The organism is Aeromicrobium sp. CFBP 8757, assembly GCF_014841755.1.
Classification (GTDB): Bacteria; Actinomycetota; Actinomycetes; order Propionibacteriales; family Nocardioidaceae; genus Aeromicrobium.
This window is the reverse complement of the sequence record NZ_JACYUM010000007.1, coordinates 1-89,478: the sequence shown is the minus strand read 5'-3', so window position 1 is coordinate 89,478 and position 89,478 is coordinate 1. Positions and strand designations below refer to the sequence as shown.

At 71.7% G+C, this 89,478-nt stretch carries 89 protein-coding genes; 40 read left to right on the top strand and 49 right to left on the bottom strand.

The annotated features are described in order from the left end of the window. Nucleotides 1-51: 51 nt before the first annotated feature. Nucleotides 52-1,194, bottom strand: coding sequence for an alpha/beta hydrolase (locus tag IFT73_RS16640; RefSeq protein ID WP_192168573.1), 1,143 nt, complete (start codon nt 1,192-1,194; stop codon nt 52-54). Nucleotides 1,195-1,254: 60 nt separating this feature from the next. After that, nucleotides 1,255-1,908: an SIMPL domain-containing protein gene (locus tag IFT73_RS16635; protein WP_192168572.1), complete on the bottom strand. Its 654-nt coding sequence runs from the start codon at nt 1,906-1,908 to the stop codon at nt 1,255-1,257. Nucleotides 1,909-2,026: 118 nt separating this feature from the next. On the opposite strand from IFT73_RS16635, the gene IFT73_RS16630 reads away from it, so the two are divergent. The 4 genes from IFT73_RS16630 to IFT73_RS16615 all read left to right on the top strand — a co-directional run bounded on the left by IFT73_RS16630 (nt 2,027) and on the right by IFT73_RS16615 (nt 6,555). Then, on the top strand, nt 2,027-2,527 hold the full coding sequence (locus tag IFT73_RS16630) for a PaaI family thioesterase (protein WP_192168571.1): 501 nt from the start codon (nt 2,027-2,029) through the stop codon (nt 2,525-2,527). Nucleotides 2,528-2,577: 50 nt separating this feature from the next. Continuing rightward, complete coding sequence (locus IFT73_RS16625; RefSeq protein ID WP_056603846.1) at nt 2,578-3,897, top strand: ATP-dependent 6-phosphofructokinase; 1,320 nt, start codon at nt 2,578-2,580, stop codon at nt 3,895-3,897. A gap of 259 nt (nt 3,898-4,156) precedes the next feature. Then, on the top strand, nt 4,157-5,446 hold the full coding sequence (locus tag IFT73_RS16620) for a bifunctional o-acetylhomoserine/o-acetylserine sulfhydrylase (protein WP_192168570.1): 1,290 nt from the start codon (nt 4,157-4,159) through the stop codon (nt 5,444-5,446). A gap of 59 nt (nt 5,447-5,505) precedes the next feature. Beyond that, entirely contained in the window at nt 5,506-6,555 is a 1,050-nt protein-coding gene (locus IFT73_RS16615) for a homoserine O-acetyltransferase (protein ID WP_371811315.1), read from the top strand. A gap of 91 nt (nt 6,556-6,646) precedes the next feature. On the opposite strand, the gene IFT73_RS16610 is transcribed toward IFT73_RS16615, so the two are convergent. From IFT73_RS16610 to IFT73_RS16585, 6 genes are all read right to left on the bottom strand, one after another. After that, a complete protein-coding gene (locus IFT73_RS16610; RefSeq protein WP_192168569.1) occupies nt 6,647-7,255 on the bottom strand; it encodes a proline-rich domain-containing protein in 609 nt (202 codons plus the stop codon). Nucleotides 7,256-7,316: 61 nt separating this feature from the next. After that, complete coding sequence (locus IFT73_RS16605) at nt 7,317-8,075, bottom strand: SDR family oxidoreductase (protein WP_056603855.1); 759 nt, start codon at nt 8,073-8,075, stop codon at nt 7,317-7,319. Between the two features lie 4 nt (nt 8,076-8,079). After that, complete coding sequence (locus tag IFT73_RS16600) at nt 8,080-8,880, bottom strand: SDR family NAD(P)-dependent oxidoreductase (protein WP_192168568.1); 801 nt, start codon at nt 8,878-8,880, stop codon at nt 8,080-8,082. Nucleotides 8,881-8,933: 53 nt separating this feature from the next. Continuing rightward, nucleotides 8,934-9,575, bottom strand: a complete 642-nt coding sequence (locus IFT73_RS16595) for a histidine phosphatase family protein (RefSeq protein ID WP_192168567.1) — start codon at nt 9,573-9,575, stop codon at nt 8,934-8,936. A gap of 102 nt (nt 9,576-9,677) precedes the next feature. Beyond that, nucleotides 9,678-10,343: a fasciclin domain-containing protein gene (locus tag IFT73_RS16590; protein ID WP_056603863.1), complete on the bottom strand. Its 666-nt coding sequence runs from the start codon at nt 10,341-10,343 to the stop codon at nt 9,678-9,680. Nucleotides 10,344-10,395: 52 nt separating this feature from the next. Further along, the gene (locus IFT73_RS16585; RefSeq protein ID WP_192168566.1) at nt 10,396-11,961 is read right to left on the bottom strand and encodes a molybdopterin-dependent oxidoreductase; all 1,566 of its coding nucleotides are present in this window, start codon (nt 11,959-11,961) and stop codon (nt 10,396-10,398) included. A gap of 102 nt (nt 11,962-12,063) precedes the next feature. Between IFT73_RS16585 and IFT73_RS16580 the strand changes: the two genes are divergently transcribed. Then, on the top strand, nt 12,064-13,482 hold the full coding sequence (locus IFT73_RS16580) for a hypothetical protein (protein ID WP_192168565.1): 1,419 nt from the start codon (nt 12,064-12,066) through the stop codon (nt 13,480-13,482). 15 nt (nt 13,483-13,497) lie between these two features. Here the strand turns inward: IFT73_RS16580 and IFT73_RS16575 are convergent, their stop codons facing one another. Both IFT73_RS16575 and IFT73_RS16570 read right to left on the bottom strand, forming a co-directional pair. Beyond that, nucleotides 13,498-14,190 (bottom strand): nitroreductase, encoded by a 693-nt coding sequence (locus IFT73_RS16575; protein WP_192168564.1) that lies wholly within the window; start codon nt 14,188-14,190, stop codon nt 13,498-13,500. 8 nt (nt 14,191-14,198) lie between these two features. After that, nucleotides 14,199-14,954, bottom strand: coding sequence for an enoyl-CoA hydratase (locus IFT73_RS16570; RefSeq protein WP_192168563.1), 756 nt, complete (start codon nt 14,952-14,954; stop codon nt 14,199-14,201). Nucleotides 14,955-15,011: 57 nt separating this feature from the next. On the opposite strand from IFT73_RS16570, the gene IFT73_RS16565 reads away from it, so the two are divergent. From IFT73_RS16565 to IFT73_RS16555, 3 genes are all read left to right on the top strand, one after another. Beyond that, nucleotides 15,012-15,866 (top strand): NAD(P)-dependent oxidoreductase, encoded by an 855-nt coding sequence (locus IFT73_RS16565; protein WP_192168562.1) that lies wholly within the window; start codon nt 15,012-15,014, stop codon nt 15,864-15,866. After that, nucleotides 15,863-16,339, top strand: coding sequence for a VOC family protein (locus IFT73_RS16560; RefSeq protein WP_192168561.1), 477 nt, complete (start codon nt 15,863-15,865; stop codon nt 16,337-16,339). Before IFT73_RS16565 ends, IFT73_RS16560 begins: the two co-directional genes overlap by 4 nt. 155 nt (nt 16,340-16,494) lie before the next feature. Further along, nucleotides 16,495-16,815 carry a hypothetical protein gene (locus tag IFT73_RS16555; protein WP_056603884.1) on the top strand — a complete coding sequence of 107 codons (321 nt, stop codon included), beginning with the start codon at nt 16,495-16,497 and terminating at the stop codon, nt 16,813-16,815. Between the two features lie 16 nt (nt 16,816-16,831). On the opposite strand, the gene IFT73_RS16550 is transcribed toward IFT73_RS16555, so the two are convergent. Together IFT73_RS16550 and IFT73_RS16545 are read right to left on the bottom strand one after the other, a co-directional pair. After that, nucleotides 16,832-17,260 (bottom strand): OsmC family protein, encoded by a 429-nt coding sequence (locus IFT73_RS16550; RefSeq protein WP_192168560.1) that lies wholly within the window; start codon nt 17,258-17,260, stop codon nt 16,832-16,834. Then, on the bottom strand, nt 17,260-17,559 hold the full coding sequence (locus IFT73_RS16545; protein WP_192168559.1) for a DUF2470 domain-containing protein: 300 nt from the start codon (nt 17,557-17,559) through the stop codon (nt 17,260-17,262). The genes IFT73_RS16550 and IFT73_RS16545 overlap by 1 nt, the downstream gene beginning before the upstream one ends. Before the next feature lie 133 nt (nt 17,560-17,692). On the opposite strand from IFT73_RS16545, the gene IFT73_RS18690 reads away from it, so the two are divergent. The 4 genes from IFT73_RS18690 (at nt 17,693) to IFT73_RS16530 (ending at nt 22,771) form a co-directional block, all read left to right on the top strand. Then, nucleotides 17,693-18,817, top strand: coding sequence for a Fic family protein (locus IFT73_RS18690; RefSeq protein WP_197984334.1), 1,125 nt, complete (start codon nt 17,693-17,695; stop codon nt 18,815-18,817). Between the two features lie 62 nt (nt 18,818-18,879). Further along, on the top strand, nt 18,880-20,361 hold the full coding sequence (locus IFT73_RS16540; RefSeq protein ID WP_197984333.1) for an SDR family oxidoreductase: 1,482 nt from the start codon (nt 18,880-18,882) through the stop codon (nt 20,359-20,361). 5 nt (nt 20,362-20,366) lie between these two features. Further along, a complete protein-coding gene (locus IFT73_RS16535; protein ID WP_371811314.1) occupies nt 20,367-21,191 on the top strand; it encodes a DUF1206 domain-containing protein in 825 nt (274 codons plus the stop codon). Between the two features lie 74 nt (nt 21,192-21,265). Then, nucleotides 21,266-22,771 carry an amino acid permease gene (locus IFT73_RS16530; protein WP_192168557.1) on the top strand — a complete coding sequence of 502 codons (1,506 nt, stop codon included), beginning with the start codon at nt 21,266-21,268 and terminating at the stop codon, nt 22,769-22,771. Here IFT73_RS16530 and IFT73_RS16525 read toward each other — a convergent pair. Then, nucleotides 22,749-23,366 carry a TetR/AcrR family transcriptional regulator gene (locus IFT73_RS16525; protein ID WP_192168556.1) on the bottom strand — a complete coding sequence of 206 codons (618 nt, stop codon included), beginning with the start codon at nt 23,364-23,366 and terminating at the stop codon, nt 22,749-22,751. The genes IFT73_RS16530 and IFT73_RS16525 overlap by 23 nt on opposite strands. 44 nt (nt 23,367-23,410) lie before the next feature. On the opposite strand from IFT73_RS16525, the gene IFT73_RS16520 reads away from it, so the two are divergent. From IFT73_RS16520 to IFT73_RS16510, 3 genes are read left to right on the top strand one after another with little or no spacing between them, the layout of a single operon-like run. Next, on the top strand, nt 23,411-24,733 hold the full coding sequence (locus tag IFT73_RS16520) for a cytochrome P450 (RefSeq protein WP_371811313.1): 1,323 nt from the start codon (nt 23,411-23,413) through the stop codon (nt 24,731-24,733). Between the two features lie 25 nt (nt 24,734-24,758). Next, nucleotides 24,759-25,580: an SDR family oxidoreductase gene (locus tag IFT73_RS16515; protein WP_192168555.1), complete on the top strand. Its 822-nt coding sequence runs from the start codon at nt 24,759-24,761 to the stop codon at nt 25,578-25,580. Between the two features lie 36 nt (nt 25,581-25,616). After that, complete coding sequence (locus IFT73_RS16510; protein WP_192168554.1) at nt 25,617-28,514, top strand: aminotransferase; 2,898 nt, start codon at nt 25,617-25,619, stop codon at nt 28,512-28,514. A 7-nt stretch (nt 28,515-28,521) separates the two neighbouring features. Here IFT73_RS16510 and IFT73_RS16505 read toward each other — a convergent pair whose 3' ends face one another. The 9 genes from IFT73_RS16505 to IFT73_RS16465 form a co-directional block, all read right to left on the bottom strand. Beyond that, nucleotides 28,522-29,394, bottom strand: coding sequence for an aldose 1-epimerase family protein (locus IFT73_RS16505; protein WP_192168553.1), 873 nt, complete (start codon nt 29,392-29,394; stop codon nt 28,522-28,524). 2 nt (nt 29,395-29,396) lie between these two features. Beyond that, the gene (locus tag IFT73_RS16500) at nt 29,397-30,017 is read right to left on the bottom strand and encodes an LON peptidase substrate-binding domain-containing protein (protein ID WP_197984332.1); all 621 of its coding nucleotides are present in this window, start codon (nt 30,015-30,017) and stop codon (nt 29,397-29,399) included. Nucleotides 30,018-30,066: 49 nt separating this feature from the next. After that, on the bottom strand, nt 30,067-30,888 hold the full coding sequence (locus IFT73_RS16495; RefSeq protein WP_192168552.1) for an ABC transporter ATP-binding protein: 822 nt from the start codon (nt 30,886-30,888) through the stop codon (nt 30,067-30,069). Continuing rightward, nucleotides 30,885-31,928 (bottom strand): iron chelate uptake ABC transporter family permease subunit, encoded by a 1,044-nt coding sequence (locus IFT73_RS16490; protein WP_192168551.1) that lies wholly within the window; start codon nt 31,926-31,928, stop codon nt 30,885-30,887. Before IFT73_RS16490 ends, IFT73_RS16495 begins: the two co-directional genes overlap by 4 nt. Then, entirely contained in the window at nt 31,928-32,980 is a 1,053-nt protein-coding gene (locus IFT73_RS16485) for an iron ABC transporter permease (protein WP_192168550.1), read from the bottom strand. The genes IFT73_RS16490 and IFT73_RS16485 overlap by 1 nt, the downstream gene beginning before the upstream one ends. Before the next feature lie 67 nt (nt 32,981-33,047). Further along, nucleotides 33,048-33,584 carry a VanZ family protein gene (locus tag IFT73_RS16480; RefSeq protein ID WP_197984331.1) on the bottom strand — a complete coding sequence of 179 codons (537 nt, stop codon included), beginning with the start codon at nt 33,582-33,584 and terminating at the stop codon, nt 33,048-33,050. A gap of 115 nt (nt 33,585-33,699) precedes the next feature. After that, entirely contained in the window at nt 33,700-35,886 is a 2,187-nt protein-coding gene (locus tag IFT73_RS16475) for a 3-hydroxyacyl-CoA dehydrogenase NAD-binding domain-containing protein (protein ID WP_192168549.1), read from the bottom strand. A 45-nt stretch (nt 35,887-35,931) separates the two neighbouring features. Then, a complete protein-coding gene (locus tag IFT73_RS16470) occupies nt 35,932-37,149 on the bottom strand; it encodes an acetyl-CoA C-acetyltransferase (protein ID WP_056603933.1) in 1,218 nt (405 codons plus the stop codon). 124 nt (nt 37,150-37,273) lie between these two features. Continuing rightward, nucleotides 37,274-39,262 (bottom strand): collagen binding domain-containing protein, encoded by a 1,989-nt coding sequence (locus IFT73_RS16465; protein WP_192168548.1) that lies wholly within the window; start codon nt 39,260-39,262, stop codon nt 37,274-37,276. 81 nt (nt 39,263-39,343) lie between these two features. Here IFT73_RS16465 and IFT73_RS16460 point away from each other — a divergent pair, with 81 nt between their 5' ends. Further along, nucleotides 39,344-40,060 (top strand): MerR family transcriptional regulator, encoded by a 717-nt coding sequence (locus IFT73_RS16460; protein WP_056603939.1) that lies wholly within the window; start codon nt 39,344-39,346, stop codon nt 40,058-40,060. A gap of 18 nt (nt 40,061-40,078) precedes the next feature. On the opposite strand, the gene IFT73_RS16455 is transcribed toward IFT73_RS16460, so the two are convergent. Together IFT73_RS16455 and IFT73_RS16450 are read right to left on the bottom strand one after the other, a co-directional pair. Then, a complete protein-coding gene (locus IFT73_RS16455; protein ID WP_056603945.1) occupies nt 40,079-41,221 on the bottom strand; it encodes an acyl-CoA dehydrogenase family protein in 1,143 nt (380 codons plus the stop codon). Beyond that, a complete protein-coding gene (locus IFT73_RS16450) occupies nt 41,218-42,417 on the bottom strand; it encodes a CoA transferase (RefSeq protein WP_192168547.1) in 1,200 nt (399 codons plus the stop codon). The genes IFT73_RS16455 and IFT73_RS16450 overlap by 4 nt, the downstream gene beginning before the upstream one ends. Before the next feature lie 100 nt (nt 42,418-42,517). Here IFT73_RS16450 and IFT73_RS19120 point away from each other — a divergent pair, with 100 nt between their 5' ends. Both IFT73_RS19120 and IFT73_RS16440 read left to right on the top strand, forming a co-directional pair. Continuing rightward, nucleotides 42,518-43,366, top strand: a complete 849-nt coding sequence (locus tag IFT73_RS19120; protein ID WP_244633542.1) for an alpha/beta fold hydrolase — start codon at nt 42,518-42,520, stop codon at nt 43,364-43,366. Then, nucleotides 43,342-44,421, top strand: coding sequence for an FAD-dependent oxidoreductase (locus IFT73_RS16440; protein ID WP_192168546.1), 1,080 nt, complete (start codon nt 43,342-43,344; stop codon nt 44,419-44,421). The genes IFT73_RS19120 and IFT73_RS16440 overlap by 25 nt, the downstream gene beginning before the upstream one ends. Here IFT73_RS16440 and IFT73_RS16435 read toward each other — a convergent pair. Genes IFT73_RS16435 through IFT73_RS16410 form a run of 6 tightly spaced genes read right to left on the bottom strand, consistent with a single transcriptional unit; the run spans nt 44,369 to nt 49,256 of the window. Further along, complete coding sequence (locus IFT73_RS16435) at nt 44,369-44,662, bottom strand: YciI family protein (RefSeq protein WP_192168545.1); 294 nt, start codon at nt 44,660-44,662, stop codon at nt 44,369-44,371. The two genes, IFT73_RS16440 and IFT73_RS16435, sit on opposite strands and share 53 nt — an antisense overlap. A 12-nt stretch (nt 44,663-44,674) precedes the next feature. Beyond that, nucleotides 44,675-45,712, bottom strand: coding sequence for an alpha-hydroxy acid oxidase (locus tag IFT73_RS16430; protein ID WP_192168544.1), 1,038 nt, complete (start codon nt 45,710-45,712; stop codon nt 44,675-44,677). Further along, nucleotides 45,709-46,455, bottom strand: coding sequence for an amino acid ABC transporter ATP-binding protein (locus IFT73_RS16425; RefSeq protein ID WP_192168543.1), 747 nt, complete (start codon nt 46,453-46,455; stop codon nt 45,709-45,711). Before IFT73_RS16425 ends, IFT73_RS16430 begins: the two co-directional genes overlap by 4 nt. Further along, nucleotides 46,455-47,306 (bottom strand): ABC transporter permease subunit, encoded by an 852-nt coding sequence (locus IFT73_RS16420; protein WP_192168542.1) that lies wholly within the window; start codon nt 47,304-47,306, stop codon nt 46,455-46,457. Before IFT73_RS16420 ends, IFT73_RS16425 begins: the two co-directional genes overlap by 1 nt. Beyond that, complete coding sequence (locus IFT73_RS16415; RefSeq protein WP_192168541.1) at nt 47,303-48,196, bottom strand: ABC transporter substrate-binding protein; 894 nt, start codon at nt 48,194-48,196, stop codon at nt 47,303-47,305. Before IFT73_RS16415 ends, IFT73_RS16420 begins: the two co-directional genes overlap by 4 nt. 55 nt (nt 48,197-48,251) lie before the next feature. Further along, nucleotides 48,252-49,256 carry an adenylate/guanylate cyclase domain-containing protein gene (locus IFT73_RS16410; protein WP_056603967.1) on the bottom strand — a complete coding sequence of 335 codons (1,005 nt, stop codon included), beginning with the start codon at nt 49,254-49,256 and terminating at the stop codon, nt 48,252-48,254. An 80-nt stretch (nt 49,257-49,336) separates the two neighbouring features. On the opposite strand from IFT73_RS16410, the gene IFT73_RS16405 reads away from it, so the two are divergent. Next, the gene (locus IFT73_RS16405; RefSeq protein WP_192168540.1) at nt 49,337-49,879 is read left to right on the top strand and encodes a PadR family transcriptional regulator; all 543 of its coding nucleotides are present in this window, start codon (nt 49,337-49,339) and stop codon (nt 49,877-49,879) included. Here the strand turns inward: IFT73_RS16405 and IFT73_RS16400 are convergent. Beyond that, entirely contained in the window at nt 49,852-50,094 is a 243-nt protein-coding gene (locus IFT73_RS16400; RefSeq protein ID WP_056603973.1) for an SCO4848 family membrane protein, read from the bottom strand. The genes IFT73_RS16405 and IFT73_RS16400 overlap by 28 nt on opposite strands. A gap of 26 nt (nt 50,095-50,120) precedes the next feature. Here IFT73_RS16400 and IFT73_RS16395 point away from each other — a divergent pair, with 26 nt between their 5' ends. Genes IFT73_RS16395 through IFT73_RS16375 form a run of 6 tightly spaced genes read left to right on the top strand, consistent with a single transcriptional unit; the run spans nt 50,121 to nt 55,197 of the window. Beyond that, complete coding sequence (locus IFT73_RS16395; protein ID WP_192168539.1) at nt 50,121-52,139, top strand: NADPH-dependent 2,4-dienoyl-CoA reductase; 2,019 nt, start codon at nt 50,121-50,123, stop codon at nt 52,137-52,139. 49 nt (nt 52,140-52,188) lie between these two features. Further along, a complete protein-coding gene (locus IFT73_RS16390) occupies nt 52,189-52,536 on the top strand; it encodes a hypothetical protein (RefSeq protein WP_192168538.1) in 348 nt (115 codons plus the stop codon). A 25-nt stretch (nt 52,537-52,561) separates the two neighbouring features. Further along, nucleotides 52,562-53,086, top strand: a complete 525-nt coding sequence (locus IFT73_RS16385; RefSeq protein WP_192168537.1) for a DUF1697 domain-containing protein — start codon at nt 52,562-52,564, stop codon at nt 53,084-53,086. A gap of 4 nt (nt 53,087-53,090) precedes the next feature. Further along, on the top strand, nt 53,091-53,663 hold the full coding sequence (locus IFT73_RS19115) for a hypothetical protein (RefSeq protein ID WP_244633541.1): 573 nt from the start codon (nt 53,091-53,093) through the stop codon (nt 53,661-53,663). Nucleotides 53,664-53,665: 2 nt separating this feature from the next. Continuing rightward, nucleotides 53,666-54,457, top strand: a complete 792-nt coding sequence (locus IFT73_RS16380) for an NAD-dependent protein deacetylase (RefSeq protein WP_371811312.1) — start codon at nt 53,666-53,668, stop codon at nt 54,455-54,457. Nucleotides 54,458-54,489: 32 nt separating this feature from the next. Next, nucleotides 54,490-55,197: a DUF4389 domain-containing protein gene (locus tag IFT73_RS16375; protein WP_192168535.1), complete on the top strand. Its 708-nt coding sequence runs from the start codon at nt 54,490-54,492 to the stop codon at nt 55,195-55,197. 25 nt (nt 55,198-55,222) lie between these two features. On the opposite strand, the gene serA is transcribed toward IFT73_RS16375, so the two are convergent. Both serA and IFT73_RS16365 read right to left on the bottom strand, forming a co-directional pair. After that, the gene (gene serA / locus IFT73_RS16370) at nt 55,223-56,482 is read right to left on the bottom strand and encodes a phosphoglycerate dehydrogenase (RefSeq protein WP_244633540.1); all 1,260 of its coding nucleotides are present in this window, start codon (nt 56,480-56,482) and stop codon (nt 55,223-55,225) included. 148 nt (nt 56,483-56,630) lie between these two features. Next, complete coding sequence (locus IFT73_RS16365) at nt 56,631-57,056, bottom strand: PaaI family thioesterase (RefSeq protein ID WP_192168533.1); 426 nt, start codon at nt 57,054-57,056, stop codon at nt 56,631-56,633. Nucleotides 57,057-57,126: 70 nt separating this feature from the next. Here IFT73_RS16365 and IFT73_RS16360 point away from each other — a divergent pair, with 70 nt between their 5' ends. From IFT73_RS16360 to IFT73_RS16330, 7 genes are read left to right on the top strand one after another with little or no spacing between them, the layout of a single operon-like run. Beyond that, nucleotides 57,127-57,660 (top strand): DUF305 domain-containing protein, encoded by a 534-nt coding sequence (locus IFT73_RS16360; protein ID WP_197984330.1) that lies wholly within the window; start codon nt 57,127-57,129, stop codon nt 57,658-57,660. After that, nucleotides 57,657-57,971 carry a metal-sensitive transcriptional regulator gene (locus tag IFT73_RS16355; RefSeq protein WP_197984329.1) on the top strand — a complete coding sequence of 105 codons (315 nt, stop codon included), beginning with the start codon at nt 57,657-57,659 and terminating at the stop codon, nt 57,969-57,971. The genes IFT73_RS16360 and IFT73_RS16355 overlap by 4 nt, the downstream gene beginning before the upstream one ends. Nucleotides 57,972-57,994: 23 nt before the next feature. Continuing rightward, the gene (locus tag IFT73_RS16350; protein ID WP_192168531.1) at nt 57,995-58,207 is read left to right on the top strand and encodes a heavy-metal-associated domain-containing protein; all 213 of its coding nucleotides are present in this window, start codon (nt 57,995-57,997) and stop codon (nt 58,205-58,207) included. Further along, on the top strand, nt 58,204-60,375 hold the full coding sequence (locus tag IFT73_RS16345) for a cation-translocating P-type ATPase (RefSeq protein ID WP_192168530.1): 2,172 nt from the start codon (nt 58,204-58,206) through the stop codon (nt 60,373-60,375). Before IFT73_RS16350 ends, IFT73_RS16345 begins: the two co-directional genes overlap by 4 nt. Before the next feature lie 50 nt (nt 60,376-60,425). Beyond that, nucleotides 60,426-61,265 (top strand): SDR family oxidoreductase, encoded by an 840-nt coding sequence (locus IFT73_RS16340; protein WP_192168529.1) that lies wholly within the window; start codon nt 60,426-60,428, stop codon nt 61,263-61,265. A gap of 55 nt (nt 61,266-61,320) precedes the next feature. Then, nucleotides 61,321-61,635, top strand: a complete 315-nt coding sequence (locus IFT73_RS16335; RefSeq protein WP_192168528.1) for a YbaY family lipoprotein — start codon at nt 61,321-61,323, stop codon at nt 61,633-61,635. A 4-nt stretch (nt 61,636-61,639) separates the two neighbouring features. Next, nucleotides 61,640-63,640, top strand: coding sequence for an ABC transporter ATP-binding protein (locus tag IFT73_RS16330; RefSeq protein ID WP_371811311.1), 2,001 nt, complete (start codon nt 61,640-61,642; stop codon nt 63,638-63,640). Nucleotides 63,641-63,643: 3 nt separating this feature from the next. Here IFT73_RS16330 and IFT73_RS16325 read toward each other — a convergent pair whose 3' ends face one another. Then, the gene (locus IFT73_RS16325; protein ID WP_192168527.1) at nt 63,644-64,327 is read right to left on the bottom strand and encodes a hypothetical protein; all 684 of its coding nucleotides are present in this window, start codon (nt 64,325-64,327) and stop codon (nt 63,644-63,646) included. A gap of 142 nt (nt 64,328-64,469) precedes the next feature. Here IFT73_RS16325 and IFT73_RS16320 point away from each other — a divergent pair, with 142 nt between their 5' ends. After that, nucleotides 64,470-64,928: a DUF3592 domain-containing protein gene (locus tag IFT73_RS16320; RefSeq protein ID WP_192168526.1), complete on the top strand. Its 459-nt coding sequence runs from the start codon at nt 64,470-64,472 to the stop codon at nt 64,926-64,928. Here the strand turns inward: IFT73_RS16320 and IFT73_RS16315 are convergent. Next, on the bottom strand, nt 64,918-65,799 hold the full coding sequence (locus IFT73_RS16315; RefSeq protein ID WP_192168525.1) for an ABC transporter substrate-binding protein: 882 nt from the start codon (nt 65,797-65,799) through the stop codon (nt 64,918-64,920). The genes IFT73_RS16320 and IFT73_RS16315 overlap by 11 nt on opposite strands. Continuing rightward, complete coding sequence (locus IFT73_RS16310; RefSeq protein ID WP_192168524.1) at nt 65,796-66,464, bottom strand: VTT domain-containing protein; 669 nt, start codon at nt 66,462-66,464, stop codon at nt 65,796-65,798. Before IFT73_RS16310 ends, IFT73_RS16315 begins: the two co-directional genes overlap by 4 nt. On the opposite strand from IFT73_RS16310, the gene IFT73_RS16305 reads away from it, so the two are divergent. Then, nucleotides 66,463-67,962 carry a hypothetical protein gene (locus tag IFT73_RS16305; RefSeq protein WP_192168523.1) on the top strand — a complete coding sequence of 500 codons (1,500 nt, stop codon included), beginning with the start codon at nt 66,463-66,465 and terminating at the stop codon, nt 67,960-67,962. The genes IFT73_RS16310 and IFT73_RS16305 overlap by 2 nt on opposite strands. Nucleotides 67,963-67,974: 12 nt before the next feature. Here the strand turns inward: IFT73_RS16305 and dnaB are convergent, their stop codons facing one another. Further along, entirely contained in the window at nt 67,975-69,387 is a 1,413-nt protein-coding gene (dnaB, locus tag IFT73_RS16300; protein ID WP_056604032.1) for a replicative DNA helicase, read from the bottom strand. 372 nt (nt 69,388-69,759) lie between these two features. Here dnaB and IFT73_RS16295 point away from each other — a divergent pair, with 372 nt between their 5' ends. Together IFT73_RS16295 and IFT73_RS16290 are read left to right on the top strand one after the other, a co-directional pair. Next, nucleotides 69,760-71,082, top strand: coding sequence for an MATE family efflux transporter (locus IFT73_RS16295; protein WP_371811310.1), 1,323 nt, complete (start codon nt 69,760-69,762; stop codon nt 71,080-71,082). A 4-nt stretch (nt 71,083-71,086) separates the two neighbouring features. Further along, a complete protein-coding gene (locus IFT73_RS16290) occupies nt 71,087-71,803 on the top strand; it encodes a dienelactone hydrolase family protein (protein ID WP_192168521.1) in 717 nt (238 codons plus the stop codon). On the opposite strand, the gene IFT73_RS16285 is transcribed toward IFT73_RS16290, so the two are convergent. From IFT73_RS16285 to IFT73_RS16260, 6 genes are all read right to left on the bottom strand, one after another. Further along, a complete protein-coding gene (locus IFT73_RS16285; RefSeq protein ID WP_192168520.1) occupies nt 71,769-73,481 on the bottom strand; it encodes an ABC transporter family substrate-binding protein in 1,713 nt (570 codons plus the stop codon). The genes IFT73_RS16290 and IFT73_RS16285 overlap by 35 nt on opposite strands. A gap of 70 nt (nt 73,482-73,551) precedes the next feature. Beyond that, the gene (rplI, locus tag IFT73_RS16280) at nt 73,552-73,998 is read right to left on the bottom strand and encodes a 50S ribosomal protein L9 (RefSeq protein ID WP_056604042.1); all 447 of its coding nucleotides are present in this window, start codon (nt 73,996-73,998) and stop codon (nt 73,552-73,554) included. An 11-nt stretch (nt 73,999-74,009) separates the two neighbouring features. Then, nucleotides 74,010-74,246 carry a 30S ribosomal protein S18 gene (gene rpsR, locus IFT73_RS16275; protein ID WP_056604045.1) on the bottom strand — a complete coding sequence of 79 codons (237 nt, stop codon included), beginning with the start codon at nt 74,244-74,246 and terminating at the stop codon, nt 74,010-74,012. 33 nt (nt 74,247-74,279) lie between these two features. Then, nucleotides 74,280-74,846, bottom strand: a complete 567-nt coding sequence (locus tag IFT73_RS16270) for a single-stranded DNA-binding protein (RefSeq protein ID WP_056604048.1) — start codon at nt 74,844-74,846, stop codon at nt 74,280-74,282. Nucleotides 74,847-74,948: 102 nt separating this feature from the next. Further along, nucleotides 74,949-75,239: a 30S ribosomal protein S6 gene (rpsF, locus tag IFT73_RS16265; protein ID WP_056609800.1), complete on the bottom strand. Its 291-nt coding sequence runs from the start codon at nt 75,237-75,239 to the stop codon at nt 74,949-74,951. A 227-nt stretch (nt 75,240-75,466) separates the two neighbouring features. Further along, nucleotides 75,467-76,441: a hypothetical protein gene (locus IFT73_RS16260; protein ID WP_192168519.1), complete on the bottom strand. Its 975-nt coding sequence runs from the start codon at nt 76,439-76,441 to the stop codon at nt 75,467-75,469. Nucleotides 76,442-76,650: 209 nt separating this feature from the next. On the opposite strand from IFT73_RS16260, the gene IFT73_RS16255 reads away from it, so the two are divergent. Further along, entirely contained in the window at nt 76,651-77,223 is a 573-nt protein-coding gene (locus tag IFT73_RS16255; RefSeq protein WP_197984328.1) for a molybdenum cofactor biosysynthesis protein, read from the top strand. Nucleotides 77,224-77,226: 3 nt separating this feature from the next. On the opposite strand, the gene hrpB is transcribed toward IFT73_RS16255, so the two are convergent. The 6 genes from hrpB to IFT73_RS16225 are packed head-to-tail and all read right to left on the bottom strand — an operon-like array spanning nt 77,227 to nt 84,821. Then, nucleotides 77,227-79,665: an ATP-dependent helicase HrpB gene (gene hrpB, locus IFT73_RS16250; RefSeq protein ID WP_371811309.1), complete on the bottom strand. Its 2,439-nt coding sequence runs from the start codon at nt 79,663-79,665 to the stop codon at nt 77,227-77,229. 50 nt (nt 79,666-79,715) lie between these two features. Continuing rightward, a complete protein-coding gene (gene mgrA, locus IFT73_RS16245) occupies nt 79,716-80,786 on the bottom strand; it encodes an L-glyceraldehyde 3-phosphate reductase (protein ID WP_056604055.1) in 1,071 nt (356 codons plus the stop codon). Between the two features lie 25 nt (nt 80,787-80,811). Then, nucleotides 80,812-81,435 carry a hypothetical protein gene (locus tag IFT73_RS16240; RefSeq protein ID WP_056604058.1) on the bottom strand — a complete coding sequence of 208 codons (624 nt, stop codon included), beginning with the start codon at nt 81,433-81,435 and terminating at the stop codon, nt 80,812-80,814. A 10-nt stretch (nt 81,436-81,445) separates the two neighbouring features. Then, nucleotides 81,446-82,288, bottom strand: a complete 843-nt coding sequence (locus tag IFT73_RS16235; protein WP_056604061.1) for a transglutaminase family protein — start codon at nt 82,286-82,288, stop codon at nt 81,446-81,448. Beyond that, nucleotides 82,285-83,211 (bottom strand): alpha-E domain-containing protein, encoded by a 927-nt coding sequence (locus IFT73_RS16230; protein ID WP_056604064.1) that lies wholly within the window; start codon nt 83,209-83,211, stop codon nt 82,285-82,287. The genes IFT73_RS16235 and IFT73_RS16230 overlap by 4 nt, the downstream gene beginning before the upstream one ends. After that, nucleotides 83,205-84,821, bottom strand: coding sequence for a circularly permuted type 2 ATP-grasp protein (locus IFT73_RS16225; RefSeq protein ID WP_235501738.1), 1,617 nt, complete (start codon nt 84,819-84,821; stop codon nt 83,205-83,207). The genes IFT73_RS16230 and IFT73_RS16225 overlap by 7 nt, the downstream gene beginning before the upstream one ends. A gap of 107 nt (nt 84,822-84,928) precedes the next feature. Here IFT73_RS16225 and IFT73_RS16220 point away from each other — a divergent pair, with 107 nt between their 5' ends. The 3 genes from IFT73_RS16220 to IFT73_RS16210 all read left to right on the top strand — a co-directional run bounded on the left by IFT73_RS16220 (nt 84,929) and on the right by IFT73_RS16210 (nt 89,406). Beyond that, nucleotides 84,929-85,366 (top strand): HNH endonuclease, encoded by a 438-nt coding sequence (locus IFT73_RS16220; RefSeq protein ID WP_056604067.1) that lies wholly within the window; start codon nt 84,929-84,931, stop codon nt 85,364-85,366. Between the two features lie 70 nt (nt 85,367-85,436). Next, nucleotides 85,437-88,952, top strand: a complete 3,516-nt coding sequence (locus IFT73_RS16215; protein WP_192168518.1) for a lamin tail domain-containing protein — start codon at nt 85,437-85,439, stop codon at nt 88,950-88,952. Between the two features lie 31 nt (nt 88,953-88,983). Next, complete coding sequence (locus IFT73_RS16210) at nt 88,984-89,406, top strand: GNAT family N-acetyltransferase (protein WP_192168517.1); 423 nt, start codon at nt 88,984-88,986, stop codon at nt 89,404-89,406. Nucleotides 89,407-89,478: the final 72 nt, after the last annotated feature.

Sequence of the window (89,478 nt, the reverse complement as noted above, 5' to 3'; positions counted from 1 at the left end):
CGGGGAGGGACCGCTCGACGCGGTCCCTCCCCGGCGTCGTCGCGTCGCGGGTCAGGCGGCCGAGTCGGGGACCATGCCCGCGATCTGCTCGGTGTGCGCCTCGGGGTCGACCGATGCGGGACGGTCGAGCTCGCCGACCGCCCGCCGGGCGAAGTCGGCCGCCAGCTGCAGCGCCATCTCGCTCTCGGGCAGGACGTCGGCCAGCACGGGGAACGCGTGCACCTGCTTGCGCCACAGGTGGGTCTCGACCTCGACTCCCCGCTGCGACAGCAGCAGCGCCATCGCCTCGACCTCGGGTCGCAGCATCTCGTCCTCGACCGCCACGAAGAACGTCGGCGACGAGATGTAGGCGCTGGCGTGCAGCGGCGAGGCGTACCCCTCGATCGAGGAGCCCTCGGGCAGCCACCGCTCACGGATCTTGGCGAGCCGTTTGACCGGCAGGTACGCGTCACGCGCCGGCGCGACCCGCACGACCTCCTTGTCCTCGCGATCGGGGTCGACGCTCAGCAGCGGCGAGAACCCCAGCAGGGCGGCGGGTGCCTGCAGGCGACGTCGGGTCGCGAGCTCGGCGATCTTCATCGTCAGGTACCCACCGGCCGAGTCGCCCGCGACGACGACCTTGTCGGGGCGCGACGTCTCGTCGAGCAGGGCCTCGTACGCCGTGATCGCGTCGTGCACCGAGTCGGCGATCGACCCCTCGGGCAGCTGGACGTAGTCGACCGACACCACCGTCGCACCGGTCTTGAGCGCGAGCCGCTCGCAGATGCGGCGGTGGGTCTCGATGCCGCACGAGAAGAAGCCCCCGCCGTGCAGGTACAGGATCGTCATGTCGCTCTCGGGGCCGAAGCGGTGCGTCATCGTCTCGACGCGGACGCCGCCCAGCTCGTGCTGGACGGGCTCGATGTAGCGCGAGCGCGGGCCCCGGGACGAGAAGGCGTCGAGCGCCCTGATCGCCGCGAGCGAGCGGTCGTTGATCGGCGTGTACTGCAGGAGCGGCTTGAAGACGATGCGCATCGTGCGCTGCAGCACCCGCGCGCGCAGGCTGAACGACTCGTGCACGATCGCCTCGTCGTACACGACCCGCATGGGGCCGCGGCCGCTGCGGACCGGCCGGTCGCGCTGCGGACGCGGACGTCGACGGGGCACCAGGCCCAGGAGCCGGGCCGCACGGTCACGGACGGGAGACCACCACATGCCTGCCAGCATACCCGCAGTATGTGAAGGCGCAGGGGCCGAAACCCCTGCGCGGCCGGGCTAGTCGGCCCGGAAGCGCGCGTCGACCTCGACCCGGACGACGATCTCGGCCGGCGTCAGGTCGAGCTCGGGGCCGTGGCCGTCGGACCGCGCGAACGCCGTCGCCATCGGCGCCGCCGGCGCCTCGCCGGGGCCCGTCAGCATGCCGGGGTCGGCGAGCTGGACCGCCACGACCTTGCCGCGGCGCACCGCGGTGGCGTACGCCTGGGCCTTGACCACGGCGTCGTCGACCGCCGCCTTGCGCACCTCGGCCTCGACGACCCGGCGGCTCTTGGCGCTGACGTCCCACACGACGCCGCCGACCTCGACGCCGTCGACGCTCGACCAGTGGTCGAGGAAGCTGCTGAGCCGCTCGAAGTCGGTGAACTCGGCCCGCACCTGCACCCTGGCCACGTGCACCGCGGGCCCACGCCGCCCGTCGCCGTCCCACGGCCGGTGGCTGAACACGCGCACCTGGTCGCTCGACCACGTCTCGACGGCCCGCAGGTCGGCGAGATCCTTCAGCTGGCCCGTCAGCGGGTCCTGGATCGCGAGGGCGTCGGCGAACGCCCGCGCCTTGTCGGACCCCTCGATCGCGGCGGCCAACGAGACGGTGGCCCGTTCGGCGGGGTGGTGCTGCTCCGCGGAGCCGCGGACGGTGATGTCGAGCGTCATGGCGCCATCTTGCCCCATGCCGGGTGCCGACACTGCCCGGATCGGGGCGCTGCGGTCCCCCGCTAGGCTCGCGGCACGCGATCACCTGGCGACACGACGGCGACGACGAAGAGGCACGATGACCGAGCAGACGCAGAAGTCGAAGACCATCACGTGGGTCGACCCGCTCCCCCAGGCCGCGCTGGCGCGGACGATGTCCGGGCTGGACTACCTGCAGGCCATCATCGACGGCGACGTGCCGGGCGCCCCGATCGCGAGCCACATCAACATGGAGTTCGTCAGCGTCGAGGTCGGCACCGCCGTCATGGCCGCGACCCCGGACGAGTCGCACTACAACCCCATCGGGTCGGTGCACGGCGGCTTCTTCGCGACCCTGCTCGACTCGGTCTGCGGGTGCGCGGTGCAGACGACGCTGCCGGCCGGCACGGCGTACACGTCGCTCGACCTCACGGTCAGCTTCCTGCGCGGCATCACGGTCGACACCGGGCGCGTCGTCGCGACCGGCCGCGTGACCAAGCCCGGGTCGAAGGCAGCCTTCGTCGAGGCGGACATCAAGGACGCCACCGGCCGCCTGCTGGCCACCGCGACGTCGACGTGCCTGGTCTTCCCGGTCGGCTGAGCCTGCCGGAAGGCCAGAACGTGAGGTTCTCCTCGGAGTAGGATCGCCTCGTGGTCACTCTCGCCGATCTCCAGGTCCGCTCGCTCGGTCCGTGCACCGTCAGCAGCCCGCTCGCGATGTACGTCAACGAGCGCGAGACCAACGAATACTACGTCGGCGAGACCGACCGCGTCCTGTACGACGACACGATCGAGCTGATCACGGCCCGCGGCCTGCCGCTCGAGGAGCTGCCGACGTTCGAGGCCGGCGGACCCCGTCGCTCGATCTTCTTCGACCCCGCCACGACCAAGGTCGGGGTCGTGACGTGCGGCGGGCTGTGCCCCGGGCTCAACGACGTCATCCGGGCGATCGTCCTCGAGCTGCACACCCACTACGGGGTGCACGACGTCGTGGGCTTCCAGCACGGCTACGCCGGCATCGTCGAGGCCAACGGGCACGCGGTCGTCCAGCTCACACCCGAGTACGTCGCCCGCATCAACGAGCGGGGCGGGACGATCCTCGGCTCGTCGCGCGGCGCCCAGGACCCCACCGCGATCGTCGACCGGCTCGTCGAGCTCGACATCGACATCCTCCTGGTCATCGGCGGCGACGGCTCGATGCGCGGGGCCCACAACATCGGGCGCGAGATCGAGGCACGCGGACTGTCGATCGGCATCGTCGGCGTGCCCAAGACGATCGACAACGACATCCCGCACATCGGCCAGAGCTTCGGCTTCTCGACGGCGTTCTCGAAGGCCGCGGAGTCGATCAAGGCGGCGCGCGTCGAGGTCGAGGCGGCCGTCGGCGGCGTCGGCATCGTCAAGGTCATGGGTCGCCACGCCGGCTTCATCGCCTGCTACGCCGCGCTGGCCAACCACGACGCCGACTTCGTGCTGATCCCCGAGGTCGAGTTCTCGCTCGACGGCGAGAACGGCCTGCTGCCGCTGCTGGCCCGCCGCGTCGCCGAGCGCGGCAGCGCCGTCATCGTCCTCGCCGAGGGTGCCGGCCAGGAGCTGATCCCCGCCGACGACCGCACCGACGCGAGCGGCAACGCCGTCCTCGGCGACATCGCGGGCTTCCTGCGCGAGCAGATCGGCAAGGACTTCGCGAACCGCTCGCAGCCGCTGACGATGCGCTACTTCAACCCCGGCTACGCGATCCGCTCGGTGCCGGCCGACGCGTCCGACTCGGTCTACTGCGCACGTCTGGCGCAGATCGCGGTGCACGCCGCGATGTCGGGACGCACCGACATGGTCGTCGGGCGACGCCGTCACCGCTTCGTCAACGTGCCGATCCCGTTCGTCACGGCCGGTTCGCACAGCGTCTCGCCCGACGGCGACCTGTGGCTCTCGGTGCTCGAGTCGACCGCCCAGCCCTTCAGCATGCGCTGAAGCCGAGCGAGCTCTGCGAGCGAGCGCCGAGGCGCGCCAGCGCAGCGTGAGCGGTGCGCGGCGAAGCCGCCCTGCTGCGAGGCGTGGCGGGTGATCGAGCTCGGGTGGGTCGCCCCGGCCCCTTCGCTCCGCTCACGGTCGGCCGCGAGCGGCCTCCCCAGGGGCCGATGGATCCGTGCCACATCGTGAGACGCCCTTGTCATCCAGCGAGACGGTGGCACTGTCGGAGGTACAGACCTTCGACTCCCCGGGAGACACCATGAGCGACACCTGGTCATTCGAGACCAAGCAGATCCACGCCGGACAGGTTCCCGACCCGGCCACCGGAGCCCGCGCCCTGCCGATCTACCAGACGACGTCGTTCCAGTTCCGCGACACCGACCACGCGGCCGCGCTGTTCAGCCTCGCCGAGCCGGGCAACATCTACACCCGCATCATCAACCCGACGCAGAGCGTCGTCGAGGAGCGCCTCGCCGCGCTCGAGGGCGGCGTGGGCGCCCTGCTGTTCGCCTCCGGCCAGGCGGCCACGACCGGCGCGCTGACCAACGTCGCCGAGGCCGGCGACCACATCGTCGCGTCGGCCAGCCTGTACGGCGGCACCGACAGCCTGCTGCGCCACTCGTTCCCGAAGCTCGGCATCACCGTCACGTTCGTCGAGGACAACAACAACCCCGAGGCGTGGCGAGCGGCCGTCCAGGACAACACCAAGGTGTTCTTCGGCGAGACGATCGGCAACCCCAAGGGCGACATCCTCGACCTCGAGGCCATCTCGGCGGTCGCCAAGGAGGTCAGCGTGCCGTTCATCGTCGACAACACCATCGCGACGCCCTACCTGCTCAACCCGTTGCGGCACGGCGTCGACACCGTCGTCCACTCCGCCACGAAGTACATCGGCGGGCACGGCACCGCGATCGCCGGCGTCGTGATCGACGGCGGCACGTTCGACTACGGCGCCCACGGCGACAAGTACCCCGGCTTCACCGAGCCCGATCCGAGCTACCACGGCCTCAAGTACGCCGAGGCGCTCGGACCGGCCGCCTACATCTCGAAGCTGCGCGTGCAGGTGCTGCGCAACACGGGTGCCGCGATCGCCCCGTTCAACGCCTTCCTGCTGGCCCAGGGCCTCGAGACCCTGAGCCTGCGCATCGAGCGCCACATCGAGAACACCCGCGCGGTCGCCGAGTGGCTCGAGGCCCGCGAGGACGTCTCGAGGGTCACGTGGGCGAGCCTGCCGAGCAGCCCCTACAAGCAGCTGGCCGACACGTACGTGCCCAAGGGCGCGGGCGCGGTGCTGACGTTCGAGCTGCCGGGCGGCCTCGAGGCCGGCAAGGCGTTCATCGACTCGCTCGAGCTGTTCAGCCACGTCGCCAACATCGGCGACGTGCGCAGCCTCGCGATCCACCCCGCCAGCACGACCCACTCCCAGGGATCGCCCGAGGAGCACGCCGCGACCGGTGTGACCCCCGGTCTGGTGCGTCTCGCGATCGGCCTGGAGGGGATCGACGACATCCTGGCCGACCTCGAGGCCGGATTCCGCGCCGCGAAGTGAGCCTGGCCCCCGGCATCGATCCCTCTCTCGTCACGGGCGCGTGGCGGGAGGGGGATCCCGTGGGTGGACGGACGTTCACCGATCTCGGCGACCTGACCCTCGACTCGGGTCGCGTCCTCCCGGACGTCCGGCTCGCGCACGAGACGTGGGGGACGTTCGACGGCGGCAACGCCGTGCTGGTGCTGCACGCCCTGACGGGTGACAGCCACGTCGTCGGCGACGCCGGCCCCGGACACCCCACACCGGGGTGGTGGGGGACGCTGGTCGGCCCGGGCCGTCCGATCGACACCGACCGCCTCTTCGTCGTCGCGGCCAACATCCTGGGCGGCTGCCAGGGATCGACCGGACCGGCCTCCCTCGACCCGGACGGCATGCCGTGGGGCGGCTCGTTCCCGTCCCTGACGGTGCGCGACCAGGTGCGGGCCGAGGTCGCGCTCGCCGACCGCCTCGGCATCGACCGGTGGCACAGCGTGATCGGCGGATCGGCCGGCGGCATGCGGGCGCTGGAGTGGGCCGTCGAGCACCCGGCGCGCGTCGAGCGGCTGTTCCTGCTGGCGACGTCGGCGGCGGCCTCGGCCGAGCAGATCGCCCTGTCGCGCACGCAGGTCGCGGCGATCGAGAACGATCCCGCCTGGTTCGACGGCGACTACTACGACGGCCCCGTCGGACCCCTGGCGGGCCTCGACCTGGCGCGACGCATCGCGCACATCGCCTATCGCAGCGAGGCCGAGCTGGAGGAGCGCTTCGGCCGCGAGGTCGAGCACGACGGGACGTGGTCGGTCGACTCGTACCTGCAGCACCACGGCGCCAAGCTGGTCGGACGCTTCGACGCCAACTCGTACGTCGTGCTGACCTCGGCGATGGACACCCACGACATCGGTCGCGACCGCGGAGGCGTCGAGGCCGCGCTCTCGCGGGTCACGGCCCGCACCGTGGTGGCCGGCATCGACTCCGACCGGCTCTACCCGCTGCACCAGCAGCAGCTGCTGGCCGATCTGATCCCCGGTGCCCACGGGCTCGACGTCGTGACGTCCGCGCACGGCCACGACGGGTTCCTGGTCGAGTTCGACCAGGTCGGCGAGCTCGCCCGCACCCTCCTCGCCCGCTGACGAGGGGGTTGCCGCCCCACGACGAGAGGGTTGCCGCCCCCGTGTGGGGCGACAACCCTCTCCTGGAGGGGCGACAGCCCCCTCGCGAGCGTCAGTAGAGCTGGCGCGAGGCCGCGGTGGCGTCGTAGAAGGCGGACGACTCCTTCTTCCACAGCAGCACCAGGATGACGACCGCCAGCACCGAGCTGACGACCGACAGGATCACCGAGATCGTCTCGGCGTTGCTGCCCGCGATCGTGAACAGCAGACCCACGATGTTCAGGACGCCGAGGATCGTCGCGACGACGCGCGCCCAGCTGCGTCCCTGCCCGTTCTTCCAGGCCATCCAGACCCACAGCAGGGCGCCGATCAGGCCGAACACCACCGCGATCGTGATCGTGACGGCGTAGGCCGCGTCGATCGTCGACTGGCTGACGTCGACGTCGTTCTTCATCAGCTCGGTGCGGATGTCGTCCTTGAGGCTGCCGATCGTCGCGAAGCTGTAGACCAGCGAGATGACGCTGAGCGCGGCGCCCACCAGCATCAGCTTGACCGCGAGCGCGATCGACGACGGCTGGGTCGGGGCGGCCGGACGCTGCGGCGGCTGGCCGCCGGGCCCGGTCGGGTACGAGCCGTACGGGGCGGCGGGCTGCTGGGGCCCCGGGTAGGCCGGCTGACCGGCGCCGAACGGCTCGTTGGGATCGGACGGTGTGCTGGTCATGGGGTCCCCCTGGATTCGACGACGTACCTGATGTCGCCACGACCCTATCGAAGACGGACCGTCACACCATCCGGCGGACGACGCCGAGCGGCGCGTACTTCATGACCTGCCCGAGCGGCGCCCACGGCCACGACGGGACGGCGGCGTCGACGACCTCGGCCTCGATCTTGGCCACGAGCGCCCGGCACCCGGTCTCGGTGTCGACCATCATCCGGGTCTCCTGCGTCACGCCCTCGTTCATCTCCGACGCGATGTAGCCCGGGAACAGCGTCGTGACCTTGATGTCGAGGCCCTTGCGGCCGATCAGGTCGGACCGGATGCCCTCGGCGATCATCGCGAGGCCGGCCTTCGTCGCGGCGTACGTCGTCATCGACGAGGGCATGCCGCGCATCGCCGACATCGAGGAGATGACGACGAGGTGACCGGCCTTGCGCTCGTAGAAGTGCTCCATCGCGGCCTCGCACTGGGCGAGCGCCGCGACGAAGTTGGTCTCGGCGGTCTGCCGGTTGGCCTCGAACCTGCCCGTGCCGATGCGTCCGCCCTTGCCGAGCCCGGCGTTGACGATGACGCGGTCGAGCCCGCCGAGGTCGGTGATCGCCTGCTTGAACACCGCGAAGACCTGGTCGTGGTCGGTGACGTCGAGCGCGTGGACGACGACCTCGATGCCGGGGTGGGCCGCGAGCAGCTCGTCGCGCAGCGCCTCGAGGCGATCGACGCGACGGGCCGTCAGGGCGAGGTGGTGGCCCTTGGCGGCCAGGATGCGGGCCATGCCGGCACCCAGCCCCGAGCTGGCACCGGTGATGAGGACGTTGGTGCGCACGGGATCAGTCCTTCTTCGCCATCTGGAACGAGGCCTTGCGCATCATGCGGTCGTACACCGGTCGGGCGAACCGCTTGGCGGCGTAGGCGATCCTGCCGTCGCGGTCGGTCAGGATGATGTGCCGGCCCTTCTCGACGCCCTTGACGACCTCGGCCGCGATGTCGTCGGCCGTGACCTTCGACCGGTCGATGAGCTTGGCGGCCGACTTCTGCGCCGACTCGTCCTTGCCGCGCATCGACTCGGTGAGGTTGGTCTTGAAGAACGTCGGGCACACCACCGAGACCTTGACGCCGTACGGCGCGAGCTCGTGCAGCAGCGTCTCGCTGAGCGCGACGACCGCGGCCTTGACGGCGTTGTACTCGCTCATCCGCGGCGGGTGCACCAGGCCCGCGGCCGACGCGGTGTTGACGATGTGCCCGCTGCCCTGCGCCTTCATGATCGGCGCGAAGGCGCGGCAGCCGCGGGCCACGCCGAGCAGGTTGATGTCGACGATCCACTGCCACTGGTCCATCTCGGTCAGCTCGATGCGACCGCCGGCCGCGACGCCGGCGTTGTTGAACAGCAGGTCGAGGCCGTCCCACTCCTCGACGACCCAGTCGCGCGCCGCGGCCCAGTCGACGTCCTGCGTGACGTCGAGGTGCCGGTACGTGACGCCCACCAGCCCGTCGAGCGCGGCGGGCTGCTCGGCGTGGACGTCGGTCGCCAGCACGCGGCACCCGCGTTCGACCATCTGGCGCACCAGCGCCAGGCCCAGGCCGGAGGCGGCACCGGTGATCAGGACGCGGGAGCTCGCGGGAATCGTCATGGTTCGGATACTACCGGTATCCCGGCAGTGTCCCGGTGGCCGTGGCCGCGTGACTAGCGGAACGTGACCATGTCGCGGGGCAGGTGGCCCGTCTCGTTGAACGCGAGGAGCCGGGCTCCGGAGGCGCCGACGATGACGGTCGTGACGCTGGCGTTCACGATGACGTCGTTGACGCGCTGGAACAGCGAGTCGTCCCCGGACAGCAGGTGCGACGCCACGAGCGCGATGGGGCCGCCGGACGTGAACACCGCGACCTGCCGGCCCGAGGTCGCCTGCGCGACGACGTCGTCGAACGAGGCCATCACCCGTGACCGGAACGTCTCGTACGGCTCGCCCGGGCCGGGCTCGCCGGCCATCCACCCGGTGAGCGCGATGTTGAGGGTGCGCTGGAAGGCCTTGGTGTCGGAGCCCATCGCCGAGGAGTCCTGCGCCTTCGCCAGCGCCAGGTGGTCGTACTCGTCCCACCCGGGGTCGACGTCGTAGCCGTCGCCCTCACCGCTCGCGTCGATCGCCGCGATCGCGGTCTGCGCGTGCCGCTTCATGCCGCCCGCGACAGCCGACGTCGGGGCCCAGCCGGACGCCTCCCACGAGACCCCCAGCGAGGACGACTGCTCGTACCCGAGCTCGGAGAGCTGGTCGTAGTCGGCCGCGCCGAACGACGCCTGCCCGTGGCGGATCAGGTGGATGGAGCCCATGGCGCGACCCTACCCGCGCAGACCGCGAGGCCGGCACCTGGTGAAGTCAGTGCCGGCCTCGCGGGTCGTGCGGTGCTGCGGTCGTGCGGTGCTACGTGGCGATCAGGCCGCCGGCGGCATCAGGACCGTGTCGATCAGGTAGACCGTGGCGTTGGCGGTCTGGACGCCACCGCAGATCACGGCGGCCTGGTCGCCGACCTTGATGTCGTCGCCCGAACCGGTGATGGTCAGGTCGGCGCCGTTGACGGTCTTGAACGTTCCGTCGATGTCCGCGGGCGCGATGCGCTCGGGGATCACGTGGTACGTCAGGATGCTCGACAGCGTCGTGCCGCCGGCCTCCTTGGCGAGGGTGTCGATCGTGTCGGCCGGGATCTTGGCGAACGCGTCGTCGACGGGCGCGAAGACCGTGAACTCGCCACCGTTGAGGGTGTCGACCAGGTCGACGTCGGGGTTGACCTGTCCGCTGACGGCCTTGACGAGCGTCGTGAGCAGCGGGTTGTTGCTGGCGGCGGTGGCCACCGGGTCCTGGGCCATGCCGCTGACCGAGCCGGCGCCGTCCGGGACGGCCTTCGCGTAGTCGGCGCAGCCGGGTCCGACGAGGTCGGCCGCCGGGTCGGCGTCCGAGGAGTCGGCGGAGGGCGCAGCCGAGGTGGCCTCGTCCGACGGAGCGGCGGCGTCGCCCTCCGAGTCGCTCGATCCGCACGCCGCGGTGAACAGGGCGAGCGAGGCAACGGCCGCGACGGCGAAGCTCTTGGTGTGGGTACGCATGTCGTGTCTCCTTGTGGTTGGGTTGTCGTGCTCTCGTGCGAGTCGTGCTGTGTTACTCGACGCGGAACTGGACGCTCTGCCAGCCGGTCGTACCGTTCGGGCGAATCGGGGCCCGCTCGGAAGTCTGTGTCTCGCCGTCCTTGTTGGTGGCGCGCACCTGGACGGAGTGGATGCCGGTCGTGGCGTCGTCCCACTGGTAGGACCACTGGCGCCACGTCTCGACGTTGTCCTCGTCGGCGAGCTCGGCCTCGACCCAGTCACCCTTGTCGATGCTGAGCTCGACCTTCTCGATGCCGACGGTCTGCGCCCACGCCACGCCGCCCATGCGGACCGCGTTCTGCGGGAAGGCCTGGAACGACTTCGGGACGTCGATGCGCGACGAGAACTTGATGGGTGCCAGCGCGGTGTAGTCGCGCGTCGTCCAGTAGCCCTTGAAGTCGGAGAACCGGGTGACCTCGATCTCGGTCAGCCACTTGGTGGCCGACACGAAGCCGTACAGGCCGGGCACCACGAGACGGGCCGGGAAGCCGTGCGCCAGCGGGAGGGGCTGGCCGTTCATGCCGATCGCGACCATCGAGTTGCGGTCGTCGGTCACGGCCTCGATCGGGGTGCCGGCCGTCCAGCGGTCGGCACTCGTCGACTTGATCGCGTCGGCGCCGTCCTGCACGCCGGCCATCTCGAGGAGCGTCGCGGTGCGGACACCGAGCCACAGCGCGTTGCCGACGTAGGGCCCACCGACCTCGTTCGAGACGCACGTCAGGGTGACGCGGTGCTCCTCGAGCTCCATGTCCATCAGGTCGCGGAACGAGAGGTTCAGCTCCTTGTCGACCATGCCGTGGATGCGCAGGCTCCAGCCCTCGGCCGGCACGTCGGGGATGCTGAGCGCGGTGTCGACGCGGTAGAAGTCGCGGTTCGGGGTGACGTAGGGGCTGACGCCCTCGACGTCGACCTGGGCCCCGGCGGGGACGGCCGGAGCAGGCTTGGCGGCCCGGGGCAGTCGGATGCCGGCGCGGGACGCGGCGGCAGCGGCGTCGCCGAAGATCTGGCCGACGGCTCCACCGATCACGACCAGGGCGGTCACGCCCAGGGACGCCTTGAGGAATCCGCGGCGCCCCAGGCCCAGCGGGTGCGCCGCAGCGGCCTTCTCGCGACCGCGGAGGTTGGCGAGCAGCACCAGCAGCGCGCTGAGGGACACGAGCAGCGTGACGACCGAGGGCACCAGCGTCAGCACCCGGCTGGCGGTCGTCGTGCGGTCGATCGCGGCGGCGGCGATGGCGAGGGCACCGAGCAGCGTCACGGCGCCGATCGCGATGCGCGGCCGGCGACGACCGATGATGCCGGCGACGATCGCGAACAGGGCCAGCGTCGCGACGACCCCGCCGATCAGGACGGCCTTGTCGTTCGACCCGAACTGCCGGATCGCGAAGTCCTTGAGGAACGGCGGCGCGTAGTCGACCGCCCGGTTGCCGACCGACTCGATCGGTGAGGGCACGCCCTGCAGGAGGGCGGCGACCCCGGTGCCCACGGCGACGCCCGACGCGGCGGCGAGGAAGCCGGCGATGGCTCCCGCCCACCAGGGCGCCGCAGCGGCTGCGCGAGTGTCTGTCGTCGTGGTCACACCTACGGTTCGGCGCACCGTGGGAGGTGGATTGGTGCGTCGGGGAATAAATTTCGAAGAACTTGATGAACGGCACGAACCGCCGCCTTCTACGCTGGTCCGATGAGTGCACTTGAGGGAGTCACCTTTCCGTCCGACAGCTCGACGTCCGCCGCCCGCACCGTCATGGCCGACGCGCTGCGCAAGGCCGATCCCGTGGGTGCCCGGGCCATCGAGAACGAGACGAACTGGCGGCGCAACTACCTGGCGCACTTCCGCCGGTCGGTCGAGGCCGGCGTCGGTGAGGCGGCCGCGGCGCACAGCATCGCGGCCGAGGGCCTGCGCAGCGCCCACGACCTGATGCGCTTCGACGACCTGCCCCTCGACGAGGCCGTCCGCGGCAGCGCGCTCAAGCAGGCCTTCCACACCCGGACGGTCGAGGGCACCGCCGAGGCCGAGACCGAGCTGACGATCCCCTACCGCGGCGAGCGGCTCGGCGGGGCCGCCCTGGTCGGGCAGCTCGAGACGTGGGTAGCCGCCGGCGTCATCACCCGCTCGGCGGCCGATGCCGTCCGCACCGTGCAGGACAACCCGCAGTGGCTGCGGCTCGAGGGCGACACCGTCGTCGTGCTGGGCGCCGGCGCCGAGATGGGGCCCCTGCGCGCCCTCCTGCGCTGGGGTGCGCAGGTCGTGGCGCTCGACCTGCCGCGCGCCGACGTCCAGGAGCGCCTGCGCGCCCTGGCGACCGAGTCGGCCGGCCGCACGCTGGTGCCGGCCCGCATCCTGACCAACGGCGACGACACCGGCGCCGACCTGCTGACCGAGCTGCCCGGCATCGCGCACTGGCTCGGCGGCCTCGACGGACGGCTGGTGGTCGGCAACTACTGCTACGCCGACGGAGCGACCCACGTCCGGCTCTCGATGGCGGCCGACGCGCTGGTCGAGCACCTGGTCGACGAGCGCGACGACACGGCGCTGGCGTTCCTCGCGACGCCCACCGACACGTTCGCCGTCCCGGCCGAGGAGGTGCGGTTCTCCAACGAGCTGTACTCGTCGCGATCGCGGCTCGTGCGCACCCCGCTGCGACTGGCCAGCGGCGGACGCCTGCTGCAGCGCCACTACCCGCCGGGAGCCGACCCCGGCATCTGCGACGCGCTCGTGCCGCAGCAGGGGCCCAACTACGCCCTGGCCAAGCGGATCCAGCGCTGGCGCGCCACCACGTCACGCGCCGCCGGGACCACGGTGTCGCTCAACGTCGCCCCCGCCACCCGCACGCGGTCGGTCGTCAAGAACAAGGCGCTCGCCGCCGCCTACGCCGGCTCGCACCGGTTCGGGGTCGAGATCTTCGACCCGGCCACCAGCAACACCCTGATGGCAGCGCTGCTGGTCCACGACCTGCGGGCAGGGGCCGCAGCCCAGGCCGAGCCGTGGCAGGACGAGGCCGTCAACGCGGCCCACGGAGGTCTGTGGACCGCGGCGTACGACCCCCGCAGCGCGCTGGGGCTCGCCGCCGTCCTCGGCATCGGCGCCCTGCGCGGCTGAGCACCGGACGGCCGGTCAGTCGACGAAGGTGACCGCCTGGTCGATCGGGGCGCGCGTCGACGTGAACCGGGCCGTGGGGTGGTCGGGATCGGGACGGCCGAACGAGATCCCGCACACGACCCGGCGGTCGTCGGGCAGGTCGAGGAACGCGCGGACGGCCGGCGTCACCTGGGCGATCGCGGCCTGGGCGCAGGTGCCGATGCCGAGCGCCTGGGCCGCGAGCATGAACGAGTCGACGTACAGACCGCAGTCGATCGCACCGTAGACCCCGAGATCGGCGTCGGTCGTGATGATCGCGACGTGCGGGGCGCCGAAGAACTCGAAGTTGCGCAGCATCTGGGCCGCCGACCCGTCGCGGTCGCCCTTCTGCACGCCGACCGCCTCGTACAGCTGCCAGCCGACCTCCTTGCGACGGTCGCGGTAGACGCCGGTGTAGGCCTCGGGGAACGGGAAGTCGGACGGCGCGGGCTGGCCGAACGTCGCGATGACGTTCTCGACGGCCGCCTTCGACAGCGCGTCCTTCGCCTCGCCCGAGACGACGTGCACGTTCCACGGCTGGGTGTTGCACCACGACGCGGTGTGCTGGGCCGCGGCGAGCAGCTGCTCGATCGTCTCGCGCGGCACCTCGTCGGGCAGGTACCCGCGGCAGCTGCGGCGGCCGGTGAGCAGACGGGTCAGCGTCTCGAAGTCGTCGGTGGGCTGGTCCATGGTGCGTCTCACCGTCCTTCGAAGACGGGCGGGCGCTTCTGCAGGAAGGCGGTCGTGCCCTCGGCGAAGTCGGCGGTGTCGAACAGCCGCACCTGCAGGTCGCGCTCGCGGTCGAGGGCGTCGTCGAGGTGCGGCAGCGTCGCCGCGGCGATCGCCTGCTTCGTCGAGCGGTACGCGACGCCGGCGCCGTGGGCGAGCCGGCCGACGAGGCGGTCGACCTCGGCGGCGAAGTCGTCATCGGGCGCGGCACGGTGCACCAGCCCCGCGGCCGCGGCCTCGGTGGCCGGCAGCCGCTCGCCGAGCAGGGCCATCGCCGAGGCCCGCGCCCGGCCGATCGACGCCGCCACGACGGCGGTCGCGCCGCCGTCCGGCATGAGGCCGATGCTCGTGAACGGGAGCAGGAAGTAGGCCGACTCCTTCGCGATCGTGAGGTCGGCTGCCAGCGCGACCGAGCAGCCGAAGCCGGCCGCCGGACCGTTGACCGCCGCGACGACGGGCACGGGGCTCGCGACGATCGCCCGGATCAGGCGGTTGGCGCGGTCCATCGGCTCGGTGCCGCTGATGGGTCCGTCGAGGCGTGCGCCGGTCGAGAAGCCCCGGCCCGCCCCTGTGAAGACGATGACACGGGTGCCGTCCGGGGCCTGCTCGACGGCGTCGGACGCGATGTCGAGCATGACGCCCGTCAACCCGTTGAGTCGGTCGGGATCGTTCCACGTGATCGTGCGGACGCCGTCGGCGTCGGCGACCAGCACTGCGTCATCCATGACGACAGGCTAGGCGACCCCTGGCCATCGTGACAGCAGTGGTGGCAAGATCACGGCATGTCACTCGCGGGAAAGACGATCATCATGTCCGGCGGCAGCCGCGGTATCGGCGAGGCGATCGCGGTGCGCGCCGCCCGCGACGGCGCGAACGTCGCCCTGCTGGCCAAGACGACCGAGCCCCACCCGGCCCTGCCGGGCACGATCCACACCGCCGCCGCGGCGATCGAGGAGGTCGGCGGGCACGCCCTGCCCCTCGTCGGCGACATCCGCGACGACGCCTTCGTGCTCGACGCCGTGGCGCGGACGGCCGAGGCGTTCGGCGGCATCGACGTCGTCGTCAACAACGCCTCGGCGATCGACCTGTCGAGCACCCGCGACGTCACGATGAAGAAGTACGACCTGATGAACGACATCAACTCGCGCGGGTCGTTCCTGCTCGCGAAGTCGTGCATCGACCACCTCGAGCGGTCCGACAACCCCCACGTCCTGACGCTGTCGCCGCCCATCACGCTCGACCCCAAGTGGTTCAGGACCGCGACGGCCTACACGATCGCCAAGTTCGGCATGAGCCTCGTGACGCTGGGCCTGAGCGAGGAGCTGCGCGAGCTCGGCATCGCCGCCAACTCCCTGTGGCCCCGCACCGCGATCGACACCGCGGCCGTCCGCAACGTCGTCGGTCCGGGGCTCGGCAACCACTCGCGCACGCCGGCGATCATGGCCGACGCGGCGTACGAGATCGTCACGCGTCCGAGCCGCGAGTGCACCGGCAACTTCTTCATCGACGACGACGTGCTCGAGGAGGCCGGCGTCACCGACTTCTCGATCTACCTGAACGGCGGCGAGGAGTCCGATCTCGCGCTCGACTTCTGGGTCGAGCCCAAGGGCCCGCACGATCCGAGCCTGTCGCTGTGAGCTCCTCCCGCGTCACCGTCACGCCGTTCCTCTGGTTCGACGCGAACGCCGAGGAGGCGATCGAGCGGTACCTGTCGGTGTTCGACGACGCCGAGCTGCTGAGCGAGCAGCGGCACCCCGACGGATCGCTGTTCATCGGCGAGATCAGCGTGCAGGGCCAGCGCCTGACGCTCATGAACGGCGGGCCGCACGTGTCGCTGACCGACGCCTTCTCGCTGGCGGTCGGCGTCGAGACGCAGCAGGAGGTCGACACGATCTCCGACGGGCTGATCGCCGGTGGCGGCCGACAGGGCCGGTGCGGGTGGCTCGTCGACGCCTTCGGGCTGAGCTGGCAGGTCGTGCCGGCGGCGCTGCACCGCCTGCTCGGCGATCCCGACCGCGAGGCCGCCGGACGCGCCCAGGCCGCCATGATGACGATGGACCGGCTCAGCATCCGCGACCTCGAGGACGCCTTCGCGGCCCGGACGAACTAGTCCCTTCGAGTCAATTTCGAGTGTCGGACGCCGAATTCCCCCACGTGACCCGATCGCCTCGTACCGTCGGAGGAAGAGGGGAAGGTCTCGACGGCAATGAGCATGGCAGCAGTGGGCACGACGGCAGCGGACACGACGGCGACGGGCGCGGTCCGATGAGCGTCTACCTGTTCGACATGGAGGGCGACCCCGTGGCCTTCCGCCGCAGCTGGTCCGACCCGCACGTCTTCGACCTGCGCGGTCGCCGCATCGGGTGCCTGCCGTGGGACGACAACGAGGTCGTCGACCTCGACGGACGCTACCTCGGCACGGTCGTCGACGACCGCCTCGTGCGTCGCAACGACTCGTGCCAGCGCCCGTGCGCGGAGCTGCCCGCCGACCCGGGCACCGTCGAGCCGACGGGACGCCCGCTGGCGCCGCACTACTTCCCGAACCGCTTCGCGTACGAGGACATCCCGCTCCAGCACCTCGCGTAGCGGCGGCCCGACCGGTCTAGACGTCGCGGATCTCGACGTCCGCCTCGGCCCCGATCGCCAGCGTCCGCGCAACGGTGCACAGCCGCTCCTCGGCCTTGGCGATCGCATCGGGCAGCAGCGCGCGCGCCCGGTCGCCGTCCTCGCCCTCGGGGAAGGCCACGTCGAACCGCATCAGCAGGTCGACCAGGTGGTTGCCGAGCTCGTCGCGGATCTTGTCGGCGCGGGTGTGCACGTCGAACGTCACGGGCTCGGCCCGTCGCGCCACGAGCGGGTCGACCGTCAGCGCGGTGCAGCCGGCCAGCGCGACCAGCAGCAGCTCGACGGGGGTGAAGTCGTCGCTGGAGCCGTCGCCGATCTGCAGCGTCGTGCCGCGGACGTTGGTCGCGGTGTAGCGCGACGGGCCCGTGCGCGTCAGCTCGACGCTGCGCTCGGTCTCGCCCGACATCAGTGCGCCTCGCGGGCCGGCAGGCCCAGCCGCTCGGCCGCCGCGTCGTGCAGGGCGACGACCGCGCGGCGGACGTCGGCGCGCTCGACGACCGGTCCGGGCCACGGGACGGCCTGCCCGCGGGTCTCACCGTCCACGACGACGTCCCAGGTGCCGCCCTCGGTGTCGAGGTCGGTCATCGTCGCGGCGGTGGCCGCCGGATCGACGAAGGCGCGCGCGATCGTGAGGTTGTCGTCGGTGTGGTCGTCGTTCATGTGGTGCAGGATCGCCGCGACCACGTCAGGCGGGAAGCTCGTCATGGCTCGACGGTATCGCCCGGCCCCCGGGCACCGCGTCTCCGCCGATATGGCAAGAGGTTTGACACCCCGTCATAACGTGTAAGAATTCTTGAGTTTTCTTTACATGTCAGCACCTACGTGTCACATTCCTTGCATGCGTCCTTGGCGACCCGACGAGCCCTACAACGACCTTCCCGAACCACCCGACACCACTCAGCTCGAGACCCGCGCGGTACTGAAAGCCACCGTCCTTGCCAACACGGCGCTGGGTCAGCTCGATCAGGCGGCCCGTTCCATCCCCAACCCGTCCGTCCTGATCAACACGATCCCCATCCTCGAGGCGCAGGCAAGCTCTGAGATCGAGAACGTCGTGACCACGACCGACGCGCTCTTCCGACACCTCGACAACGACGAGGCCTCGGACGACCCAGCAACACGAGAGACACTGCGATACAGGACAGCACTCAGAACTGGCTTCGCTGCGACGATCGAACGAGGACTGACCGCCAACACGGCTTCTGCCGTGTGCGCGACCATCAAGGGACGCACCATGGACATCCGGGCCGTCCCAGGCACCAGGATCGCGAACCCGTCCACGGGCCACATCACCTACAGCCCGCCCGAGGGGCGAACAGTCATCGCGGACAAGCTCTCGGCGTGGGAGAGATTCGTCCATGCCGACGACGACATGGATCCCATCGTCAAGATGGCCGTCGCGCACTACCAGTTCGAGGCGATTCACCCTTTCGCCGACGGCAACGGCCGCACTGGACGCATCCTGAACATTCTTCTCCTGGTCGAGGCGGGCCTGCTCCATCAACCGCTGCTGTACCTCTCGCGCTACATCATCGAGACGAAGAACGACTACTACCGGCTGCTTCACGAGGTCACCGAGCACGGAGCTTGGGAGCAGTGGATCCTCTACATGCTCGACGGTGTCCGACAGACGTCCATCTCGACGGTCAACAAGATCGCCGCCATCAGAGCTCTCCAGACGGACGTGGCGCATCGTGCGCGCTCGGCTTTCAAAGGTGGGTCGGATGCTGAGCTGCTCTCCGTACTGTTCGAGCAGCCCTGCTGCAGGATCGGCCTGGTGATGGAGCGATGTGGCGTCTCCCGGCCCACCGCAACCTCGTGGCTCTCGTCATTGGCGGCCGCCGACATCGTGACGGACATCAAGGTCGGTCGCGACCGACTCTTCGTCAATCGCGAGTTCGTCGACCTGCTGACCCGCCACGAATCCGTCCGACGAATCACCGCACAGCCCTCTCTTTTCTGAAGCTCTTCTCCCTCGGCGGGGAAGAAGGTGCGCCGACCGGTCGACCCCAGGACACTGGGGACATGTCGTCCCCCCGCAGTCTCGTCACTGGTGCCACCGGATACGTGGGCGGACGCCTCGTGCCCCAGCTGCTCGAAGCCGGCCACACGGTGCGCGTCATGGTGCGCGACGAGCGCAAGGCCCGCGCCCACGCGTGGTCGCACGACGTCGAGGTCGCGGTCGGCGACGGCACGAGCGACAGCGACGTGCGCGACGCCATGAAGGACGTCGACGTCCTGTACTACCTGCTGCACTCGATCGGCACGGGCGACGACTTCGGCAGGACCGAGCACGACATGGCCGAGCGCTTCGCCACCGCCGCCAGGGAGGCCGGCGTCAGCCGCATCGTCTACCTCGGCGGCATGATCCCCGAGGGCGAGGAGCTGTCGGAGCACCTCAGCTCGCGCGGCGAGGTCGGTGACGTCCTGCTCGCCTCGGGCGTGCCGACGACGGTGCTGCAGGCCGGTGTCGTGATCGGCTCGGGTTCCGCCTCGTTCGAGATGCTGCGCTACCTCACCGAGCGGCTCCCCGTCATGGTCACGCCCAAGTGGGTCAACACCCGCATCCAGCCGATCGCGATCCGCGACGTGCTGCGCTACCTCGTCGGCTCGGCCGACATGCCCTCGGACGTCAACCGGCGCTTCGACATCGGCGGTCCCGAGGTGCTGACGTACCTCGACCTGATGCAGCGCTTCGCCCAGATCTCGGGCCTTCCCAAGCGACGCGTCCTGAAGGTGCCGGTGCTGTCACCGGGTCTGTCGAGCCACTGGGTCGGCATCATCACCCCGGTTCCCGCGAGCCTCGCCCGCCCCCTGGTCGAGTCGCTGCGCAACACCGTCGTGGCCGGCGACACCGACATCAAGCAGCACGTCCCCGATCCGTCCGAGGGGCTGATCGACTTCGACCGCTCGGTCGAGCTCGCGCTGACCAAGATCCAGAGCCTCGACGTGCCGACCAGCTGGTCGTCCGCCGCGACGGCGGGGGCACCCGCCGAGGGCCTGCCGACCGATCCCGACTGGGCCGGCGGCTCGCTGTACCAGGACGAGCGCACCCGCGAGGTCGACGCGAGCCCCGAGAACCTGTGGACCGTGATCGAGGGCATCGGCGGCCGCAACGGCTGGTACTCGTGGTCGCTGGCCTGGTGGGTGCGGGGCGTGCTCGACCGGATCGTCGGCGGTCCGGGTCTGCGCCGCGGCCGCCGCAACCCCCGCGACCTCGTCGTGGGCGACGTCGTCGACTTCTGGCGCGTCGAGGAGACCGACGACGCGACGTTCCTGCGCCTGCGGGCCGAGATGCGCCTGCCCGGACTGGCCTGGCTCGAGATGCAGGTCGGGTCGACCGAGGGCGGGACGACGACGTTCCACCACCGGGCGCTCTTCGCGCCGAAGGGACTCCTCGGCCAGCTGTACTGGTGGTCGATCTACCCGTTCCACGGCATCGTCTTCGGCGGCATGCAGCGCAACATCGCCCGCGCCGCCGAGGCCCTCGAAGCACGGGAGGACTGACCACCGTGGTCGGCACGAGTCCCCAGCAGGCGCGCCACAGCGACCTGCTCAAGCACGGCGCCCGGGTCGGGCTCGCGGCGTACGGCGTCGTCCACCTGATCGTGGCGTGGATCGCGCTGCAGGTCGCCTGGTCGGGCGGGGGCGGGGGCGGGGGCGACGCGAGCAGCGGCGGCGCCCTGCGGACACTCGCCCACCAGCCCTTCGGCCGCACGATGCTGTGGACGACGGTGGTCGGCCTGGTCGCGCTGATGCTGTGGCAGCTCGGCACCGCGATCTGGGGCTACGCGACCGAGGACGGCGCCAAGCGCGTGCGCAAGCGCCTGGGCGCCGCGGGCCGCGTCGTCGTGTACGGGGCCCTCGCGGTGTCGGCCGCGAGGATCGCGGGCGGATCGGGCGGAGGATCGGGCGGCGACTCCCAGGAGGAGGGCCTGACGGCCGACCTGCTCGGCGCCCCCGCGGGCCGGACGCTCGTGGCGGCGATCGGCATCGCCGTGATCGCCCTCGGCGTGCGACAGGTGCACCGGGGTGTCACCGACTCGTTCACGCACGACCTGGAGGGCCCCGCGACCAGCGGCGACTCGGGCTCGGCCGTCATCGTGCTGGGCCGCGTCGGCTACGTCGCGAAGGGCGTCGCGGTCGGCGTCGTCGGCATCCTGTTCGGCTGGGCCGCGCTGGCGTACGACCCCGAGAAGGCCGGCGGACTCGACGACGCGCTCAAGACCGTCCGCGACCAGCCGTTCGGGCCGTACCTGCTCAGCGCCGTCGCGCTGGGCCTCGCGGCCTTCGGGCTGTTCTGCTTCGCCTGGGCCCGGTACCCCCGCACGCGGTGAGCCGCCGTCGACACGCGGCGCCGGCGAGGGCCTGAGCGCTTGCGCCCGACCGCCGATCGCCACAGGATGTCCGGATGGATCTCTTCCGCATCAAGTCCGTCGAACGCTCCATCGCGGAGACCGACGAGCCCGAGACCCGGCTCAAGAAGGAGCTCTCGGCCTGGGACCTGACGGTGTTCGGCGTCGGCGTCATGGTCGGCACCGGCATCTTCGTGCTCACGGGAGAGCAGGCGTACAGCAACGCCGGGCCGGCGATCGTGATCTCGTTCGTCATAGCCGGCATCGTGTGCGGGCTCGCCGCCCTCTGCTACGCCGAGTTCGCATCGACCGTCCCCGTCGCGGGCAGCGCCTACACGTTCTCGTACGCGACGCTCGGCGAGCTGATCGCCTGGATCATCGGCTGGGACCTCGTCCTCGAGCTGGCCCTCGGAGCGGCCGTCGTGGCCCGCGGGTGGTCGGCCTACCTGCAGTCGCTGTTCGACCTGCCGACGTGGCTGGCCGGTGACGAGGCGATCCCCGACTTCGGCGCGATCGCGATCGTCCTGGCGCTGACGGCCCTCGGCGTCTTCGGCACCAAGCTGTCGGGACGGTTCACGAGCGTCCTGGTCATCGTGAAGGTCGCCGTCGTGACGTTCGTGATCGTGGCGGGCCTGTTCTTTATCAAGGCGTCCAACTACACGCCGTTCGTCCCCGACTCCCAGCCCAGCGAGGGCGGGTCAGGACTCGACTCGACGCTGCTGCAGTCGATCTTCGGCGTCGACCCGACGGTCTTCGGCGTCTACGGCATCATCGCGGCCGCCTCGGTCGTGTTCTTCGCGTTCATCGGCTTCGACATCGTCGCGACGTCGGCCGAGGAGACCAAGAACCCGCAGCGCGACATGCCGCGCGGCATCCTCGGCTCGCTGGCGATCGTCACAGTCCTCTACGCCGCGGTCTCGTTCGTCGTCACGGGCATGCTCAAGTACAGCGACGAGCGCATGAACACCGCCGCGCCGCTCGCCGAGGCGTTCAAGGCCAACGACCTCGACTGGGCCAGCAAGATCATCTCGGTCGGCGCCGTCGCGGGCCTGACGACCGTCGTGCTCGTGCTGATGCTGGGCCAGTCGCGCGTGCTGTTCGCGATGTCGCGCGACGGGCTGCTGCCGGTCGGCCTGGCCAAGGTGCACCCGCGCTTCGGCACGCCGTACCGCATCACGATCATCACGGGCCTGTTCGTCGCCGTGCTGGCCGGCTTCGTGCCGCTCTCGGAGCTGTCGAAGCTCGTCAGCATCGGCACGCTGTTCGCCTTCGTCGTGGTCTCGGCCGGCGTCATCATCCTGCGTCGTACCCGCGCCGACCTCGACCGTCCGTTCCGCGTGCCGGGCGTCCCGCTGATCCCGATCCTGTCGATCGCGGCGTGCCTGTGGCTGATGGTCAACCTGTCGGTCGAGACGTGGGTGCGCTTCCTGATCTGGCTCGCGATCGGCTTCGCGGTGTACTTCGTCTACGGCTACCGCTCGTCACGCCTCGGCCGCGGCCTGCGCCAGGCCGAGGTCGACGCCGACGCCGACGCCGACGTCAACGATGGGCAGTCGACGTGAAGTGATGCGTCGCGGCGTCGACGATCTGGCCGGGGCTCGCCGCGAGCGTCCCCTCGATCCACGCGGTCACGAGCTCGGCCACGCCACCGATGAACATCGTCGCCGCGAGGTGCCCCTCGACCTCGCTCCAGGCCTCCGGGCCGTAGAGGTCGCGGGCCTCGTGCGCCGCCAGCTCGGCGAACTGGCGCAGCAGGCGGGCGCGGTGCGGCCGCAGCGCGTCGATCGACAGCGACTCGACGATCGCGACGCGCCCCCTGCGGGGGTCGTCGGTCAGGATCTGCACGAACGCTCCGATGCCCGCACGCACGCGCTGCTCGGGGGTGCCCTCCGCGGCCTCGAGCGCCGCGACCGACCGCTCCGCGATCTGCGCCGCGATGTCGTCCATGACGGCGGCGAGGGCGTCGTCGAGCCCCGTGAAGCTCTCGTAGAAGTACCGCTCGGTGAGCCCCGCCTCGGCGCAGACGCGGGTCATCGTGACCTTCGGCCCGCCGTCGCGCCCCCACACCTCGAGCGTCGCCTCGACGAGCCTGGCCCTGCGGTCGGCGGCCCGCTGCTCGGCCGACATGCCGCGATACGTCCCTGCCTTGACTGCCATGCCTCGATATTGACAGAGCGTCCTGTCTGAATCAAGATGCACGTGTGACCCAGACCACGACAGCACCTCCCCGACGTCGCGGGATCCCCTACGTCGGCCGCACGCTCGACTACGTCCGAGACCCGCTCGCGATGATGCGCACGCAGTACGACGGCTGGGGCCCGGTCTCCGACATCGACTTCATCGGCAAGCGCTGGACGGTCCTGCTGGGGCCCGACGCGTGCGAGGCCGCGCTGCGCAACGCCGACAAGGCCTTCGCCAGCGGCGACGGCTGGGGCTACCTCGTCGGCCCGTTCTTCGACCGCGGGCTGATGCTGCTCGACTTCGACGAGCACCACCGCCACCGGCGCATCATGCAGTCGGCCTTCACACGCGACCGGCTCGAGGGGTACACGGCCGCCCTGCAGCCCGCCGTCGCGGCGGGACTGGCGCGCTGGCAGCCGGGCCCGCACGTCCGCGCCTATCCCGCGCTGAAGGAGCTGACGCTCGACCTCGCCGCCGAGGTCTTCATGGGCGGGGCCGATCTCGCGACGCCCGACGAGCTCGACCGCGTCAACCGGGCCTTCATCGACTGCGTGCAGTCGGCGACGGCGCTGGTCCGCGCCAACGTGCCGGGCACGCGGTGGGGCCGCGCCCTGCGGAGCCGCCGGCTGCTCGAGGAGTTCTTCGGGCGCCACCTCGCCGCCAAGCGGGCCACGCCCGGCGACGACCTGTTCTCGGTGCTGTGCCACCTCGAGACCGACGAGGGCGAGCGCTTCAGCGACGAGGACGTCGTCAACCACATGATCTTCCTGCTGATGGCCGCGCACGACACCTCGACCATCACGGTCTCGACCGTCATGCAGCAGCTCGGCCAGCACCCCGAGTGGCAGCGCCGGTGCCGCGACGAGGCGCTCGCGCTGCCCGAGCACCCGACGATGGCCGAGCTCGACGGGCTCGTCGCGATCGACCTCGTGATGAAGGAGAGCCTCCGGCTCGTGCCGCCCGTGCCGGTGCTCGCCCGCAGGACCGTCAAGGAGACCGAGGTCATGGGGCACCGCATCCCGGCGGGCCGGCTCGTCGCCGTCATGGTGCACCTGTCGCACCACATGCCCGAGCTGTGGACCGATCCCGAGCGGTTCGATCCCGAGCGGTTCGCCGACGACCGTCGTGACGACAAGGTGCACCGCTACGCCTGGGAACCGTTCGGCGGCGGCGTGCACAAGTGCCTCGGCATGTTCTTCGCGGGCGCCGAGGTCAAGACGATCCTCGTGCACCTGCTGCGCCAGTTCGAGTGGAGCGTCGACCCGGGCTACCGGGCCCCCATGAGCTACGCCTCGCTGCCGTTCCCCAAGGACGGCCAGCCCGTCCACCTCACCCGTCGCTGAACCCGCCCACCCCTCTGGAGGACCCATGTCCCGCACGCTCAGCAACCAGGTCGTCGTCATCACCGGAGCCGGTCGAGGCATCGGCCTCGCGACCGCCCGCAGGTTCGCCGCCCAGGGAGCCGTCGTCGTGATCGGCGACCTCGACGACGACGTCGCCGCCAAGGCGGCGCTGCAGGTCGGCGGACGGTGCGTCGCCCACGTCGTCGACGTCGCCGACCGCGCGTCGTACGCCCAGTTCGTGGAGCGCGCCCGCGAGCAGGGTCCGATCGACGTGCTCGTCAACAACGCCGGCATCATGCCGCTCTCGCCCCTCGTCGACGAGACCGACGCCGCGACGGACCGCATCATCGACGTCAACCTGCGCGCCGTCATCACCGGCACGAAGCTGGTGGCGCCCGACATGACCGAGCGCGGCAGCGGCCACATCATCAACGTCGCCTCGGCGGTCGGACGCATCGCGGTCGCGAACGGCGCGACCTACAGCGCCAGCAAGTACGCCGTCATGGGCTTCTCCGAGGCGATGCAGTCCGAGCTCGCGCCCTTCGGGGTCAACGTCTCGTGCATCCTGCCGACGGTGGTCGACACCGAGCTGGCCGCCGGCGTCTCGGCCGCCAAGGGCATGCGGGCCGTCCGCCCCGACGAGGTCGCGGCCGCGATCGTCAAGGTCGCGCGGGCGCCCCGCTTCGAGACGTGGGTGCCGGCGTGGAGCAAGGGGCTGTTCTACTCGATGAACGTCCTGCCCCGCCGGGTGCGCAACGGCGCCGGCCACGCGATCGGTGCCGACGAGGCGCTGCGGGCCGTCGACGTCGAGGCCAGGGCCGAGTACGAGCGTCGCGCCTCGTCGTGACCCGGTGCGCACCGCGCCAGCCCTACGATCAGGTGCATGGAGCCCTCCAGCACCGGCCTGCCCCGGCCCGCCGTCACGATCGACCACGTCGTCGCGTGGGCGCACGAGCACTTCGGCGTCGAGGGCCGCGGGGTCGAGCTCGGCAGCCAGCAGGACCGCAACGTCCTGCTCACGGGCGACGACGGCTCGCAGCACCTCGCGAAGGTCAGCAACCCGGTCTTCGCGCGGGCCGAGATCGAGGCGCAGAACCTGGTGATGCGGCAGCTGTCGGCGCGCGGTCACGCGACCCCGCGACCGGTGCCCTCGCTCGACGGTGACGAGATCGTCACGGTCGACGTCGACGGGGTGCCCCACGCGCTGCGGCTGCTGACCTTCGTCCCCGGTTCGCCCCTGTCGTCCACCGGGGCCCCGTGGCCGGCGACGCTGGCGCAGATCGGCCGACTGGCCGGACAGGTCACGACCGCCCTGGCCGACGTCGTCCACCCCGGCCTCGAGCGCGACCTGCAGTGGGACCTGCGGCAGGGCGAGTCCGTCGTGGCGGACCGGCTGGCCCTCGTCGACGACCCCGGGCGTCGTGCCCTGGTCGAGGAGGCGGTCGCCCGCGGGCGCACCCGACTCGACCCGGTGCGCGACGAGCTCCCGACCCAGCCGGTCCACGGCGACCTCACGACCGACAACCTCGTCGGCGGGCGCGACGCGGTCGGCGCCCTGCAGGTCACGGGCATCATCGACTTCGGCGACGCGATGACGAGCTGGCGGGTCGCCGAGCTGGCCGTCGCCTGCAGCGCCGTGTTCCGTGACGAGCCCGGCCAGCCCCTGGCCGTCCTGCCGCTGGTCGAGGCGTTCGACGCCGAGGTGCACCTGACCGACGCCGAGCTCACGGCCCTGTGGCCGCTGGTCGTGCTGCGCGGTGCGACGCTCGTCGTCAGCGGTGCCGAGCAGCTGGCCGTCGACCCCGACAACGCCTATGCGGCCGCGGCACTCGACGACGAGTGGGCGATGTTCGAGGTGCCCGCGGCCCAGGACCCCGAGGTCATGACGGCGGCCATCCGCCTCGCGCTGGGACGCCCCGTCACCGCGCCTCCCGTCCCGTCCCTCGTCGCACCCCTGGTGCCGTCGTTCACGCGGCGCCCGCCCGTCGTCGTGCGGCTGGGGCACGACAGCGACGTGCTGTGGGACGGCTCCTGGCTCGAGGACCGCGGGTCCGTCGAGCAGCGGGCGCTGGATGACGCCGCGAGCGACGGCGCCGCGGTCACGGCCTTCGCCGAGGGACGTCTGACGCGTGCGCCGGCGCTCAGCCGCGACCAGCCGGCCACCGTCGCCCTCGGGGTCGACCTGCGCACCGCATCGGCCGTGACCCTGGCCGCGCCGTTCGCCGGCACCGTCATTCGTCGCGACGGCGCCGTCGTCCTCACGGGCCGCGACCACGCCGTCGTCCTGCGCGCACCGCAGGCCGACGTCCCCGACGGTGCGACCGTGAGCGCCGGCGACGCCCTGGCGACCACCGACCGCGCGACGGTCTGGCTCACGGTGGCCGACGCCGTCGGCGACCGGCTCCCCCCGCGGTTCGTCCGCCCCGCGGAGCTGGCGGCCTGGCGCACGCGCGTGCTCGACCCGGCCCCCCTGCTCGGCACCCCGCCGCTGCCGGACGGTGGGCCGGACGACCTGCTCGCCCGGCGCACCGGCGCGTACGCGCCGCTCCAGAGCCACTACTACGCGGCTCCGCCGCAGATCGAGCGCGGCTGGCGCGAGCACCTCATCGACACGACGGGGCGCCACCGTCTCGACATGGTCAACAACGTGACGATCCTCGGGCACGGCCACCCCGAGGTCGCGGCCGCCGCCGCCGACCAGTGGCGGCGCCTCAACACGAACTCGCGCTTCCACTACGCCGCCGTCGCCGAGCTGAGCGAGCGGCTGCTCGCGACGGTGCCGGACGACCTCGACACGGTGCTGCTCGTCAACAGCGGCTCCGAGGCCGTCGACCTGGCGCTGCGCCTGACCGCGGCGTTCACCGGGCGCGACGACGTCCTGTGCGTCACCGAGTCGTACCACGGGTGGACCGTCGCCTCGGACGCCGTGTCGACCTCGACGTCCGACAACCCGCGGGCCGACGAGACCCGCCCCGCCCACGTGCACGCCGTCGAGCTGCCCAACGCGTACCGCGGCACCCACCGCGGCGCCGGGGCGGGCGAGGCCTACGCCCGCGACGCGGTGGGCGAGATCGAGCGCCTGGCCGCCGCCGGCACCCCCGTCGGCACGTGGATCGCCGAGCCTCGCAACGGCAACGCGGGCGCGATCGGCCTGGCGCCGGGCTACCTGCCGCGGGTCTACGACGCGATCCGTGCCGGGGGCGGCGTGTGCGTCTCCGACGAGGTGCAGGTCGGCTACGGGCGGCAGGGCGACTGGTTCTGGGGCTACGAGGAGCACGGGGTCGTGCCCGACGTGATCACGATGGCCAAGGCCATGGGCAACGGGCACCCGCTCGGAGCGGTCGTCACCCGCGCCGAGATCGCCCGGGCACTGGCCGACCAGGGGACCTTCTTCTCGTCCGCCGGTGGGAGCACCCTCAGCAGCCGGATCGGCGGGGTGGTGCTCGGGATCCTCGAGCGCGACGGGTTGCAGGAGCAGGCCCGCGCCGTCGGCGCCCACCTGCGGGCCGGGCTCGAGAGGCTGGCCGAGCGGCACGACCTCATCGGCGCCGTCCACGGCCGCGGCCTCTACCTGGGCGTCGAGCTCGTGCGCGACCGCACGACGCTCGAGCCCGCCGCCGAGGAGGCTGCGGCACTGTGCGACCGGTTGCTGCAGCTCGGCGTCGTCGTCCAGCCCACCGGCGACCGGCAGAACATCCTCAAGGTCAAGCCGCCGCTGTGCTTCACGCGCGAGAGCGCCGACTTCTTCGTGGCCCGCCTCGACGAGGCGCTCGGCGGCTGACCGCGCCCTACGGGAGCAGCGGGTCGATCCGGTACGACGCGACCAGGCGGCCACCGGCGGGGATCATCACGACGCCCGGCTTGTCGCGCAGCTCGCCCGCGAAGTCGATCGGCGCGGCGCCACCGACGCACGGCTCGAGGCACAGCAGGTGGGCACCGTCGGGGCGTGACCAGACGACGAAGACGTCGAACACGTCGTCCCACGTCATGCGCAGGCCCCGGCCCGACGGGGCCACGTAGCGCAGCCCGCGGCTCGCGACGCGGTCCATCACGATCGCGTCGGGTGCGAACAGCGCCGGGTCGAGCCTCAGCGTCGAGCCGTCGAACGGCGACGGCTGGTGGCCCGGGAGCACCAGGGTGTGGTCGAGGCGGCGGATCGGCGCCGGCTCGGGCTCGTCGAACACCACGACGTGATCGGTCTTGGCGGCGCCCGGCTCGATGGGCCACGCGAAGGCGGGGTGCGAGCCGATCGAGACCGGCATCGCGCGGTCGTCACCTGCGTTGCGCACCTCGTAGGTCGTGGCGAACCCGTCGTCGTCCACCGCGTAGTGCGCCGTCAGCTCGAAGGCGAACGGGAACCGCTCGCGGGTCTCGTCGTCGTCGCGCAGCACGAGGGTCGCCGACGACTCGTCCGACGTCACGACGTCCCACTCCAGGTCGCGCGCGAAGCCGTGCTGCGTCAGCGGGTGGGCGCGGCCGTCGACCGTGATGGTGTCGTCGGGCACGCGACCGACGATCGGGAACAGGATCGGAGCGTGCCGGCGCCACGCCTCGCCGGCCTGCCACAGCAGCTCGTGACCGTCGGGCGCGCGCAGCGAGTGCGGCTCGGCCCCGTGCTCGGAGATCTCGACCGTCGCGCAGGCGCCCCTCAACGTCAGCACGGTCAGAGCCCCCTGGCGTCGTAGGTCTCACCGGCGTCCTGCGTCGCGGCGAAGATCGCGTCGACCAGCTCACGCGCCGTGCGGCACCGCAGCAGCTTCATCTGGTCGAGCGGTCCGAGCGGGGCGATCGCGGCGAGCTGCCACAAGGCGTCGACGGGGTCGTCGCTGAGCTGGACGGTCGGCGACCACGCGAGGTCGTCGAACTCGCTGGCCCTCGACAGCGTCCGCCGCACGAGCCCCTCGGTCTGGTCGAAGCGCTCCTGCAGCTCGTCGTCCCACTCCAGCGGCGGCAGGTCGCGCACGCGCGCCCGGGGGTACGGGTCCTCGGACGACCACTCGACGACCTCGATGCGCCGCGTGCCCTCGCCCAGCAGCGCCAGGTAGCCGTCGGCGACCTTCAGCTCGGCGACCTGCGCGATCGTGCCGACGTCGAAGCGCTTCTCGCCCCCGCCGACCTCCTGGCCGCGCTCGATCAGCACGACGCCGAACTCGGCCGGACCGTCGGGCAGGAGGTCCTGCAGCATCTGCAGGTACCGGGGCTCGAAGACCCGCAGGGGCAGCGGCATGGCCGGGAACAGCACCGAGCCCAGCGGGAACATCGCGATCTCGGCACCGTCGTCCATGCCGCCATCCCATCACGGGGCGGCGCCACGGCAACCCGACGCGGTCGGATCAGGCCAGCGTCCGGACGACCTCGGGCCGTGCGTGGTGCCGGCCCCGCGGGACGATCAGGGGCGTCCCGCTGACCGGATCGGGCACGACCTCGCACGCCAGGCCGAACACCTCGGTGACGGTCGCCGCGTCGATGACGTCGCGCGGTGCGCCCTCGGCCACGATCGCGCCACCCTTCATCGCGATGATGTGGTCGGCGTAGCGGCAGGCCAGGTTGAGGTCGTGAAGCACCAGCACGACGGTCTTGCCCGACTGGCGGTTCAGGTCGGTCAGCAGGTCGAGCAGCTCGACCTGGTGGTTGATGTCGAGGTACGTCGTGGGCTCGTCGAGCAGCAGCAGGTCGGTGTCCTGCGCCAGCGCCATCGCGATCCACACCCGCTGGCGCTGGCCGCCCGACAGCTCGGCGATGTCGCGGTGCTCCAGCTCGGTCGTGCCGGTCGCCTCGAGGGCCGCCGCGACCGCGACGTCGTCCTCGGCGCTCCAGCGCCGGAACCATCCCTGGTGCGGGTAGCGACCGCGGCCCACGAGGTCGCCGACCGAGATCCCGTCGGGGGCCACGGGCGTCTGGGGCAGCAGGCCCAGCACCTTGGCGACGTCGATGCTCCTCATCTCCTGCACCGACGTGCCGTCGAGCGTCACCTGCCCGCCGCGGGGCGTCAGCAACCGCGCGAGGCCCCGCAGGAGGGTCGACTTGCCGCAGGCGTTGGCCCCGACGATGACCGTGATGCGTCCGTCGGGGATCTGGACGTCGAGGTCGCGGACGACGTCGGTGTCGCCGTAGGCGAGCGTGAGGTTGTCGGCGCGCAGGTCGTGAGAGGTCATCCGCCGCGTCCTTCCCGGTTGACGGTGGCGAGGAGCCAGATGAGGTAGGGGGCGCCGATGATGCCCGTCACGACGCCCGTCGGCAGCGGGGTCGGCAGCGCCTGCTGGGCGACGAGGTCGGCGCCCAGGACGATGACCGCGCCGACCAGCCCGGCCGTCACGATGCCGCCGGCCGATCCCGTCAGCCGCTGGGCGATCGGGCCGGCGATCAGGGCGACGAACAGGATGGGGCCGGCCACCGCCGTCGAGAAGCCGATCAGGACGATCGACAGCGCGATCAGCACGAGGCGGTTGCGCTCGACGCGCGAGCCCAGCGCGGTCGCGGTGTCGTCGCCGAGCTCGAGGGTGCGCAGCGGACGCTCGAGCACCAGCGCCAGGGGGATCACGACGACGACGGCGACCAGCAGCGTCCGCAGCTCGCCGGCACCCGACTGGCCGATCGTGCCCGCCAGCCACGTCATCGCCTGGCGCGCCTCGTACAGCTCGGCACGCGAGACGATGTAGCCGATGATCGCGACCATGAAGTTCGAGACGCCGATGCCGATCAGGACGAACCGGTAGCCCGTGATCCCGTCGCGCCAGGCCAGGACGTAGATCAGCAGGGCCGTCAGCAGCGCGCCGAGCAGCGCCGAGCCGGAGACCGCGGAGCTGCTGGCGTTGAACAGCACGATCGACGACACCGCGAACAGGCTCGCGCCCGACGAGACGCCCACGAAGTCGGGCGACGCCAGCGGATTGCCCAGCAGCTTCTGGAAGATCACGCCCGAGAGGCCCAGGGCCAGCCCGACGGCGACGCCCGACGCGGCGGTCGGCAGCCGCAGGTCGCGCACGATGAAGTCGGTCGTGGGGTCGTCGCGCAGCCCGAGCACCGAGGTGATGACGTCGATCGGCGAGACGTAGTAGCTGCCGAGCATCATCGTCAGCACGAACAGGCACGCGACGACGAGCAGCAGCGCGGACGTCACGACCGTCGCCCGCCGGCGACGCTGACGTCGCCCGCCGCGGACGGTGGGGACGTCGAGGGTCGTGGGGGTCGCCATCACAGCTCCGCGAGGTTGCGGTAGCGGACGAGCAGGACGAACGCCGGCGCACCGATCACGCCGATCACGACGCCGACCTGCAGCTCACCGGGCGAGACCACGACGCGTCCGACGATGTCGGCGACCAGCAGGACCACCGGGGTCAGGAACAGGGAGTACGTCAGGATCCAGCGGTAGTCGGGTCCGCAGATCATCCGGGCCAGGTGCGGCACGATCAGGCCGACGAAGACGATCGGGCCGCACGCCGCGGTGGCGGCACCGCACAGGACCGCGACGGTCACGAACAGCACGATGCGGGTCAGGCGCACCCGCTGGCCGAGCGCGACCGCGAGGTCCTCGCCGAGGGCCAGCCCGTTCAGGGCGCGGCCGGTGCCGAGCGCCACCAGCAGGCCGACGACCAGGAACGGCAGGGTCTGCCACAGGACCGGGAAGTAGCGGCCCGCCAGCGAGCCGACCTGCCAGAACCGCAGCTCGTTGAGGGCCGAGACGTTGGTCATCACGATCGCCGACGTGATCGACGACAGGATCGCGGTGACGGCGGCACCCGCGAGCGCCAGCTTGACCGGCGTCGCCCCCTCGCGTCCGAACGACGCGATGCCGTACACCGTCACGGTGGCCACGCCGGCACCGGCGAAGGCGAACCACACGTAGGTGCTGACCGACTGGGTGCCGAGCACCATGATGCCGAAGACGATGAAGGCGGCCGCGCCGGCGTTGATGCCCATGATGCCGGGGTCGGCGAGCGGGTTGCGGGTCACGCCCTGCAGGATCGCGCCGCTGAGCCCGAGTGCCGCGCCGGCGAAGATGCCGATCAGCGTCCGCGGCACCCGCAGCTCGCGGATGACCGTCTCGGCGGCGCTGCCCGGGTCGTAGTCGGTGAACGCCTTCCAGATCGTCGACAGCCCGACGCCGCGGGCACCCATCGTGATGCTGAAGAAGCACACGACGACCAGCAGACCGATCAGCGCGACGAGCCCGGCCGACAGCGCCGCCCGCGACCGGTGGGTCGGACGCTGCTCGCCGGCGGGCGCGGAGCGATCGATGAGGGTCATGACGCCCCACCGTAACTTAGGCGAGCCTCACCAATCCACCACGTCTACGTCACATGGCGCCGAGCGGTCAGGCGTCGGGGGTCCAGCGGAACCTGTCGACGAGTGGCGCGACCCCCGGGACCCGCGACAGCAGCGTCACCGCACCGAGGCCGATCGCGGCACCGACGACGTTGAAGATCAGGTCGTTGACGTCGGCCAGGTGACCGCCGCCCAGCAGGTTGCCGGTGAGGAGCTGCGTCAGCTCGATCGACCCGCTGATCGCCGTGGCCACGCCGACCACACGCCACCACGGCGGGCGTGCCATGAGCAGGTGGACGAGGATCCCGACGGGCACGAAGACCACGATGTTCGTCACCGCGTCGTTGACCTCGTAGTCCGTGAACGGGGTGACGTAGACCGTCCACGCGCTGTGGTGGCGGGGAGCGTCCAGGTGGATCGGGAAGACGGTGTTGGCGACGATGCCGGCCGCGTACACGCACAGCGCCAGGGCGACGGCGGCGCGCGGCACCGTGAGCCGGCCGCGACGGGACAGTCGCCACAGCAGGATCGCCATGGTCACTGCGGCGACCGGGACGACGACGGGCAGCACGGGGACCTGGCGCACCGTCGGACGTCCCCTCTCCTGCCGGTCGTGTGGACGGCGTCGACCCTACGGGACCGTCAGGGGACGCACGACGCCCCCGGGACCGCGCGGTCCCGGGGGCGTCGTGTCGAACAGCTCAGACGTACTTCTCGCCGTTCTTGGCCTTCTCGAGCAGCGAGGCGGGCGGGGTGAACCGGTCGCCGTACTTCTGCGCCAGCTCCTGCGCGCGAGCCGTGAAGGCCTCGACGCCGATCGAGCCGTCGGCGGCCTCGTAGCCGTTGACGTACTGGATCGCGCCACCGTGCAGGGCCGGGAAGCCGATGCCGAAGATCGAGCCGATGTTCGCGTCGGGCACCGACAGCAGTCCCTCGTCGAGGCACTTGATCGACTCGATGCTCATGATGAACGTCAGGCGCTCCTTGAGGTCCTCGAACGACGGCTGCTCGTCGGCGATCGGGAACTGCTCGGCCAGACCGCTCCACAGCCCCTCGCGCTTGCCGTCGACGTACTCGTAGAAGCCCGCGCCCTTGAGGCGGCTCGGGCGGCCGAGCTCGATCATCGTGTCGATGACCTTCTCCGACGCGCTCTCGGGCCATGCCTGGCCGGCCTCCTCGGCGGCGGCCTTCGACTCGTTGCGGATCTTGACCATCAGCTCGAGGTTGAGCTCGTCGCTGAGCTGCAGGACCGGCGCCGGGAAGCCGGCCTGGGTCGTGGCCCGCTCGATGCTGACGGGCGAGACGCCCTCGGCGAGCATGCCGACGCCCTCGTTGACGAACGTGCCGATGACGCGGCTGGTGTAGAAGCCGCGGCTGTCGCCGACGACGATCGGCGTCTTCTTGATGGCCTTGGTGTAGTCGATGACGCGCGCGATGGCCTCGTCGGACGTGTCCTTGCCGGCGATGATCTCGACCAGCGGCATCTTGTCGACCGGCGAGAAGAAGTGGATGCCGATGAAGTCCTCGGGACGGTCGACGCCGTCGGCCAGGATCGTGATGGGCAGGGTCGACGTGTTGGAGCCGAGCAGCGCGTCGGCGTTGACGACCTTCTGCACCTCGCCGAACACCTCGTGCTTGAGCTTGACCGACTCGAAGACGGCCTCGACGACGAAGTCGCAGCCCTCGAGGTCGGCGTAGTCGTCGGTCGGCGTGATGAGCGCCAGCAGGGCGTCGGCCTTCTCCTGCGTCAGGCGGCCGCGCGACACGGCCTTGTCGACGATGCCCTGGCTGTAGGCCTTGCCCTTCTCGGCGGCCTCGAGCGAGATGTCCTTCAGCACGACCTGCATGCCGGCCTTGGCCGAGACGTACGCGATGCCCGCGCCCATCATGCCGGCGCCGAGGACGGCGACCTTCTCGGCCTTCGTGGGCGCGATGCCCTCGGGGCGCGACTTGCCGGCGTTGATGGCGCCGAGGTCGAAGAAGAAGGCCTGCGTCATGTTCTTGAACTGCTGGCCCACGATCAGCTCGACCAGGTAGCGCGACTCGATGCGCGTCGCGGTCTCGAAGTCGACCTGCGAGCCCTCGACCGCCGCGCTCATGATGTTGCGCGGCGCCTTGTAGAGCGCGCCCTTGGTCTGCTTGCGCAGGTTGGCCGGGAAGGCCGGCAGGAACGCGGCGAACTTGGGCGTCGACGGCGTGCCGCCGGGGATGCGGTAGCCCTTGCGGTCCCAGGGCTGGGTCGCGGCCTCCTCGTTGCCGGCGTTGGCCTCGATCCAGGCCTTCGCGGCGGGGATCAGCTCGTCCTGCGTCGCGACGACCTCGTCGACGAGGCCCTCGGCGAGCGCCTTGGACGGCTTGAGCTGCTGGCCCTGGAGCAGGAACTTCATCAGCGCGTCGGAGATGCCGAACATGCGGACCGTGCGGGTCACGCCGCCGCCACCGGGCAGCAGGCCCAGCGTCGCCTCGGGCAGGCCGATCGAGTAGCCGCCGTCGACCGCGATGCGGTGGTGGGCCGCCAGCGCGATCTCGAGGCCACCGCCCAGCGCGGCACCGTTGATCGCCGCGACGACCGGCTTGCCGGACGTCTCGAGCGTGCGCAGGGTCGCCTTGATGGCCTCGACGTTGGCGAACAGCGTCTCGGCGTCGGCCGGCGTCGCCTTCGTCATGAGCTTGAGGTCGCCGCCGGCGAAGAAGGTCTTCTTGGCCGAGGAGACGATGACGCCCGTGACCGAGTCCGGGTCGTCGGCGATCTGCTGGACGAGCCGGTCGACGGCCGCGGCCATCGAGTCGGCGTAGTCCTGGTTCATCGTGTTGGCGCTCTGGTTGGGATCGTCCAGGACGAGGTTGACGATGCCGCCCTCGGCCTCGTATCGCACTGCTTCGGTCATGGGTGTGTCTTTCTGGTCAAGAAGAAGGAGGGTGAGGGGAGGAGGTCAGCGAAGACGCTCGACGACGGTGGCGATGCCCATGCCGCCGCCGACGCACAGCGTCGCGAGGCCGTAGCGCTGGTCGCGACGCTCGAGCTCGTCGACCAGGGTGCCGAGGATCATCGCGCCGGTCGCACCCAGCGGGTGGCCCATCGCGATCGAGCCGCCGTTGACGTTGGTCTGGTCGTGCGGGTAGCCGCCGAGGTCCTTCATGAGGCGCAGGGCGACGGCCGCGAAGGCCTCGTTGATCTCGAGCAGGTCGATGTCGCCGATGCTCAGCCCGGCGCGCTCCAGCGCCTTGAGGCTGGCCGGGCCGGGGCCCGTCAGCATGATCGTGGGCTCGGAGCCCGACACGGCGGCCGAGACGATGCGGGCGCGGGGCTTGAGCCCGTGGCGCTCCCCGGCGGACTCGTTGCCGATCAGCACGAGGGCGGCACCGTCGACGATGCCCGAGGAGTTGCCGGCGTGGTGGACGTGGTCGATCTTCTCGACCCAGTGGTACTTCTCGAGCGCGACGGAGTCGAAGCCGCCCTGGTCGCCGATCTGCGCGAACGAGGCGGGCAGCTTGCCGAGGCTCTCGGCCGTCGTGCCCTCGCGGACGAACTCGTCGTGGTCGAGGATCGTCAGGCCGGAGGCGTCCTTGACCGGGATGACGGAGTTGGCGAAGTAGCCGTTGGCGATGGCCTTGGCGGCCCGTGCCTGCGACTCGGCGGCGAACGTGTCGACGTCGTGGCGGCTGTAGCCCTCGATCGTCGCGATCAGGTCGGCACCGATGCCCTGCGGCACGAAGTCGGTGTCGAAGGACGTGCGGGGGTCCATGGCCCAGGCGCCACCGTCGGATCCCATCGGAACGCGGCTCATCGACTCGACGCCACCGGCGAGGATCAGGTCCTCCCAGCCGGAGCGCACGCGCGCCGACGCCTGGTTGACGGCCTCGAGGCCCGAGGCGCAGAAGCGGTTGAGCTGCACGCCGGCGACGGTGTCGGGCAGGCCCGCGGCCAGCGCCGCGGTCTTGGCGATGTCGCCGCCCTGGTCGCCGACGGGAGAGACGCTGCCGAGGACGAGGTCCTCGATGCCGTCGGTGTCGAGCGTGGGGTTGCGCTTGCGCAGCTCGTCGACCAGACCGGTGACCAGCGAGATCGGCTTGACCTCGTGGAGCGATCCGGTCTTCTTGCCGCGACCGCGCGGCGTACGGATGGCGTCGTAGACGAAGGCCTCGGTCATAACGGATTCCTTAGAGATGAGTCCCGCAGGTGTGGATGGAGAACAGGTGCCGTCGCGAGGGCGGCACTGTTGATTGTGACACCAACACTGTCAAAGTCCAAGGGTCGGGGTGATGTGCCGCAGGTCACCCGCGCCGGGGGCGCGCCGCGACCACCGCGACGGCCCCGGCGGTCGTGAGGGCCAGCCCCAGCAGCGGCAGGGCGAGCGGGGGCCCGCCCGAGTCGGGCAGCACGGCGCCGTCGTCGGGGGCGCTGCCGCCGTCGTCGTCGGACGTCGGGTCGGCGGCCGGGTCGGAGGGATCGTCCGGCGCGGGGACGACGGGGTCGGACGTCACGGGCGCCGTGACGAGTGCGAAGTCCTGGCCTGTCAGGTCCTCGCCCGCCACCGTGATCGTCACGGTGCGCGCCGCGCCGCCGCTCGTGCCGGCCGGTGCCGCCACGGTCACCCGGTAGGTGCCGGGGGCCAGGGCCCCGATCCCGAAAATGCCCTCGGCGTCGGTCGTCACCGCGGCGCCGGCGGCGCCGGCGGCGGCGGCGGCGACCGTCACGACGGCACCCGGCAGGGGGCGACCGTCGAGCGTCACGGTGCCGGCGACGGAGCCGGTCGCGGCGACCCGGGAGAGGACGACGTCCTGGTCCGGCACGTCGGCCGTCCCGACCGTCACGGGCGACGCCGCGGGGGTGAGGTAGCCCGCCGGCGGGTTCGGCACCGCGAGGACGTAGGCGCCCGCCGGGACGCGCGGCAGGGCGTAGGTGCCGTCGGCGGCCGTCACCGCCCGGTAGGTGGACCCCCCACCGGTCAGCTCGACCGTGACACCCGCCAACGGCCCGTCGGGCCCCGCGACGACCCCGCTGACGGTGGGCAGGGCCTGCAGCACGAAGTCCTGGTCGGTGACGGGGGTCGTCGCGCCCGCCGGGACCGTGGCCGTCCGGTCGGGGGCGGGCAGGTAGCCGGCCGGCGCGGTGACCGCGATCGTGTAGTCGGCATCGTCGGCGTTGTCCTCGAACACGTAGCGCCCCGACACGTCGGTCGTGGTGGTGCGGGACGGACCGCCGGCCACGGGCGTCAGCGTCACCGTCACGCCCTCGAGGGGACCGGACGCGGCGCGCACCTCGCCCGTGATCGGCACCGGGACGGCCTGCCGCACCGAGAAGTCGGCCACGGCGTCACCCGCCCTCAGGTCGATCGCGCGGCTGCTCGGGCCCGTCACGAGGCAGGTCGCGGGGACGCCCGACAACGCGACCCGGTAGCCGTCGCTGGCGGCCACGCCGTCGAAGGCGTAGGTGCCCGACGCGTCGACCGACCGCGTCGCCACGACGGCGCCCGACGCGTCGACGAGCGAGACCGTCGCGCTCGCGAGGGAGCACGTGCCGGTCGTGACCGCGACGGTTCCCGACACGTCCTGCTTCGTGACGGCGAACCACGTCTGGAAGATCGGGAGCCCCGCGCGGCGGGTGAACGTGAACGTCAGCGTGCGCAGCGACGTGGTGGGCTCGAACCAGCCGGTCGCGCCGTCGGAGTCGACCGCGGCGTCGTTGCCCCGCAGGGTCGCCGTCGCCGGGTCCCACGTCGGGACGTCCTTGGGTCGACCCGTGTCGGAGCAGACGCTGCTCGGCCGGGGCGTCGTGTCGCACAGGTTGAAGGCGCTGCGGAAGCCCAGGTCGGCCGTCGTCGCGGCGGTCCCGTCGGCGCGCGTCGCCGAGACCCGGACCTGGTCGGCGTCGACGTCGCCCAGCACGACGGTCCAGCCCTGCGGGGTCGGACGGTCGAACGTGTAGGTCGTCGTCGACGGGGACGACGCGTTGTCGGCCCTGGGCCGCAGGTTGAGGTACGCCTGGTCGCGGCTCGACCCGTACCGCTGGCCCGGCGGGGTGCTCGCGCCGAACCAGTTGGTCGCCCCCGAGGGCAGGGCGACGTCCGCGCGCGAGTCGGACGCGACCGTGGCCTCGGGGAAGCCGACCGCCGGCAGCTGCATCGTCGTCGCGTAGTCGTTCGTCGACCCCGTCAGCGGCCCCCACTGGGCGAAGCCCGTCGTGGTCCCCGCGGTGGCCGCGACGACCGACCCCGCCAGCAGTACCGCCACCGCCGCCGCCAGCACACCAGATCTGCGCATCGTCTCTCCGCCCCCCGAAGCTCCCGAGCTCCGAGCCTAACCTCGTCGGCGCCGGTGGGCCCGTGGAATAAGGTCGGACCCATGACGACGACCCCGGCCGAGACCATGAGCGTCGAGCAGCTCGCGTCGCGCGTCGGCATGACGGTGCGCACCGTGCGGTTCTACGCCGGTCGCGGACTGATCCCGCCGCCGCGCCGCGAGGGACGCAACGGCTTCTACGGCCCCGACCACATCGCCCGGCTCGAGCTCGTCCGCGAGCTGCAGGGCCACGGCTTCACCCTGTCGGCGATCGAGGGCTACCTCGAGAACATCCCGGCGGGCGCGACGCCCGAGCAGGTCGCCCTGCACCGCACCCTGCTGGCACCGTGGATGGCCGATCGTCCCGAGGAGCTCGACCGCGCGTCGCTCGAGCTGCGCGCCGGACGCCCGCTCACCGATGACGACCTCGAGCGGCTCATCGCCCTCGGCGTCGTCGAGCCGACGCCCACCGAGGACGTCTTCCAGGTCGCCCCCGCCCACCTGGCGGTCGGCATCCAGTTCATCGAGACCGAGATGCCGATCGAGGTCGCGCTGGCGGCCCGCAAGATCTTCGACGAGGCCGGCCGTTCGGTCGCTCGCGAGATCACCGAGGTGTTCAAGACCATGTGGTGGCCGACGCTGCGCTCGTCGGGCCGACCGCCCGAGGACATCATCGCCCTGGTCGAGCGCTTCAAGCCCCTGACGGTGCAGGCTCTCGTGACGGCGTACGAGACGGGCGTCGACGAGGCGAAGCGCGAGACGGTGCGCCGCCGGAGCTGACCCCGGCGGCGCCGCGCGTCAGATGCCGAGTCCGCGCCCGACGATCTCCTTCATGATCTCGGTCGTGCCGCCGTAGATCGTCTGGATGCGGGTGTCGAGGTACGCCTTGGAGATCGGGTACTCGCTCATGTAGCCGTAGCCGCCGTGCAGCTGCAGGCACTGGTCGGCGACCTTCTTCTGCAGCTCGGTCGTCCACCACTTGCCCATCGCGGCGTCCTCGACCGTCAGGGTGCCCTCGTTGAGGCGCGTGATCGACTCGTCGACGAACACCTGCGCGATCTGCGTCTCGGTCTCGAGCTCGGCCATCGTGAAGCGCGAGTTCTGGAACGAGCCGATCGGCTTGCCGAAGGCCTTGCGGTCCTTGACGTACTCGAGCGTCATGTCGACCATCCGGCGGCACGCGGCCGCGGCCACGACCGAGATCGACAGACGCTCCTGCGGCAGCTTCTCCATGAGGTAGATGAAGCCGTGGCCGGCCTCGCCCAGCAGGTTGGTGCGGGGCACGCGCACGTCGTCGAAGAACAGCTCGGCGGTGTCCTGCGCCTTGAGGCCGATCTTGTCGAGGTTGCGACCGCGCTCGAAGCCCTCGGCGCCCCGCTCGACCACGATCAGCGAGAAGCCCATCGCACCGGCGGAGGGATCGGTCTGGCACACCACGATCACGAAGTCGGCGTTGATGCCGTTCGTGATGAACGTCTTGGAGCCGTTGATGACGTACTCGTCGCCGTCGAGCACCGCGGTGGTCTTGATGCCCTGCAGGTCGGACCCCGTGCCGGGCTCGGTCATCGCGATCGCGGTGATCATCTCGCCGCTGCAGAACTTCGGGAACCAGCGCGCCTTCTGCTCCTCGGTCGCGTGCGACAGCAGGTAGCCCGACACGAGGTCGGTCTGGATGACGAAGCCGATGCCGCTGGCGCCGATGCGGGTGATCTCCTCGGTCAGGATCGCGTTGTAGCGGAAGTCCGTGACACCGCCCCCGCCGTGCTCCTCGGGCATCATGAAGCCGAGCAGGCCCATGTCGCCGGCCTTGGTCCAGATCTCGCGGGGAACGATCGAGTCCTTCTCCCACTGGTCGTGGTGCGGGGCGATCTCCTTCTCGCAGAAGGAGCGGACGGTGTCGCGGAACGCGTCGTGGTCGGAGTCGAAGATCGTGCGCTTCATGAGGTGCCCTTCGTAGGAGTGGTCGTGTCTCGGGGGGCCTGCACGGCGACGCCGTCGGCGATGAGCTGGTCGACGTCGGCGACGCCCCAGGCGGCGAGCGCCTCGGCCGTGCTGGCACCCGCGGTCTCCGGTGCCGTCGTCAAGGTGGCGGGGGTCGCCGAGAACCGCGGAGCCGGTGCCGGCTGGGTGAGCCCGTGGTGCTCGACGTACGTGCCGCGCGCGACGTTGTGCGGGTGCTCGTACGCCTCGGTCAGGCTCAGCACGGGAGCGACGCACGCGTCGGTGCCGTCGAACACGTCGACCCACTCGGCCCGCGTGCGGCTCGCGAAGGTCGAGGTCAGGGTCTCGCGGAGCTCGTCCCACCGGCCGATGTCGTACTGGCCCGGCAGGTCGACCCCCAGGCCCTCGACGAGCGCGGCGAAGAACTGCGGCTCGAGCGGGCCGACCGACATCCACTGCTCGTCGGACGTCTCGAAGACGTCGTAGAAGGGGGTGCCGGTGTCGAGCATGTTGGTGCCGCGACGGTCGCTCCAGCCCCCCGACTGCTGCATCGCGACGATCATCGACATCAGGTGCGCCGTGCCGTCGGTGATCGCGGCGTCGACGACCTGGCCCTCGCCGGTCGAGCGCGCGTGCGTCAGCGCCGCGAGCAGGCCCGTGACGAGGTAGAGCGATCCACCCGCGAAGTCGCCGACGAGGTTGAGGGGCACCTGGGGCGGTCCGCCGGCCCGGCCGATCGCGCCGAGCGCGCCGGCGACCGCGATGTAGTTGATGTCGTGGCCGGCCGCCTGCGCGAGCGGTCCGTCCTGCCCCCACCCGGTCATCCGCCCGTACACGAGAGCGGGGTTGCGGGCGTGGCAGTCGGCGGGGCCGAGGCCCAGACGCTCCGTGACGCCGGGGCGCAGGCCCTCGATCAGGATGTCGGCGGACGCCACGAGGTCGAGGACCGTCTCGACGCCGCGGGGGTTCTTCAGGTCGATCGCGACCGACGGACGGCCGCGACCCAGGATGTCCTTCTCGGCGGGCCCCAGCTGCAGGGCGTTGCCGCCGGGCCGGTCGACGCGGATCACGTCGGCACCCAGGTCGGCCAGCAGCATCGCCGCGAACGGACCGGGCCCGATGCCGACGAGCTCGACGACGCGGACTCCGTGGAGGGGGCCGGAGGCGGAGGAGCCGGACTGCGCTGGAATCGTCACACCACTATTGTGACAGTAGTGCTGTCACGGTCGCAAGTGGCCCGCCACTCCGGCATCCGGCCGCGTGACACATCCGCATACCGTCAGTATCTTGATGCGCATGCTCTCCGAACTGTCCTACACGCGCAAGGGATCCGGCGAACCCCTGGTCCTCATCCACGGCATCGGCCACCGGCGACAGGCGTGGGACCCCGTCCTCGAGACGCTCGCGCAGTCGTACGACGTCATCGCGGTCGACCTCGCCGGCTTCGGCGAGTCTCCGGCCTACCCGCTGAAGGCCGCGTACGACATGGACAACGCCTGCGACAACCTGAGCGACAACTTCGCCGCGTGGGGGGTCGACCGGCCGCACGTCGTCGGCAACTCGCTCGGCGGTGCGATCGCCCTCGAGCTGGGCGCCCGGGGGCTCGCCCGTTCGGTGACGGCGCTGAGCCCGGCCGGCTTCTTCGGCACCGTCAACCGCCTGCAGACCCTGGTGCTGCTGGTCCTCCTGCGCGTCACGAGCCAGCTCCCCGCGTCCGTGCTGCGCTCGGTGTCGCGGTCGTCCGCCGGACGGCGTCTCGCGGGCAGCTCGCTGTACGCGCACCCCGAGCGGTTCACCGCCGCACAGGTCTACGGCGACGCACTGGCCCTCAAGCACTGCCACGGCTTCGAGCGCACGATCGTCAAGGGCGTCACCTACTCGTTCCGCGAACGCCTCGACGTCCCCACGACGATCGCGTGGGGCACGCGCGACCTGATCCTGCCCTACAGCTCGTCGGCGATCGCCCAGGAACGCCTGCCCGAGGCGCGCCACGTCGCGCTGCCGCACTGCGGACACGTGCCGATGGTCGACGACCCGGCGCTGGTCGTGCGGGTCGTGCAGAACACGACCGCCGAGGTCGACCCCGGAATGGCGTCCGGCGCAGCGGCGTTGAGCCGGACGTGGAGATCCTCGACAGCGTCGTGATCGGGGCCGGCCAGGCCGGCCTCTCGACGTCGTACCACCTGGTCCGACGCGGCATCGAGCACGTCGTGCTGGACGGCGACGACGGCCCCGGAGGCGCGTGGCAGCACCGGTGGGACGCCCTGACGATGCACGACGTCCACGGCGTGGCCGACCTGCCGGGCGCCCGGATCCCCGACCGGGCGGGCGCCGAGCGGGCCAACCGGTTCGTCCCGTCGTACTTCGCCAACTACGAGGCACGCTTCGAGCTGCCGGTCGTGCGGCCGGTGCGGGTCACGCGGGTCGACGACGCGGAGGGCCTGCTGCGCGTGGCGTCGGCCGACGGACGCTCGTGGACGACCCGGACGCTCGTCAATGCGACCGGCACCTGGACGCGCCCCTTCGTCCCGCACGTCCCCGGCATCGCGACGTTCGCCGGAGAGCAGCTGCACACCGTCGACTACCCCGGCCCCGAGCACTTCCGCGGCCGGCGGGTCGTCGTCGTGGGCGGCGGCGCGTCGGCGGTGCAGTTCATCGGCGCCCTCGCGCCGATCGCCGACACCGTGTGGGTCACGCGCCGCGCACCGGTGTGGAACGACCGCGACTTCACCCCCGAGGTGGGCCGCGAGGTCGTCGCGAAGGTCGAGGAGCGGGTGCGGCTGGGGCTCCCACCGCGCAGCGTCGTCAGCGTGACGGGCCTGCAGCTGCGCGAGCAGGAGCGCGAGGCCGAGCGGCTCGGCGCCTACGCCGACCCGCGCCCGATGTTCACGACGATCGAGCCCGACGGCGTGCGCTGGGCCGACCGGTTCGAGCGTGCCGACGTGATCCTGTGGGCGACGGGCTTCCGCCCCGCGGTCGAGCACCTCGCCCCGCTGCACCTGCGCGGCCCGCTGGGCGGCATCCGGCTCGACGGGACGACGGCGGTGGCCGATCCGCGCGTGCAGCTGGTCGGGTACGGGCCGTCGGCCAGCACGATCGGCGCCAACCGTGCCGGACGCACCGCGGCGCTGGCGGTGCGCGACCGGCTCAGACGTGCTGCGCCAGCCGGCCCGACACGGTCTGCCACTGGCGCACGCTGACCTCGGCCACCAGGCCCTCGACGACGAACGGATCGGCGTCCGTCAGCGCGACGGCGTCGGCTTCCGAGGCGGCCTCGAACACCAGCAGCGCCCCGCCCTCACCGCCGACGTAGGGGCCGGACAGGGCGAGCTCACCCCGCCCCGTCAGCTCGGCGAGGTACGCGCGGTGGGCCGGACGCGTGGCGTCTCGGGCCGCGTCGGAGTCGGCGACGTAGCGGTAGGTCGTGGCGAAGAGAGGCATGCACCCAGCGTGTCAGGTCGGGCGTCGGGCGACGTGCGACGCGTCCAGATCGTGGGCACGCGGGCACCCGAGCAGGCCCAGCGTCCCGTCGAGCTCGTCGACGAGCTGCTCCAGCACCTGGCGCGCCCCCGCCTCGCCCTCGCACGCCAGGCCCCACAGGACCGGTCGCCCGACCATCACGGCGTCGGCGCCGAGCGCGAGCGCCTTCGCGGCGTCCCAGCCGCGGCGGATGCCTCCGTCGACCAGCACGTCGAGGCGCCCGTCGACGGCCTCGACGACCGGACCGAGGGCGTCGGCCCCCGACAGCACGGTGTCGAGCTGACGTCCGCCGTGGTTGGACACCACGATGCCCGCCACGCCGGCGTCGACCGCGCGGGCGGCGTCGGCGGGGTTCAGGATGCCCTTGAGGACGACCGGCAGGCCGCTGGCCTCGCCGAAGGCCGCGACGTCGTCCCACGACAGCGACGGATCGTGCATCGCGTGCCGCTCGGCCAGCGAGCGCGGGCCCGCGAGGCCGTCGACGAACGGCGGGTGGCTCAGCGTGAAGCCGGACCGCTCGGTGCGCTCGCGACGACCGCCGAACGGGAAGTCGACCGTGATGACGAGGGCCTCGTAGCCCCCCTCGCGCGCTGCCGCGACGAGATCGTGCGACAGGCCGCGGTCGCGGTAGACGTACAGCTGGAACCAGCGGTCGGCCGGCCCCGCGGCCGCCGCGACCTGCCGCGGGTCGGTCGTGGTCTGCGACGACAGCACCATGATCGAGCCGGTGGCCGCGGCCGCGCGCGCCGTGCCGGTCTCGCCGTCGGGGTGCGCCTCGAGCTGGTACGCCATGGGGGCGACGACGAACGGGTGGGGACGCTCGCGCCCCAGCAGCGTGACCGACGTGTCGCGGTGCTCGACGCCGACCAGCACGCGCGGGAGCAGCGCGAACCGGTCCCAGGAGGCGACGTTGTCGCGCAGCGTGACCTCGTCGCCCGCGCCGCCGGCGAAGTAGCCGTGCGCGCCGGGGCCGAGCAGCTCGGCCGCCCGGGCCTCGAAGTCGTGGGTCACGGCAGGTGCCGGGCCAGGAACTCCGCCGTGCGCGGGCTGCGGGGTGCCGTGAAGATCTGCTCGGGCGGGCCCGACTCCTCGATGCGACCGTCGGCCATGAACACGATGCGGTCGGACACCTCGCGGGCGAACGTCATCTCGTGCGTCGCCATGACGATCGTCATGCCCTCGGTCCGCAGGTCGCGGATGACGTCGAGCACCTCGCCGACCAGCATCGGGTCGAGCGCCGACGTGATCTCGTCGAGCAGCAGCAGCCGCGGCTGCATCGCGATCGCCCGCACCAGGGCGACCCGCTGCTGCTGGCCGCCCGACATCGCGTCGGGGTAGGCGCCGGCCCGGTCGGCCAGTCCGATGCGCTCGAGCAGGGTGTGCGCGCGGGCGCGGGCCGTCTCGCGCGACTCGCCACGCGACTTCACGGGGCCCAGCACGATGTTCTGCTCGACCGAGAGGTGCGGGAACAGGTTGTAGGCCTGGAAGACGATGCCGATGTCGCGCCGGACCGCATCGACGTCGACGCGTGGATCGGTGATCTCGCGACCGTCGAACCAGATGTCGCCGTCGTCGACCTGCTCGAGCAGGTTGAGGCACCGCAGCAGCGTCGACTTGCCCGAGCCGGAGGCGCCGATCAGGCACACGACCTCGCCCTCGGCGATCTCGAGCGAGACGCCCTTGAGCACCTCGTGGTCGCCGAACGACTTGCGCACGGCGTCGGCGCGGAGCACGCCGGTGCCACCCTCGGTCATCAGATTCCGTTCTCGCGGCGCAGCGAGCGCACCGTCAGGTAGTCGGTGAGCCGGGCCAGGGGGATCGTCGCGACGATGAAGAAGCAGGCCGCGACGACGTAGCCCGTGAACGCGAACGTGCGGCCCGCGTCGACCTGGGCGACGCGCAGCGCCTCCACCAGGCCGATGATCGACAGCAGGGCCGTGTCCTTCTGCAGCGACACGAAGTCGTTGAGCAGCGGTGGCGTGACCCGACGGACGGCCTGCGGCAGCACGATGTGGCGCATCGTCTGTCCGTACGACAGGCCGAGGGCCCGTCCGCTGGCCCACTGCGTCGGGTGGACCGACAGGATGCCGGCCCGCAGCACCTCGGCGACGTACGCCCCGTAGCAGAGGGTCAGCGCGATGACGCCGAGCCAGAACAGGCTCGTCGGGGTGCCCGCCAGGTCGAGCGCCGGCACGCCGAAGCCGATCAGGAAGACCACGAGGATCGTCGGCGTCCCGCGGAAGACGTCGGTGTAGACGACCGCGAGGAGCTTGACGGGCGCCAGCGCCGGCGACGGCACGACGCGGATGATCGCGACCGTGATCGCCACGACGAGGATCAGCACCTCGGCGACGAGGAACAGCCGGATGTTGAGCCAGAACGCCTCGGCGACGTCGGGCAGGACGGCCTTCGCGTCGCCGACGTCGAAGTACGTCTGCCGGACGCGGTCCCAGCCCGGGGACTGCAGGACCACGACGGCGAGGCCGCCCAGCACGACGAGCGTCGACACCACCGCCACCGCGGCCCGCGAGCGGGCACGGCGGCGGCGGTAGGCGTCGCGCTCGAGCTGGCGCGGGCTGGCGCCGGCGCCCGCCGGTGACGTCACTTCAGCTCGGGCACGTCGGTGGCCTGCGTCAGCCACTCCTTCTCGAGCGCGGCGAGCGTCCCGTCGTCGGCCAGGGCGTCGACGGCGAGGCTGACGCACGGCGTCAGGGCGCTGTCCTTGGCCAGCAGCAGGCCGAACTTCTCGGACTCGCCCGTCGTGGGCTGGAACTGCCCGACGATCGTGGCGCCGTCGAGCTCGGCGGACGTCAGGTAGTACGCCGACGGCAGGTCGGCGACGACGGCGTCGACCTGGCCGTTCTGCAGGGCCTGCGCGGCCTTGGTCGTGTCGTCGTAGACCAGGGGGTCGGACGAGGGGGCGATCTGCTTGATCGCCTCGAGGGACGTCGTGGCGACCTGGGCGCCGAGCTTGGCGTCCTTGAGGTCGGCCAGCGTCGTCGCACCGGCGAACGACGAGTTCTTCAGCGTGATGATCGCCTGCGCGGCCGAGTAGTACGGCGACGAGAAGTCGACGGCCTTGGCGCGGTCGGCCGTGATCGAGAACTGGTTGATGTCGACGTCGAACGACTTGGTGCCGGCCTGGACGGCCTGGTTGAAGCCCGCCTTGACCCACGTGACGTCGTCCTTGGCGAAGCCCAGCTTGTCGGCGACGGCGTAGGCGACGGCCCCCTCGAAGCCCTTGCCGTTGGTCGGGTCGTTGTCGACGAACCACGGCTCGAAGGCGGGGTCGTCGGTCGCGATCGTGAACGTGCCGGACGTCAGCAGCGGCAGGTCGGCGGGCTTGCAGTCGGACAGCGAAGTGGCGGCCTTCGCCGCGTCCGCGGTCGAGTCGCTGCCGGAACCGCCGTCGGAGTCGGCGGGAGCGCAGGCCGCGGTGAGCGCGAGGGCCAGTGCCGCGAGCGCGGTCAGGCCGCGGGAGGAGGAGATGAACATACGGAGAATCGTAGTCTCCGGCCACGGCCCCGGGTCGCGCAGTTCCAGAAGGCGATCAGTCGCCCCGGTCACCCCGCGAGCGGGGTCGCTTGAGCGCCCACGGCTCGAGGTGCTCGTAGCCCTTGACCGACGTGCGGCGGGTGCGACGCAGCCGGTAGTCGTCCGCCCGCTCCCGCAGCCTCTCGGCGAGGTCGGCGTCGACCAGGACGCGGCCCGGTCGCGCGATCGACGTCAGGCGCGAGGCGAGGTTGACCGTCGGCCCGAAGACGTCGCCGAGCCGGGCCAGGACGGGCCCGTGGGCCGTGCCGACGCGCACCTCGGGGAACCGGTCGTCGACCTCGGCCCGCTCGACCAGCAGCAGCGCCAGGTCGGCCGCCGCGAACGGGTCGTCGACGGTGTAGAGCACCTCGTCGCCGATGGTCTTGACGACCTGGCCGCCACGCTCGACCACCAGATCGGTCACGACCCGCTCGAACCACTCGACCATCTCGCCCAGCGCCCGCGTGCTCATCTGCCGGCTGCGCGACGTGTAGCCCACGATGTCGACGAAGCCCACGGTCGTCGAGGACGTCGCACCGTTGGCCGATCCGCGCAGCGCCATGCGGCTGGCCGTCGCGAGCAGGTGCCGGCGCCAGATGTAGCCCTGCACCTCCTCGACCATCGGGATGACCTCGGTCAGCACCTCCAGCGGCGGGTCGTCCTCGCCGTCGCCACCGCTCAGCGACGCCAGCAGCAACCGGGTCTGCCAGTCGGCGAGCCGCGAGAACGAGCGACCCATCGACCGGACGAACTGCGGCATGCGCTCGGGCTCGACGACGCCGAGCTCGGTCAGGCGGCGGGTGATCCGCAACGCCTCGACGTCGGCGGGCGTGAACGCGACGACTCCCGGGCCGACCTCGGAGAAGCCCAGGTGCCGCCACATCGTGACGGCGTCCTCGAGCTCGACGCCGGCCGCCTCCGCGACCTGCTCCTGGGTCAGCGAGGGCGCGTCGTCGAACAGGTAGGCCGTCGCGACGTCGATCAGCAGGCCCGGGTCGAAGGCGGGCTCGTCAGCGGTCATCGCCAGATGCTATCCCGTCGCCGCCGCCTGCGCGTATGCAACCAGTTGCACATCTGAGGTCGTCGTACTACCGTCCCCGCATGGCCCTCGAGCACGCGATCCTCGTCTCGCTCGCCGAACGCGCCGCCTCCGGCTACGACCTGGCCCGGCGCTTCGACGCCTCCATCGGCCACTTCTGGAAGGCCAGCCACCAGCAGATCTACAAGGTGCTCGGCCGCATGGAGGCCGATGCCTGGGTCGTCTCCGAGCTCGTGCCGCAGGACGGTCGCCCCGACAAGAAGGTGTACGTCATCACCGCGGCGGGCCGCGACGAGCTCGCCCGCTGGGCGTCGACGACGACCCCGCCCGAGCACCTGCGCAGCGAGTTCGCGGTCAAGCTGCGCGCCCTGCCGTTCGGTGACACCGCCGCGATCGTCGACGACGTCCGACAGCGCCGGCGCCACCACGAGGCGCAGCTGGCCTACTACCGCGACAGCGCGGCCCGGTTCTACCCGGACCCCGCGTCGCTGCCGACGGACGAGCTCGGCGGGTGGCTGGTCCTCCGGGGCGGCATCCTCGGCGAGGAGACCGGCATCGCGTGGTGCGACGAGATCCTTCAGCGGCTGGGCGGGACCGAGCGGTGAGCACGCACGCCCACGACCAGCACGCCGACGCCGATCAGGAACGCCGTCACGATCAGCACCGCGTGCACCCAGAAGAACGGCTGCGGCGTGCTGTGCCAGTGCTCGCCGGCCCACGCGCGGTCGTCGTCGGCGATCGCCTTGGCGAAGCGCGGCCAGATCACGACGTTGAACACGCCCGCCACGACGAGGAACTTGGCCGCGGTCTTCGAGATCACCCGGCCATCCCATCACAGGAGCCCACATGAGCCCGTATCCCCACCTGCTGGAGCCGCTCGACCTCGGGCACACGACGCTGCGCAACCGCGTCGTCATGGGATCGATGCACACCGGCATGGAGGACCGCGCCCGGCACCTCCCCGAGCTCGCGGCCTACTTCGCCGAGCGCGCCAAGGGCGGGGTGGCCCTTTCGGTGACGGGCGGCTACGCGCCCAACTGGCACGGCTGGCTGCTGCCGTTCGGCTCGCAGATGACGTCGCGCCGGTTCGCCGACAAGCACCGGATCGTGACCGACGCGGTGCACGAGCACGACGGCAAGATCGTCATGCAGCTGCTGCACGCGGGCCGCTACGGCTACCACCCGTTCAAGCGGGCCGCGTCGTCCAAGCCGTCGCCCATCACCCCGTTCGGCCGCCCCAAGGCCATGACGACCCGCGAGGTCGACCGGACGGTCGACGACTTCGCGGCGTCCGCGGTGCTGGCCCGTCGTGCCGGCTACGACGGCGTCGAGATCATGGGGTCGGAGGGCTACCTGATCAACCAGATGCTGACGGCCCGCACCAACGACCGCACCGACCGCTGGGGGGGCAGCGCCGAGAACCGCATGCGGTTCCCGGTCGAGGTCGTCGAGCGCGTGCGCGACGCGGTCGGCCCCGACTTCATCGTGATGTACCGGATGTCGCTGCTCGACCTCGTCGACGACGCCCAGAGCTGGGACGAGACCGTCGAGCTCGCCCGACGCGTCGAGGCCGCGGGCGTCTCGATCATCAACACCGGCATCGGCTGGCACGAGGCCCGCATCCCGACGATCGTCACGTCGGTGCCGCGGGCGGCGTTCTCGTGGGTCACCGGCAAGCTGCGGCCCGAGGTGTCGGTGCCGGTCGTCGCGTCGAACCGCATCAACACCCCCGAGGTCGCCGAGGAGATCCTGGCGTCGGGGCAGGCCGACCTGGTGTCGATGGCCCGGCCGCTGCTGTCCGACCCGTACTTCGTGCAGAAGGCCGCCGAGGGCCGCGCCGACGAGATCAACACCTGCATCGCGTGCAACCAGGCGTGCCTCGACCACACGTTCAAGAACCAGCGGGCGAGCTGCATGATCAACCCGCGGGCCGGCCACGAGACGACGCTGGTGCTGTCGCCGACCCGCGCGGTCAAGCGCGTCGCGGTCGTCGGGGCCGGGCCGGCGGGGCTCGCGGCGGCCGCCGAGCTCGCGGGACGTGGTCACGACGTCGAGCTGTTCGAGGCGCTGCCCGAGGTGGGCGGCCAGTTCCGGCTCGCGATGCAGATCCCGGGCAAGGAGGAGTTCAGCGAGACGGTCCGCTACTTCTCGCGCCGCCTCGAGCTCGGCGGTGTCGCGCTGCACCTCGGCACCCGGGTCACGGCCGACGACCTCGTGGGCTTCGACGAGGTCGTGGTGGCCACCGGCGTCGTCCCGCGGATCCCCTCCATCCCGGGGGTCGACCACCCGTCGGTCGTGGACTACCAGCGGGTGCTGCGCGACCGCGTGCCCGTCGGGCGCACCGTCGCGGTCGTCGGAGCCGGCGGCATCGGGTTCGACGTCGCGGAGTTCCTGCTGCACGAGCCCCACGAGTCGGTCGAGGAATGGATGCGCCGCTGGGGCGTCACCGACCCGGCACTCGAGCGCGGCGGACTCGCGACCAAGGCCAAGGCACCGGCGAGGCGCCGGGTGCACCTGCTGCAGCGCAAGACGACCGAGCTGGGCAAGGGGCTCGGCAAGACGTCCGGGTGGGTGCACCGCCAGACCCTCAAGGACGCCGACGTCGAGATGCTCAAGGGCGTGACCTACGACCGCATCGACGACGCGGGCCTGCACGTCACGATCGCCGGCGACGTCCCCGAGCAGCGCGTGCTGGCGGTCGACACGATCGTGCTGTGCACGGGCCAGGACTCGGTCCGCGACCTCGTCGAGCCGCTCGAGTCGCGCGGCGTGACGGTGCACGTGATCGGCGGGGCGGACGTCGCGGCCGAGCTCGACGCCAAGCGCGCGATCAAGCAGGCGACAGAGCTCGCCGCGACGATCTAGGCGACACGAAAGCCCCCGAGACAGGCCGTCCCCGCGCTACGGTCCCCCCGTGACCGACACCCGCACGTCCCGCTCCGGCACCGCCGTCGCGTGGGTCCTGTACGTCCTCCAGGTGCTGGGCTCGGCGCTCCTCGCCCTGTTCGCGATCACGTCGGTCTTCATGACCGACTCGTGCGGCAGCGTCAGCGCGGCCGACGAGCCCGCCGTGTGCAACACGTCGTACTTCGGCACGGTGCTGTTCGGCTACTGGATCGCGCTCGCCGTGCTGCTGGTGCTCGTGCCGATCGTGATCGTCCGGTCGTCCCGGCGGGGGCAGGCGGCCTGGGTGCGCGCCCTCGGCGGGCTCGTGCTCGCCGGAGCGCTGACGGTCCTGTTCGTCGTGCTGATGGTTCGCTGACCGCATCGCCGGCGATACTGGCCCCATGGCCACCCGCATCGTGCTGCTCCGTGCCGTCAACGTCGGCCCGGCCCAGCTGCCGATGGCCGACCTGCGCGCGATCGCGGCCGACCTCGGCGCGACCGACGTCCGCACGTACATCGCCTCGGGCAACCTGGTCGCCGACGTGCCGGGCGACCCGGCGACGTTCGACCGCGCGCTCGAGCAGGCCGTCGAGCAGCGGTTCGGCTTCTTCCGCGACGTGATCTCCCGGACGCCCGACCAGGTCCGCTCCGCGCTGCACGCCCACCCGTTCGAGGTGGTCGAGCCGAAGTACTCGTACGTCACCTTCCTCGCCGCCGAGCCGACGGCCGACGCGCTCGAGAAGGCCCGCTCGTTCGAGACCCACGACGACCGGTGGGAGGTCGTCGGCACCGAGATGCACGTCCGGTACGCCGACGGCGCGGGACGCCCGCAGATGAAGGCCGACGCGATCGGCCGCGCGCTCGGTGTCGCCGGCACCGCGCGCAACCTCAACACCGTCCGCAAGCTCGTCGACCTCGCGGGCTGAGACGATGACGGCCCTGGTCATCGCCCTCGTCCTGCCCACGATCATCACGCTCCTGTCGCTGGCCCCGCTCACCCGCCTGGAGCGATACATGGACACCGCGACCGACGAGGAGCTCGCCTCGATCCGGCAGGCCGACGAGTCGCCCCTCCACGTCTGGTTCCTGGTCGGGTGGGGCGCGACGACGCTCGTCGGCGCCATGTTCCTGCTGGTGAGGGGACAGTCGATCGGGTTCGCCTGGCTCGGCGTGGCGGGGCTCTGGGCCCTCGCGGCGTTGACGACGCTGCGGCGCCGCCGGCGGGTGCTGGCCACCTTGGGCGAGCGAGGACGGGTCGAGCGGACCGTGCGCTACCGGGCCCGGGCGACGCTCTCGTACCGATGGGGCTCGGCCGCCCTGTTCGGCTACGTCGGCCAGCGGTTCGTCCAGTACGCCTACCCCGGGCAGCGCCCCGACGGCGCGTCGTTCGCGATCGGCATCTTCACCGTCGTCCTCATCGCCGGCATCATCGGCTTCGTCGTCGTCCGCACCCGCATGTACCTGTCGGGCGACGACCTCGACGTCCCCGACGTACGCTCGTGAGCGTGGATCCCCTCGACGTCCTCGGCGACCGCACGTGGCTCGTGCTGACGGGCGCGGGCGTCTCGACCGACTCGGGCATCCCCGACTACCGCGGGCCGGGCTCGACGCCCCGCACGCCGATCACGTACCAGGAGTTCGTCCGGACGGTCGAGGGCCGGCAGCGCTACTGGGCCCGCTCCCACGTGGGGTGGACCCGCATGTGGCACGCCGATCCCAACGCGACGCACCACGCCCTCGTCGCGCTGCAGGACGCCGGCCGCCTGACGGGCCTGATCACCCAGAACGTCGACGGGCTGCACGAGCAGGCCGGGCACCGCGACGTCATCGACCTGCACGGCCGCATCGACCGCGTCGTCTGCCTGGGGTGCCGCGAGATCACGACGCGCGCCGCGCTGCACGAGCGCCTGACGGCGCTCAACCCCGGGTTCGAGCAGCGCACCGGCGAGCTGGCGCCCGACGGCGATGTCGTCCTGCGCGAGACCGACGACTTCGTCGTCGCGCCGTGCCGCACGTGCGGCGGCGACCTCAAGCCCGATGTCGTGTTCTTCGGCGAGAACGTGCCGAAGGAGCGGGTCGAGCGGTCGTACGCGCTGGTCGCCGAGGCCGAGGCGCTCGTCGTGCTCGGCTCGTCGCTGCACGTCATGTCGGGCCTGCGCTTCGTCAAGGCGGCCCACCAGCGGGGCATCCCGATCGTCATCGTCAACCGCGGGACGACCCGGGGCGACCCGCTCGCCACCCACAAGGTCGACGCAGGCGTGGCCGAGACGCTCGCGACTTCGCTACGGTTCGTCTGACCGCACAGCCTCTCTCGGACGAAGGACTCCCCATGAGCGACTCCACACCGCCGCCTCCCCCGCCGGGTTACCAGCCCCCGGGCCAGCAACCGTACGGACAGCAGCCGCCTGCTTACCAGCCGCCCCACGGCGCCCCACCCGTCGCCGGCGTGCCCGGCGGCTACCCCGTCTCGTTCCAGTTCGCCTCGCCCGGCAAGATCGCCCGCTGGCGCCCGCTCGTGCACTGGCTGCTCGCGATCCCGCACTTCATCGTGCTCTACATCCTGCAGATCGTGGCGCAGGTGCTGGCCTTCGTGGCCTGGTTCGCCGGCGTCTTCACCGGCAAGGTGCCCGAGGGCCTGCAGGGGCTCATCATCGCGATGCTGCGCTACAGCGCCCGCGTGCAGACGTACGTCTTCTTCATGCGCGAGGAGTACCCGCCGTTCAGCTTCGACACGCAGTTCGCCGATCCCGGCACCGACCCCCGCACGCGGGTCGAGGTCGTCCCGGCGATCGAGGGCCGCAGCAGGCTCAGCATCTTCTTCCGGTTCTTCCTGCTGATCCCGCACGCGATCGTCTCGATCTTCCTGTTCATCGCGCTGTACGTCGTCTACATCATCGGCTGGTTCGCCGTCGTCATCCTCGGGCGCTGGCCGTCGGGCCTCGAGTCGTTCGTCGTCGGGTTCATCCGGTGGACGACGCGCTACACCGCGTACGCCTACCTCGTGACGGACGACTTCCCGCCGTTCGGCTTCGAGTAGCGGCGGCCCCGGGCGGGCGCCCGCGTCAGCTCAGCTGACGCAGGCGCACCGTCTCGGGCAGCTTCGCGAGCTCCTGCAGCACCTCGGCGCCGACCTCGGCGGCGACGTCGGTCAGCACGTAGCCGATCTCGCCGCGGGTCGACAGCGACTGGGCCTCGATGTTGACGCCGTGCTCGCCCAGCAGGCCGTTGATGCGCGCCAGGACGCCCGGGGCGTTGCGGTGCACGAGGGCCAGACGGTGCTTCGTCGTGTCGGCGGGCAGGTTGATGCCCGGCATGTTGACGCTGAGCGACGTGCCGCCGAACGACGCGTACGAGCGCAGCTTGGACGCCACGAAGCGTCCGATGTCCTGCTGCGCCTCCTCCGTCGACCCGCCGACGTGCGGCGTGAGGATGACGTTCTTGAGCCCGCGCAGGTCGGACTCGAAGGCGTCGCCCTGGCGCTTGGGCTCGATCGGGAAGACGTCGACCGCCGCGCCGGCGATGTGGCCCGACTCGATGTGCCGGCGCAGGGCGGCGGTGTCGACCGCGATGCCACGCGACAGGTTGAGCAGCAGGGAGCGCGGCTTCATCTGCCGCATCTCGTCGTCGCCGAACAGACCGGCGTTGCCCGGACGTCCGTCGACGTGCAGGGTCACGACGTCGGCGACCGCGAGCAGCTCCTCGAGCGTCGAGCAGCGCTTGGCGTTGCCAAGCGCGAGCTTGTCGTCGATGTCGAAGAAGACGACCGACAGGCCGAGGGCCTCGGCGATGACCGACAGCTGGCTGCCGATGTTGCCGTAGCCGATGATGCCGAGCGTGCGACCACGGATCTCGTGGCTGCCGGCGGCGGACTTGTTCCAGACCCCGGCGTGCATGTCGGTCGACTTCTCGTGCAGCCGGCGCGCCAGCGAGATGATCTCGGCGATCGCGAGCTCGACGACGCTGCGCGTGTTGGAGTAGGGCGCGTTGAAGACCGCGACACCACGCTGCGTCGTGGCGGACAGATCGATCTGGTTGGTGCCGATGCAGAACGCACCGATCGCGAGCAGGTCGGGGGCGGCGTCGAGGACCTTCTCGGTGATGTAGGTCGTCGAGCGGATGCCGAGCAGGTGCACCCCCTGGATCGCCTCGATGAGGTCGTCCTCGCCGAGGGCCCCGTCGCGGGTCTCGACCTGGAAGCCCTTGCCCCGCAGGAACTCGGCGCCGTCGGTGTGGATGTTCTCGAGCAGCAGCACGCGGACGTCGCCGTCGTCGAGCAGCTCGGTCGGGCTCGATCCTTCGGGACGGTGTTCGGTGTTCGTCATGGTCATCATCATCTCTGGTGCCTCCAGTCAGCGGAACTCGGCTGACGTGGGGCCCAGGCGAACGGTCCCAGTGTCGTGTGTGTCGGTGGTTCGCAGCGCTCCCCGGTGGTAGCCACCTCAACGCCAGTCGCGTCTGCTTGCACCGAGTCTAGCGGGACACGCCGGTGAACTTCTCCAGCATCTCGGCCGGGACCTCGCGGTCGAGATTGGCCAGCCGCACCTGCCCCTGCGCGATGAGCCGACCGTCCTGGTCGAGCGAGTCGAGGTGCCACAGCTGCTGGCCACGACCACGATGGATCGGGGTCGCGGTGACCGTGATCGTGTCGCCCACCGACGCCTGCCGGATGAAGTCGGTCGAGTTGTTGGTGCCGACCACGACGCCCTTGCCGTCGAGCCAGATCTGGCCCGCGATGCTCGCGGTCGACTCGTGGACGGCGCAGTACACGCCGCCGTGCGGGATGCCGAACGGCTGGAGGTGCTTCTCGCCGAGCGTGAAGCGGACGACGACCTTGTCGGGACCTGCCTCGACGTGCTCGACGTCGAGCACCCCGTCCAGTCCTGGAATGTCACTCATGGGGCCAGCGTAGGGCGTCCATCCGCCGGAGCTCTTGAACGACATACCCCCTAGGGGTATGTTCGGAGTCATGAACAAGCTCATCGCACTCCTCGCGGCGCTGCCGCTCGTCCTCGTCGCGGCCTGCGGCTCGTCCGACGACTCCGGCGACGGTCACGGCGACGCCGACGTCGCCTTCGTCCAGCAGATGGTTCCGCACCACGAGCAGGCCGTCGAGATGGCCGACATGGCCGAGCGCGCCGACGCCTCGGCCGACGTGAAGGCCCTCGCCGCCCAGATCAAGGCCGCGCAGGGTCCCGAGATCGCGACGATGAAGACGTGGCTCGACGACTGGGACGTCCCGTCCGACGACGGTGGCCACGGCATGGGCGCCATGGGCGACGGGATGATGAGTGACTCCGACATGACCGAGCTCGGGACGCTCTCCGGGGCCGCGTTCGACCAGGAGTGGCTCACCATGATGATCGAGCACCACGAGGGGGCGGTCGCCATGGCGCGCACCGAGCTCGCCGACGGCCAGGACGCTCGCGCGAAGAAGCTCGCCCGTCAGATCATCGCCGCGCAGCAGGCCGAGATCGCCACGATGAAGGGCCTGCTCGGATGACCGACGACCACACCGCGACCGACCACGCGGCACCCGGCTACAGCGACGACAAGGTCGCCGTGCTCAAGCGCCTCAAGCGCATCGAGGGGCAGGTGCGCGGCCTGACCCGCATGGTCGAGGACGACACGTACTGCATCGACGTCCTGACCCAGGTCTCCGCCACGACGAAGGCCCTCGAGGCCGTCGCGCTGAAGCTGCTCGACGAGCACCTCGCCCACTGCGTCGTCAACGCCGCCCGCGCGGGCGGCGCCGAGGCCGACCTGAAGGTCAAGGAGGCGTCGCAGGCCATCGCACGCCTCGTCCGTTCCTAGACCGTCCACCGAGAGGACCCACCATGACCACCGAGACCTACCGCGTCACCGGCATGACCTGCGGCCACTGCGTCACCGCCGTGACCGAGGAGCTCACGACGCTCCCCGACGTCACCTCCGTGACGGTCGACCTCACCGCGGGCGGCACGTCCGACGTCACGGTCGAGAGCGGCGCGCCCCTCGACCGGCAGGACGTCGTCCGCGCCGTCGACGAAGCGGGGTACGCGCTCGCATGAGCACCCTCAGGCTCGACATCGCCGGCATGACCTGCACGTCGTGCGCCGCGCGGGTCGAGAAGAAGCTCAACCGGCTCGACGGCGTCGAGGCCACGGTCAACTACGCCACCGAGAAGGCCACGGTCACCGTCGCCGACGAGGTCGACGTGCAGTCGTTGATCGACACCGTGGCGGCGACGGGGTACTCCGCGAGCCTGCCGACGCCGACGCCGACGCACGAGCAGCACGACGACCTGCACGGCACCTCGTCGATGCGGCGACGGCTGCGCGTCTCCGCGGCCCTCGCCCTGCCCGTGGCGCTGCTGTCGATGGTGCCCGCCTGGCAGTTCGACCTGTGGCAGTGGCTCGCCCTCGCACTGGCCACGCCGGTCGTGACGTGGGGCGCGTACCCGTTCCACCGGGCCGCCTGGGTCAACCTGCGTCACGGCGCGGTCACGATGGACACCCTGGTCAGCGTCGGCGTGGGCGCCGCCTACGTCTGGTCGCTGTGGGCGCTGTTCGTCGGCGACGCCGGCATGACGGGCATGACGATGCGGTTCTCGCTGCTGCCGTCCGACACGGGGCACGACGAGATCTACCTCGAGGTCGCGGCAGCCGTCACGGTCTTCATCCTCGCGGGGCACTACCTCGAGGCCAGCGCCAAGGTGCGGTCGAGCGCGGCGCTGCGGGCACTCATGGACCTCGGGGTCCGCGACGTCACGGTGCTGCGCGACGACGGACGCGAGCAGACCGTCGCGCTCGCCGAGCTCGCCCACGGCGACCGCTTCGTCGTGCGTCCGGGCGAGAAGATCGCGACCGACGGCGTCGTCGAGAGCGGCACGTCGTCGGTCGACGAGTCGATGCTGACGGGTGAGCCCGTGCCGGTCGACGTGGGCCCCGACGACGTCGTCACGGGCGCGACGGTCAACCACGGCGGACGCCTCGTCGTGCGTGCCACCGCGGTCGGGGACGACACCCGCCTGTCGCAGATGGCCCGGCTCGTCGAGCAGGCCCAGGAGGGCAAGGCCGACGTCCAGCGTCTCGCCGACCGCGTGTCCGCGTGGTTCGTGCCCGCCGTCATCGTCCTGGCGGCGGTGACCCTGGCGGCCTGGGTCGCGACGGGGCACTCGTGGACCGAGGCGTTCACGGCCGCCGTCGCGGTGCTGATCATCGCCTGCCCGTGCGCCCTCGGCCTCGCCACGCCGACGGCCCTCATGGTGGGCACGGGACGCGGCGCCCAGCTCGGCATCCTGATCAAGGGCCCGCAGGTGCTCGAGTCGACCCGCGCCGTCGACACCGTCGTGCTCGACAAGACCGGCACCGTCACGACCGGCGCGATGAGCGTCGTGTCGGTCGATTCGGCCCCGGGCGTCGACGAGGGCGAGCTGCGGCGCGTCGCCGCCTCGCTCGAGCACTCGTCCGAGCACCCCATCGCACGGGCCGTGGCGACGCTGGCAGACCCCGTCGACGTCGTCGGCTTCGCGAACCACGCGGGGTTCGGCGTCAGCGGTCTCGTCGGCGGTCGGGCCGCGCTCGTCGGACGTCCGTCGTGGCTGCGCGAGCAGGGCGTCGAGGTCGCCACGCCCACGCACCGCACGGGCACGACCGTCGCCGTCGCCTGGGACGGCGAGCTCCGGGGCACGATCACCGTCGCCGACACGATCAAGCCGACGTCGGCAGGAGCCGTCGCCGACCTGCGCGCCCTGGGGCTGGAGCCCGTCCTGCTGACGGGCGACAACCGCGCCGTCGCCGAGTCGGTGGCCGCCGAGGTCGGCATCGACCGGGTCGTCGCCGACGTCACCCCGGCCGACAAGCTGCGGGTCGTCCGCGAGCTGCAGGCCGAGGGCAGGGCCGTCGCGATGGTCGGCGACGGCGTCAACGACGCCGCTGCGCTGGCCGCGTCCGATCTCGGCATCGCGATGGGCACCGGGACCGACGTCGCGATCGAGGCCTCCGACCTCACCCTCGTCAAGGGCGACCTCGCCACCGCTGTCGACGCCGTCCGCCTGTCCCGCGCGACGCTGCGCACCATCAAGGGCAACCTCTTCTGGGCCTTCGCCTACAACGTCGCCGCAATCCCCTTGGCCGCGCTGGGCTTCCTGAACCCGCTCATCGCGGGGCTCGCCATGGCCTTCAGCAGCGTCTTCGTCGTGACGAACAGCCTGCGCCTGCGCCGCTTCGCGGCCTGAGGACCGCCCCCGACCGGAATACCGGTCGGGGGCGCCGGGTTGCACCCGGCATGACGACCATCGCCCTGACCGGCTCGACCGGCGCCGTGGGCGGCACCGCGGCCCACCTGCTCGCCGACTCCGGCACCTCGGTCCGCCTGCTCGTGCGCGACCCGGCGCGGGCGCCGCACCTCGCCGGTGCCGACGTGCGCGAGGCGACCTACGGGCAGCCCGGCTGCGCCGCCGCGCTCGAGGGCGTCGACACCGTCTTCATGGTCTCGGGCCACGAGGCCGCCGACCGGCTCGACCAGCACCGCTCGTTCGTCGACGCCGCGGTCGAGGCCGGCGTGCGGCAGATCGTCTACCTGTCGTTCGTGGGCGCCTCCGCGACCTCGGGCTTCACGCTCGGCCGCGACCACGGCGCGACCGAGGACCACATCCGGGCGTCCGGTCTCGACTGGACGTTCGTCCGCGACAACTTCTACGCCGAGGTCCTGCCGCAGTTCGCCGACGAGCACGGCGTCATCCGCGGGCCGGCCGGCCACGGACGCGTCGCCGCGGTCTCGCAGCGCGACGTCGGCGCGGTCGTCGCGCACGTCCTGCTCGACCCCCGCGAGCACTCCGGCCGCACGTACGACCTCACGGGCCCCGAGGCGCTCACGTTCGACGAGGTCGCCACGATCACGACCCGCATCACGGGTCGCCGGTTCTCGTTCGTCGACGAGACGATCGACGAGGCGCGCGCCAGCCGCGCCCACTTCGGCGCACCCGACTGGCAGGTCGACGCCTGGATCAGCACCTACACCGCGATCCGCGACGGCGAGCTCGAGCACGTCAGCGGTGACGTCGAGCGACTGCTCGGCCGACCCGCGACCTCGTTCGACGAGGCCGTCGCCGAGGCCGGTCTCTGATCGTGCCCTGCGAACTGCACGAGACGTCTCACGACTGCGGGCATAGCCTGTCACCATGCCTTCCGAGCTCCTGACCGTCACCGGCACCGTCACCTTCCGCGAGCGCATCGCGCTGCCGGCGGGGGCGATCGCCACGATCAAGCTCGTCGACGGCGAGGGCGAGGTGCTCGCCGGCACCGCGATCGAGTCGACGACGGTGCCGACCGCGTTCACGCTCGTCGCCGACCCGGCGTTCGTGCCCGACCCCGACGAGCTGTTCATCTGGGCCGCGCTGCGGGGCGGAGAGGTCGGCGTGTGGGGGACGACCGACCTCGTCCCCGTCGTCGCCGGCGACGCCACCGACGTGGTGCTGACCAAGATCGAGGACTGACCGGGTGGCCCGAGGCGACGGCGGCCCGACCGTCACGCACCTGAGCGAGACCGAGATCGCCTCCGGCGGACCGCCGATCCTGCGCCGCATCGCCCGCATGCTGCGGCCCTACCGCACCAAGATGGTCTTCGTGGCCGTCGCGGTCGTGGTGTCCGCCGCCCTCACCTCCGTCGTCCCCTTCCTGACCAAGGCGATCTTCGACAAGGCGCTGTTCCCGCCCGACGGCGGAGTCCGCACCGAGCTGCTGGCCTGGCTCGTGGCCGGCATGTGCGCGATCCCGATCGTGACCGCGCTGATCGGGATCGGTCAGAACTGGCTGACGTCCACGATCGGCAACTCCGCGATGGCCGATCTGCGCAGCGACCTGTTCGCCCACCTGCAGAAGATGGAGCTGGCGTTCTTCACCGCCACCAAGACCGGGGCGATCCAGTCGCGCCTGGCCAACGACGTCGCAGGCGTCCGGACGGTGCTGACCGACACCGCCACGTCGATCCTGCAGAACAGCGTCACGGTCATCGCGGCGTTCGTGTCGATGATCATCCTGTCGTGGCAGCTGACGCTGCTGACGCTCGTCCTGATGCCGGTGTTCGTCTACGTCCAGCTGCAGGTCGGCAAGCGCCGCCAGCGGTTGGCCCGACGCACGCAGGAGTCGCTGTCGGAGATGACCGCGATCACCGAGGAAGCCCTGAGCGTCTCGGGCATCCTGCTGTCGAAGGTCTTCAACCGCGCCGACTCCGAGGTCGACCGCTACCGCCAGGCCAATCGCGAGCAGACGCGCCTGCAGGTCGACCAGGCCATGACGGGCCGGGCGTTCTTCGCCACCGTCCAGACGTTCTTCGCGATCACCCCCGCCCTGATCTACCTCGTCGCCGGCACGATGCTGCAGGGGAGCAGCGCCCTGACGGCCGGCACCCTGGTGGCGTTCACGACGCTGCAGGCGCGGCTGCAGATGCCGCTGCTGCAGCTCATGCGCGTCTCGCTCGACGTGCAGACGTCGCTGGCGCTGTTCCGCCGGCTGTTCGAGTACCTCGACCTCGAGCCCGCCATCACCGAACGTCCGGGGGCGCTGGCCCTCGACCCGCAGCACCTGCGGGGCGAGATCGAGTTCCGCGACGTCTTCTTCCGCTACCCCGAGCCGCGCAGCCTCAGCGGCCCCGTGGGCGGGGACCGCTTCGGCGACACCGGTGTGCGGATCGATCGCGAGTCGCCCGCCCCCGAGCAGGGGTGGGCGCTCGACGGCATCTCGCTGAAGGTCGAGCCGGGCCAGCTGGCCGCGATCGTCGGGCCGTCCGGCTCCGGCAAGACGACCATGACGTACTTGGTGCCCCGCTTCTACGACGTCGACACGGGTGCGGTCCTTATCGACGGCACCGACGTCCGCGACCTGACGATGGGCTCGGTCGCCGAGGCCGTCGGCATGGTGACGCAGGAGCCGTACCTGTTCCACGGATCGATCCGCGACAACATCGCGTACGCCAAGCCCGACGCGACCGCCGACGAGATCGAGCAGGCGGCCCGCGACGCCAACATCCACGACCGCATCCTGTCGTTCGCCGACGGCTACGAGACCGTCACCGGCGAGCGGGGCTACCGGCTGAGCGGCGGCGAGAAGCAGCGGCTCGCGATCGCGCGCGTCCTGCTGATGGACCCGCGCATCCTGATCCTCGACGAGGCCACCTCGGCCCTCGACACCGAGACCGAGCGGCTCGTGCAGGACGCCCTCGAGCGGGCGACCCACAACCGCACCACGATCGCGATCGCCCACCGGCTGTCGACGATCCACAACGCCGACGTCATCTTCGGCCTCGAGGACGGTCACCTCGTCGAGCAGGGCACGCACGACGAGCTGCTCGAGCTCGGCGGCCTCTACTCGCGCCTGTACGTCGAGCAGTTCGGGTCGGGCCAGATCGAGGCCCGGTTCACCGACGGCGTCCGCTTCACCGACGGACGCACGATGTGCGACCGCCCGGGCGCCGACGACCGCCGCGCCGACGTCTCGCTGTAGGCGTCAGCCCTTCGCGGCCAACCGCTTCTGGGCGCGGTCGAGGATCGTCGAGACGGTCTTGTCGACGGCGTCGGTCTGCTTCAGGCCGGGGACCGAGTAGAGGATCGACGTCAGCTCGCCGCCCGAGCAGGTCTGGCCCGAGATGCCCGACTCGGTCTCGGTGATCGGGATCGACGTCACGGTCGTCCGCGTGCCCTCGCCGTCGCCGCCGAGCTCGGCCAGCGTCGTGAACGCGTTGCACGCCTGCGCGTCGGTGAACGTGGCCGCTCCGGCGAGCAGCTTCTTGGCCGTCGCGAGGTCCTTCTTGTCGGCCGCGGAGCTGACGTCGGTCGACGACTCGAGCTGCTTGACGACGTCGGGCAACGACTTGGCCCACTCCTTGGCGGGCAGCGTCGTGACCTGGATCAGGGCGCTCTCGGCCTGCCACCGGCACTGGCTGCTGCCGTCGGCGCCCGAGGCGGCGACGACGTCGTCGACGGCCGCGCCCGCGAGCTCGGTGCGGTCGGACGCCGTCAGGATCTTGCAGGCGACCTGCTCGGGGTCGACGGGCGGGGCCGTCGGGGTGGCGCTCGGCGTGGCGCCGGCCTTCGCCTCGGAGCCGTCGGAGCCGCCCCCGCTGCAGGCCGAGAGCAGGACGAGCGAGGCTGCTGCCACCGGGAGCAGGCGCCGGATCACCGAATGAGTCACCCCGCCACTGTAGGAGGGGGTTCACAACCGCCGCGATAGCGTGACGCCCGTGGTCGATCCCCGACGCGGGGGTGCGACCCAGACGACCGAGGGGATGTTCCACGTGCAACCACGACGCAGGCGCAGGGTCGTCGGTGTGGTCATGACCGTCGTGCTGCTCGCCTTCGGGACGGCCGGGGTCATCGCGGTGCGCGGGGGCATCGCCGAGCACGGCAACGCCACGGCGCTGAACGACCCCGGCAGCGACTTCGTCCCCGTGGTGGGGACCGTCACGACGCCGCCCGCCCGGGCCCAGGCGTCGGGCAAGGAGTGGAGCCAGATGTCGGTGCGGTACACGACCGCGGACGATCGCCGCGTCACGACGATGGTGTGGACGCGCCGCGACGACAAGGACTACGACACGGGGCAGCCCATCGGTCTCGAGTACGTCGCCCAGCACCCCAGCGCAGCGCGCCTGCCCGGTGACCGGGGCGGTGAGCCCGAGCCGTGGAGAACGCTCGTCGTCGGCATCGGCATGCTGGTGGGGGTGATCCTGGTGCCGGTCGCTCTGGTGGTCGACTCCGTGTCGAGTCGCCGGCGCCGCCGCACGGCTAGGGGCTGACCCGCCTCACGTGCGGGCCGGGTGCCACGGTGCCCGGGTGCAGCACCGAGGCCATCGCCTCGACGCCGTCGACCAGGCGCGGGCCGGGCCGCACCACGACGGCGTCGCCGTCGATCGCCCAGACGTCGGCGTCCGGCAGCTCGCGCAGCACGAGCTCGGCCTGCTCGGCGGCGCCGTCGAGGCCGAAGCCGCACGGGGCGACCAGGACGACGTCGGGTCGCTCGGCCCGCAGCTCGGCCCACGACGTCGGTCCCGACGCACGGTGCACGTGCCCACCCACGCTCAGACCCCCGGCCGCCTCGACCTGGTCGGGGATCCAGTGCCCGCCGGTGAACAACGGCTCGACCCACTCGACGACGGCGACCCGCGGTCGGGGACGCCCCGCCACCGCGGCACGCACCGCGGCCAGCCGGTCCTCCAGGGACGAGATCAGCTCGGCCGCCCGGGTGTCGGCGCCGGCGGACGCGCCCACGGCACCGATCGAGGCGAGCACGTCCGCCAGCGAGTGGGGGTCGAGCGTCACGACGGTCGCGCGGCACCCGAGGTGCTGGAGGGCCGCGTCGACCTGGCCCGTCGGCAGGGCGCACACCCGGCACAGGTCCTGGCTGAGGATCAGGTCGGGATCGAGCTCGCCGAGAGCCCCCTCGTCGAGCGTGTAGAGGTCACGGCCCGCGGCGACCTGCGCACGCACGTAGGCGTCGATCTCGCCGACCGTCATGCCCGAGGTGTCGGCGCCACCGACCACGACGCGGTGCCGCGAGCGGGCCTGCGCCGGCTCGTCGCACTCGAACGTCACGCCGACCAGGTGGTCGTCGAGCCCGAGGGCGTAGACGATCTCGGTGGCCGACGGCAGCAGCGAGACGATCCTCATGCCGCGGTGGGGCGCCGCTTCTCGCGCACACGGACCACGACGAACACGACGATGACCAGCAGCACGCCGCCGATGACGACCTTCTGGAAGACGTCGGCGTACGGCTCGACGGCGTCCCAGTTCTCGCCGAGGCGGTACCCCGCCACCACGAAGATCGAGTTCCAGATCAGGCTGCCCAACGTCGTGAGGGCGAGGAAGTAGGCGAAGTTCATCTTCTCGACGCCGGCCGGCAGCGAGATCAGGCTGCGGAAGATCGGCACCATGCGCCCGAAGAAGACCGCCTTGCCGCCGTGCTTGGCGAACCACGCCTCGGTCTTCTCCAGATCGCTGACCTTCAGCAGCGGCACCTTGTCGAAGACCATCACGGCCCGCTCCCGGCCGAAGATCGCGCCGAGCCAGTAGAGGACGACGGCGCCGACGACCGAGCCCAGCGTCGTCGCGATCAGCGCGCCCGTCAGCGAGAACGTGCCCTGGCTGGCGGCGAATCCCGCGAGCGGCAGGATGATCTCGCTGGGGATCGGCGGGAAGAGGTTGTCCATGCCGACCGCGAGAGCCGCGCCGAACAGGCCCAGCCGGTCCATCAGGTCGACGGTCCACCCTGCGAGGCCCGAGTCGGGTGCGTTGCTGGTCGCGGCCATGAGAGTGGTCAGTAGGGTCACGGGCATGAGCGTATCTTCCGGGCTCAATCGGGTGACCTTGATCTGCTGTGCGGTCGCTGTGGCTCTCGTCGCGGCCGCCCTGCTGGTCGACCGCGGTGGATCGACGGGCGCCTCGCCGGGGGCGCGCGCGGTCTCGGCCGCCACGGCACCGCAGGCTCGCGAGGCGAGCAAGGCGCTCGACGTCGTGGCGCCCGCGACGTCGGTCGACGTCTCTCGGCGGCTGTTCGCGTCGTCGCCGGTCGCGGTGCTGGCCGATCCGGCCGACCCCGAGGCGCAGCGGGTCGCGATCGCCACCGCCACGTCGCTCGCGGTGCCGGTGCTCGTCGACTCCCCCGAGGCGCCCGCCGAGATCTCGCGCCTGGAGGCCGCGACGGTGCTGACGTTCGGCGCCACCCAGGACGTCCCCGGCGCCCGCCCGGTCACCGTCGACGACGCGAGCGCCGCGGCCGAGGTCGCCCGACTCGGGGGCGATCGCGCGCCCGACCCGCTCGGCACCGTCGTGCTCACCGCGTCGGCGCAGGACGACGCCGCGGCGATCGCGACCGCGCGGGCCGCCGGGGCCCAGGTCGTCGAGGTGCCGGGCGCAGACCCCCGGACGAGTGACGGCGCGGCGGCCGCGCTGGCGGAGCGGCCGGACGAGCCCGTCATCGCCCTCGGAGCCGCGTTCGACGACGTCGCCTATCCGCTCGCCGTCGTCCGCACGGGCGCCGAGCAGCCGACCGGCGGCTACCTCGCGCTGGGTGACCGCACCTACACCGCGATGTACGGCCACCCGGGTGCGCCGCAGCTCGGGGTGCTCGGCGAGCAGGGCGTGAAGGCGTCGGTCGCGCGGGTCGAGCGCCTGGCCCGCAAGTACCGTCGCGTCAGCTCGTCGACCTTCGTCCCCACCTTCGAGATCATCGCGACGGTGGCGTCGGCCTCGGCCGGCAAGGACAAGGACTACTCCACCGAGACGTCCGTCGCGAAGCTGCGACCACTCGTCGACGCCGCCGAGAAGGCCGGCGTGTACGTCGTCCTCGACCTGCAGCCGGGACGCACCGACTTCCTGACGCAGGCCAAGCGCTACCGCTCGCTGCTCGAGCGTCCCCACGTGGGGCTGGCCCTCGACCCGGAGTGGCGCCTGATGGGCAAGCAGAAGCACCTCGTGCAGATCGGCTCGGTGTCAGCTGCGGAGATCAACCGCACCAGCGCGTGGCTCGCCGACCTGACCCGTGAGAAGACGCTGCCGCAGAAGGTCTTCGTGCTGCACCAGTTCTCGCTGTCGATGATCAAGGACCGCGATGTCGTCGACACCTCGCACCCCGAGCTCGCGACCGTCATCCACGTCGACGGCTCCGGACCGCAGGGCGCCAAGCAGGACACGTGGCGCACCCTGCGACGCAACGCCCCGAAGGACGTCGGCTGGGGCTGGAAGAACTTCGTCGACGAGGACGCGCCGATGCTCGACGCGCGTCAGACGTGGCGCCAGGTCAGGCCCCACCCCGACCTGATCACGTACCAGTAGGCCGCGGGCCGCTCAGCCGAAGAAGTCGCCGGCGGCGACGGCGGGAGGCTCGGCGTCGCGGGCCATCGGCGTGAAGCGCGAGTAGTGACCCTGGAAGCTGACCGCGATCTTGTTGGTCGGGCCCGAGCGGTTCTTGGCGATGATGATGTCGGCCTCGCCGGGACGGTCCGACTCACCGGCGCCCTGGGCATCAGGACGGTTCAGCAGCAGCACGATGTCGGCGTCCTGCTCGATCGAGCCGGACTCGCGCAGGTCGGAGATCTGCGGCGTCTTGTCGGTGCGCTGCTCTGACCCACGGTTCAGCTGGCTGATGGCCACGACGGGGCACTCGAGCTCCTTGGCGAGGAGCTTGATGTTGCGGGAGAACTCCGAGACCTCGACCTGACGGTTCTCGACGCGCTTGCCGGACGTCATGAGCTGCAGGTAGTCGATCACGATGAAGCCGAGACCGTGCTGCTTCTTGATGCGACGAGCCTTCGAGCGGATTTCGGGCATCGTCATGTTGGGGCTGTCGTCGACGATGATCGGCGCCGAGTTGACCCGCGGCATGGCCTTGGTGATCGCGTCCCAGTCGCGCTGGTGCATGCCGCCGCCGCGCATGTGGCCGATGCTGACGCGTGCCTCGGCCGAGAGCATGCGCATCGCGATCTCGGCGCCCGTCATCTCCAACGAGAAGATGGCGCACGGGATCTGGTGGCGGATCGCGGCCGAGCGGACGAAGTCGAGGCCCAGCGTCGACTTGCCGACACCGGGTCGTGCCGCGACGACGATCATCTGGCCGGCGCGGAAGCCGGTCGTGAACTTGTCGAGGTCGGGGAAGCCGGACGGGACGCCGGTCAGGGTGCCGTCGCGGCCCTGGATCTCCTCGATCTCGTCGATCGTCAGCGGCATGAGCTCGGAGACCAGGCGGTAGTCCTCGGCCTGGCTGGTGCCGTCGACGTCGAGCACCTCGGCCTGGGCGCGGTCGACGATCTCGGAGAGCTCGCCCTCCTGCGCCTGGCCCATCTGCGCGATGCGCTGACCGACCTGCACGAGGCGGCGCAGCACGGCCTTCTCGCGGACGATGTGGGCGTAGAAGTCGACGTTGGACGCGATCGGCACCGCCTGCACGAGGTCGTGCAGGTACGGCGCGCCCCCGATGCGTCCGACCTCGCCCCGGCGCTGCAGCTCGGCGGCGACGGTGATGGCGTCGGCGGGCTCGCCGCGGTTGGCGAGGTCGACGATGATGTCGAAGACCAGCTCGTGGGCGGGACGGTAGAAGTCACGGCCCTGGAGGATGTCGGCCGCGGGATCGATCGCGTTCTTGCTGATCAGCATCGCGCCGAGGACGCTCTGCTCGGCGGCGATGTCCTGCGGAGGGACCCGCCCCGAGGAGGGGTCTTCGCCGGGCCCGGGGCCCGCCTCGTAGAGGTCCGCCACACTCACCGATGGGACCGCCTTTTCTCTGATCGCGCTGTCACTGACTACTGTCGCTGTCGCCACCGACAGGAGCCGACCCGTCACAGTAGGCCCGGTCCTCCGAACGACCAACACCGTCCTGCACAGGCCCTGTGGGTAACACCTGTGGGCTTGTGGAAAACGCCGAGAGCCATGTGCACAGTCGGTGGACGAACATGTGGACAACAAATGTTTTATTTCGCCGAAACCACCTCTGACCTGCGACGACGGGATTTGTTCGATGTGGAGACAAAATAGTTCCGGACACCTCGTCTTCCACCGGTGCCTGTTCATAGACTTGTCGACAAACCCCGTCACTTCGGCCCCACGTCACCCGTTGGTCACCTTCGCGAGGCCGTCGTGACGTGGCTCCGCGACGTCGACCGTCGCATCCTCGCCGTCGCCGTGCCGGCCTTCTTCGCCCTCGTCACCGAGCCCCTGATGCTGCTGGCCGACACCGCGATCATCGGCCACCTCGGCACCCCCCAGCTCGGTGGACTGGCCGCTGCCTCGGTCGTCCTGGGCACCGTGGTGGGCCTGTGCGTGTTCCTCGCCTACGGCAGCACCGCGAGCGTGGCCCGGCACCACGGGGCGGGGGACGACCGGACGGCCCTCGGACTCGCGGTCAGCTCGCTGTGGCTCGCCGTCGGCCTCGGGATCGCCCTCGCCGCGCTCGTCGCGGCCACGAGCCGTCCCCTCGCCGATGCACTCTCGAGCTCGGGTGAGGTCGCCGGTCACGCCCGCGCCTACCTGCTCGTCTCGTCGCTCGGCGTCCCGGCGATGCTGCTGATCCTCGCGGCGACCGGGGCGCTGCGCGGCGTCCTCGACCTGCGCACGCCGTTGCTGGCCACGATCGTGGCCAATCTCGTCAACGTCGCCCTGAACCTCGCGCTCGTCTACGCCTTCGGCCTCGGGGTGCAGGGCGCCGCCGCCGGCACCGTCGTCGCCCAGTGGCTCGCCGCGGCGTGGCTCGTCGCGGCCGTCGTGCGACGCGCGCACCCCGTCCGGGCCTCGATCCGGCCACGGCCGGGCGAGATCCTCGCGGCCGCGACGCAGGGCGTCCCGCTGGTCGTGCGCACCCTCACGCTGCGGGCCACGGTCGTGCTGGCCGCGCTCGTGGCGGCGGGTCTCGGCGACGTCCAGCTCGCGGCCCACCAGGTCGCCGCGACCCTCGTGACGCTGCTGGCCTTCGCGCTCGACGCGGTCGCGATCGCGGGTCAGACCCTGACGGGCGGCGCGCTCGGCGCGGGGGACGCCGCCGGCACGCGGGCCCTCACGCGACGCATGATCGGCTGGGGCGTCGGCACCGGACTCGTCGCCGGTGCCGTGCTCGCCGCCCTCGCGCCGTGGCTGCCGCACCTGTTCACGTCCGATGCGGCGGTGCGCTCCGCACTGGTCCCGGCCCTGCTCGTGGTCGCCGCGATCCAGCCGCTGTCGGGTGTCGTGTTCGTGCTCGACGGCGTCCTGATCGGTGCGGGCGACGGCGTGTACCTGGCGATCGCCGGGATCGTGACGCTGGCCGTCTACACGCCCCTGGTCCTCGCGGTGGGGGCGACCGGCGCGGGTTTCACGTGGCTGTGGGTCGCGTACGGCGGGTTCATCGCCGCCCGCCTCGCGACGCTGTGGCTGCGCCAGCGCGGTGACACCTGGATGGTCCTCGGTGCGACCCGTTCGGCAGACTGAGCCGATGGACGACCACGAGTACGCGCCGGGACGTCGGGTGCTGGTGCGCGGCACCCCCGAGCGCGGCGTCGTGCTGCTGTGGCACGGCCGCGGGGTCGACAGCTCGTCGTGGATGGGTCCGCTGGCCGACCGCGTCGCGGCACGGGGCGCGCTGGCCCTCGCACCCGACTGGAGCAGCGAGACGCCCGACGGTGGCCGCTCCGACCTGCTGACGTCCGTCAGGTACGCCCGCGAGCAGGCGTCCGGAGCCGGTCTCGATCCCGATCGCGTCGTGGTGGCGGGCTGGTCGCTCGGTGGGACGGCGGCGACGAGTCTGGCGGTCCACTCCGAGCGCCTCGGCGTCGGGCTCGGAGGCGTCGTGCTGATCGCACCGGCCGACGGGCCGGGCGTCCTCGACGGCATCTCGGGAGGACCGCTCCCTCGCACGCTCCCCCGGGGCGAGGGACGCTGCCGCATCGACGTGCTCTACGGGCAGGACGACACGAGCACACCGCCCGATCAGGTCAGCGGCCTCGAGCTGCGCCTGAGGGCGGCCGGATGGACGACCAGCCTGCAGGCCGTCGCGGCCGACCACGGCGAGATCGTCGGCTGTCGCTACGACGCCCGGCGCGAGGTCTACCGGCCCTCCGAGGAGGCGCGAGCCCGGGCAGCCGCCGACCAGGTGGCCGACGTCGTCGCGGCGGCGGTCAGTCGTCCGCCGGCGCCTTCTTCGGCTTCGTGACGAAGCCGACCGTCGTCCAGTCGGGCTGCTCGAACTGGGCCGCACCGTAGTTGACCAGGCCGTTGCGCACGGCGACCGTGACCGGGGTGACGGCCAGCGGGATCATCGGGACGTCCTCGAACAGCCACTCGTCGAGCTTGGCCACCCGCTTGATGCGCAGGGCGTCGTCGAGCGTGCCCAGGACGGTGTCGAATCCCGGGCCGATGCGGTCCGGTGCGATGCCGGTGTAGTTCTGCGCCGAGTCGAGCGGGAAGAACAGCGGCTTGGCGGCGGTGATCGGGAACGGGGAGGCCCGGTTCACGAACGTCACGAGGTCGAAGTCGAGCGGGATCACGACGTCGTCGAAGAACGTCGCCGCGGCGGTCGGGCGCAGCGTCACGGCGATGCCGACGGCCCGCAGGTCGTCGGCGATCGCGCTGGCCCGGACGTTGTTCGTGGGGGTGTCCTCGGGCACGGGCAACGTCAGCGTCAGCGGCTCGCCGTCCTTGGCGAGCATGCCGTCGGCTCCGGCGGTGTATCCCGCCGCCTCGAGCAGCTTCTTCGCCTCGGCGGGATCGTGGGCGATCGACGACGTCGAGTCCTGGTAGCCCTTCTGGCCGGGCACGAGCAGCAGGCTGCCGAGCGGCGCCGCCGGTGCTCCGAGGGCCTTGGCCGTCGTCGTAGCGATCGCGTCGCGGTCGATGGCGTGGGCGACGGCCCGGCGCACCCGGACGTCCCGCAGCGGTCCGCGACCGCCGTTCAGCGTCACCTGCGACCACTCGACCCCCGCCGCGCGCTGGACCGTGCCGGTGCCGCGACCGATGCGGTAGGTCGACGCCTGCAGGTCGACGGCGTCGAGCTCGTCGTTGACGTACGCCTCGGCCTGCAGCTCGGCGTCGCCGACGTTCCAGGTGATCTCGTCGAGCTTGGGCGGGGTGCCCCACCACCGCGGGTTGGGCTTCTGCGTCACGACGCCCGCGTCGGGGTCGATCGAGGTGACGACGAACGGGCCGTTCGACGAGATGGCACGCGTGCGGAAGGCCTGGTTGAACAGCTTCGGCGAGGCCGAGACGTTCGAGGCGAGTCGCGGGTACACGTACAGGGGCCACTCGGCGGTCGGACGCGAGAACGTGACGGTGTACGAGAACTCGTCGTCGCCGGGCTCGACGGCGGAGATCGCGTCGTACCCGGCGGTCGAGATGACCTCGTAGGCGTCGTCCGAACCGTTCTGCGCCTTCCAGAACGCGACCATGTCGTCGGCCGTGATCGACGTGCCGCCCTGCCAGACCGCCTTCGGGTTGAGCCGTACCTCGACCGTCAAGGGGTCCTCGTCGACGACCTCGACCGACTCGGCGTAGTCGGGATCGACCTCCCAGCCGCCGTCGGCGGTGATGCGGACAGCACCGCCCGAGGTCGGCGCGAGGATCTCGGCGGCGTCGGAGTCGGCGGCATCGGACTGCAGCGGGTTGAAGTTCGCCGGCAGGGCGGAGGCGGCCAGGCGCAGCGTGCCGCCCTGGCTGACCTCGGCCGCGTCGGCGGACGTCCACGCCGTGCTGGGCAGCTCGGTGACCGGGGCTGCGGTGGACGTCTTCGGCGCGGGGGCCGGCTCGTCGTCGCCCCCGGACGTCAGCGAGCAGCCGGAGAGCACCAGGCTCCCGGCCACCAGGAGGGACGCGGCTGCGGCGAGAGGAGAACGCATGGGGATGCGCCACCGACGACGGGCCGGCACCACTGGGCAGAAGCCTCAGGGTGTCGGCCCGTCAGGTGGACTACTTGGAGGCGACCACGTTGAGCTTGACGCGCGCGCTCACCTCGGGGTGGACGCGCACGGACACCTCGTGGGATCCGAGCGACTTGATCGGGTTGCCGACCTCGATACGACGCTTGTCGACCTTGGCACCGGCCTCGCCGAGGGCCTCGGCGATGTCGGAGACCGTGACGGCGCCGAACAGGCGCCCGCCCGCGCCGGAGCGGACCGGCACGTTGATCGGGTTCGACTCGAGGTTGCCCTTGATGCTCTTGGCCTCTTCGAGGTCGTGGACGGCGTGCGCGTCACGCGCAGCCTTGATCGACTCGACCTGCTTGGCCGCGCCCTTGCTCCACCGGATAGCGAAGTTGCGCGGCAGCAGGAAGTTGCGGCCGTAGCCGTCCTTGACGTCGACGATGTCGCCGGGAGCTCCGAGGTTCGTGACCTCGTGCGTGAGGATGAGCTTCATGTCGATACCCCTTAACGACCGGTGGTCGTGTAGGGAAGCAGTGCCATCTCGCGGGCGTTCTTGATGGCCTTGGCGATGAGACGCTGCTCCTGGACGGTGACACCCGTGACGCGGCGCGCGCGGATCTTGCCGCGGTCCGAGATGAACTTGCGCAGCAGCGCGGTGTCCTTGTAGTTGATGTCGGTGACCTTGGCCGCGGCGAGCGGGTTGCTCTTCTTCTTCGGCTTGCGGACGACTGGCTTAGCCATGTTGCTCCTGTGATTCGTGAATGACGTGAGTGGTTAGAAGGGGGGCTCTTCGGACGCGCCGGAGCTCCCACCCCATGAACCGGATCCACCCTGCGCCGGCTGCGACGACCAAGGGTCGTTCGCGGGTGCCGGTGCGCCTCCGCCGGAGTTGCCTCCGCCGTAGCCGCCACCTGAGGTGTTGCCGCCGCCTCCGCCGGAGTTGCCTCCGCCGAAGCCGCCGCCCCCGCCGCCGGAGCGGTTGGCGCGCGTGACCTTGGCGGTCGCGAAGCGCAGCGAGGGACCGATCTCGTTGACGGTCATCTCGACGCTCGTGCCGCGCGATCCGTCCTGGCGCTCGTAGTTGCGGACGCTCAGCGGGCCCTGGACGATGACCTGCTGACCCTTCTGCAGCGACTCGGCGACGTTCTCGGCGAGCTGGCGCCACGCGGCACAGCGGATGAACAGAGCCTCGCCGTCCTTCCACTCGTTGGTCTGACGATCGAGGGTTCGAGGCGTCGACGCGACGGTGAAGTTGGCAACTGCGGCGCCCGAAGGAGTGAACTTGAGCTCCGGGTCGTCGGTCAGGTTGCCGATGACGGTGATGATCGTTTCGCCTGCCATGTGGCGCAGCCTTTCAGGTGTGTGGGTGTCTGGCTCGAGTGTTCCGCAGACCTGGGGCGAACGCGAGGGTTCGCCGTGGGTGCTGTGGACCAGTGATCAGGCCTACTTCACGTCGGGACGTGTGACCTTCGTGCGGACGACGGACTCGTTGAGTCCGAGCTGACGATCGAGCTCCTTGACGGTGGCCGGCTCGGCCTGGAGCGTGACGACGGCGTAGATGCCCTCGTTCTTCTTGTTGATCTCGTAGGCGAGGCGACGCTTGCCCCACACGTCGACGTTGTCGACGGAGCCGCCGTCCTGACGCACGACGTTGAGGTACGTGTCCAGGCTGGGGGCGACGGTACGTTCTTCGAGGTCGGGATCGAGGATGATCATGACTTCGTACGGGCGCAGTGACATTCAGTCTCCTTCGGACTAAACGGCTACGGGGTCTCCGTAGCAGGAGTGGTTGCCGAACAGCAACCGCCCAAGCCTACGGGACCACCGCCGTCCGAGGGAAATCCGCCTCCCGCCCCTCCGGGACTCGCCAGTGGTGCGGACTGGACATTCTGGGACGGCGTGTCTGACCACGACGCACCACTCGGGCAACGGAATGCACCACTCGACGATCAGGCCGGCGGTCATCGGCTGCTGCGGGCCGACGTGTCGCGCGTCATCTTCTCGAGCCGGCGAGCCAGGGCCGCCCGACCGGTCAGGCTGATGCTCGCGAGCCGCGCCTCGGCGAGCCAGAGGTCGGCGCGCGACCCGACGTGCGGACGTCCGGACGCCCGTTCAGCGTCGCGGACGATCTGGCGCGCCCCGCCGACGATCTCGGTCGCGATGTACCCGTAGCGCTCGAGACCCTCGCGCTGCAGCGCCTTCTCGCGCCGCAGGTCGTCCTGGTGCTGGCCCTTGTCGCGGTGGTCGCTCCCGTCGTACTCCGCGACTCGGCGGGTGCCGCGGATGCGCAGGTCGACCCGCGCGACCTCGACACCCGAACGGTTGAGCACCCGCTCCTGGGGGTCGACCGCGAACCCCGACAGCACGTGCAGCAGGCGCAGCATCGTCTCCCACCACGACTCGCTCCGGCCGTCGACCAGCTCGAGGGCACGGCGCAGCACCCGGACGCCGCGGCGTCCCCGGCGCATCGTCGCGCGGATGTCGGCGACCGTCGTGTGGCCCAGGTGCAGGGCGCTGTCGATCACGGCGACCAGGTCGAGCAGGGCGAGGTGCTCGGACAGCTCGACGATCGTCCACTCGGGCGAGGCGACCGCGACGTCGCCGAGGCGCTGGCGGTGCCCGGGCGGGATGTCGCACCGTCGGACGAAGACGCCCCTGCGGTCGTGGTGCGTCGTGTCGCCGTCGGTGCACGCGACGAGCGGGAACGCGTCGGCCATCGGCATCCACCACTCGCGCAGAAGAGCGGCGGTGACGTGGGTGAACACCGCGTCGTCCGGCAGCACGAGGGCGACGGCGCGGCACGTGGACGCCAGATCGTCCGCGGTGGCCGTCAGCTGGGAGACACCGTGGACGGGGTGGACGTAGAGGGCGGAACGACGCAGCGTCCTGGATGTGTGGCCGGACGCCTCGGCCCGGCTGTGGAGGATGGGGTCCATCCGACGACGGTCGGTCGAGGCGGAGCCGTACCGCCAGACCACGCCGCAGCCCTGGGGACGACGCGCGGCCGTCCACACGTCCGCCCCGCCGCGCCGAGTGGTGCATCCCCGGCATCGAGTGGTGCGTGATGGCCAGACACGCCGTCCCACTTCGTCCGCTCCGCACCACTCGCGGATCTGGCGGGGTCGGGGCGGCCTAGGGTGGCGGGATGGAGATCGCGATCACGCACCTGGTGGTCTCGCCGGTCCGCCGCATGGACGGCCGACCGCGCGACGGCATGACCCCGTACGACGGCGACGAGACGCCGACGACGGTACGGGTGCGCGCGCACAAGGGCCTGGTCGGCGACCGCTACTTCAACACGCGGTTCACCTACGCGTCCGTCACGATCATCGCGGCCGAGGCGATCGAGCGGCTCGAGGAGCAGATCGCCGGAGACGGTCTCTTCCCCGCGGCCAACACGCCCTTCGATCCCGTGCTGGCCCGGCGCAACCTGGTCATGCGAGGCCTGGACGTCGACGCGCTCGTCCGCACGACGTTCACGCTCGACGGCGGCCACGGGCCCATCCGGTTCCGGTCGATCACACCGGCCAACCCGTGCGGGTGGATGAACGAGGTCTTCGCCCCCGGGGCGCACCAGGCCCTGCGCGGCCACGGCGGCATCCGCTGCGAGCCCCTCGACGACGGGCAGCTCTCGGTCGGACCGGCGCGGGTCACCGACGTCGTGCCGATCCCGCAGGACGAGCTGACCCGCCAGGTGCGCCGCGCCCCGGTGGGCTGACGACTACGGACGGACCGTCGGGTCCTCGGGCCACGCGTGCTTGGGGTACCGGCCCCGCAGCTCCGACCTGACCTGGCGGTACGGCCCCGACCAGAACGACGCGAGGTCGGCCGTCACCGCGGCGGGTCGACGCGCGGGGGTCAGCAGGTGCAGCAGCAGCGGCACCCGTCCGTCGGCGAGCCGCGGGGTCGCGTCCCACCCGAACGCGTCCTGCAGCTTGAGCGACAGGACCGGCTGCTCGGTGCCGGTTTCGCCGTACTCGACACGGGGCGCCGACCCCGTGGGCACGCGGACGCGCTCGGGGGCGAGCTCGTCGAGTCGCCCGGCCGCCGGCCAGGGCAGCAGACGTCGCAGCGCCCCGAGGACGTCGACGCGCGCGAGCCCTGCCTGGGAGCGCACCCGCGCGAGGTCGACGCCCAGCCAGGCGTCGACGTCGGCGAGCAGCGCCTCGTCGCCGACGTCGGGCCACGGCTCGCCGAGCGCGTGGTGCAGGAATGCCATGCGACGGCGCAGCGCGACGGCGGCCTCGCTCCACGGCAGCGCCGCGAGACCGTCGCGCGACAGCCCCTCGGCGACCGCCGCGGCGACGGCGTCCGGTGGCGGCTGGGCGAGCGGGACGGCGGACAGCTCGATGGCTCCCAGCCGCGTGACCCGTCGCGCGACGATCCGTCCGCGCTCCCACACCACCTCGTCGACCTCGTGCCACGATCCCGAGGCGGCGTCGAGCGCGGTGTCCTCGTCGACCGGTGCGGCCGAGCGGATCGTGGCGTCGCGCGTGCCGGGACGACGCTCGACGTCGGCGATCGCGATCCACGGCAGACCCGCCAGGGCCGGGTCGGCGGCGCGGAACGACGCACCGGTTCCCGACACCATCAGGTAGGAGCCGCCACCGGGACGCAGACGGGCGATGCGCCCCGGGTGGGCCAGCGCCACGACGGCACCGACCGCGAGGTCGTCGGTCAGGTCGGTGTGGGCGACGCGTAACGGCACGAGCGACTCCAGGCGCGCGGCGGCGTCCGACCACGAGCGGGCCGCCGGCCCGCCCCGGCGCACCATGCGCAGCGCGGCGACGAGGTCACCGCCCGGGGCGCGGACGTCGTCGTCGAGCAGGGCCACGACCTCGGCGGCGCGCCGCGATCCCGCGACGTCCGCGCCGTCGAGCAGGGCTCGGGCCAGACGGGGGTCGGCGGGCACCTGCGCCATCGCCCGACCGCGCGCCGTGATGGCTCCCGAGTCGTCGGTGGCTCCGAGCGCCGCGAGCGTCTCGTGCGCGGCATCGAGCGCGGCGCGCGGAGGTGCGTCGAGCAGGGCGAGACCGTGACCGTCGGGGTCTCCCCACGCAGCGAGCTCGAGGCAGAAGCCCGTCAGGTCGGCGACCGCGATCTCGGGCGCGGGGTGCGCCGACAGATGGGCGTGGTCGGCGCGCGACCAGCAGCGGTGCACCGCGCCCGGGCCCTCGCGTCCGGCGCGTCCGGCGCGCTGCTCGGCGGCCGACCGGCTGACGCGCACGGTCACGAGCGCCGGCAGGCCACGGGCCTGGTCGGTGCGGGGCTCGCGCGACAGGCCCGCATCCACCACGATCCGCACGCCCGGCACCGTCAGCGACGACTCGGCGACCGATGTCGACACCACCACACGGCGCCGAGGCCCCCGGGTGAGGGCGAGATCCTGCTCGCGGGCCGGAAGACGTCCGTGCAGCGCGACGACGTCGACGTCCGACAGCCCCGTCAACCGCCGCATGACGCCCTCGACCTCGCCGACGCCGGGCACGAAGACGAGCGCGTCGCCGGGGTCGGCGGCGAGCGCCTGCCGGACGGTCGCCGCGACGTGGTCGAGGAAGCGCGGCGGCACTCCCCGGTCCTGACCTCCGGTCGGCAGGACGTCCGCGGGCGGCGGAGCCCAGTGCTGCGTCACGGGGTGCAGCGCCCCCGGGACGTCGACGACCGGTGCGTCGAGCACCGCCCCCATCCGTCCGGCCTCGACCGTCGCCGACATCGCGACGAGCAGCAGGTCGTCGCGCACCGTGGCACGGACGTCGACCAGGAACGCCAGCGTCAGGTCGGCGTCGAGCTGACGCTCGTGCACCTCGTCGAGCACGACCGCCGCGACCCCCGGCAGCTCGGGATCGCGCTGCAACCGCCGCAGCAGCACGCCGGTCGTGACGAACTCGATGCGCGTGGCGGGCCCGACGGCACGGTCGCCGCGCACGGTGTGGCCGACCGTCTCACCGACCTTCTCGCCCAGCAGCCCCGCCAGCCGTCGGGCCGCCGCGCGGGCCGCGATGCGCCGCGGCTGGGTCACCACGACCCGCCCGCCACCCCGTGCCACGAGCGCCGCGACGGCGGGTGGCACGAGGGTCGTCTTGCCGGTGCCGGGCGGCGCCTGGACGACCGCCGTCCCGCGCTCGCGCAGCGCGGTCGTCAGCGCCGACAGCCCGCCCACGACCGGGAGGTCGGGCGGGCTGTCGAGCAGGCGCCGGATCGCGTCGGTGGTCAGAGCTCGGCCGACACCTTCCAGAGGTCGACGCCCTCGGCGTCGCCGGCGAACTCGTCGATCGCGGCGAGCTCGTCGTCGGTGAAGTCGGTCTGCTGCGCCGCGGCGAGGTTCTCGTCGAGCTGCTCGACCGACGACGCGCCGATCAGCGCCGACGTGACGCCGCCGGGCCGCAGGATCCACGAGATCGCCATCTGCGCCAGCGACTGGCCGCGCTTCTCGGCGATGCCGGCCAGGCCCTTGAGCCGCGCCAGGTTCTCCTTCGTCAGCACCGACTCGTCGAAGCTGCTGCGGTCACCGGCCCGCTCGACGGCGTCCGAGCCGAGGTACTTGTCGGTCAGCAGGCCCTGCGCCAGCGGCGAGAAGCCGATCGCGCCCAGCCCGTGCTCGTCGAGCACCGTCAGCAGCCCGCCCTCGACCCAGCGGTTGAGCATCGAGTACGACGGCTGGTGGATGATCAGCGGGGTGCCGAGGTCGCGGGCGATCGCGACGGCCTCGGCGGTCTTCTGCGGCGAGTACGACGAGATGCCCGCGTACAGCGCCTTGCCCTGACCGACCGCGGTGTCGAGCGCCGTGATGGTCTCCTCGAGCGGCGTGGTCGGGTCGACGCGGTGCGAGTAGAAGATGTCGACGTAGTCGACGCTCATCCGCTCGAGCGAGGCGTCGAGGCTCGACAGCAGGTACTTGCGCGAGCCGAGCTTGCCGTACGGGCCCGGCCACATGTCCCAGCCCGCCTTGCTCGACAGGATCAGCTCGTCGCGGTAGGGCTTGAAGTCCGTCCGCATCATGCGCCCGAAGTTCTCCTCCGCCGAGCCGTGCGGCGGACCGTAGTTGTTGGCCAGGTCGAAGTGCGTGATGCCGTGGTCGAACGCGTGGCGCAGCACCTCGCGCTGGGTGTCGAACGGGCGGTTGTCGCCGAAGTTCCACCACAGACCGAGGGAGATCGGCGGCAGCAGCAGACCGGACGTGCCGACGCGGCGGTAGTCGAGCTGCTGGTAGCGGTCGTCGGCCGCGACGTACGGGCGGTGGATGTCGGGCACGGGGTCGGCGTAGTAGCGCTCTTCGGTCATGCCGTCCACGCTAGCCGCGCGGCGATCAGCGCGCGACGGCGAGGAGCGCGGGTCCGTCGTGGCCGTCCCACGTGCCGGTCAGCGTCTCGCCGCCCATCGCCCACGAGTCGTCGCCGACGACCCGCAGCACCTCGATCTCGGCGACCGACGTGACCACCAGCGTCGCCGCGTCGCGGTCGCGGACGTCGACGAGCCCGACGGATCCGACGTCGTCCGAGCTGCCGCTGCCCGTGACGCGCACGGACGGCTCGACCGGTGTGCGGACGCCGTCGGCCTCGCGCTCGACGGACGCCTCGGAGCCGCCGCCGAGGATCGTCGTCGCCAGCGCCGCGGCGTACACCGGGTCGCCGCACGCGTCGTAGACCCAGCGGTGGCCCAGCACCGTGTGCTCCATCTCGGTGATGAGCCACTCGTCGGCGCCGGCCAGCGCCTCCCCGCGGTACGTGACGGGGATCTGCAGGACCGGACCGTCGCCCGACCGCACGAGGAAGGTCTCGATGCCGACCTCGCCGTCGGGGTCGTCGAAGCGGTAGGCGCCGACCTGCTCGAGGCCCTCGTCGTCGCCCGTGAACCATGGCTGGGTCGGCGCCCAGACACGCAGCATCTCGATCTTGGTCGGACGGATGGACGCGGCGTGCAGGAGGGCCATGGGCCCGACGCTAGCGCAGGCGCGTGATCTCGACGCCGACGAACAGCTCGGAGCCGCCCGCGGTCGAGAAGATGCCGCGCAGTGGCGGGCTGTCGCCGTAGTCGCGGCCCTTCGCGACCACGACGTGGCGCGGCCCGGGCGCGACCGCGTTGGTCGGGTCCCAGGCGACCCACTCGCCGTCCCACCACTCGATCCACGCGTGCGACTCGCCCTCGACGGTCTCGCCGACGACGGGATCGGGCGACGGGTGGAGGTAGCCCGACACGTAGCGCGCCGGGATGCCCGCGGCGCGCAGCGCACCCAGGCTGAGGTGCGCGAAGTCCTGGCAGACGCCCGTCTGCGCGGCCCAGGCGTCGGCCGCGGTCGTGGTGACCTCGGTGCTGCCCGGGACGTAGGCGAGGCGCTCGTGCAGCAGACCGACGGCGGCACGGGCGTAGTCGCCCGGTCGCTCGGACGTCGCGCGCAGACCGTCGAGCAGCTCCTGCAGCTCGGCGGCGGGAGCGACCCAGTCGGACAGCACGAGGTACTCGCACCACTCGTCCTGGACGTCGGGGGTCAGGTCGTCCCACCCGACGGCCTGCGGCTTGGGCGGCACCTCCTGCGTGTCGACGATCGACGTCGCGACGACCGTGAGGTCGGAGTGCGGGTCGTGCACCTCGAACGACGTAACCGTCGTGCCCCAGTAGTCGCGGTACTCGTACGACCACGGCGCGGGGGTGATCTCGATGCGCGACCGCAGGACGTACTGCTCCGGCGTCGTCATGGGCGTCATGCGGGCCTCGTTGAAGGACGCCATCGCGCCCTTCTCGTAGTGGTAGCCCGTCGTGTGCTTGATGCGCAGCTGGTAGGTCATACGATCGCTCCTCCGCGCCACGTGTGGATCTCGGACTCGGCGAAGTAGCGGGCCGAGACGGCGTCGCTCGCCGCGGCGCAGCTGCGCTGCAGGCGCTCCATCTCGACCGGCAGGTCGAACACGATGTCGGCGAGCGGACGGTACTCGAGCTCGGTGCGCGCCCGGCCCAGCAGCCGCTGGGCCTCGTCGCTGAAGCCCGAGCGCTGGCCGGACGCGGCCAGGTTGCCCAGGGCCCGCTCGGCCTCGGCCAGCGACGACACGATCGACCGCGGGAACCAGCGGTCGAGCAGCAGGAACTCGGCGGCCTGGCGATCGGCCTCGATGCCGCGGTACGCGCGGATGAAGCTCTCGTAGGCGCCGCACGCCCGCAGCGTCGTCGGCCACGCGACCTGCGGGCCGGACGCCAGAGCGGCGGTCGACAGCAGGCGGGCCGTCATGTCGACGCGCTCGATGCTGCGGCCCAGCATGTAGAAGTGCCAGCCGTCGTCGCGCGACATCGTCGAGTCGGCGATGCCCGAGATCATCGCGGTGCGGTTGCGCACCCAGTTGAACATGTCCGGCGGGCGCATCGCCCGGGCCGTGCTGAGCCCGCGCCACGTCGTGTTGATCGCGGCCCAGATGTCGGTCGAGAGCGTCTCGCGGGCCCGGCGCGAGCTCTCGCGCGCGGCCCCGATGGCCGCGGCGATCGAGACGGGCGACTCGGGGTTGTGCGCCAGCAGGTCGAGCATCATCCAGCGGTTCGGGTGACCCGTGTAGTCCTCGACGCCCATGACCGACAGCAGCTGCTCGCACGACGTGCGCTCGTCCATGCCGGGGTCCTCGATCAGGACCTGCATCTGGACGTCGAGGATGCGCGCGGTGTCGTCGGCACGCTCGAGGTAGCGCCCGATCCAGAACAGCGACTCGGCGATGCGGCTCAGCATGTGGGCTCCCCGTTCGTCGGACCGGTCGTCGCCCGTCCCTGCTGCTGTTGCTGCTGCTCCTGCTCCTGCACGTGGATGTCGCCGACGTCGCCCTCGATGGCCGGGCCGGCCGACTGCGCGATGCCCGAGACCGGTGACGCGCTGGGGGCCATCTCGCCCTCGTCGTCGGGGTCGGTGGGGCGCGCCAGCACCCACGTGTCCTTCGAGCCGCCGCCGCGGCTGGAGTTGACGATCAGCTCGCCCTCCGGCAGCGCGACACGGGTCAGCCCGCCCGGCAGCACGAAGACGTCGTCGCCGTCGTGCACCGCGAACGGTCGCAGGTCGACGTGGCGGGGACGGATGCCGTCCTCGACGAGCGTCGGCACGGTCGACAGCGAGATGACGGGCTGGGCGATCCACGCGCGGGGATCGGTCAGGATCTTGCCGCGCAGCTCGTCGAGCTCGCCCTTCGTTGCGGCGGGGCCGATCACGATGCCCTTGCCGCCCGAGCCGTCGACGGGCTTGAGCACCAGCTCGTCGAGCCGGTCGAGCACCTCTTCGCGCTGGTCGGCCTCGCCCATGCGCCACGTGTCGACGTTGCGCAGGATCGGCTCCTCCGACAGGTAGTACCGGATCAGGTCGGGCACGTACGTGTAGAGCAGCTTGTCGTCGGCGACCCCGTTGCCGACCGCATTGGCGATCGTGACGTGGCCGGCGCGGGCGGCGTTGATGATGCCGGGGACGCCGAGCGCCGAGTCGGGACGGAACTGCACCGGGTCGAGGAACTCGTCGTCGATGCGCCGGTAGATGACGTGCACGGGCTCGAGGCCCTGCGTCGTGCGCATCATGACGCGCCCCGAGCGGCAGACCAGGTCGCGGCCCTCGACGAGCTCGACGCCCATCGTGCGGGCCAGCAGCGTGTGCTCGAAGTAGGCCGAGTTGTAGACGCCGGGCGTCAGGACGACGACGGTCGGATCGCTGACGCCGGCCGGCGCGGCCTTGCGCAGGGCCGTCAGCAGGTGCTGCGAGTACTGCGACACCGGACGGATGCGGTGGTCGGCGAACACCTCGGGCAGCGCCGCCGAGAGGGCGCGACGGTTGGTCATGACGTACGAGACGCCGGACGGCACGCGGACGTTGTCCTCGAGCACCCGGAAGTCGCCGTTGCCGTCGCGGATCAGGTCGACGCCCGCGACGTGCACGCGCACGCCGTTCGCGGGCTCCAGCCCGGCGACGACGCGGTGGTAGTGCGGCGACGTGACGACGGTGTCGCGCGGCACGACGCCGTCGGAGAACAGCTCGCCCGGCCCGTACGCGTCGGCGAGGAACTTCTCGAGCGCCAGCACCCGCTGGCGCACCCCCTGCTCGACGTGGTCCCAGTCGTCGGCCTCGATCAGGCGGGGCGCGATGTCGAGGGGGAACGGCCGCTCCTCGCCCTCGACGCCGAAGGTGACGCCCTGCTCGAGGTACGACGACGCCAGCGAGTCGGCGCGGAGGCGGACCTCGTCGGCGCCCATCGCCTCGAACGACGTGTGCACCTGCCCGTAGCTGTCGCGCACGTCGGTGCCCTCGAACATCTCGTCGAAACCGGCGACGGGGCCGTAGCCGTCGAAGAGCTCTGAGGTGTCCACGTGCTCACCGTAGGACAGATTCGTCACGGGTGTGTTTCGAGCCCGCCCGCGATGCCGTGGTTCCGGCTACGATCCAGTCAGGATCCACCGTCGGGAGGCGGTCAGCGATGTCGGACGCGAACGTCCTCGTGCTCAATGCGAGCTACGAGCCCTTGCAGCGTGTCTCGATGCGCCACGCGATCAAGATGCTGGTGCGCGAGGTCGCCGTCATCGAGGAGGCCGCCGCCGGCATGTTCGGGCCGTTCCCCGTCCCCAAGGTCCTGCGGCTCGTCCGGTACGTCAAGACCCGCTGGATGCACCGCCGCTCGCACCTGTGCACCAAGGCGGCCATCAAGGCCCGCGACGCGATGTGCGCCTACTGCGGCGGCAAGGCCGAGACGGTCGACCACATCGTCCCCCGCAGCCGCGGCGGCACGCTGACGTGGGAGAACGCGGTGGCGGCGTGCATCCGGTGCAACCACCGCAAGGCCGATCGCACGCCCGCCGAGGCCGGCATGACGCTGCTGGTCGTCCCGCAGCAGCCGCAGTACGCCGTCCCGGCCTGACCTCCGGCGTTCGCGCCCCGGCCCCCGGGGGTTCACGGCACGTTCTCCCGGCGGTGCGAGCGTGCGCCGCATGCCTGCGAGCCCCCGTCGCCCCGTCCTGTCCGCACCCCCGAGCCCCGTGCCCCTGAGGTCCATCCCCCTGCTGTCCTGCCTCGTGCTGCTCCTGACCGTCGTGCTGGGAGGTCCCGCCAGCGCGGCCACCGACTACTCGTCGATCAGGATCAACGAGGTGCAGTCGGATCCCGACGACGTCGTCGAGCTCGTCAACACCGGTGACGCCCCCGTCGACCTCTCGGGACTCGTCCTGCGCGACTCCGAGAACACGGGCACCGGCTACACGATCGCCTCCGGCACCGTGGTGGCCGGCAAGGCCTACGTGGTCCTCGACGTCAACGTCAAGGGATCGGCCGCCGGCACCGTCGGGCTCGGCAAGGGCGACTCCGTGCGCCTGTTCTCCGGCACGACGCTCCTCGACTCGACGACGTGGCCCGCGAACACCCACGCCACGACATGGGCACGATGCGCCGACGGGACCGGACAGTTCAGCGTCACGCCCGCGACCCTCGGCACGGCCAACCAGTGCACGCCCGACCCGCAGAAGGTCCGCCTCAACGAGGTGCGCAGCGACGGCACCGGCCCCGACTTCGTCGAGCTCGTCAACACCGGCACCCAGCCCGTCGACCTGACAGGCTGGAAGGCCGTCGACGCCGATCCCCTCCACACCCCGACGGCGATCGCCCCCGCAGGCACCACGGTCGCCCCGGGCGCCTTCTTCGCGTTCGAGACCGACGCGCTCGTCGGCGGCTTCGGGCTCGGCAAGGCCGACTCCATCACGGTCTCGCTGCCCGACGGCACGGCTGTCGACACGTACGAGTGGACGACCCACCGCACCCCGTCCGCCGTTCGCTGCCCGCAGGGCACCGGCGCGTTCGTGATCTCGCGCGCCGCGACGCCGGGAGCCGCCAACGCGTGCCCCGTGCCGGCGGGCGCCGACCAGCTCAAGATCAACGAGGTCGAGTCCGATCCGGCCGACCTCGTCGAGCTCGTCAACACCGGCGACGCGGCGATCGACGTCTCGGGCTACGTGCTGAAGGACAACGACGACACGCACGCCTTCGCGATCCCGTCCGGGACGGTCCTCGGCGCCGGGGCGGTCAAGTCCTTCGACGTGACCCTCTCGTACGGACTCGGCAAGGGCGACTCCGCACGGCTCTACACACCGGACGGGTCGACGCTGCTCGACGCGACCACCTGGCCCGCCGACACCCACGCCACGACGTGGGGCCGGTGCCCGAACGGCACCGGCGCCTTCACGACGACCGCGTCGACGATCGGCCTGCCCAACCAGTGCGCGGCACCGGCCGACCCGAGGACCGTCATCCGGATCAACGAGGTCGAGTCGAACGGCGACAAGGTCGCCGACTGGGTCGAGCTGACCAACACCGGCACCAGCACGGTCGACGTCTCGGGCTGGAAGATCCTCGACGCCGACGCGTCGCACGCCTCGACGCCCGTCGTCGTCCCGGCGAAGACGACGATCGCGCCCGGCGCGTTCTTCGCGATCTACACGGAGGTCAACCAGTCGCCCGGATTCGGGCTCGGCGGGGCCGACTCGGCGACGCTGTACCTGGCCGACGGCACGACGAAGGTCGACTCGTACGAGTGGACGGCCCACGCCGCCACGACCTACGGCCGCTGCCCCGACGGGACGGGCGACTTCCGCACCACCACGACGTCGACCCGTGGGGCGTCCAACGCGTGCAGCCCCGTGCGCCTCAACGAGATCGGCCCCGACTGGGTCGAGCTGGCCAACATCGGCGACGCGCCGCTCGACGTCTCGGGCTGGACGCTGAAGGACTCCGGTGACGCCGGCTCCCACACGTTCCCGACCGGCACGACGGTCCCCGCCAAGGGCTACCGCGTCGTCGAGGCCGGCACGTCCGGCTTCGGCTTCTCGCTCGGCGCCGGCGACTCGGTGCGCCTGCTCGGCGCCGACGGGGCCGTCGTCGAGTCGTACACCTGGACCAACCCCGCGGCCGTGACGTACGGACGATGCAAGGACGGCGTCGGCGACTTCGTCGACACCCGGGCCGCCACCAAGGGCGCCGCCAACGCGTGCCCCGGTCTCGGCACCGAGCCCTGGCCCGGCAGCCAGGACGTCCGCACGGCCGACCTCGCGTCGACGTTCACGCAGGACCTCAGCGGCCTGGCCTTCGACCCGAAGGACCCGGACGTCCTGTGGGCCGCGCAGAACAAGCTCGGCACGCTGTTCAAGCTCGTGCGCGACGGGCAGACGTGGGTGCCCGCCACGACCGACGGCTGGGGTGCGGGCAAGACACCGACGTACCTCGACGGCACCGGCGCACCCGACACCGAGGGCCTGACGATCGGGCCCGACGGCTTCGTCTACGCCGCGGCCGAGCGCAACAACGCCGCGAGCGGCGTCAGCCGGATGTCGATCCTGCGCTACGCGCCCGACACCGCCGACACGACGCTGAGGGCGACCGACGAGTGGAACCTGACGAGCCAGATCCCCGCGGCCGGCGCCAACCTGGGTCTCGAGGGCGTCACCTGGGTGCCCGACTCGTTCCTGGTCGCCGGCGGATTCGTCGACCAGAGCACGAACAAGCCCTACGTCCCGTCCGACTACCCCCTGCACGGCACGGGCCTGTACGTCGTCGCGGTCGAGGACACCGGTGCGCTGCACGCCTTCGCGCTCGACTCGACCGGGGGCACGTCGCACAGGGTCGCGACGATCTCAAGCGGCTTCGCGCACCTGGCCGACGTCACGTTCGACGCCGAGCGGCAGCGACTGTGGGCCGTCACCGACGACACCCACGACGGCAAGACGTCGCTGCTGCAGCTGAAGGACGGTGCGTTCACCGTCGCGGAGGCACACGACCGTCCGGCCACGATGCCCAACCTCAACAACGAGGGCTTCGCCCTGGCCCCGCAGTCGCGCTGCGTCGACGGCCTCAAGGAGGTCGTGTGGTCCGACGACGGCGACACCGGCGGGCACTCGATCCGCACCGGCACGATCACCTGCACGCCGGCGACGACCCCGGTGGAGCCGCAGCCCGAGCCCACACCGGTCCCGGTCGACCGGGTCGCGCCCGTCGTGACGATCGCGGGCGTCGCAGCCGGACGCCTGTACGTCGGCGCGCAGCCCACCGCACGCTGCACGGCCACCGACGAGACGTCCGGCCCCGTGGCCTGCCGCCTCACGAAGGTCGTGACGCCCAAGCGCACGACGCTGACGGCCCGCGCGACCGACGCCGCCGGCAACACCGGCACGCGGTCGGTGACGTACCGGACGCTGGCGTACGAGGTGCGGGGCGCCACGTACCGCGGCGGGAAGTTCACGATGGAGCGCGGCCGGCGCTACACGCTCGACGGCACCGTCGAGGCCTCCGGACGCGTGCTCGGACCGGCGCGGCTCGGCACCGTCGCGAAGCCGTCGGCGCGGTTGAAGGACGGTCGGGCGACGGTGCGCGTGCCCCGGTCGGCCAAGGTCGGCAGCACGTGGAAGATCCTCGTGGTCGAGAAGTCCCGGAGCTACACGATCAAGGTGCGGGTCGCCCGGTAGCCCGCGGACCCCGTCGGGTTGGCTGGGGCGCATGACTGAGATCGTCGTGCGCCCCGCCGCCGTGGCCGACGTCGGCGCGGTGCTCGCGCTGTGGGCGGTCGGTGCCGAGAACGCCGACCGCCCGTCCGACTCCGCGGCCGACGTCGAGCGACTGCTCGCGCGTGATCCGGAGGCGCTCGTGCTGGCGACGGACGGCGAGGACGTCGTCGGGTCCGTGATCGTCGGGTGGGACGGGTGGCGCTGCCACCTCTACCGGCTCGCGGTGCACCCGTCGCACCGACGTCGGGGCATCGGCCGGTCGTTGCTCGAGCACGCCGAGCGGCGCTTCGCCGACGTCGGCGGCAAGCGGGCGGACGCCATGGTGCTGGACGGCAACGAGCTCGGGGCGTCGATCTGGACCGATGCCGGCTACGCACGCCAGCCCGAGTGGTCGCGCTGGGTCAAGCCCCTCTGACCCACCCCATCAGGCTTGCGTCAGTCCCCCTCGCTCCGCTCACGGTCGGCCGCAAGCGGCCTCCCTGGGGGA

Coding starts and splice junctions, on each gene's coding strand:
- IFT73_RS16640 (WP_192168573.1), bottom strand. CDS start 1,194: ATGTGGTGGTCTCCCGTCCGTGACCGTGCGGCCCGGCTCCTGGGCCTG.
- IFT73_RS16635 (WP_192168572.1), bottom strand. CDS start 1,908: ATGACGCTCGACATCACCGTCCGCGGCTCCGCGGAGCAGCACCACCCC.
- IFT73_RS16630 (WP_192168571.1), top strand. CDS start 2,027: ATGACCGAGCAGACGCAGAAGTCGAAGACCATCACGTGGGTCGACCCG.
- IFT73_RS16620 (WP_192168570.1), top strand. CDS start 4,157: ATGAGCGACACCTGGTCATTCGAGACCAAGCAGATCCACGCCGGACAG.
- IFT73_RS16610 (WP_192168569.1), bottom strand. CDS start 7,255: ATGACCAGCACACCGTCCGATCCCAACGAGCCGTTCGGCGCCGGTCAG.
- IFT73_RS16600 (WP_192168568.1), bottom strand. CDS start 8,880: ATGACGATTCCCGCGAGCTCCCGCGTCCTGATCACCGGTGCCGCCTCC.
- IFT73_RS16595 (WP_192168567.1), bottom strand. CDS start 9,575: ATGGGCTCCATCCACCTGATCCGCCACGGGCAGGCGTCGTTCGGCGCG.
- IFT73_RS16590 (WP_056603863.1), bottom strand. CDS start 10,343: ATGCGTACCCACACCAAGAGCTTCGCCGTCGCGGCCGTTGCCTCGCTC.
- IFT73_RS16580 (WP_192168565.1), top strand. CDS start 12,064: ATGAGTGCACTTGAGGGAGTCACCTTTCCGTCCGACAGCTCGACGTCC.
- IFT73_RS16575 (WP_192168564.1), bottom strand. CDS start 14,190: ATGGACCAGCCCACCGACGACTTCGAGACGCTGACCCGTCTGCTCACC.
- IFT73_RS16570 (WP_192168563.1), bottom strand. CDS start 14,954: ATGGATGACGCAGTGCTGGTCGCCGACGCCGACGGCGTCCGCACGATC.
- IFT73_RS16565 (WP_192168562.1), top strand. CDS start 15,012: ATGTCACTCGCGGGAAAGACGATCATCATGTCCGGCGGCAGCCGCGGT.
- IFT73_RS16555 (WP_056603884.1), top strand. CDS start 16,495: ATGAGCGTCTACCTGTTCGACATGGAGGGCGACCCCGTGGCCTTCCGC.
- IFT73_RS16550 (WP_192168560.1), bottom strand. CDS start 17,260: ATGTCGGGCGAGACCGAGCGCAGCGTCGAGCTGACGCGCACGGGCCCG.
- IFT73_RS16545 (WP_192168559.1), bottom strand. CDS start 17,559: ATGACGAGCTTCCCGCCTGACGTGGTCGCGGCGATCCTGCACCACATG.
- IFT73_RS18690 (WP_197984334.1), top strand. CDS start 17,693: ATGCGTCCTTGGCGACCCGACGAGCCCTACAACGACCTTCCCGAACCA.
- IFT73_RS16540 (WP_197984333.1), top strand. CDS start 18,880: ATGTCGTCCCCCCGCAGTCTCGTCACTGGTGCCACCGGATACGTGGGC.
- IFT73_RS16530 (WP_192168557.1), top strand. CDS start 21,266: ATGGATCTCTTCCGCATCAAGTCCGTCGAACGCTCCATCGCGGAGACC.
- IFT73_RS16525 (WP_192168556.1), bottom strand. CDS start 23,366: ATGGCAGTCAAGGCAGGGACGTATCGCGGCATGTCGGCCGAGCAGCGG.
- IFT73_RS16515 (WP_192168555.1), top strand. CDS start 24,759: ATGTCCCGCACGCTCAGCAACCAGGTCGTCGTCATCACCGGAGCCGGT.
- IFT73_RS16510 (WP_192168554.1), top strand. CDS start 25,617: ATGGAGCCCTCCAGCACCGGCCTGCCCCGGCCCGCCGTCACGATCGAC.
- IFT73_RS16500 (WP_197984332.1), bottom strand. CDS start 30,017: ATGGACGACGGTGCCGAGATCGCGATGTTCCCGCTGGGCTCGGTGCTG.
- IFT73_RS16495 (WP_192168552.1), bottom strand. CDS start 30,888: ATGACCTCTCACGACCTGCGCGCCGACAACCTCACGCTCGCCTACGGC.
- IFT73_RS16490 (WP_192168551.1), bottom strand. CDS start 31,928: ATGGCGACCCCCACGACCCTCGACGTCCCCACCGTCCGCGGCGGGCGA.
- IFT73_RS16485 (WP_192168550.1), bottom strand. CDS start 32,980: ATGACCCTCATCGATCGCTCCGCGCCCGCCGGCGAGCAGCGTCCGACC.
- IFT73_RS16475 (WP_192168549.1), bottom strand. CDS start 35,886: ATGACCGAAGCAGTGCGATACGAGGCCGAGGGCGGCATCGTCAACCTC.
- IFT73_RS16470 (WP_056603933.1), bottom strand. CDS start 37,149: ATGACCGAGGCCTTCGTCTACGACGCCATCCGTACGCCGCGCGGTCGC.
- IFT73_RS16465 (WP_192168548.1), bottom strand. CDS start 39,262: ATGCGCAGATCTGGTGTGCTGGCGGCGGCGGTGGCGGTACTGCTGGCG.
- IFT73_RS16460 (WP_056603939.1), top strand. CDS start 39,344: ATGACGACGACCCCGGCCGAGACCATGAGCGTCGAGCAGCTCGCGTCG.
- IFT73_RS16455 (WP_056603945.1), bottom strand. CDS start 41,221: ATGAAGCGCACGATCTTCGACTCCGACCACGACGCGTTCCGCGACACC.
- IFT73_RS19120 (WP_244633542.1), top strand. CDS start 42,518: ATGCTCTCCGAACTGTCCTACACGCGCAAGGGATCCGGCGAACCCCTG.
- IFT73_RS16435 (WP_192168545.1), bottom strand. CDS start 44,662: ATGCCTCTCTTCGCCACGACCTACCGCTACGTCGCCGACTCCGACGCG.
- IFT73_RS16425 (WP_192168543.1), bottom strand. CDS start 46,455: ATGACCGAGGGTGGCACCGGCGTGCTCCGCGCCGACGCCGTGCGCAAG.
- IFT73_RS16415 (WP_192168541.1), bottom strand. CDS start 48,196: ATGTTCATCTCCTCCTCCCGCGGCCTGACCGCGCTCGCGGCACTGGCC.
- IFT73_RS16410 (WP_056603967.1), bottom strand. CDS start 49,256: ATGACCGCTGACGAGCCCGCCTTCGACCCGGGCCTGCTGATCGACGTC.
- IFT73_RS16405 (WP_192168540.1), top strand. CDS start 49,337: ATGGCCCTCGAGCACGCGATCCTCGTCTCGCTCGCCGAACGCGCCGCC.
- IFT73_RS16395 (WP_192168539.1), top strand. CDS start 50,121: ATGAGCCCGTATCCCCACCTGCTGGAGCCGCTCGACCTCGGGCACACG.
- IFT73_RS16385 (WP_192168537.1), top strand. CDS start 52,562: ATGGCCACCCGCATCGTGCTGCTCCGTGCCGTCAACGTCGGCCCGGCC.
- IFT73_RS19115 (WP_244633541.1), top strand. CDS start 53,091: ATGACGGCCCTGGTCATCGCCCTCGTCCTGCCCACGATCATCACGCTC.
- IFT73_RS16375 (WP_192168535.1), top strand. CDS start 54,490: ATGAGCGACTCCACACCGCCGCCTCCCCCGCCGGGTTACCAGCCCCCG.
- serA (WP_244633540.1), bottom strand. CDS start 56,482: ATGACGAACACCGAACACCGTCCCGAAGGATCGAGCCCGACCGAGCTG.
- IFT73_RS16365 (WP_192168533.1), bottom strand. CDS start 57,056: ATGAGTGACATTCCAGGACTGGACGGGGTGCTCGACGTCGAGCACGTC.
- IFT73_RS16360 (WP_197984330.1), top strand. CDS start 57,127: ATGAACAAGCTCATCGCACTCCTCGCGGCGCTGCCGCTCGTCCTCGTC.
- IFT73_RS16355 (WP_197984329.1), top strand. CDS start 57,657: ATGACCGACGACCACACCGCGACCGACCACGCGGCACCCGGCTACAGC.
- IFT73_RS16350 (WP_192168531.1), top strand. CDS start 57,995: ATGACCACCGAGACCTACCGCGTCACCGGCATGACCTGCGGCCACTGC.
- IFT73_RS16345 (WP_192168530.1), top strand. CDS start 58,204: ATGAGCACCCTCAGGCTCGACATCGCCGGCATGACCTGCACGTCGTGC.
- IFT73_RS16340 (WP_192168529.1), top strand. CDS start 60,426: ATGACGACCATCGCCCTGACCGGCTCGACCGGCGCCGTGGGCGGCACC.
- IFT73_RS16335 (WP_192168528.1), top strand. CDS start 61,321: ATGCCTTCCGAGCTCCTGACCGTCACCGGCACCGTCACCTTCCGCGAG.
- IFT73_RS16320 (WP_192168526.1), top strand. CDS start 64,470: ATGACCGTCGTGCTGCTCGCCTTCGGGACGGCCGGGGTCATCGCGGTG.
- IFT73_RS16315 (WP_192168525.1), bottom strand. CDS start 65,799: ATGAGGATCGTCTCGCTGCTGCCGTCGGCCACCGAGATCGTCTACGCC.
- IFT73_RS16305 (WP_192168523.1), top strand. CDS start 66,463: ATGAGCGTATCTTCCGGGCTCAATCGGGTGACCTTGATCTGCTGTGCG.
- IFT73_RS16310 (WP_192168524.1), bottom strand. CDS start 66,464: ATGCCCGTGACCCTACTGACCACTCTCATGGCCGCGACCAGCAACGCA.
- IFT73_RS16290 (WP_192168521.1), top strand. CDS start 71,087: ATGGACGACCACGAGTACGCGCCGGGACGTCGGGTGCTGGTGCGCGGC.
- IFT73_RS16285 (WP_192168520.1), bottom strand. CDS start 73,481: ATGCGTTCTCCTCTCGCCGCAGCCGCGTCCCTCCTGGTGGCCGGGAGC.
- rplI (WP_056604042.1), bottom strand. CDS start 73,998: ATGAAGCTCATCCTCACGCACGAGGTCACGAACCTCGGAGCTCCCGGC.
- rpsR (WP_056604045.1), bottom strand. CDS start 74,246: ATGGCTAAGCCAGTCGTCCGCAAGCCGAAGAAGAAGAGCAACCCGCTC.
- IFT73_RS16270 (WP_056604048.1), bottom strand. CDS start 74,846: ATGGCAGGCGAAACGATCATCACCGTCATCGGCAACCTGACCGACGAC.
- IFT73_RS16260 (WP_192168519.1), bottom strand. CDS start 76,441: ATGGACCCCATCCTCCACAGCCGGGCCGAGGCGTCCGGCCACACATCC.
- IFT73_RS16255 (WP_197984328.1), top strand. CDS start 76,651: ATGGAGATCGCGATCACGCACCTGGTGGTCTCGCCGGTCCGCCGCATG.
- mgrA (WP_056604055.1), bottom strand. CDS start 80,786: ATGACCGAAGAGCGCTACTACGCCGACCCCGTGCCCGACATCCACCGC.
- IFT73_RS16240 (WP_056604058.1), bottom strand. CDS start 81,435: ATGGCCCTCCTGCACGCCGCGTCCATCCGTCCGACCAAGATCGAGATG.
- IFT73_RS16235 (WP_056604061.1), bottom strand. CDS start 82,288: ATGACCTACCAGCTGCGCATCAAGCACACGACGGGCTACCACTACGAG.
- IFT73_RS16230 (WP_056604064.1), bottom strand. CDS start 83,211: ATGCTGAGCCGCATCGCCGAGTCGCTGTTCTGGATCGGGCGCTACCTC.
- IFT73_RS16220 (WP_056604067.1), top strand. CDS start 84,929: ATGTCGGACGCGAACGTCCTCGTGCTCAATGCGAGCTACGAGCCCTTG.
- IFT73_RS16215 (WP_192168518.1), top strand. CDS start 85,437: ATGCCTGCGAGCCCCCGTCGCCCCGTCCTGTCCGCACCCCCGAGCCCC.
- IFT73_RS16210 (WP_192168517.1), top strand. CDS start 88,984: ATGACTGAGATCGTCGTGCGCCCCGCCGCCGTGGCCGACGTCGGCGCG.